Source organism: Gilliamella sp. B3801 (assembly GCF_026536645.1).
Lineage (GTDB): Bacteria > Pseudomonadota > Gammaproteobacteria > Enterobacterales > Orbaceae > Gilliamella > Gilliamella apicola_I.
Genome location: NZ_JAFNNR010000007.1, coordinates 1 through 115,343, shown reverse-complemented (window position 1 = coordinate 115,343; position 115,343 = coordinate 1). Strand labels below are relative to the sequence as shown.

Below are 115,343 nucleotides of genomic sequence, written 5' to 3'. Positions count from 1 at the left end.
CTTAAGGAAGTTAAAAGTAACGTTCCTGCACTTGAAGCATGCCCGCAAAAACGCGGTGTTTGTACTCGTGTTTACACGACTACACCGAAAAAACCTAACTCAGCATTACGTAAAGTATGCCGTGTACGTTTAACCAACGGTTTTGAAGTGACTTCTTATATCGGAGGTGAAGGTCATAACTTGCAAGAACATAGCGTGATTTTAATCCGCGGTGGTCGTGTTAAAGATTTACCTGGTGTTCGTTATCACACTGTTCGTGGTGCATTAGACTGCGCAGGTGTTAAGGATCGCAAACAAAGCCGTTCTAAATACGGTGTAAAACGACCTAAAGCTTAATGGAACTCCGTTAAGTAAGGCCAAACTATATAATTCCATTTAACTCATTTGAGTTTTGGGTAAACCTGAAAATTTATAACATATAAACGGAGTATTCCAATGCCACGTCGTCATGTTGTCGGTCAAAGAAAAATTCTACCTGATCCGAAGTTCGGTTCAGATTTGCTGGCGAAATTTGTAAATATTTTAATGATAGATGGTAAAAAATCTATCGCAGAATCAATCGTATATTCAGCTCTTGATAAATTAGCTGAGCGTAGTGGAAAAGACCACTTAGCAGCTTTCGAAGTTGCACTAGATAACGTAAGACCAACTGTAGAAGTTAAGTCTCGTCGCGTTGGTGGTTCTACATACCAAGTTCCTGTTGAAGTGCGCCCTGTTCGTCGTAATGCACTTGCAATGCGTTGGATTGTAGAAGCTGCTCGTAAACGTGGCGATAAATCAATGGCTCTACGCCTTGCGAATGAACTTATGGATGCTTTTGAAAACAAAGGCACTGCTGTGAAAAAACGCGAAGATGTTCATCGTATGGCTGAGGCTAATAGAGCGTTTGCACACTATCGTTGGTAATCTTTCCACTGGTATTAAGTGGCTTGAAATTAGACTGACAGCACATATCTACTGTCAGTCAACCTAAATGATATTTTATTAAGCAAACGATTCTAAATAGAGGATTAATATGGCTCGTACAACCCCTATAGCACGCTACCGTAATATCGGTATCAGTGCACATATTGACGCAGGTAAAACGACAACTACTGAACGTATTTTGTTTTACACTGGCGTAAGTCACAAAATTGGTGAGGTTCATGATGGCGCAGCTACCATGGACTGGATGGAACAAGAACAAGAACGTGGTATTACTATCACGTCTGCGGCTACAACTGCATTCTGGTCTGGTATGGGACAACAATTTGAACCACACCGTATCAATATCATCGACACCCCGGGACACGTTGACTTCACCATCGAAGTTGAACGTTCTATGCGTGTTCTTGATGGTGCAGTAATGGTTTACTGTGCGGTTGGTGGTGTTCAACCTCAATCAGAAACAGTATGGCGCCAAGCTAACAAATATAAAGTTCCGCGTATCGCATTTGTAAACAAAATGGATCGTATGGGTGCTAACTTCTTACGTGTAGTTGAGCAAATCAAAACACGTTTAGCGGCAGTGCCTGTTCCATTAGTATTACCAATCGGTGCTGAAGAAGGCTTTACTGGTGTTGTTGATTTACTTAAACGTAAAGCAATTAACTGGAATGATGCAGACCAAGGTACAACCTTTACTTATGAAGATGTACCAGCTGATATGGTTGAGCAAGTTGAAGAATGGCGTGCAAACTTAATCGAAGCGGCAGCAGAAGCTAACGAAGAGTTAATGGAAAAATACCTAGGTGGTGATGAGTTAACTGAAGAAGAAGTTAAAAAAGCACTACGTGAACGCGTACTTGCTAACGAAATCATCTTGGTAACATGTGGTAGTGCATTTAAAAATAAAGGCGTTCAGTTCATGCTTGACGCAGTTATTGAGTATTTACCTGCACCAACCGATGTTCCTGCGATTAAAGGTGAATTACAAAATGGTGAACCAGCAGAACGTCATTCAAGTGATGATGAACCATTTGCTGCACTTGCATTTAAAATTGCAACTGACCCATTTGTTGGTAACTTAACCTTCTTCCGCGTTTACTCTGGTGTAGTTAACTCTGGTGACTCAGTACTTAACTCAGTTAAAGATCGTAAAGAACGCTTTGGTCGTATCGTACAGATGCATGCGAACAAACGTGAAGAAATCAAAGAAGTTCGTGCGGGTGACATTGCAGCAGCAATCGGTCTTAAAGATGTCACAACTGGTGATACGCTTTGTGCTGAAAATTCACCAATTATTCTTGAAAGAATGGAATTCCCTGAGCCGGTTATCTCGGTTGCAGTTGAACCAAAAACTAAAGCTGACCAAGAAAAAATGGGTATTGCTTTAGGTCGTTTGGCAAAAGAAGATCCATCATTCCGTGTCTGGACTGATGAAGAATCAAACCAAACTATCATTGCTGGTATGGGTGAATTACATCTTGAAATCATCGTAGACCGTATGAAACGTGAATTTAACGTTGAAGCGAATGTCGGTAAACCTCAAGTTGCTTACCGTGAAACAATTCGTACAACAGTTAAAGACATCGAAGGAAAACATGCAAAACAATCTGGTGGTCGTGGTCAATACGGTCATGTTGTTATCGACATGTATCCATTAGAAGCGGGTGGTGCTGGTTACGAATTTGTTAACGAAATCAAAGGTGGGGTAATTCCGGGTGAATTTATTCCTGCAGTAGATAAAGGTATCCAAGAGCAATTGAAATCAGGGCCTTTAGCTGGCTATCCTGTTGTGGATCTCGGTGTGCGTTTACATTTTGGTTCTTACCATGATGTCGACTCATCCGAAATTGCCTTTAAACTTGCCGCATCAATGGCATTTAAAGAAGGCTTCATGAAAGCTAAACCTGTGCTTTTAGAACCAATTATGAAAGTAGAAGTTGAAACCCCTGAAGATTATATGGGTGACGTTATCGGTGACTTAAACCGTCGTCGTGGTATGATCGAAGGAATGGATGATACTGCAACAGGTAAAACTGTTCGTGCGCAAGTACCTCTTTCAGAAATGTTTGGCTATGCGACAGACCTTCGTTCACAAACACAAGGTCGTGCTTCTTACTCTATGGAGTTCTTGAAGTATAACGAAGCACCTTCAAACATCGTAACAGCAATTATTGAAGCTCGTAAAGCGAAATAATTATTTATATAAATAAAGTAACACTTCCCTACAAAATGAGGGAAGTGATTTAATAAAGGAACATTAAGATGTCTAAAGAAAAATTTGAACGTACAAAACCCCACGTTAACGTTGGTACAATCGGCCACGTTGACCATGGTAAAACAACTTTAACTGCTGCAATTACTTCTGTTCTTGCTAAAAAATACGGTGGACAAGCTCGTGCATTCGATCAAATCGATAACGCACCAGAAGAAAAAGCACGTGGTATTACCATCAATACTTCACACGTTGAATACGATACACCAACTCGTCACTACGCACACGTAGACTGCCCAGGCCATGCTGACTATGTTAAAAACATGATCACTGGTGCAGCGCAAATGGACGGTGCTATTCTAGTAGTAGCAGCAACTGATGGTCCTATGCCACAAACTCGTGAGCACATCCTTTTAGGTCGTCAAGTAGGTGTTCCTTACATCATCGTATTCTTAAACAAATGTGATATGGTTGATGATGAAGAGTTATTAGAATTAGTTGAAATGGAAGTACGTGAACTTCTATCTCAATACGACTTCCCGGGTGATGATACACCAGTTATTCGTGGTTCAGCGTTAAAAGCGTTAGAAGGCGACGCAGCATGGGAAGACAAAATTGTTGAATTAGCGGAAGCGTTAGACACTTATATCCCAGAGCCACAACGTGACATCGACAAACCATTCCTATTACCAATTGAAGACGTGTTCTCAATTTCAGGTCGTGGTACAGTGGTAACAGGTCGTGTAGAAAGCGGTATTATCAAAGTTGGTGAAGATGTTGAAATCGTTGGTATCAAACCAACTGCAAAAACAACTTGTACTGGTGTTGAAATGTTCCGTAAATTATTAGACGAAGGTCGTGCTGGTGAAAACGTAGGTGTATTACTTCGTGGTACTAAACGTGAAGAAATCGAACGTGGTCAAGTATTAGCAAAACCAGGTTCAATCACCCCACATACTGATTTCGAATCAGAAGTGTATATCTTAAGTAAAGATGAAGGTGGTCGTCACACTCCATTCTTCAAAGGTTACCGTCCACAGTTCTACTTCCGTACAACTGACGTGACTGGTACAATCGAATTACCGGAAGGCGTAGAAATGGTAATGCCAGGCGATAACATCAAAATGTCAGTATCATTAATTCACCCAATCGCGATGGCAGAAGGTTTACGTTTTGCGATTCGTGAAGGTGGTCGTACAGTTGGTGCAGGTGTTGTTGCTAAGGTTATTAAATAATTTAAAACCTTTATCGCATCACCGATGCAAACAAGTAAAAAAGGCGTACATTGTACGCCTTTTTTATTTAAAATATTAATACCACAATGCTAAACCACACTAGCCAAAGCTAGCATGATTTTATCAAAATTATACTTTAAACGTTAACCACGGTTTAAGTTTAACCACTGTTTGAATCAAACCGGCGTTTTGTTGTGCTTCAATCACAGGTGTGATAGGTTTATAGGCTGTAGGGGCCTCTTCACGTAGCCGTTCTTCTTTTAAGGTAATACATTGCCATGGCAAATTAACCTTATCATATTCAACTTTTTTGCTACGCATAGCCTGTCGTCTTTCTGCTCGACCAGCACCGTGTGAACAAGACCATAACCAATCAGCATTACCTTTACCCACGGCCACATAAGAGTGATCACCCATTGAGCCAGGGATTAAAGCTATCTGACCAGCATAAGCCGGCGTTGCCCCTTTACGATGAATATTCATCTTTTGTTCAGGCAAAATGATATTGTGCGAAATGTCGACCACGAGTTGACTATCATCTTGATGAAAAATAGTTGAAAGCGATTTACGTATCAATTCGGTAATCACAATTCGATTAATCCAAGCATAACGGGCAGCAACGCCCATAGCTTGTAAATAGGCCTGTGCGTGACTATCTGTTAAACCAAACAATCCTGATTTTGGTTGCTTTTCATTAGTCGGCCATAAAGCTTTTGCTTTATCTTGCCAACGCTGACCAATGTAAAAACCAACATCACGCGATCCGGTATGAATCATGACGACGACACTATTTTTTTCAAGACCTAATTGATAAGCTAAATGTCGATCGATAATATCATCAACAATTTGTAACTCGACAAAATGATTACCAGATCCGACAGTACCTAAACTCGCTGGGCGGATAATATCGCGCTTTTCAAAAAAGGCTTCAGGTGCATACTGACTATCTGCCTTAATTAAATGATTACCCGATATTTTATCAAGCTCTGCTTGTAACCGTTCATAATTAACTGAATTCCACAAACCTTGCTGTGGTAACTCCGATAACCATGCTGCAAGACCTTGATCAAATAATGCTTGAAAAGATTGCGGTGTAACAGGTACATCGCGTTCATCTTGCAATAACACACGTTTTAATTGTACGATAATTGTCGATTTTTGTTCACACACCTGATCAAAGCTTAAACCGGTGGTAAAAAGCCGCATACCGCAATTAATATCAGTACCAATTGCTGCAGGAATAATTAAATCCTGCGTAGTAGCAACAATACTACCAACAGGAGCAACCGCACCTGGATGAAAATCAGGTGTAGCACGAGCCATGCAAACTTTCCCTACACTATTAGGGACGTTCACTGATGCAAAGTTCAGAAGCTGTTCTACCGCTTTTTGCTCTAATGGCAATGGACTCGGTAACAAAATCTGAGCAGATGTATTTTCTTTATTTAAAGTATAAATATCATTATTAAAATGACTTTCAATCCCAAGACAGGACAAACGTTTTTGTAAACGGGAAAATGTAGACATAATAGCCACCTAGAAAACAATAAAAAAGCGTCTCCTCAAATTGAGAAGATAATTACTGTTTACCTGCAGCAGCACTATTCAGGAAAGCGGGCGAATTCTATACCAAGTTTATGGGGTTGTAAAGTGACTCAGTATAATTTTTAAAGCTAAAAAGGGGATTTTCGGAAATATGAAAAGCTAAGATGGCTTTATCAATATTTATTTACGTTTTCCGAACACAAACCAAATTTAGCCAAATATTTGTTAAGCGATCGGCATCATTACTGCGTTTTTTTGGTTCTTGAGACGGCAAAAAAATTGTACTTTCAATATGTCATGTTCTATGTCTAAAAAAATAATCCCTTTTTTCTAAAATATATCATAAGGTTAGATAGTTAAAAAATTCTAATTAAGATTGCAGTAGTATGTTATTTATATTTGAATAGTATTGAGTTTCTATTTCAAATTTTACAACGTGTTAAAATAATTTTTGAATAACTGTTAATTCGTATTTTAGGGCTAGCAAATAAATATTCAGTGGCCTTTATTTTATTTTGAGCCGAGTATGATAATTGATATTGAAATTTTTGTAACTCAGGATATTTAGAATAAATATCATAAATTTTTTCAGTATAGTCATAAGTTGTTATCCAATAATAATTATTTAAATTTGTAATTGCTTTAGCTAAATCAAAATGATCTTTTTCGTGATAAAAATTAGTATATAGCTTATTACCTTGAATAAAGTAGGGGGGATCAAAAAAAATAAAGCTATTTTTAGCGGAATACTTTTCATTGATTATTCTTATTAGGGCTAAAGCATCTTTTTGATATAGATCTATTCTGTTTTTTTCTTCTGCTATAGATATAATTTTGTTAATAATATCAACCTTATTAAAACGACAGTCTAATTTATAATTGCCTTTTTGATTATATCCGCCTGTTGGACCTGCATTAATAATGCCACTACGATTTGTTCTGTTCAAAAACAATGTTGAAAATCCATTAAGTAAGCTATTTCTAAAATTCTTATTTTTTTCATGTATATTTTTTTGTTCATACCATGAATCAATAGTAATTGGTGTATTTTCAATTAATGAGATCAATTTATCTGTGTGATTTAAAATGGAATACCATATTGAATAAATAGATTTATCATAATCATTAAGAACAATTCTTTTAACTTGATTTGTTAATAATAATTCAATAGCGATACCTGCTCCGCCTGAAAAAGGTTCAATATAGGTACAATTTTTTAAATTGTTAATGTCAATCAAATTAGCAACAAAAGAAGCTAATTGACTTTTACCACCAGGATACCTCAATGGTGATTTTATTTTAGGCATAGATTACTCCACTAAATTGCCATTTAACTTTTTAAATTTTCTAAAATATGAGGACTTAAATAATTTTATAAAATTATTTATAATTTCTTCATTATCTCTAGCCCAAAAATCGAACAGATAATTAATATAATATTTATTATCGTTAAACCAACATTTTTTCTTGTGTAAATCATTTTTACAGTTTTTGTATTTATCAGAATCAATTCCATCATTAATTAGAAGACTTTTTTGCCAATTATTTTTTAAAGATATATTATGAAAGAAGAAACTGTGATCTTCTGGTAAATTGGAAAAATAATCCCATATTATCTCTTCAATTGCTTCATTATTATTAGATGGTAATGTAAATATGTCTCCACATTCTACGTCAACTGTAATAGGAAAATCTTTAATTTTTTCCTGTAAACTTTCTTTATTTTCTCTTTTGCTTACATCAGGATCCAGGATAGTGATATAATCTTGATAAATTTCAAAATGGGACGTAATTAAATTTATTATATGACCCCATGACATATTAACATCTAATAACTTTATCTGGTAAGGTTCTTTATTTATTGGGAGTGCTAATATTTTTTGTAAAAACCATCTTGCAATTTCATCTTCACTAAAAATAAAAACAGGTTTAATTGGTTGAACACTATTTAAATTAAGATAATTATTTGTAAGCTCCAATCTATAATATTCTTTTCCTTGATTTTTAACTTCATAGCATGTATTTCCTTTCTTTATTAAATAAGCAATTTTAATTTGATTTCTCTTTTCCTTTTGTTGATAATCACTAATATGCTCAAGTAAAGATAAACTATGAGTTGTAAATACAATTTGTAAATCTAATTCTTTCGCTTGCTGAAATAAATAATCAAATAATTTCATTTGTGCTGCAGGATGTAATGTTGCATCTAATTCATCAATTAAAACTAACCCACCATGGTAATCTTGACTGTAATTATTTTTTAATTCTTTGAAAGAGAGAATAGTTAATATTATTTGACTTAAATTATCTTGTCCTGATGAATTAGCTATAGGTGAAAATTTTGTATTTTTTATACCTAATTTTTTCTTGGGATATTCCCGAATACTTAATGAAGTTGCATGCGCATCTTCGCCATATTTTTGATTCATTATTTGTTCATGTAAACTAATTAACTCATTACTTGAAGGAATTTGTTTTTTATATGTTCCTGTTTGTTTTGATTCCCCTATAGGAAATAACCGCGATAATCCAAGATAATAAGAGGGATGTTTGATTTTTTGTTCAGTTTGGCGAGTTTCTTGTTTTTTGGGAATTAGCCTAAACCTTTTTTTATCTTTCACATTCGATCCAACCTTTTGAAAAGTGGTTCTAAAAATCAAACTTTCTACGTAAATATCATCTTTTGTTGATTTCGGTAAATCTTTAAAATTTATGATGACCTTTTCTCCAGGTGAATCATAATTTTCATCACCAATGATTATATCTTTAAAATCACCACGGAATGCAGAGCCGTTTAAATGCGTCGCAATGGAGCTTTTTAATTCGCAACAGTTACTTAAAATTGCAAGAATTGTAGATTTTCCAATACCGTTCTGCCCAGAAATACAAGTGATATAATCTCCTAATTGTAACTTAAATTCCTCTTGAAAAGCTCTAAACTCCTTAATTGATATACTCGTAATCTTCATTTCTGATCCTTATAATAATATTATAAAATTTTTTACTTATTTAGGTATTTTTTATGTTTTAGGCGTAATACGTTTTATTTCACAATATTCTTAATTAAAAAACTTTTCTAATAAAATATTAATTTATATTTTCTTTACTTAAATTCTATGAGCGTTATCAGCTTACAAAAAAATAATTTTTATAATTATTTATTAGAACTGCGCTTATTGAATTGTAAATAATTATTTTTTCATAAATATAATATAGTAGATGTCTATATAATATAATTACTACAAAATTTTATATATTATATATGAATGTAAGTAAAAATAAGTATAATAATTAATTATTGAATTTTAGGGTAAATGTATGGAAAGAATCAATTATAGCTCTTGGAATAGATTATCTTTATCAGTATCTAATCTTAAACTTGATAAAGAAAATCCACGGATCCCAGCTTACATTTCAACAAGAACAGCTGAAGAAATTTTTTCATATTTATTTGAATATGAAAAAATTGACAGACTAGCTGAAAAAATAGTTGAAAAAGGTTTTATTAGTCATGATCCAATTTATGTTATAAAAGAAAAAAAAAGTTATGTTGTTGTTGAAGGTAATCGAAGAGTATCTGCGCTTAAGTGTTTGTTAGATCCTGCTCTTGTTCCTTCTTTATCTAAAAAGCGAAAATTCGAAAAATTAAAAAATAAGTTAGGTCAAGATCTGATAGAGAAAATTGACGTAATTGTGGCTCCTTCACGAATTGAAGTTCAAAATGTGTTATTTGAACTTCATGCAGAAGGTAAATTGCAATGGAATAGGCAACAAAAAAATCAGTTTATCGCTAGTATTGGTGTAAATAGTAATGAATCTATTGAAGAAATTGCAGCTCGTTTTAATGTTAAACCTTCAGAAATTCAAGATGCTGTTCAAGAGTATTATTTAGAACGTTATTTTACAGAGCTAAAACTACCAACCGATATTGAAGAAAAAGCTTTAAATGTAAATTTTGGTATTTCTATTATGTCCAGGTTAGTTAATTCTTCTTTTTTTAAAAGTTTAACTGGATTTAATGTAGAAAAAGGCAAATTACAAACAGCTATATCTAAATACAAGTTTGATTATTTACTGCGTAATTTTATTATTGATATTGTTAACAAAGAAATTGATTCTAGAAAGTTAAACAAAACTGTTGATATAGAAAAGTATATTCAAAGAATTTATGAGCAAATTTCAGATGAAGAAAGTGATGAAACTGTGGATTTTTCGCCTAAAATAAGTAAAAGTCAATCTGTTAATGCAAAATCACAATCAGTAAGTAAAAGTAAAAAAACTGTCAAATTCCTTATTCCACGAGAAAAACAATATCAAACAGGACTTCATAAATTAGATCTTTTAATTGAAGAAGCGCAAAGAATGCTATTGGATGTACATAAAACAGCAAGTGCTTTGTTACTTAGAACTATTTTAGAATTAACAACAGTGAGAGTGTTTGATATAAATAACAGTAAAAAACTATGCTTAAATGATAACGGACGAATTAAAAATTTATCCAATAATTTATCAACTTTAACTAAGAAAAGAGAATGGTTTCAAAATCAAGCCTATCTTTCAGATCTTGTTAGATTCATATCTTCAAATAATTCAGATTGGAATAGTCTTGACTCTTTAAATAGATATGCTCATGGTGAATATACTTTACCAGATAAGAACGTTCTTCAAGCTGTTTGGTTAATTACTGAGCCGCTTATTGAGATGTGTTGTTCTAAAGATATATAACTTTATATTTATTTTAGGAACATAAATTAGTAAATTAATAATTATTATGTTCCTATAACCCTCTCCACCGCCTTCACCGTAATCCCCAAAATCTTAGCAATATCTTCAACCGAAACACCTTTATCCAACAATGCATTAATCAGTATTTTCTTTTCAGTCTCTGATTTTTCTCGTCGTTCTTTTTCCGCTTTTGCTTTTTGTTGAGCTGTTTTTGTTTTATCCCTTTCAACAGCCAACTTTTCTTTAGCAATTAATTTTTCTTCCTTACGGATGCGTTCAACCACTTGATAAGTTGGGACGTATTTTAGGCTTTGCTCTAATTCGTCCATAAGTTTAGTACTGCGGAAGCTAATATAGGATTTAGGGGTGATGATTAGGTGGTCGATTAGGTCGATATTTAAAATACGGCCGACTTGAATTAGGCGATCGGTGATATCTTTATCGGCATCCGACGGCGTCAGTGATCCTGACGGGTGATTATGAACTAGTATCACCCGTGAGGCGTTTTTCATCACTGCAACACGAAATACATTCATCGGTTCAACGTCGACCGATTTATAACTGCCAAGCGCAATCAGTTCGATATACAGGATATAACCAGCTTGATTCATGCCAATCATCCAAAGATGTTCTTTTTCTTGGTCGATTTGGTTATCACGCAATAACACACGTTGCATAATGCTGTACACATCATCCGTGCTTTCAATATAGCGTTTATCATGCTTAGTCAGTTTAATATCCATCGTATCACCTTGTAAAATCAATTAAAAAATAATATAGCATATTTTTCTTAGGCTTAGCAGAAGTTAATTAATCTTTGTTATACCTGTGCTGGCATATTTTATGTTTACCTGATAGGTTCATCGTAAACTGCAATAACATTCATTTAGTATTTAGATTGGATTATAATTCTCCTAATTTTTATTATAAAACGCCTAAAATAACAGCATATAATTCAATATCAACAATCCAATCTAATAAGTTTAACAGTATAAAATAGTTGGGCAATTTTTTGGCTAGTTCTTGCAATTGATTATTGCTTCAATGCAAGCTTACTTCTTACTTTTTGCAACCCAATAATCGAATAATGACAGCATAATAAAATTGCCGGATAGATTATAAAATTAAGGGTTACCGCTGATGTGATGCCCAACAATCCCATAATAAGATCTAGATTAAAAATCACTTTTTTAGTATCTTCCATAACTAATATTGAGACAATAGGCGGCATTGCGGGAATTATAATACCAATTGGCACACCTAAAATGACTAATCCGAGTGGTCGTTTTATTTTATTTAAAAGAAAGATTGAAATCAGAATAAAACAGAAATAACACAAACCATAACATATCAAATAATATAATTCTGGTGTGCGATGTTTTGCGATAATCATTCGATAACACCATTGGTAACTTAGATAGTCACCGATAAAATTAAATAAGATGATAATGACTAAATTACTTATTTTCACTAGCTTGTCCTTTTTTATCTTCAATCTTTTTTACCGCTTCTTCCAAAGAGTCAGGTAATAAATAAAGTTCTTGTAGACCATATTCATCTAAAACAGATGAAATGGCATACGCACAATATGGGAAATAAAAAGGAGCAATTGCATAATTACCATTAATAATTCTTTTTTCAATATTCAGCGCTTGCTCTCGTGTTAATGTGATTTCACGTTGAGAAACATAATCACCATCTTCCGCATGGTATTTGATAAATTGTTCTATTGAAAAAGGGATGTCTCCATCATCATAAAAAGCTTCTGCTTGTCCTCGATATTGTCGCATGTAATCGCCATTAGGATCAAAAATTAAAGGAGTTTCACCTTTGATATGAATATAAAGTGCAGAATGTTTACCGAGTTGTGTGAAATTGTCCCATCTTGTAGTAAATAAATAAGCCTCTACATCTTGCTGACTATTTTTTTCCACTTCATTGCTTAAATTATTATTTAGGTCATTTTTTACAAAGGTATTTGTCATTGTAGCAAAATGACTACTGGGATTTTTTACACCAACAAAAATAGTACTTTTTGTTGCTATAATCTTATTATAACCAACTGGTGAACATTTACACGCAATGATGCAACCATCATAAGCAGCAGGTTTACCCGCTACGATAAAATTATCAGCACCTTCTATAATTTTTCCAGTACTTTTACATTTAGGACAGTAGGCATAATCCCCAAGACAAGCTACACCTTCAATTGCACAAAAACTTTGATCCGATGCTGAGATGATTTTGCCACCAGTCGTAGTGGTATCACCTAGAACGGCTATCTGTTTACTCATAATGATTTATCTGTTGATTATTTAATCATATAATTGATTATATTGCATTAATTAACCGAATAGCAACACTATTTTATTGGGTTAATAGAGGATAAGAATAGGCGGTGTTAACAAACTATAGCTAAGTAGAGCGATGCAAACGTTACCATCTAATATGGCTGACAGCTAAAAAAATAGCTAATTTTTAATTTTAAATCGCAAGAAGATTTAATTCTCCGAAAAGTAAACTATTACGGTAGATACTCCTGATTTATTTTTACAAAATTTATCCCAACAAATTAAAAAATATTGATATTCAACACTTATACTAATCACTATTCTAGTTGGTATAGTTGACGTTCTGATAACCCGTTTTTTATAACAGGAAAGCTAGATTTACACATAAAAAGAGTATGATTAACCCATTATTTTACATGATTTTGATTAGCTATTGATTAACTAACATAACGGAATTGATGACCCATATGGACTATCCACAACTTTCGATGAACAACTTATTATGGCGTTTCAATCAAAAAGCCAACACGAGGGTTGGCATTTTCTTACTACCCAGTTTGCCCAACATTTTTTAATTCAATAAAACAAAATTATTTAGCGTATATCTTAGTAACCTGATACAACCGTTTAACTACTTATATGCAACCAATACATAGCTTCATAAGGTTGCAACACCATTTCTGGCTTTAATACAGTTTGGTTTTCATAATTACCTAGCAATCTTTGCCAATGACGATTTTCTAACGCTTTAGGTAATTGCCATTTAATCGTATTTTCGGTCAGATTGGCTATTACAAGTAACGTTTGATTATTCCAATGTCTGACATAGCACCAGCAATTAGCAACATCAGGCGTTAGATCTTTATAGTCTCCGAAAATAAAGATCGGATAGGTTTTGCGTAATCTAATTAAAGTTTGATAGCAATAAAAAATGGAATTGGGATCGTCAAGCGCTGACTTAACATTGATTTTTGGATAATTGTTTGCCACCTCGATCCAAGGTTTACCTTGGCTAAATCCGGCATTGGCGGTGTTATCCCACTGCATTGGCGTTCGGCTATTGTCGCGTGACTTACTGGCAAGAATCGCTAACATGTCAGACTCTGACATACCTTCGGCAATTTTTTCTTGATAGATGTTAAGACTTTCCACATCTTTATATTGCGAAATATGGGTAAAATGGGGATTGGTCATCCCGATCTCTTCACCTTGATAAAGATACGGCGTGCCTTGTAGTCCATAAAGAATCATCGCCAGCATTTTGGCCGATTCGTTGTGGTATTGGTCTTCATTACCTAAACGTGACACAATGCGAGGTTGATCGTGATTACACCAGAAAATCGCATTCCACGCCTTTCCGTGCATACCCTTTTGCCAATAGCCAAGTATTTTTTTGAGTTCAAGTAAATCGGGCTTAGCCAGCGTCCATTTTTCCCCATTTGGATAATCAATTTTTAAATGATGAAAATTAAACGTCATGGTCAACTCTTTGCCATCCAATGCGGCATATTTTTGACAGTTTTCTAATGTAGTTGATGACATTTCGCCCACTGTTTTTAAACCATTAGGTTGAAAAACATCTCGGCTTAACTCTTGTAAAAATTCGTGTATTTTGGGGCCGTCTGTATAATATTTTCGTCCATCCCCTTGGATATCATCTGGAAAATCTTGCTGTTTAGAGACCAAATTAATCACATCAAGCCTTAATGCATCGACGCCTTTATCCGCCCAAAATTGACAGACATTTTTAATCTCTTGGCGAACGGTTGGATTTTCCCAATTGAGATCAGCTTGCTGTTTTGCGAACAGGTGTAAATAGTATTGTCCTGATTGCTCATGCCACTGCCAAGCGTTACCGCCAAATTTTGACCGCCAATTGTTGGGTTCTGATCCGTCAGCGTTGGCATCTTTCCAAATATAAAACGATCGAAAAGGACTGGTTTTATCTAAGGCGGATTTAAACCATGGATGCTCTGTTGACGTGTGGTTAAATACCATATCCATCATAATACGAATATCACGTTCATGCGCTTGCTTAACCAATAATTCAAAGTCTTCCATCGTGCCATAAGCCGGATCAATATCATAGTAATCCGATACATCATAACCATTATCAACTTGCGGAGAGGGATAAATTGGCGTTAACCAAATCGCACTAATGCCCAGATTTTTAAGATAATCCAATCGGCTGATAATGCCTAATAAATCCCCCGTTGAACCAGTACCACTGGCTTGAAAACTTTTGGGATAGATTTGATAAATAGTTCCATTTTGCCACCAAAGGATTTCGTTCGTATTCATTGTTTGCTCTTAATTATTCATCTGTTGTAAATTAACCGTTCCATAATAGAACGGTTAACGGTTATTAAATCGTGTTTAGCGAATATCTAACGTACCTTTTTTCAATTTTATTTTATAAACAACTGATGTTAAAACAATAGGTACGACAATTGCCACAACCATAGCTAATGCATAAATTCCCCAATAAATCAGTTTTATGGATAAAATGCCAGGTAATCCACCCACACCTATACCATTAGATAATACCCCAAACAAACCACAAATTAAGCCAGCAAAGGCCGCACCAATCATGGCACATAGCATAGGGAATTTATAACGTAAATTGATACCGTACATCGCCGGTTCAGTCACGCCCAGATAAGCTGATATGGCAGCAGGAACAGACACTTCACGTTCGTTATGTTTTTTACTGACTAAAATAATCCCCACCACCGCCGAGGCTTGAGCAATGTTTGATAACGCAATAATTGGCCAAATAGGTGTTCCCCCCATATTTTGGGTCATCTGCATATCTATGGCTAATGTCGTATGGTGAATACCGGTAATTACCAATGGTGAATATAAGAAACCAAAAATAGCTGATCCGATAAAAGCATAGTCTCCAGTCATCAAATATCTAACCCCATAGGCAATACCATTACCTAACATTCGCCCTAAAGGACCTAATAAAAAATGTGCCAGAAAAACAGCAAGCAGTAGCGATACGATCGGAACAATCACCAACGTAAGATAATCAGGTATAATTTTACGTAATCGAGTTTCGATCCACCCTAACGCTAAACCAGCAAAAATCGATGGAATCACTTGTGCTTGATACCCTACTTTTTGGATGGTGAACAACCCAAAATCCCACACTTCAGGTATTTTACTGCCAAGATCATAAGCATTCATCAATTGTGGTGAAACTAAAGTAATGCCTAATACGATACCTAAAACAGGCGAACCACCCATTTTTTTGACTGTTGACCAACAAATGGCAACCGGTAAAAAATGGAAAATCGCTTCACAAGGTAGCCAAAGTATATTGTAAATAGGCGCTAACCAATGATAAGTTGCAATTAATGGCTTATCATCAATGGTGGGCATATCTCCAATAATGTTGCGTAACCCCAATAATAAACCGCCTGCAATTAAAGCTGGAAGCAAGGGTACAAAAATTTCTGCTAAGTTCGAAATTAGTCTTTCAAAAAAAGACATATTTTGTTTCGCAGCAGCTTTAGTTTGCTCCTTAGTTGATTCATCAAGATTTAAATGCTGAGTTAAAGCTTTATAATAACGATCCACATTGGTACCAATAATGACTTGAAATTGCCCAGCATTATTAAAACAACCTTTTACAAAAGGTAATTCCTCTATGGCTTTTATATCGGCTAATTTGGGATCAGACAGTGCAAATCTTAATCGAGTTAAACAGTGGGTAACACTCGCAATATTTTCTTTTCCACCCACACAATCAATTAATGCGGTTATCGATTCTGAGGCGATATTAGGATCTTTAGCCATCTCCAAGTCTCCCTATCATAAATATTTAGCCGAATTAGCTATTAATACATTGGCTATGTTTAAATTAGGATTCAGCATAGATTGAAAAAGACAAACAATAAATGGGAACGTTCCCTATTTGTGATAGATCTCACATAATTACTAAAAAATATAATACTGTTAGATTGTTATTGCTATTGATTAACAGCCAGTTGGCAAGGGATCGTCACCGTTTTAAGTTCCACCCCATTGGTTAACATTCGGAGTAATTCATGAGCGGTATAAGTTCCAGCTTTATCAAAACCTAACTCCACAGATAACGTTTGTGGAAAAAGAAAACGGAGCAATTCACTCTGCCCGATACTCGCAACAATGATATTTTTATATTGCTTTTCATGAAGATATTTATGTAAGCCTAACGCAAGCGTTTCAGTCGCACAAACAATGGCAGAAGGTGATGATTTAATGACTGTTTGAGCAAGATGATAGCCAGATAGATAACTTAATTTTCCTAAACAAGCATTAGGCGTTATTTGATGAAGCTGACAAAAATCCAGATAAGCTTGATAACGTAGCGCACCGGTAGTTTGATCTTGCTGTTCAATACCAATATAAGCAATATTACGCTGTTTTTGCTGATGATATAAATGCTCAAGTAACCGAGTTACTGCACCAATATCATCATAACAAACACACATATGATTAGGGAATGAACGAGCAATAACCACACTCTTATTTTGCCAGAAAGACAATACTCCCTTATCTAATCCTGTAAAGGCAAAAACCACGACACCGTCAGCCTGCTTATCTTTCAACATGGCTAAATGTTCTTCAACCTTTTCAACATTAAATTGGCTTTCCATAATAATCGGGTCATAGCCATGTTGATAAAATATTGGCAGCATGCTACTGACAGCTTGATTTTCAGACATCGAGTCGAGACGAGTGACAATAATACCAATCACTTTATTACCATAACCTCGCATTGCTCTTGCAGATTTAGACGGCGTAAATTGATATTGTTCAATAATAGCATTGACTTTATTACGTGTTTCTTCTTTCACCATTGGGTCATGGTTAATTACTCTTGAAACCGTTGATTTGCTTACTCCACTAAGTTTGGCAATATCCTTAATGGTTAAGTGGCTCGATGACTTGCTCATAATAATTTTGCTGAATAAAGATCAATAAAATTATAGTAATATAGTTTCAACAAAATTGCGATATGGTAGCTGCTTGGATGCTATTAAAAACCATGAAATATTGATATACCTGATTTGATGTCTAATGGTAGAATCAGATTAAAATTTAACAGGTCATTAGTAGTACTGTTTAACTCAATATCTCACTTTACGACAAGCTATTAAACATGAAAAAATTATATTTACTGTTAGGTTATATCTTATTTTTTGTCAGTTTATCCGGACACGCATCAAGTGATGTCACAAAAATAGCTACCGTTACAGAACAATTTAAAACTGCTCTATTATGTCAATCAAAGCCTTTTTCCATCGAAGATAAAAAAATCATTACTGAACTTGAAAAACAAAAAATTACCATAAAAAACAAACAACAAGATAATATCACTGGAATCGAATACCATTTTAAGCAACCTATCAAAATCAAGAATGTATGGGTTAATATGATTCGTTATGAAAGCGATAATTTCGTCACATCTTTTTATGCTAAAGCCAAAGGTGATATGCACAAGTTCGCTAAATTGATTGGTGCTAACGCTATATTGCGTAGCTGTGAAGAACCCATTCCTTTGAATGATACAGACATATACCGTAAAGATATTACCCCTATTACGGACAATAAACTTTACCCTGATACCATAATTATTGGTCAGGATAAAGACTCAAAGCCGAATGAATTTTATGTTATTTGTTCTAAAGTTGAGGCTAATGAACCATAATTCTTTGCTTAATCAATATTATCCTATTAATTTATTTATCTTATGTATGGGTAATGTGTGAATTCCATATTAGGTGGTACTTGGTTATAAACTTTTCGAGTGAATGCATCAATGCATTTTAATAGTGTCTAATCTTGATGTAAATTGCTTATGTACTTTGAGCCAATAAAGACAGCAAACACTCTCTAATTCTCATGTTTGCTTGACTTAAATCAATCGTACAAAAAAATAGCTGATGATTTTGAATGGTGGTATTTTCATTAATCGATTGATTTGTTGTTGGATATAAAAGCATACCTGATGCAGAATAGGATAATCGGTCATCACTTCTTTCTTGACTTCTTACATAAGCATAAAGTTGGTACAAATGATCTGTCTTAAAAGAAAAACTGTTATGATTAAAAATTGAGGTACATTTAGTATCCACAATTAAGCGAGAATTTGTTTTGTTATTTTCTATAATTAAATCGGTAATCATTTCTGGCATAAACTGTCCAATGTTGTCCGTCGATTGGGTACATTGCCATTTAAACCTTTTTCCCGACTCGATTTGCCATTCATTTGGATTGAGATTAACCCGATAAAAACCAATTACCGCTTTCTCAAATAATGCTCTTAACCACTGATCAGTTTTCTCCAACGTATTAAGTGTTTCTTTACCGAATAATTCTGTTGGAATAGACAAACTATGAACCAATTTAGCCACCGAAACTAATAGATTATCATGAGGATTTGATCGATTGAACTGATCGATAACAGGGTTGTAATAGTTAGATTTACCGATTTTTAACTCTTTAAAACGATTGGTTATTTGTTTACATTGCTTAATCAATTCATCATTATTTAATTGCCTTAACAGAACATGAGCAGCATCATGAATATATTGATTTTTTGGTGTATTATTTGTTAATCCATCATATCGACAATGGATTTTACCTTTTTCAAGTAATAATTTACGTGTGGTAGTTAAATAATCAATTTTTCCTCTAACACGTGTTAAAACCTGCTTTTCAGGTTGATAACTGTTAGATAATGAATAACGCAATCCTTTGTGCACTGCCTTGCAATAAATTTCAGCAGTCAGCTCAACAATTTTTTCAGGATTTTCTTCAAAATTTATTCGCTGGTGTTCATCAAGCTCTTTATAATAATCTGATGCATACAATAAAAGTAACCATATGTTTCTAATAGGTATTTTATTTAATGTGGTATTTTGTTTTGCTGTCGATTCAGTATTCATTGAAATTATTTATATGCAATCGTAATAAGTTTCATTGCTTTGTTAAGTTTATCTTTTTCATCAAACCAATACTCTTCCAATAATGGTTTAACTTCTGTATCAATAATATTTTGATACCACACTAAACCTTCACTTTTCGGTATAGCTCTATGATGAGTTAAATAACTATGACCAATAGCAAAAGCACTTCCTAACATTCTATCTTGAGCAATGAATTCATTTAATTCATTCATTCTTTCTTTTATTTCTTCTAAAAGCTTACTATTGAGCCCTGTTTTTTTAATCATATAGCTTAACCATTTTTCTGAAAAATTAGGATCTAAAGTAAAAAACGCAAAACGTCGACGTAGTGCAAAATCGACTAATGCTAAAGAACGATCCGCTATATTCATCGTACCAATGACATATAAGTTATCGGGAATATATATTCCATTTTCTTGTTCACGGCGATAGGTCAATTCTAATGCTTCACTCGGTGTTCGCTTATCAGCTTCAAGCAGTGTTAGCATTTCACCAAAAATCTGTGCGGGATTACCTCGATTAATCTCTTCAATAACCATAACATATTTAGATTGAGGATCATTTCTGGCTTGATGAATTATCTCCAAAAAAGGACCATCGATCAGCGCTAACTTACCATCACTAGCGGGACGAAAACCACGAATAAAATCTTCATAAGATAGATTAGGATGAAATTGAATTGCTCGAATATTATTTGAATCTTTATAGCCAATTACAATATTAGCCAATCTTTTAGCTAACCAAGTTTTACCCGTACCAGGGGGACCTTGTAAAATGATATTCTTTCTCATTTTTAAGCTTGCTAACATCTGTTGTAATTGTTGTTCATCGACAAAACAACTTTCTTGAATTAAACTTTCTAATGTATAAGGTTGTTTAACTAATAATTGTTCAACGATATCATCATCACTTTCAATAATTTCTTCATTTTGCTCATCAATATTATCACTGCGTAATCGATATTTTCCATTTCCCAAAAATTGCAAGAAATCCTTATCTCTTAATCTTTGCAATGTATTGCTGACCGATTCTCCTATTACACTATTATTAGGAAATTCTTCTTCAAGCTGTTCTCGATATTTATTAAGAAACTCTTTACGTTGAAAAACATCAGTTCCATTCTTTTGACAAAGCTCCTTAATCAGTTGTAATAATTTAAATTGCCATTGATTATTTGATATTAAACTTTCATTATGTGATATGCTACTTTGATATTTACGTAATGCGGTTAAATAAAGCTCTGGAAAAGAGTGAATAGGAAAGTAATCTTCGTTAAATCTCACAGCTAAATTATCAAGTAACTTAAGATAATCATTACCGTTAAAATGTCCTTTGGATAATCGCTTATCTTTTATCAAACCCAATTCATCTGTAAGATAAACTTTTGAAACCTTATCCAATACGACATAAGCATGAGGGCGAATCCAAAATAAACCATTGGTTAATTGCCATGAGCAATAAGGTTGTGACATGACTAAGTCAAATTTTTGTTCAAACTCATCTTGATAGTTTTCATCAGCATTAGAAAATTTCAGTGCAGTAGCATAAAATTCCCACAAATTATCAATCTCTTGTTGTTGATTTTCGGAGTTGGTAAAAAACCAAGAAGCTTGATTATTGAGTAATGGTATTCCTTCAAAGGAATTGGGTATCGATTCATTTAGATTAAGAAATTCCGCCCACTTTTTTGCTATTTGTTTTCGTGTGATTTCTTTGATATTTCGGTTAAAAGTACCTAGCGCTGTAAACGGACAAATATCATGTATATTTTTATTAAGTAAATAAGAGAGATTAAATTCTATTGCAAGTTCATTTATAAAAACCATTAATTCAGAACGCTTCTCTTTATTTTGATAAATTAATAAATTATCAGCAACTGCTTCATAAAATGGTATCCATTTAAATAATTGTGTACGAAAATTAGTATCGTTATCTCCATAACGAGATCGCCAATAAGGCGCATTACGAAAATAGTCAATATCCTGTGGTTTATTATAGAAAGTAAAGTTGATTAATTGTTTTGATAACCATTCATCATCTTTAACACTCCAAATAGTGGCTATATTGGTAAAAAAATACCATTTTTTATTCAAATTCTTTTTTTGCCACTTAACTTCTAATAACTTTCCATCACCATAATTTTTTGTCACAATACCGGTCGCTTTAATCTCCATGACTGAAACAGCTTGACCTTTATTATCAAATGGTAAATTATTTTTTAAGTTATAGGTTGACTTGATTGCAACACGATCTCCAACACTAATACCACGTACAGTATTTAAATATTTATTATCGTAACCATTTTCCCAAATACCTAATTTGACAAAACGTTCTGTTTGGTCTTCACTACCATTAAATTTAGCGCTTAAAAACCAATATGTTTTTATTGCTTCCAATGTTTTTCCTTTCAAAAGTAGATAATCTATTGTAAAGATAAATTTTTGTAACGAAGTTTAACTTAAAATAAGATAAAAAAGTGAACAAATCTAATTAAATATGTGATACAGGTCAAATTTTCAAAAAAATCTTAAATAACTATTAATATCATTAACAAAACGATCATTAAATATAATTGGCAAAAAATAGCTTTTTATTCATGTTAAAAACCTATTTCTTAACACATTGCCTTAATTTATAAGCACTTCCCCACTCTAACATAGCATCATGAACCTGTTTTAAACTTTGCCCGACTTCGGTTAAAGTATATTCCACTTTAGGAGGTACTTGGGCATAGACTTTGCGATGAATTAATCCGTTTTTTTCCATTGCACGTAGGTGCTGGGTTAAGACTTTTTGCGATATTCCGTCTAAGGATTTTTTTAATTCGCCAAAGCGTTTAGTGCCCGTTAATAAATCACGAACAATTAAAACTTTCCATTTATCGCCCATTAGCATAAGCGTAGTTTCGACGGGACAAGGGGGTAAATTTTCATTGAGAGACATAATAAAAATCCTTTAAATTCAATTATAGTATTAATTTGGTAACTATATTACTGTTTAGTACCTACTTTACAATAGATACTTTGAATATTAATCTAAAAATATTCATTACTTAACGATTTTTGTTTACAGAACCTAAAACCAGAATCCAACAATATTATTAAATTAATAAAGAATAAAGGAGTCAAAAAGATGAAAATAGCTGTTATTGGTGCAAGTGGTAAATCAGGCAGTCTGATAGTTAAAGAAGCAATTGCGCGTGGGCATGACGTGACAGCGATTGTTCGTCATCAAAATGCGCATGTCGATCCCAAGGCGAAAGTTTTAGTGAAAGATTTGTTTGATCTGACTTATGAAGATTTGAAACCTTTTGATGTGATTGTCGATGCATTTGCGACATGGAGCCTTGAATCACTGCCTCAACATCAAACAAGTTTAAAACATTTAACTGATATTTTAAGCGGTAAACCTAACCGTTTATTAGTTGTTGGTGGTGCAGGTAGTTTATATGTCAATCCTGAACATACTATTCGTTTAGTTGATACACCCGAGTTTCCAGAAGAATTCAAACCACTAGCTAATAATATGGCTAAAGCACTTGATGAATTAAAAAAATGTCAGGATGTGAACTGGACTTACATAAGCCCAGCTATTGAGTTTATTGCCGATGGCGCAAGAACAGGTCACTACAAAGCAGGCGGTGAACAGGTTTTATTCAATACTCAAGGAAAAAGCCAAATTAGCTATGCTGATTATGCCATTGCCATGGTTGATGAAGCAGAAAATGCCAAACACATTAAACAACGTTTTACGGTTGTGACAGAATAAGATAAAAATCTATTTTATATAGTGAACAGCTGATGCCTGTTCACTATTTCATAGCGCTTTTTATTGCTGAACTATCAATTTAAGTTTTATTAATCAAATTTCTGGTACTATTCTGTACCAATTTGACAAGTCATTTTAATTTCTCGATTATCCGTGATTTCTAAGTTTGACAACACCACTAGCTGTGGAAAATGGGGCCTTAAAAATTGTGATAGCATCGGTCTTAATGTGTGGTTAACCAAGAGTACAGGCGGTGCACCAATGGCATCTTGCTGATTTAAAGCTTGCTTCACTTGTTGAATTATATGATCCGCTAATCCTGGTTCAACATTACTGGTATTTTGGAGTGCTTGTAGCAACAACCGCTCCAAATTCACATTTAAACCAATGACATTAATTGCCCCATTCCCCGGAAACCATTGTTGTGTTATCACTCTTCCTAAAGCTATTCGCACTAAGCTAAGCAATTGATAAGCATCGTTTTGATTCGGTGCATGTTCGCTTATGGTTTCGATAATTGTGCGCATATCACGTATTGACACTTTTTCGGCGATTAAATTTTGGAGTATTTTATGAAACGTCGTTAACGTAATGACGCCTGGTATAAAGTCCTCCACCAATTTAGGAATATCTTGTTTAACATGATCCAATAACTCTTGTGTTTCCACTCGTCCTAATAAATCACTGGCGAACTGTTGTAATAGGTGATTAAAATGGGTCGCAATCATGGTGCTGGTATCAACAACAGTATAACCTAAGATTTGAGCATTTTCTTTATTACTTGCGTCTATCCATACCGCAGGCAAACCAAACGCAGGCTCGGTAGTGGCTATTCCGTCAATGGTTTCTGCCACATTCCCCGGATTAATCGCTAACCATTTGTTATTAACAATTTCACCTTTTCCTATTTCCCCGCCTTTAATAAATAATTTATATTGATAAGGCGCGAGCGATAAATTATCTCGGATATGAACTTGAGGTGGCAAAAAACCAAACGTTTGAGCAAACTTTTTCCGTAAACTGCGTATCCGACCCAATAATTCACCATTCTGAGTCTGATCTACCATAGGGATTAATCCATACCCCACTTCCATTGCTAAAATATCCTCAATACTGACGTCCGACCAAGATGCTTCAATATTACTAGGTGTCGTTGCTTGCGTATCAACTTGCTTAGTGCTGGCAGTCGTATCATTTTTCTTCTGCTTATTAAGCCACCAGGACAACACAACTAATATCGCAGTAAACAGTAAAAACACTAGATTTGGCATACCCGGAATCAAACCCAATAATCCAATGACTACCGCAGTCAAGATTAATACTTGTGGATTTTTAAACAACTGGTTTAGCATCTGTTCACTGATGTTTTCTTGTGATGTCACTCTTGTCACGATCACGCCAGCAGCCGTTGAAATAATTAAAGAAGGGATTTGAGCAACCAGACCATCACCAATAGTTAATAATACATACGTCTGACTCGCATCCGCTAGTGCCATACCATGTTGTACAACCCCTACTAACAGCCCACCGATAATGGTAATTGCCATTATCAATAAGCCAGCAATCGCATCCCCCCGAACAAATTTACTTGCTCCGTCCATTGAACCATAAAAATCGGCTTCTTGGGTGACTTCGGCTCGGCGTGCTTTGGCTTCGTCTTCACCAATCAATCCAGCATTTAGATCCGCATCAATTGCCATTTGCTTACCGGGCATACCATCTAATGCAAAACGAGCACCGACTTCGGCTATTCGCCCAGCCCCTTTGGTAATAACCATAAAATTAATAATCACCAAAATGATAAAGACCACAATACCTATCGCAAAATTGCCACCTACCAGAAAATGACCAAAGGCTTCAATCACCCGACCTGCGGCATGACTGCCAGTATGACCTTTTAACAGAACAACCCGCGTTGAGGCAACATTCAATGATAAACGTAATAAAGTCGCAAACAATAACACGGTTGGGAAAGCAGCAAAATCAAGTACACGCTTAGTAAACAATGCCACAATCAAAATAATAATTGATAACGCAATATTGAAGGTAAAAAACAGGTCTAAAATAAACGCAGGTAACGGTAATACCATCATTGAAAGAATCAATAAAATTAGCAGTGGACCTGCTAAAATTTGATAATGCCCTTTTTTAAGCCCATTGGTTGATAAAAACGAAACTATTTTATTTTTAATCATGTAATTAATTACCGCCTTGGTTGATTTTCTGCTAATGACTCAGGTACCGGCAAATTGTTAGGTGTAATCGGTTTATCACCGCCAAATTTATGCCACCGTTTTAATTGATAAACCCAAGCAAGAATTTGCGCAACAGCTGTATATAATTCGGTTGGAATGGTCTCGCCAATTTCACCATAACGATATAAAGCCCTAGCCAGTGGTGGCGCTTCTAATTGTGGAATATGATGTTGATTGCCGATCTCCCTAATTCGTAAAGCGATTTGATCGGTTCCTTTTGCCAATACTTTAGGGGCTATCATGGTTTTTTCATCATAATGTAAAGCAACCGCATAATGAGTCGGGTTGGTTACAATGACATTTGCTTTAGCGACATCTTTCATCATGCGACGCCTTGCCATGGCTTGCTGCATCTGCCGAATACGGCCTTTTATTTGAGGATTCCCCTCTTGCTCTTTAAACTCATCTTTAATTTCCTGTTTTGACATCATCAATTTTTTTAAATTACTCCAAATCTGATAAAAGATATCAAAACCGACCATCGGAATAAGTGATAACACCATGAATAATCCACAAATCAAAATAAGATCTATCGCTTTTGTTAATGCGCTATTTAGATACATTTTTGGAAGAGAAAGCAGATTTGGAAACAAGTCGAATAATAACAATGAAGCAGCTAAGGTAATTAATATGACTTTTAGCATACTTTTAAATAATTCCGCTAAAATTCGGCGACTAAACATCCGCCCAAAACCAGAAATCGGATTCAACTTTTTAAAATTGGGTTTAATTGATTGCCAACTAAATAACAAGCCACCCACACAAAGCGGTGCCACAATAGCAAAGATAGCCAAGGCAAAAAACAGAGGAACAATAGCCCAAAAACCTGCGGTCATTAACTCAATCAAATTGGTCAGAATACGAGATTCATCATTTACACGAAAAGAGACCTGCATCGCAGTTTTTATTATGATGATTAACTTCTGGACTAATGCAGAACCCATTAACCAAAAAAGCATAATGCCCACCAACAAAATAATGACGGAAGTCAATTCTCGTGAACGGGGTATCTGTCCCTTCTCTTTAGCTTTTTTTAGTTTGCTATCGGTGGGGCGTTCGCTTTTATCTACATCACTTTCATTAGCCATGATAGGGGTTAATAGTATCTAACTGTCTAAATAGAAATAAAATAGTCACAGTATGTACTTAACACACTAAAGTTATTGGCTTGATTAAACGACAAATTAAGGTGTATTTAACGCGTTTACACTGAACACACCGCAATAATCATTAAACTTTTGCTCGTTTTGATGAGATTGTTTCGGTTTGTTGATAACCATTATTGGTATAAACAACCGGATTATGAATACTTTTTAAATGATCGATAGTTTGCTGAGTACGATGCATACGATTTTGAATAATCAAACCATTATCACGATTGATATTCGCTAATAACCGCGTAGTGGTTGTAATGGATTGCCATTGCTCTGCCAGTTCTGGATTTTCACTATAAGGGGAAGATAGATTGAGTTGTTTACTAGTATTAATTCGTTTTTCATCTAATAATTTTAATTCAATAAGTAATTGACTCTTTTTATTGATGATTTCATTGAGTTGATTGATAGAACTGTTTTCAATAAGCACTTGTTGCTCGGTCTGCAAAATGTCTGAAAGTGTTTGTAACATGACGGTTATTTTATTTAAGATGTCATTTAATTCTAACATTTTTATTTCCTTTCAAACTTTACTAACTATTCAATATTTTCAATCATCTGTTTGATAAGTTCATCAGCTATTTTTGTGGTGTTTATCACTAATTTACCTTCAGTAATAGCCTGTTTTATGTTATCAACTTTTTCCATGTCAATGTCATTATGCGTAGACTGTAAAAGCGATAAGGTATTTTGACTTAATGTCACATTAGCACTGCTGGTCAGGCTATTTTCTGTCTGCTGAGATGATCGTGGGCTTTTTTGTTGCTCATTGATAACATCACGATTAAGTAATCCTGCTATTGTCGTTACCGATTTAGTCGCTTCTATACTCATAAAATACCTTTGATCAAAAATTTAATGATTTGTTTAGTCTAATTATCGGCAAAAATAAAAAAATCATTAATTTTATTTATCGAAAATTGTCACACCTTCTTGCGTAACAATACCTTCAACAATATTGCCAGAATTAAGCTTTACACTTATATGATCATCTAAGGCGCCATTATTAAGAGATTTACCTTTTGTTGCAATCACATACCCCTCTCCATTAATCAAGACTTTCACCATTTGACCGGCCTTGATGTGCCAATTTTGTTGCAGCATTGAAGTTCGAATTGGCTCATCAAGCTCAATGTTACGTAATGCAATATGATTAATAATGTGCTGTTTATTTAAAATTACCGAATTGGCTAGAAGATCAAGTCGTCCCAATTTTGACCGTATCAGTGCATCAGTAATGATCGTTCCTGCACTTATAGGTTTATCAGCGACAAAATAACGTCCCTCAGCACTGACTTTTATTTGCAAATACTGGGTTTTATTACCGCATTTAACGCCAATGGTCATCGTACCCCACTGTTTTTTATTATTCAGTAGTGTAATTTTGGGCTCATCACACATTAACTGCGGTTTAGGCGATATATAAGATATCGAAATATTATCGACAGGAACCGTTATATGTTTTGAAACTAAATCATTCACCGCTCTTTCAAATGAATCAGCCATCGCCATATTAGTCACCAATAACAGTGAAATAAGCTGTATTAATCTAATAACCTTAATCATATTTGTTTGTTTTAAAATTATTTGTAAGCCGATTTTACTGTATGAACAATTTATTGAATGTTGAAATAAGGACAATTTTTGTTGTTATTTATACGATGAGTTTTTTTTGATTCACATAAAATTTTAAATATCAAACAAAGTGAGACGATTTTATGCTGAATAAATTAGACACCTTTATTAATTTTCATCAACAAGCATTAAATGTACGTGAAAAAAGACAAACTATCTTAGCATCAAATATTGCTAATAGTGATACACCGAATTATCAAGCGCGTGATATTGATTTTAATGCCGAATTGAAAAAAGCACTAACTCATCAGAATAGTCGCCATCACCTACAACTTAACGTAACGTCGAATCAACATATACAGATCAATGCACCTGCTATGACAAATGTAAATATGCTTTATCGTATTCCTTATCAAGCATCAGCGGACGGTAATACGGTCGAAATGGATCAAGAACGCACAGCATTTATGGATAACAGTATCCACTATCAAAGCAATTTAACTTTTTTAGGTGAACAATTTAAAAATGTAATGTCTGTATTACAGCAAGGATAATCAATATGAGTTTTTCAATTTTTGCAATTTCTGGCTCGGCCTTAATGGCACAAACTCAGCGAATGAATGTCAGCGCCAGTAATTTAGCGAATGCTGACAGCATCACCAGCACATCAGGAAAAGCATACCAAGCAAAACAAGTTATTTTTCAGGTGGATAATAACGGTGAGCAAAATAGTATTGCTGGCGTAAAAGTCGCCCAAGTGATTGAAGACCCGTCCCCCATGAACTTAGTTTATGAGCCACATCATCCATTAGCCGATGAGAAAGGTTACATCCAAAAACCCAATGTCGATGTTGTTGCCGAAATGGTCAACACCATATCAGCATCACGCAGCTATCAAGCCAATGTCGAAGTCATTAATACCGCCAAAAGCCTAATGTTAAAAACATTGACATTAGGTCAATAGCAAGGAGTGATAGATGGGTGTAACAAATGTGTCTGTATCCGAATCGGTAGGCGTAAACGGTGTTCAAACCAAACAAAAAAGTACAACTGATGGCAATTCCAGTAAAGAATTACAAGATAACTTTTTAACGCTACTGATTGCCCAGATGAAGAATCAAGATCCAACCAATCCAATGGATAATAGCCAATTAACCTCGCAACTTGCTCAAATTAACACATTAGCGGGGATTGAAAGATTAAATACCACGCTAGGCATGGTGTCTGGGCAAATTGACGATAGTTTATCGGTCAATGCCAGCAACATGATTGGTAAAGGGGTAATGGTACCTGGCAATAAAATTTTAGTGGCGACCTCTGAGCTTGAAGGTACTGATAACGAAACCGAAACCATTACCACACCATTTGGTTTTGAGCTAATGCGTGATGCTGATTCAGTCATCATTACGATTTTAGATGAAAATGGTAATGTCGTACGTGAAGTCGATTTAGGTTCGATTCCTGCTGGAGTTAGCTCCTTCACTTGGGACGGTCAGCTAAACGATGGCACCACCGCACCCGATGGCAGTTATACCTTTTCGGTCAATGCCAGTTACGATGGGCAAAAAGTATCCTCAACGTCACTTGGCTATTCGGTTGTCTATGGTGTGATAAACAGTAAAGTTAATAATAAAGTATTACTCGATTTAGGAATACTTGGTTCAATTAGTATTGACGAAGTACGTCAAATTCTTTAAGGGAGATGAAATTCAAATGGGATTTTCTCAAGCAATTAGCGGCATGAATGCTGCATCAAAACAATTAGACGTCATTGGTAATAATATTGCCAATTCTGCAACCGTTGGCTTTAAAAGTGCGAGTATCTCATTTGCCGACATGTATGCCGGATCAAAAGTTGGTATGGGTGTGAAAGTTGCAGCCGTCATGCAAAATTTTGGTGACGGAACAACAACCGCCACTAACAATAGTTTAGATGTTGCTATTTCTGGCAATGGTTTTTTTCGCTTAGTGGATAGTAGTGGACAAATTTATTATAGCCGTAATGGTCAATTTCAATTAGATGCCGAGCGCAACATCATTTCGGCGGATGGTTTGCAACTCACAGGCTACTTAGCCACCGGCACACCGCCACAAATTGCACAAGGTGCAGCACCGGGGCCGCTTAAAATTTCGCAAGAAATGTTAAATGCTGCCGCAACAACAAAAGCATCATTACAAACTAACTTAAACTCAAATAGTACAGTACCTGAAAAACAGCCTATTAATGCACTTGATGCCGATACGTTCAACTACTCAACAACGCTGACAACTTACGATTCGCTCGGTAATCAACGTAATGTACAACTGTTTTATGTCAAAACAGCCGATAATCAATGGGATGTGCATTATCTTGACAGCAGCGACCCGAATGCAACATTACAAAAAATGGGGCAAATGGAATTTGATTCATCCGGTAAATTAATCAGTGATCCAGAAATGACCGTAAATATTAACGGTATTAATGGCTCGGCTGACAACACCTTTACACTATCACTGGCTAATAGCTCTCAACAAAATATGGGCAAAGAAGTGGGCAGTATCAAAACCCCTGTCGTTGATGGTTATGCACCGGGTGACTTAGTCGGGTACAACATCAATAATGATGGATCGATTTACGGTATCTATTCTAACCAACAAACCATGTTGTTAGGTCAAATTGCGATGGCGGATTTTGCCAATGTTAACGGACTAGAGTCAGCAGGCAATAACAATTGGCGTTCAACACTTCAATCCGGCGCTGAAGTATTAGGTATCGCAAACTCAGGCACGATGGGCGCATTGACCAGCGGTGCAGTAGAATCATCCAATGTGGATATGAGTCAAGAATTAGTCAACATGATTGTTGCCCAGCGCAATTATCAATCTAATTCACAAACCATAAAAACGCAGGATCAGATACTCAACACATTGGTTAACTTGCGTTAATTAAGGAATAAATTATGGATCGCGTTATTTATACAGCCATGTCGGCAGCAAGTCAGACTCTTCATCGACAAGCAATAACCAGTAATAACCTAGCCAATGTTTCAACATCAGGCTTTCGTGCCCAATTAGCCGCAATGAAAGCGGTACCTATTGTTGGCAGCACTATGCCAACCCGAACAATGGTCACAGCAACCACCCCCACATTTGATGCCAGTATGGGGGCATTTAATTATACTGGTCGAGAATTAGATGTTGCTTTAGCCGAAGATAACTGGTTAGCGGTACAACTTGCCGATGGTAGTGAGGCTTATACCCGTAATGGTGCGATCCAAATTGATGAAGAAGGTACATTGCGTGTGCAAGGATACCCTTTAATGGGTGATGGCGGTGTACTAACTGTTCCGCAACAATCAAAAGTCAGTATCAGTTCAGACGGGACTTTATCAGCTTTAGGCGCAGGTGATAAACCGACCACCATAGCCCAAATGGGTAAAATTAAAAAAGTCCAACTTAAACCCAACGAAATAACTCGCGGTGATAATGGTTTGTTTCAATTGACTGAACAGACACGCAATGCCCGTGGCGCCGTATTACCCGATAATCCCAATGCCAAATTGATGTCGGGCGTATTGGAAGGCAGTAATGTTAATCCCGTTGTCGCAATGGTTGATTTAATCAGCCATTCTCGCCATTTTGAAATGCAAATGAAAGGGATCACAACCGCTGACGAAAATGCTCAAAAAGCGAATCAAATATTATCACTGACTTAATTAGGAGTATCACCAATGATTAAATCACTCTGGATTGCCAAAACCGGTTTAACCGCACAACAAATGAATATGGATATTATTTCCAACAATCTAGCCAATGTCAGTACCAGTGGTTTTAAACGGCAAAGAGCAGTATTTGAAGATCTGCTATATCAAACTGTTCGCCAACCGGGCGCACAATCTTCAGAACAAACTACCTTACCGTCAGGCTTACAAATTGGCACAGGGGTAAGACCGGTTGCCACCGAACGAATTCACAGCCAAGGTAATTTAGAATTAACCGACAACAGCAGTGATATTGCTATTAATGGACAAGGCTTTTTCCAAGTGCTATTACCAGACGGAACCCAAGCTTATACCCGTAGTGGCGCATTTCAAGTTAACCAAAATGGACAACTCGTCACCGCCAACGGGTATGAAATTCAACCAACCATTAATATTCCCGCAAATGCAATTAAAATGACGGTCGCGCGTGATGGTATTGTCAATGTCACCCTTGCCAACCAATCCTCGCAAGTGCAAGTAGGTCAACTGACATTACACACCTTTATTAATGATGCAGGACTTGAAAGCATGGGGGAAAATCTTTACTTAGAAACCGAAAGTTCTGGTTCGCCGACTGAAAACACCCCGGGGCTAAATGGTGCAGGATTGCTATACCAAGGTTATACCGAAACATCGAATGTCAATGTTGCCGAAGAGCTGGTAAATATGATTCAAGTACAACGTGCTTATGAAATTAACAGTAAAGCGATTTCGGCATCCGATCAGATGCTACAACGATTAAATCAGTTATAAATTAATACCATGATAAACGTGATGAAATCCCTGTATATCGTGATCGCTGCGCTGTGCTTAGTGAATTGCGCACAGTTACCGAAAAAACCATTAGTCAAAGGTGAAACGAGTATCGTTCCGCAAATGCCAGAAATTGTTAACACCAGCGGGTCTATCTATCAAGCAGCACAACCAAGTAATTTTGGTTACCAACCCATGTTTGAAGATCGCCGTCCACGCAATATTGGTGATGTGCTAACCATAGTATTACAAGAAAACGTCAGTGCTAGCAAAAGCTCATCAATCAATGCCGGACGTAACAGTTCACTGAATTTAGGGGTAAAAGCTGTGCCCACTTTTTTAGATGGACTGGTTGGACGTGGAAAAGTCGAAACAGACATGTCTGGTGGTAATGATTTTAAAGGATCTGGAGGAGCAAACGCTAAAAATACCTTTAGCGGTACTATTACTGTCACCGTACAAGATGTCATGATAAACGGCAATTTAAAAGTCATTGGTGAAAAACAAATTGCGATAAATCAAGGAACGGAATTTATACGATTTTCAGGTGTAGTTAACCCTCGAACAATTAGCGGCAATAATACCGTTATCTCAACACAAGTAGCCGATGCCCGTATTGAATATGTCGGAAATGGTTACATCGATGAAGCACAAACTATGGGTTGGCTACAGCGTTTATTTCTCAATCTTTCACCGTTTTAACGAGTCTTAGCATGATAAAAAAATTACCTACTCTTATCTGTTTTATCTTAATGATGATTTTAGCGATACCTTATAGTTACGCTGAGCGCATCCGTGATCTAGTCACCATACAAGGGGTACGTGATAATGCGTTAGTAGGTTATGGCATTGTGGTGGGACTTGATGGAACAGGCGACCAAACCTCGCAAACACCGTTTACGATTCAAAGTATCACCAATATGTTATCTCAATTAGGCATTACTGTTCCAACAGGCAGCAATATGCAACTCAAAAATGTTGCCGCCGTTATGGTCACAGCAAAATTACCCGCTTATGCACGAGTAGGACAACAAATAGATGTCGTGGTATCCTCACTGGGTAATGCCAAAAGTTTACGAGGGGGCACATTAATTATGACGCCATTAAAAGGCGCAGATAACCAAGTATATGCGATTGCTCAAGGTAATCTTTTTCTGGGCGGCATGGGCGCAAGTAGTGGCGGAAGTAGTGTAAGTGTCAATCAATTAGCTGGCGCGACAATCCCGAATGGTGCAACGATAGAACGTGAATTAGACATGCGATTAGATGAACAAGACATTATTCACCTACATCTAAATCAATTCGATTTTACTCGTGCCTTAAAAATCTCCGAAGCAATTAATAAATTACAAAAAAACACCGCGGTGGCACAGGACGGCACGACGGTGACAGTCAAAATGCCTGTTACCAGCCAAGAACGGGTTAAATTATTATCACGAATACAAAATCTTGAAATTGGTGCAACGCCGATCTCAGCCAAAGTCGTCATTAATACTCGTACTGGGGTTGTGGTCATGAATCAAAAAGTCCAGTTGGATAACTGCGCTGTCGCGCATGGTAACTTATCGGTTGTCGTCAATAATAGACTCAAAGTTAACCAACCCAATACACCTTTAGCGGGTGGGGAAACAGCGGTCACACCTGAAACACAAATTGCGGTTGAAGAGCAAGGTGGCGCATTGCAAAAAGTCACCGCAGGGGTGAATTTAAATAGTGTGATTAAATCGCTCAACTTACTGGGTGCCAATCCGACCGAATTAATGTCAATCCTTGAAGCACTTAAAAAAGCCGGTTGCTTACATGCTTCGTTAGAAACCATTTAGATATAAAAAATAGAATATGAATAATCTGATTAATCAATCTGTTCACCGTTTTGCCTATGATGTAAATGGACTAAATCAATTAAAGCGCAATGTGGCAAAAGGAACTAACCAAAGCATTAAACAAGTTGCTGAACAATTTGAAACGCTATTTATTAATATGATGATGCAATCAATGCGTAAAGCAGTGCCGGACAGTGGATTATTCAATCAACCTGCAACACAACTCTTTACCTCGATGTTTGATCAGCAAATTGCTCAGCAAGCAGCAGGTAAAGGGTTGGGGCTTGCTAATATCATTACCAAGCAACTCACGCATGGCAAACCTTTGTCACCCAATGTATCGTCGTCGGGCACTATTCCTATTCAACCCCAAAAATCGTCGCAACAACCTAACCTTAAACTTGCACAATCTTTATTTAGCAACGCATCAGCGACTGTTACGCCTGAAGCATTAGGACAAATGCTTTATCATAGCCATAAAATCGATAATGCTTCAAAAATAAATGCATCTGAAATCACATCGTTAAAACCTGCCGATAAGGCAAATCAAGATCATATAACCGCATTTGTCAAAGAATGGCTTATTCCTGCTCAACAAGCTTCTAAAAGTTCAGGTATACCTTACGAAGTTATCATAGCGCAAGCTGCACTAGAAACAGGTTGGGGACAAAAACTGATTAAAACCGCAGATAACCAATCAAGCCATAACTACTTTGGTATCAAAGCCACGCCGACATGGCAAGGTAATGCGACCCGCTTAACAACACAAGAATTTATCAATGACCGAATGATAAAAATTCAAGATAATTTCAAAGTCTATACCAGTAAACAACATGCATTAACTGACTATATCAATCTATTAACCAAAAGCCCTCGCTATCAAGCGGTGGTCAAAGCACCCGATGCAAGAACCGCCGCCAAAGCATTACAAGCAGCCAAATACGCAACCGATCCCAACTACAGTGACAAACTCATACAAATTATTGCGCGTATAGAACAAATTGCTCAACAAAATCCGATAACGACCGTTTCAGGTTTCAGAAAAATAGCGTTTAATTAATTCTGTTTTTGCCAGTAAAACACTTCAATTCTAATGTCTGATTTTTGGCTTTGGCTCATTAAAAAATAGACATAAAAAAGGAGGCTTAAGCCTCCTAAACGTGTTGGATATATATTCTAGTTATAATGAGTAGAAATGAATACTATTATCTGTTTTCACTCGACTATTTCATTTGAAACAGTGACATGCTTTGCATACTCATAAAAGTATACTGTGCTGCTTGTAAGTTAGCTTGAAGCATAACGTATTCTGAAATGGCATCGTACCAATCTACATCTTCAAGTTGGCTAATTTGCGTTTCAAACTCAATATCTAGCGTTTTACCCAGTGTTGTTAATCTTTCGACTTCTTGTAATACTGTTCCGCCTTTTGCTCTAAGGGTCGAAACATTATCAAATGAGTTATCAACACCACAACTTGCTTTAGATAAGCCTTCTCGATATTGCTTAATGGTATCTTCATTGTTGTCATCTAAATCGAGCTTTAATGCGTCAAGCGCATAATCGATACTTGCAAATAGATTACTTTCTGCTGGCGATCCGTCTGGCAACTTAACGGTAGAGCCTGTCATAAAGGCTTCAAGACCGGTAAAACTGAGTGGGACTTCGCGTGAATCATCAATAAAAATATTAATTGTGGTGGTACCACCGACATAACTCACTTCGCCAGATTCACTAACCACAAAAGGGGGCGTATCATTTTTATTACCGGCAAACAGATAATTGCCGTTAGTGTCTTTTGAATTGGCTAAAGCGACAAGCTGATCTTTTAAACCTTGTAATTTATTTGCCAAATCACGTCGGTTTTCATCGTTTAACGTTTCATTACCGGCATAAACCAATGTTTCTTGAATACTTTGTATGACGGTATTAACTTCTTTTAAGATAGTATCTTGACGACTAAGTGACTTATCGGTACTTTCACGCGCGGCTTGAAATTGGTCGTTTCGAGATTGCGCTTGTTTTAATATTAATGATTGTGATGCGCCCATAGGATCATCAGAAGGCGATAAAATCTTTTTACCCGTTGCTAAATGTAACCCCGATTTTTGCCATTTATTGTTGGTGTTTAAAATACTATTTAAATTTTTTTGATACATTGAATTGGTACTTACACGCATTTTTTATCCTTTTATCACTTCGCTAAACCTAAAATAGTGTCAAATAGCGTTGTTGCAGCATCAATAACTTTGGCATTTGCTTGATAATACTGCATATAAACTTGCATAGAGATATACTCTTCTTCAATATTTACGCCCGATATTGATTGATTTTGTTCATCAATCTGCTGCGTTATATTTTGGCTTGATTGTGCCGAAATTTTAGCGGTTTGAGTTTCACTACCAATATAGTTAACTAACGTGCTATAAGCGCTGCTTAAGGTCGTTGTACCGTTAATTAATTTTTCATTTTGTATGTCTAATAATTTGCTCACATTGCGGTTATCACCCGCACCGTTTTCTTCATCATTAATTCCGGTTGCCAATTTGTTCACATCTGTCACTAACAACGCTAATGACGATGCGATATCAGCAACAGGTTTAATTAAAAACGAGTCACCTTTCACCGCATTACCCGTTATTTCAATTGATAAACCATCAAACATTAGTTTGCCATCTTCAATTTGAGGGGTAATAGTTTGATGATCAGACAGTCTTGTCACAACCCAATCAGTACCATTAAATTCAATTTTATAATCCGAGGCTTTAACTTCGGTGACTGAATCAAAATTGATTTTAGCGGCAGCATTACCTTGATTTTTAGCATTGGTGATACTACTTGGTTGACGGTAATCAAACATTTTTTCACCGGCATGACCATTGATATCCACGCCAGACATATGTACTTCATTGAAACGCTCAGCTAAATTAAGTGCAATTAAGCCCAATTGGTTGCGAGCTTGAGAAAGTGGTCCATCACGAAAAGTTAATAATCCATTTAATCGGCCTGATGCGATATTTTGACTTGTCAGTTCTTGAGTCGCACCAGAATTATGCGTGTAAACAATTGTATTTATTGCAGGATCTTGTTGTGACGGTTGAACAGATAGTAAGTTCACCGACGATCCCTGCACTAAACTTAAACCGTTAGCTAACGACAGATTATATTGTCCATTTTGCTCCGTCACGGTAATTCCTATAATTTCGCTCAATTCATTGACCAGCTGATCACGCTGATCAAGCAAGGCATTAGGTTCATTACCACCACTAACGGCTTGTAATTTTGAAATTTTTTGATTTAATTCGGCAATTTGCTCTAAATAAGTATTAACCTGATCGACATTATTCGTTAATTCAGTATTGATATTGGCAATTTGATTTTTAAGATTATTTTCGGTTTTATTAAATTGTCCAACCAACGACGTCAAATTACTGATAACCGATTGTTTTGTCGAGGCATCACCCGCATTTGACGTAAGCTTATTTAAACTAGAAAAAAGATTATTTATTTGCGATGAAATGCTGTTTTCATTTTCAGCTAAAAGATTATCAACTTTTGATAATTCATTATAATATGATTTAATCGATCCATTTTGTGATTGCGATTGTCGCAATTGCCCAACAACAAATTGGTTAAATGCACGATTTACCGCTGTCACTGAAACCCCATTACCGACAAAACCAAAATGATGATGAGTACCATTTGCCTGCGTTAATATCTGTTGTTGGCGATTATAGCCTGCGGTGTGGGCATTACTGATATTATTGCTAATTACATTAAGCATATTTTGCGCTGCATTTAATCCACTAATTCCAGTATTCATCAATGAATTTGCCATTAAAAAACTCCTTAATATAACTTAGTTAATAACATCATGATTATTTGTAAACTTAATTTTTATATCGGCACAATTCATTAAAGCTTTAATCATTTTTGCTATTTTTTTTGAATTTTTATTTTTTTATTTTCAATTCAGCAGATTTTTTTTGATTCATGCCTTTCATAATATAACGATAGGATTAATTTTGTTTAACTGGCTTAGCCTGTTTTAAAAAATCAATGCCAGTCATATTGTTTTCATCCTCAATATATTGTTGTGCCGATTTATTTAAAATTAAAATACTGATTCGTCGATTGGCATCTTTACTATAATGTGGATTGTTTAATCCCACGGTATCAGCAAGCGCAACAATACGAATAATTTTATTTTTATCTAATCCACCTGCGATAAGTTCTCGTCTTGATGAATTGGCTCGGTCAGCTGATAACTCCCAATTACTATAACCTCTATCACCGGTGACATATTGACGTTCATCGGTATGACCCGATAAGGTTATTTTATTAGGTAATGAATTTAAAATAGGTGCTAAGGCATGCAAAATGCTTTGCATATCAGGATGTATAACCGCACTGCCTATATTGAACATCGGTTTATCATCTGATGCCAGAATTTGAATACGTAACCCCATTTCAGTAAGTTCAATAATTAAATTAGGTGCTAATTTTTTTAGACGAGGATCGAGTTCAAACATTTCAAAAATTTTGCGTGCTGTTTCAATCAACTGAATTTTTTCAAGTTGTTTTTTTTCAAATTCGCTTTGTTGCTGTTGATTGGCAATATCGTTTTTTTCTTCACCCAGTTGCTGAGTAACATCATCACCACCGCCAGGAATCGGGCTTTCACTATCACTGATATTTTGACCGCCATTTTGCCCCATAAGTAACGGTGTTCTAAAATATTCAGCAATTCCTTGTAGTTCCTGCGGTGTTGATTTTGCGATTAACCACATAACTAAAAACAGCGCCATCATAGCGGTCATAAAGTCAGCATAAGCGATTTTCCACGAACCACCATGATGCCCTTCTCCATGCCCTGACTTTTTGCGAGTAATAATTCTTATTGAGTTATCTTTCATTGTTAATTATTTTCGGTTGAGTTGGCATTTTTATCTTTCACGTCTTGAATATATTTTTCCAATTCAAAGAAAGATGGTCGTTCATCAGAAAATATCATTTTGCGACCAAATTCAATGCAAATTTGTGGCGCATAATCATGCATACTGGCGATCAATATCACTTTGGTACATTCAAGAGTTTTGACCGTGTCTGAATTTCGTTGCTTTAACAATGCAGCTAAAGGCGAAACAAAACCATAAGCCAATAAAATACCTAAAAACGTTCCTACCATCGCATGTGCTATAAGTTCACCCAGTTCGCTTGCTGGTCTATCGGCTTGAGCTAGAGTGTTAATGACCCCCATAACGGCAGCAACAATACCGAAAGCTGGTAAGCCATCACCAATACTTGAAATCGCACTAACCGGTTTTTCGAGTTCATGTTCATAAGTTTCAATTTCTTCACTCATTAGGGCTTCGATTTCATAAACATCCATATTGCCACTAATCATCAGACGCAAGTAATCAGTGATAAAATCTAAAATTCGAGGATTGGCTAAAATAAGCGGATATTGCTTAAACAATTCACTTTCATGTGGATTATCAATATCTCCTTCTATCGATAGTGCGCCACTTTGACGGATTTTAGTTAAAATGGTGTACATTAAATTAATTAGCGTTAAATATAATGCTTTATTGTATTTGGATGATTTAAATAACTGCCCTAATGCTTTGAGCGTTTTTTTGATCACTTTTTTTTCATTACTGACAATAAAAGCGCCGATAGCCGTACCACCAATAATCAAAAATTCTAATGGCTGAAAAAGTACTGCTAAATAACCACCACTAAGTACATAACCTAATAAAGCAGAGGCAATAACAACAATATATCCTATAATGATTAGCATTGGCTTTCTTCTTTCTCCATAAAATAACAGTAAATAGGACTGATATTCCTAATATTTATTTAACTTGCTAACTGCTTTGCAACCTCTGAATTAAAACCATGAGCGACAGATAGCACTTGCAAACATTTAGCCTGATTTTCTTGATGTGTCTTATGATTTTTTTCTGCCCGTGATGGTGGTTGACATAAGCTACAAACAAAACTGTTGTGTGGTTGGTATGCATGCGTGATAAAACGCCCTTTACACTCTTTACAGCATGATTGTTGCATCACTTTACTTTCAACAAATTTAACTAATATCCAAGCTCGAGTTAATCCTAATACTGGTTCTTCGTTGTAAGCTGGACATTGTTCAAGATAAAGCTGATAAGCTTTTAAAATCGATTGTATTCCGGGTTTGGTGCCATGTTTCACTAAAAAATGATAAGCATTATAAAAAATACTTGAGTGGATATTCGGTTCCCATGTCATAAACCATGTTGTTGAAAACGGTAACAATCCTTTCGGTGGCGGGCAACCTTGAATTTCTTTATACAGTTTTATCAACTTACCACGACTAAGATTTGTTTCACTTTCAAGCATTTGAATTCTGGCGCCGAGTGAAATTAAACGAATAGCGAGTTGGACTTCTTTATATGATTGAACGATACTTGTACATCTCATCTTAATTACCTACCTACTTATTGATTGAATCTAACAGTAAACTAGATAAAAGAATCCCTGTATGCATCTGTTTAATATCGCTAATCCGAGAATCTTCAGTTAGTTTTTTAATCATTTCTGAATTTTCAAATCGTAATTGAAATGTTAATTGATTTGTTTCAGATAACACTAACATTTGTGATGTAGTTAAATTACTTATTGCGTCAGCAGTTTCTTCATCAATACCTAATCTAAACATCGCCATCGCTTTGTCTTTTTCAAGCATTCGTTGGCATAACAATAATGTTGAAAGATTTAAATGATGTATACATTTAAGAATATCGTCTTCTAGTATATTACCCAATTTAATCACCAATCCTATTTATTTTATTTCGCAGTAAAAAAACAAAAAACAATCAAAATTTATTATTAACTGTTTTTTTACACATAAAATTACATTTTTAAACGAGAAAGGTCAATAAAAAAATAATTTCAATTTATTTTCGTTTAATTACGCTTTGTTTTACGCAGTTTATTTTTATTTTTCTATGGTTTCACTTTACTTTGTATTCTTTTTATCGCTTGACTATGTAGTTGACTGACTCGTGACTCACTAATATCCATGACTTTTCCAATCTCTTTTAAATTCAGTTCCTCTTGGTAATACAGGGCTAAAATCATCTTTTCTTTTTCGGGTAACTTATCAATTTGTCGAGCGATTTGGTCACGAATTTCGTCATTGATAATAGTCGAAAAAGGATCACTATCTTCACCATGATCGACAATAGCATCGATGTTATCCCCTAATTTTTTCTGCATTTCGTCATAAGAACAGATTTGACTACAATTTGAATCCAACAACGCTTTACGATATTCAGAAATCGATAATTGCAAATATTCTGCAATTTGGTGATCATTGGGCGTGGTACCGAGTTTCTGTTCCAGTTGATTAATGGCTTGAGTAATATCTTTAATCTTTTTCCGAGTTTGTCTTGGTAGCCAATCCCGACTACGGAGTTCATCTAACATTGCCCCTTTTATTCTCGGTATAGCAAAAGTGGCAAACGTATAGCCTTGAGATACATCATAACGCTTTATCGTATCTAACAGGCCGATGTAACCAACTTGCAGTAAATCATCGAGTTCAATTGTGGTAGGCAGACGAACGGCTAATTTTAATGCTTCATTACGAACTAAATGGATATACTGTTGCCAGTCGACTTGATTAATTATGCCTTGCGAGTTATATAAGCTATCATCCATTTTTAGGAGCCAAGGTTAAAAATATGCTTAATACTATTATGTCCTTAACAAATGGATTTAATGTGATGAATAAAGATATAAAAAAGAGGTAATTATGATTATTAGTAATAACGATATCAAAAATACCGTTATTACTATGTTGTACAATTCAATTGAGTAGAATATCAGATAGATTTAACTCTTACTGTAATAAAGAAAGTACAGATTGTGGCACCTGATTTGCTTGTGCTAAAACTGAAGTACCTGCTTGTTGTAAGATTTGACCACGAGTCATGTTTGAAACTTCAGTTGCATAATCCGCATCTTCAATTCGGCTACGTGCAGAACTTAAATTGTTTACTGTGTTGTTGATGTTAGTTACAGTTGATTCAAAACGGTTTTGCACCGCACCTAATTGACCTCGTAATGCATCAATGTTAGATAGCGCTGCATCAAGGGTTTTTAATGGATCGGCAGTTGGTTTATCAGAAACATTGAAACCCGCTAAACCAAGCTCAGTACTGTCGATTTTTTTCAAATTGATTTCAATGGTTTCACCATCGTTTGCACCTACTTGAATTTTAAGGGTTTTATCTTCTGATAATACTTTTGAACCATTGAAATCAGTTTGTTTAGAAACACGGTCGATCTCTTGTAAACGTTGATCGATTTCGTTTTGGATTGATACTAAATCGCTTTGAGAGTTAGTACCATTTGCAGCTTGAACAGTTAACTCACGAATACGTTGTACGTTGTTATTGATTTCGTTTAATGCACCTTCAGTAGTTTGTGCAAGTGAAATACCATCATTAGCATTACGAGCAGCTTGAGTTAAACCACGAATATTTGATGAAAAACGGTTAGCAATAGCTTGACCTGCCGCATCATCTTTTGCGCTGTTAATACGCATACCAGATGATAAACGTTCAATTGCTGTACCTAGAACGCTTTGTGAATTATTCAGGTTATTTTTTGCCATTAAAGACATAGTATTAGTATTAATTACTTGTGCCATTTTTTTATCTCCTTAATATGATTAGTCAAATCAACGGCATATTGAAGCAAGATGTCCAATATATTTGCTGATAATTAACTTATCGGTAGCAAAATAGGAAACTTTAATAATTTTTATTTTTTGTTGTGTTATCAAACTAAAAGTAAACCCCATAGTTAAAATATCTTTTGATAATTCAGTTTATTAAATCAATAAGAAAGATATTTTATTTTTTAATTTTTTTAAAACCAGCAATCAATCACAAATTTCTTCTAAACTTTTTATGCCAAAAGCCGATATAACAACTAGATAAGTTATGGTTGATAAATAGTGATTAAATAAGGGCAAAAAATTATGGCAATGAGCATTTTAGGGATTGGTTCTGGTATCGATCTTAATGAAGTATTAAGTCAATTAGAATCCGTTGAAAAAACACGTTTAACCCCGATCACCGCTCAACAAAAAGCGATTAATGCCAAAATTAGTGGCTTCGGTAAGTTAAAAAATGCGTTGAGCTCGTTTAATTCTGCGACTAAAAAACTCCAAAAAAAAGAACTTTTTTATAGTCGAGCATCAACAGGTAATGACAATTATTTTACCACAACAGTCAATAATAAAGCGGCATTGGGTAATTATGCGGTGACTGTTGATCAGCTGGCAACTTCACACAGTATTGCAACATCAGCCATTAATGATAAGAATACTAATTTAGGTAATGACAATGAAACAAGAACCATTACCATTGAACAAGCTAATGGTCAAAAACTTGAAGTTAACCTGTCTAAGGACGAAACATCATTAGAATCCATTGCCAACGCCATTAATAATGCCAAAGTGGTTAATGAAGATGGGACAACTAGTCATTCAACCATGAGTGCAGCGATTGTTCGCAGTGGTTCAGATAGTTATCAATTAGTTATCACATCGAAAGAAACCGGTGAACAACAAGCCATTACGTCAATTTCGTCAGACGATGAAAAACTCAATAAGATTATTGGATTTAATCATCAGCAACCCGACACAAGTAATATGGTAGAAGTTGCTAAAGCGCAAGATGCTAAATTAACATTTAATGGTGTTGCCATAACAAGTGCCTCAAATACCATTAAAGAAGTGATTGAAGGTGTTGATATCACCTTAAAAGCAACCACCACGACCAGTCAAAATTTAGCTATTACTGCTGATAATGAAAAAGCAGAAACGGCAATAAAAGAATGGGTTGAGGCATTTAATCAATTACAATCAACCATTTCAAGCCTGACTCAATTTACCGCTAAAGAGACCAATTCTGACGAGTTAAACAACAATAATGGTCCACTAATTGGTGATTCTACGCTACGTAATATCGATCAAAGTATTCGCTCAATCTTTGCTAAGGGTCAATCAGGTGAATTTTCTGTTCTTGCCCAAATTGGCGTTAACATGGATAACAAAGGTTCGCTTACTATCAATGAAAATCAATTAAAAAAAGCGCTAAGTGAAAATAGTGATGCTGTTGCTACGTTATTTACCGGTGACGGTGAGACCACCGGTATTGCTAATGAAGTATTTAATAAAGTCAGTGGATTTATAGATAGTGAAGGCATGATTGATTCAGCCACCACAGGATTAAATTCAACATTGAAATCGTTAGATAAACGATATGAACAAGTGAACAATTCAATTGAGCAAACCGTCGAACGCTATCGAGTCCAATTTACTAAATTAGATGTTTTAATTAGTTCATTAGACAGTATGAGTAATTATTTAACAACCCAATTCGAAATGATGGCAAACATGAAAAAATAAGGATTAACAATAATGTATAAATTAGGATCTCAAGCTTATGAGCAAGTTAATTTAGAAACATGTGTGAGCCAAGCCTCACCACATCAATTGATCGTATTGCTCTATGATGGCGCACTAAATGCGATCAAACTTGCCAAATTATACATTCAAAAAGGAAACATAGCAGGTAAAGGAATGGCGATATCAAAAGCAATCAATATCGTTGATAACGGACTAAAAAGCTGTTTAGATTTAGAAAAAGGAGGCGAAATTGCCGAAAATTTAGAGCGCTTGTATCACTATATCAGCCAACAATTAGTACTGGCTAATTTATATAACGATCAAGATAAGCTACAAAACTGTTTTGACCTACTCAACAATATTGCTGAATCTTGGCGTGAAATTGCAAAATAAAAAAAGAGATGGTTATGAAAGGAACAACATTATTAAAACACTATGAACAACTTGATTATGTGACAGAACAAATGTTAATCAGCGCACATAAGGAAGATTGGAATACGTTACTGAGTTGGCAAAATCAATACTCACAATTATCTGAAAATATTATAGAACTTGACGGTACCTTAACTACCGAACACGTCCCCACGCAATGTAAAGATAGAGTACGAATGTATATTCAAAATATCTTAAGTTATCAACAGCAAATCAGCCAATTAGTTACCACACGGCATGCTGAATTAGGGGAATTAATCGGAGAAAAAGTCCGTCAACAGAGTAAAATTGAAAATTACCAACACGTCGCTAACTTAATTTAACAGATAAATTTTATTAAATATTTGCTAAGTGCAAGATTGAAAATATTGACTAGACATTAACGATCTTGCACTTATATCAATGTTTAATGCATATTAAACATTCATATTCATGATTTCTTGATAAGCCGCAACAAGTTTGTTACGAACTTGAATACCAAATTGAAGTGAAACCGTCGATTTTTGCATATTCACCATAACTTCATTTAAGGCAATATTGGGTTCACCCAGTTCAAACGCTTTTGCTTGATTTTGAGCCTGTATTTGCGTTTGGCTAATAGAATCCAACGCCATTTTTAGTTCAGTGGCAAAACCGGATTGATTGGAAATTGATTGTTTCTTTTCAAGCAGATTGGGGGCTTTTAACGATGAGAGAACGCTATTGTCAAAATTATTTAAAGTATTCATATGGTTAAAATATTAATCTTATTTAAATTGCTCAACTAATCCTCAATTTACCATACAACCAAAAATTTAAATGCCACAAGTAAGGGGAAAATCCTTTTCTTTTTTAGCTATTGATTTTTCTAAATACACAGATAATAAACTCTAGAATTCATCTAATTAGTTTAGAATTAGGATATTTATGACTAGCCAAACTGTCGGTAAAAAAGGCGAATCAATATTAAATAAGTTACCTTTTATCAATCAATTAAAACAAAATCCAAAAATGCTGCTACTTATTGCCGGCGTGGTGATATTAGCCATCTTAAGTATGACTTACTTATGGATGAAAAATGACGATTATGGGGTTTTGTTCAGTAATGTAAGCGACAAAGATGGTGGTGAAATCATTAGTCAATTGGATAAGATGAATATTCCTTATAAATTCACATCATCTGGTTCAACCATCTTAATTCCTGAAGAAAAAGTTTACGATACGCGTTTACGCATTGCTCAACTTGGATTACCAAAAGGGGGCGCCGTTGGCTTTGAATTGCTTGATAAAGAAAGTTTTGGGATGAGCCAATTTAACGAGCAGATCAATTATCAACGTGCTTTAGAAGGTGAACTATCCCGAACAATTTCAATCATTAGTAGTATTGATGATGCCAGAGTGCATTTAGCTATGCCTAAACCCTCATTATTTGTCAGAGAACGAAAATTTCCTTCAGCTTCTGTCGCATTAACCTTATTACCTGGTCGTAGTCTATCACAACGTCAAATTGATGCCATTATTCACCTTATTTCAAGTAGTGTACCTGAATTACAAGCCGATAAAGTTACCATTATCGATCAGCATGGTAATTTACTTACGGGTGAAAATTATCGTGATAAAACATTTAATGTTGCTCATTTAGAATTTAATGAACGCATTGAAAATAGCGTTCGTGAGCGTGTGGAAAAAATTATTATTCCGATTTTAGGTAAAAAAAATGTCATGGTACAAGTCAATGCTGATATTGACTTTAGTCGACAAGAAACGACATCGGAAACCTTTGATCCAAATAGTGATATCGCTAACCAAACTATTCGAAGTAAACAGCGAATCGAAAATCGGCAAGTGGGTAATAATGCGGGCATAGGCGGCGTGCCCGGTGCACTATCTAATCAACCTACGCCAACCGCAAGTGCATCAATTGATGAACAACCTGAATCAAAAGAACAAGATGATAAACAAAAAATCTATAATTTACAGTCAAATAACACTTTAAATTACGAAGTTAACCGGCAAGTAGTTCACAGTAAGATACCCGAAGGCAGAATCAAACGTTTATCGGTTGCCGTGTTAGTCAATTATAAATATGTCGATCCAGATGCTAATCATTCAGATTCCGATGTGAATAATGTGTCTGCAACATCTGAAACAGACGAAAAAACAAATGAAGCCAACAACAATACGCCACAATGGGTCAAACTGGATAATGAAGAGCTAAAAAATATTGAGGCGTTAGCTCGTCAAGCAATGGGATATTCAGATTTACGCGGCGATACCTTAACTGTAGCTAATTTAAAATTTAGTGATCAACTTGATGATGAAAATGACGGATTGGCATTTTGGGAAACTCACCAATTTTATGAAAACACTAAAACAGGCATTAAATATCTGATCTATATTTTCATTGCGTGGATAATTTGGCGCAAAGTATTACGTAATGTTTGGATGAAGTTACAACGACAATACTTCAGTACGCCAGATAATACATCAGATACCCAAACAAGTATTGATGAAAAATTAGATTACAAAGCGCACAGTAAACAACAGCAGAAGATATTTGAAGATAATATGCAACAACAGCAGTACATCCGTAAAATTGTTGAGAAGGATCCACGTGTTATGGCGTTAATTATTCGCAGCTGGATCAGTAAAGAGGACAGCAACGAATGAATTTAAATGAATCACAAAAAGCCGCAACAGTTTTAATGGTGTTAGGTGAAGAAATCGCTGCACAAGTGATGCAATATCTCAATCCTAAAGAGGTGCAACAAATCAGTAGTGCGATGATGTCTTTGCCACAGCTTTCACAAGAACAGTTAAAAGGTATTCTTAATGAATGCCAAAAAACACTAGAAGAGTGTGCGGTACTTAATACAGATACCAATGGCTACTTACGTTCAGTATTAGAAAAATCTATTGGTAGTGAAAAAGCTGGTCGTTTACTCGATGAGCTGTTAGGAAAAGATATTGAAGAAGCCACCGACGGTCTTGAAATGCTTAATTTTGTTGATGCTGCTCGAGCTGTTGATTTGGTTAAAAAAGAACATCCACAAATTATTGCCACTATTTTAGTCCATTTACACCGAGATTTAGCGGCGGAAATTCTTAATCTATTTGATGACGATTTACGTAATGATGTAATGTTACGTATTGCCACCTTTGGTGGTGTTGAACCTTCAGCACTCCGATTATTATCTACGTCATTATCAACATTATTACACGGACAAAATATTAAACTTAATAACTTAGGCGGAATCAGAACCGCAGCCGAAATCATTAACTTAATGAAGAGCCAACAAGAAGAGTTGGTTATCAACGCATTACGCGATTACGACAATGAACTTGCACAGAAAATTATTGATGAAATGTTCTTGTTTGAAAATCTGGTTGAAGTGGATGATAGAAGCATCCAACGTCTACTTAAAGATGTCGATAACGAGACGCTCATTATTGCATTAAAAGGTGCATCAATTGCATTACGTGACAAATTACTTAGCAACATGTCACAACGCGCAGCCTCTATTTTACGTGAAGATCTTGAAAACAGACCGCCGGTGCGCTTATCACAAGTGGAAACGGAGCAGAAGAAAATCTTGGTTATTGCGCGTCGCTTAGCTGAAACCGGTGAAGTTATCTTAAGTAGCGGTGACGACGAATATGTGTAATAGTTCAGATAAATTAAGCTGGGAACCGCTCTGTTTTCAGGATTTATCGTCATCAGACTTTTCACCATTAACACAACAATCTATGGCTACTCAGGTTGACGAAGTAGAAAGTGAGCCTGAGCCAGAACACATAGATGTTGTACCGGCTCCCTCTATCAGTGAAGAAGAGTTAGAACTGTTAAAGCAAGAAGCAAAATCACAAGCCTATCAAGAAGGATTCGAACAAGGTCATAAAGAGGGCTTTGAGAATGGCAAGCAATCTGGGTATGACCAAGGATATTTAGTTGGTCAACAGCAAGGTCGTGAACAGATTGAACAACAACTTGATGATGAAAAAAAACAAGCTGTTCAAGCTATCACAAACTTAATCAACAATTTTGAGCAATCCATTAAAGAGATTGACGAATTAATTGTGCCTCAATTATTTGATTTAGCATTAGTTGCAGCACAAAAAACGGTTGGTAGCCTATCTAAAGTTAAACAAAAGCAATTAATGCACACGATTAATCAATTAGTTGAACAATGTTCTATGTTATCTGATCCAATCGTATTACACCTTAACCCTGCTGATTTACGCTGGTTAGAACCGATGTTAAATGATGATATTAATCCACACCAATGGCAATTTGTTGCTGATGCAAATGTTGAAGAAGGCGGATGTAAATTATTGACAGATACCAACGAAGTGAATAGCAATATTAATCAACATTGGCAAATGATGTCTGATCACTTACAAGGCGAGAACCATTAACGTGCGATACTCAAGTCAATGGTCAACCAAACTCCTTCAAGCAACAAAGCAGCTTAAAGATTTATCATTGATTCGTCATTATGGTCGATTAGTAAAAGCGTCTGGGCTAGTCCTTGAAGCAGTCGGATTAAAATTACCATTAGGCTCCAACTGTTATATTGAAAGACAGTGCCAAGGTCATATCGATGCCGTTGAATGCGAAGTGGTAGGGTTTAATGCACATACACTTTACCTAATGCCATTCGAATCCACTGACGGTATTTTACTGGGCGCAAGAGTGTACACCGCACAATACGATTTAGCCCATTTTAGTCACAAATTATTACCGGTTGGTATGACGTTATTGGGGCGAGTTGTTGACGCAATGGGAAAACCATTAGACGGAAAACCCTTACCGGAAAATGTCGAGTATCAAGGCTTATCGAGTAAAACACTCAATCCATTACAACGCACGCCCATTCATCAAGTGCTCGATGTAGGGGTTAGAGCAATCAATGCTCTACTCACCGTTGGGCAAGGACAGCGAATGGGGTTATTTGCCGGTTCGGGCGTCGGTAAAAGTGTGTTACTCGGTATGATGGCACGCTACACCCAAGCAGATGTTATTGTCGTTGGTTTAATCGGCGAACGGGGACGAGAAGTTAAAGACTTTATCGAAAATATTTTAGGCGAAGAAGGACTGTCACGCGCTGTCGTGGTAGCAGCGCCTGCGGATGTATCACCATTATTACGTTTACAAGGGGCGACTTACGCCACCAAAATTGCGGAATCTTTTCGTGAACAAGGATTAAATGTCCTTTTAATTATGGATTCGCTCACTCGCTATGCAATGGCACAGCGTGAAATTGCCTTAGCTATCGGTGAGCCACCAGCGACGAAAGGTTATCCCCCTTCGGTATTTGCTAAATTACCCGCTCTGGTTGAAAGAGCCGGTAATGATAATCATGGTAAAGGCGCGATTACCGCATTTTATACCGTTTTAACCGAAGGAGATGATCAACAAGATCCGATTGCTGATTCAGCCCGGGCTATTTTAGACGGGCACATCGTACTTTCACGCTCACTTGCTGAATCGGGTCATTATCCAGCTATTGATATAGAAGCCTCCATTAGCCGTGTTATGACGGATCTCACCGCGCCTGAAGATGAGAAAAAATCACGTCTGTTCAAACAACTGTTTTCGAGCTTTCAACGTAATCGTGATTTAATCAATGTTGGTGCTTATGTCGCCGGTACTGATCCTTTATTAGATAAAGCAATTACGCTATTTCCGGCTATGCAAACCTTTTTACAGCAAGGGATTAATGAACATTGTAGTTATCAAGAAGCCTATCAACAGCTAGTTGCAATTGTTGATCCTAACGCCATGGGATCGTAAGGAAGTATCATGAACAATAAAAATTCGACACAACATGCTTTTTTAACCTTAAAACAGTTAGCACAAAAATCGATTGATGATAGTTTAATTCGATTAAAAAAAGCAAACGAAAGTCATCAACAAGCACAATCACAACTTAAGGTGCTCAATGATTATTACGCTGAATATCAACAGCAATTAAATAGCGCTTTATCGAATGGTATTAAAGGATGCGAATTAACTAATTTTACCGCATTTATAGCCAATATTGAGCAAGGTATCGAACAACAAAAAAAATTGCTACTCACATTAGCGATTAAACAACAACAGATAACCAACGAACTTAATCAATCCAATAAAAGTTTGAATACCTATACCACGTTATTAGAAAAACAGCACAAAAAGCAATTACAACTTCAAAATCGAATACAGCAAAAAATGACGGATGAATTTGCCCAGCAACAGTTATCAAGGAGAGTATTACATGAATATTAATTTAAATAGTGATATGCAATTAATATCAACGAATCTATCTAAACAACTTGATGAGGAAGCTAATGTGAATGATGCGAATCTTTTTCAGCAGTTATTGGCTGACAATGAAAAGCCGTTATCGCATCCAGAACAGCCAAATAACCTAAATCAAATTGACTATGAGGGATGTGAATTTGATGATCAAAACAATAGTCTTGATGGATTAATCTTCCCTGTTTTCCCTTATGATACCAGTATGATTCAATCGGAAATGCGTGACAAATTACCGGCAAGTCATCTTTCATATCATCTTAATAGTGCAATCAATAGATTAAATTCTTTCGCATCAGACATCACTGATGACGAGCAACGATTACCCGTTAATAGCCTTGATGAGCGTGAAGCAATAATTGATGAACTTTCATTGCAAAACAATATGGCAATAAAGGGAAGTAACCCACATCATTTTAGTGCGAACTTAAATAACACTGAAATAGCCACTTTGAAAAAGAGTTCAAATCGTCAATTATCAGCCGTCGCAAATAATTGTTTTCCGTTGAATAATGCTAGAGCAGAATTACAAAACCATCAACGTCATGTTTCGATACAGCAGTTCACAAGCGATATGACTATCCATCAAGAGACAGCAATAACCACATCGCCGCATGGACAAGATCCAACAGGGGTAATGTTGACGCCTGCAAAAATCACCACGTCGATAAACTTGCCTCTCGCAGTCACAAATCAACAATGGCCGTCATCACTTACTGAGCAGATCATCATGTTTAACCGGCAAGGAATTCAAACGGCGAATATTAAACTTAATCCTCAAGAGCTAGGTTCATTACATATAAAACTGGATATGATAGAGGATAAAATGAACTTGCATATGATGGCTGCTCACGCCGTAGTCAAAAGCGTTTTAGAATCTGCCTTACCCTATTTGAAAAGTTCGCTTGAAGAGCAAGGTATCACACTAGAGCAAGCCGATATTAGTGACTTTTCAATGATGAACGATGCTGATCAGTCGGCGCAATATCAACAATCAAAGAATCGTCAAACACCAATAATCGAACATTCAAATGTCATTGAGGAAATTCATCAACCTAGTCAGGTTAGTCACCATTTGGCAAAATCGGGGTTGAGTATATTTGCGTAAAGCTGAGTAAGGCATTGCATTTATTTTTTTAAATGATGAGAGAATAAAAAGGCTGAATAGGTGATATTTTTATCGCCTATTCTTCAAATCAATTCTGTCAGCTTGATCTATTATTCTTGTATTTTTAACCATTCAATTGGTTATTATTTTTCTAAATTTTAACTGAGATAAGAATAAACATGCCAACTTCCAAGAAAAAAGTGAGTATTTTAAACCTAATACTTATTATCATTACAATGTTAGCATTAGCAACAACTGCCTATTTATGGTTCCAAAATCAGTCTAAAAATACAATTAAAGCTAAAGAAGAGCCACCTGTTTTATCACCGGTATTTTTAACACTAAAACCGTTTACAATTTCATTACCAACTTCAGAAGATAGTACAGAAATTAACAAAGTTCTCTATGTTGGTATGGTATTACGTGTTGCTGACGAAGAACAAAAATCAGTACTATTAGAGTATTTACCGGAAGTCAGAAGCGATGTATTACTGTTAACGTCTAAACAATATGTCAATAATTTAAAGCTTGAAACAGGTAAACTTGATTTACAAGAGCAAATCAAAGTCGCTCTATCCAGACAATACGATCCTAAACATTCAGTGAAGGTGGATGAAGTATTGTTTACCGATTTTATCATACGGTGATTACCATGCCGGATAAGCAAGCGCCTACGCCCAATATGAATAAGTCTTCTGATAGCTTACCACCGTCTGAAGACAAACCAATGACAACAAATAAGAAAGATCCTGACAATCATATATCATCAAAAAAAATTGAAGTTAAACCTTATGATTTATCTGTCAAACATAGTTTTATTCCTGAACGTTTAACTGCGTTAGAAATTGTAAATGAGCGCTTTGCTCGTCAATTTAGAATAGGTTTATTTAACTTATTAAGACGAAATACGGATGTCATTGCCTCACCGATTGAACCTCAAACTTTTAAAGAGTTTTCACAGATTTCAGCGGCTAACCATTTAAATCTTGTGCACCTTAATCCATTGCGAGGTTCAAGCTTATTTGCGTTTTCGCCTGAGATTGTTTATACCGTTGTTGATACTTTATTTGGTGGTGATGGCCATGCTTCGCAACTCGATACAGAAGAAAGGGAATTTACCCATACCGAACAGCAAATTATTAAACGCGTACTCGAACTAGCGTTAACGTTTTACCAAAATGCCTGGACAGATATATATTCAATTGAAACTGAATACATTCGTTCAGAAATACAGAGCAAATTCACCAATATCACAAGTTCACCGGATGATGTCGTTTTAACATCAAACTTTAAAGTTGAAATTGGTAATTCTAAAACAACATTTAGTATCTGTATTCCTTATTCAATGGTTGAACCCATTAAAGAGTTACTGATAAAACCACCGATTGAGCAACAAACGCATCAAGATGATAACATTTGGATGAGTTCTTTAACCAGTGGCATCAAACAATCTACCGTCGAGTTAGTTGCTAACTTTACGACAATTCAAACAACAGTAGACAAACTACTCGCGCTCAAAGTAGATAATATTTTAGTAATCGAAAAACCAACTCTTCTTGATGTTACTGTCGGGGGTGTACCTATATTAAAAGGTCACTATGGAAAAACCCATAAACAATATGCTATTCAAGTAGAACAAGTAATTAATCCTGTATTAGAACAATTGAATGAAGGGGAATTCAATGACTGATAACAAACAAAATAATGACGAAAACCAAGCGAATGATACGATCAATGATGAACTCATTGCCAAAGAAGCCATTTTTGAAACACTTTCACCTAATCATACAGAAGATAAAAAACAAGATATCAATCTTATTTTAGATATTCCTGTTCATTTAAGTGTCGAACTTGGTCGAACTAAAATGACAATCAAAGATTTACTCAATCTTACTCAAGGATCAGTGATTGCGCTCGACGGACTTGCTGGCGAACCTTTAGATATTTTGATCAATGGTTATTTGATTGCTCAAGGCGAAATTGTCGTTGTTGGTGATAATTACGGTGTCCGTATTACCGATATTATTACTCCTTCCGAGCGTGTGCGCAGACTGAGCCGTTAATGGCGATAAACCTAAAAAATATGACTAAGATCTCAACCTCAAGTACCCAAACTATCACGAGCAATACTGTATCGTCATCATCTGAATTAAATCTTTACAGTCAAATGGGCGCATCAATTGGCACGGCGCTAATTGGTGTCATTTTTATGATTCTATTGTTAGGTTGGATAGTTAAACGTCTAGGTCATAATAAGAAACGTAATGCATTTATTGATGTTAAAGCAACGCATTGCATTAGTCCAAAAGAACGAATCATGTTAGTTGAGGTGGATAAGCAATTATTGGTTGTCGGTATCACTTCGCATCATATGACGTTGCTACATACCATTGATGAACACCGTGCCGAAAAATTATTATCACTATCAACACCCGTTGCTAAATCAGCTGATAACAATGTGTTCAAGCAAATCTTGCAATCAGCGTTAAAAACGAAAAAGGAGTGATGCCTTGTGCGGTTAAAAATTTTTATATTGCTAACGACATTATTAAGCTTATTGTTTTTTAGCCGATTTTGTTTTGCCGATCCTTCATCACTCCCGTTTATGACTGAAACAATACAAAATGGTGAACATAGTTGGTCATTACCTGTTGAAACATTGGTATTTTTAACGTTACTCACGTTTATACCTGCTATTTTACTTTTGATGACCAGTTTTACCCGAATCATCATTGTATTGGGATTATTACGCAATGCGCTTGGCACGCAATCAGCCCCACCCAACCAAGTTATTTTGGGCATTGCACTATTTATGACATTTTTTATTATGTCACCGGTGATCGATAAAATTTATCAAGATGCTTATATTCCTTATTCACAAAATCAAATCACGATGCAAGAAGGCTTAACAACAGCTGCAAAACCATTACGCGAATTTATGCTAAGCCAAACACGGGAAAATGATCTCGCCTTATTTATGAATATGTCTCATGTCAACGAAGTTGAAACACGAGAACAAGTGCCATTGAATGTACTAGTACCTGCCTTTGTCGTCAGTGAATTAAAAACAGCGTTTCAAATTGGTTTTACGATTTTTATTCCCTTTTTAGTCATTGATTTAGTTGTTGCAAGTACGTTAATGGCATTAGGCATGATGATGGTACCACCTGCAACCGTATCTCTACCATTCAAATTAATGTTGTTTGTTTTAGCGGATGGTTGGCATTTGTTACTAGGTTCACTGGCACAGAGCTTTTTTAGTTGAAAAACATAAATTCAAGATTCTTAAATTAAGGAAAATTATGTCACCTGATTCGATTAGTACGCTTGCTATTCAAGCTATCAAAGTCGCAGCCTCACTTGCTGGCCCTTTACTTTTAGCTGCATTGGTGACCGGCTTGATTATTAGTTTATTACAAGCTGCAACACAAATTAACGAAATGACCTTATCTTTCATTCCTAAAATTTTAGCGGTAATTGTCGTCTTAATTGTTTTAGGGCCGTCAATGCTATCAACAATGACTGACTATATTAAAATTGTTATTACCAATATTCCAAATCTAACCAGCTAAATTTAATGGAATTTGATATTAATTATCTATTTGATATTGATTTTTTTTCTTGGGTCAAAAACTCGTTTTTACCGTTTGTACGTATTTTAGCACTAATAATGGTCGCTCCCATTACTGGCGAAAAAGAAGTACCTAACCGCGTCAAAATTGGTTTAGCTTTACTCATTGCACTTTTGTTACCATTACCCCCGACCGATGAGCCTGTAACACTCTATTCATTAATGGGTATTTGGATGATTGCGCAGCAAGTTATCATCGGTGTATTAATGGGTCTTGCTATGCAACTTGCCTTTATGACCATGAGAGTAGCTGGTGAATTAATTGGTATGCAAATGGGGCTTGGCATGGCTACTTTTTTTGATCCTATTGGTGGGCCATCTACATCGGTATTATCACGTTTCACCAATATCATCGCTTTGTTAATTTTTCTTAGTTTAGATTGTCATTTATGGTTATTGTATGGACTAGCCAATAGTTTTGATATCATTCCAATAACAACTTTACCGTTAAAAGCAAATGGCGTTCTTACTTTGATTGATATCAGCCGATTACTATTTATTAATGGGATAATGTTAGCATTACCCTTAATGGCTTTGTTGTTAATTATCAATATGGCGTTAGGGCTATTAAATAGAATGACTCCTCAACTATCCATTTTTGTTATTGGTTATCCCCTAACCTTATTATTAGGGTTAATCATGCTCACATATTTAATGTCGATGTTACCCGCTTTTGCCGAGTTTGTGTTTGAACAGATATTTGAATATATATCAACAATGCTAATAGCATTAGTCGGTTAAATAATTTAAGCAAAGTATCCTAAAAGGGGCGATAAAACAGTTATTGCATATTGTAATTTATATAGATGAAAGATCGTTCTAAGTAATAAAACTCTCGGAGAGAAACCTTTTGACGGTTGGTTAAAATAAAAAATATTTATGCGGTAGTTTAACAAATTGAATCGGTATCTTCAGTTAAATTACCACATAAATTATCATTATTTTTATCTACTTTTAAGCTCTTCTCGAGCCATTTTTTTCATTTTTTGTTCGATTCGTTGACGTTTTAAAGGAGAAAGATAGTCAACAAATAGCTTACCTTTTAAATGATCCATTTCATGTTGAATGCATATCGCAAGAAGTTCATCGGCATCAATTTGGTAAGGGTTTCCATTGCGATCGAGCGCTTTAATCTTAATTTTTTCAGCTCTTGGTACAAATCCTCGACAATCTGGAATGGATAAACAACCCTCTTCTATGCCTGTCTCCCCTTCCTGGCTAATCACTTCTGGGTTAATGATTACATAAACATTGCTACGATCTTCTGTTACATCAATGACAATAATTTGTTCATGCACATTAACTTGAGTGGCGGCAAGTCCAATACCATTATGCTCATACATGGTCTCAATCATATTATCTATAATGGTTTGTAGTTCGGGTGTAAATGCTGTCACTGGTTTTGCAACTTTGCGTAATCGCTCATCAGGAAAACGTAATACCGGTAAAATAGCCATAATTTCTTCGATCTACTCCTCAATTGTCAGGTTTTTCAGATTTAAATACATTGTAAACATTTATGATGCTGGTGAATAGCATTTGTTAGCTATTGATAAAATATATCTCACCAATTCACGAAACCACACTTTTATAAAATGATAAAACAATGATGAGTAAATATGAGTTCTTATTACGAATTTCAATGCTGGGACAAGAAAAACGTGCCATTTTTAAAAAAATGAGTCAGTTTTTTAAAAATGGATTGCCAAATACAATCAATAATGTTGCATTTTTTCTCGAAAAGCTTGGATTGAATGAAATGCAACAAGAACGCTTTTTCACTACTTCATACCTTCATTTTGAACCTGTGCTTGATTGGCTCAATAGTGATGGTTTGTCTAAAACGCTTATTACCTATTGTGATCCAGATTATCCACCACTACTCAAACAAATTAGCGCATCGCCTTTATTACTTTTTGTTATGGGGAATAAACAGTTACTGCAAACACCTCAAATTGCCATGGTCGGTAGCCGTCAATTTAGTGAATATGGTGCACAATGGGGACGCTATTTTGCGGGGGAATTGGCAATAAATGGTTTAACAGTAACTAGCGGTTTAGCGTTGGGACTAGATGCAATTTGTCATCGAGGCGCATTAGAGGTATCGGGCGATACTATAGCCGTTTTAGGAAGTGGGCTTGCTAAAATAGCACCGCGATCAAACTTAAAACTTGCCCATGATATTTTGGCACAAAATGGCGCTTTAGTTTCTGAATTTTTGCCCTTTGAAGCAGCAAGATCAGAATATTTTCCAAGACGAAACCGGATAATAAGCGGATTAAGTCTGGGTACTTTTGTGGTTGAAGCCTCAGAAAAAAGTGGTTCATTGATTACCGCCCGTTATGCACTTGAGCAAAACCGTGATGTATTTGCTTTACCCGGTGAAATTAATAACGAAAACAGTCGTGGTACGCATGCTTTAATTCAGCAAGGAGCCTATTTAGTCACAAAACCAACTGATATCTTAGAGCATTATTCTCATTATTTATCAACTATCAAGCCATTAACGTCGCAATCTGTAAAATTCGTTGAAACTATGTTATATCCTGAAATTTTTGCTTTAATTCGTCATCAACCTATTCCGGTTGATATTATTGCTCAACAGTTAAATTTATCGATTCCTGATTTGGCAACTAAATTGTTAGATATGGAACTTGCCGGTTTAATTAAGACGGTAACAGGTGGGTATATTCGTAACGTTACGGTTTAATTTAGTTATATTTTACAGCCATACTATTTTTAACATCAAACATCCGCCAATTAAGATCAGCGGATGAACACAAGTTATAAGCTATTCTTCGTCGATTTCTAAGGCAATTTCCGACAAAATAATTCCGGTGTTATCGGCATAAACAAAATCACCAGAAAAGAAGGTCACCCCCCCAAAATTGACTCTAATGTCTACTTCGCCAATACCTTGATCTTCTGCACCTACGGGTATCGCCGCTAACGCTTGAATACCAATATCTGCTTCTGCCAGATAATCTACTTGTCGAACCGCGCCATAAACAATGATGCCTTCCCACTGATTTTGAACAGCAATATCAATCAGTTCTGCATCAATCAATGCTCGACGAACCGATCCACCGCCATCAATAACTAGAATTTTACCTGCACCATTAGATTGCAAGATTTCGTATAATAATCCGTTATCTTCAAAACATTTAACTGTTACGGCTTGACCTGAAAATGATGCAACCCCACCAAAATTAGTGAAAATTGGTTCTACTACGTTAACATCTTCCGGATAATAATCACAAAGAATTGAAGTATCAAACTCCATTGCCAAGCCTCCTTTAGCCTTTATATTTTAGTTTATCTAGTATAACGCTTACATAGCGTTACAAGATACCGAATTTAAATAAACGTGAGCTAGTTCAAAATAATTCCCAAACAATAAAGTAAATTAGTGAATAATGCAAGTTTGACCATCTGTAATAATAAAGGGATAGCATCCTTAGCTACCTTAAATCGAAAAACAGCATAAATATGGTAAATAAATAGCGGTAGCGTTATCAAAAATAACCACCGCCAAATGGTATGTAACTGATGACTAGCAAAAAGTGCCAATAAAATAAATGCAGTCACAATTAGAAATAGATGATAAAAGCGAGCTTTGGTTTGTCCCATTAACACCACTAACGTACGCTTATGGCAATTTCGATCGCTATCAATATCACGTAAATTGTTAATATTGAGTACGGCCACTGACAACAATCCACAACCTAAAGCAGGTAGAATAATTAAATTTGATAATGATTTTGTTTGCAGGTAGTAACTTCCTATTACACCAACTAGCCCAAAAAATATTAAAACGGATAAATCGCCAAAGCCACTATAGCCATAAGGCTTGTTGCCAATAGTATAGGTAATAGCAGCAATAATAGATAGCAAGCCTAATAATATAAAACTGAATAATTCATATCGGTTGTTGCAAGCAACATGTAATAGACATAGCCCGGATAAAATACAACAAATTATATTGATGATTAACGCTATTTTTAACTGTTTTAATGTGATTAACCCCAATTGAATACCACGAGTATGAGCGGTTATATTACATTTATCACTTCCTTTAACTGCATCACCGTAATCGTTAGCTAAATTTGACAGAATTTGTAACAATGAGGCAGTACTAATAGATAATAACATGATCCGATAATCAAATTGTTGTTGCCAATAAGCCAGCGCATTACCGACTAATATCGCACATAAAGAAAGGGGTAACGTTTTTAAGCGTAGGCTAATAATCCATGGATAATATTTCATTCACTACAACACAAGATATCTATCTAAAACATTAGCAAAATATCATAACAGGAAAAACGAATAATTCGACTTTGATAATGAAAATCTTTTTTAGTAATACATTACGCAACTTAACATTCGTTAATTGTCATCATAACTACTAAGACAATTAACGAATTATTGGAAGCGGTTTGATAAATAAAAAGTTCAATAAGATTAAATCAACTGCCGTTTAGATTGTATTTTCGCTTTTCTCTTTCTGAAAAATTTACGTATTCGACCTTCTCTTAATGCAGCAATAAGAATGCCCATTATGCTGTATATCGCACCTAATAAGAGTATCATCAATATATTGTGCCAATTATCTGCTAGCCCAAGTCCCATTTGATTCACACCTGCAATCATGTTAGTCGCCCATGTTGACGGCAATAAATATGAGACAAATTGAACCCAATGAGGCATAGCATCGATTGGCCAAATGGTACCGGATAGATAAAACACAGGCGTCGTCAAAAATGCCAATGTCAGATATATCATTTCAGTTTTGCGCAAACACTCAGTCAACAATTTACTTAAACCCAAAGCACCGAGTAATAGTTGAAATGTCATGATTAGTATTTCAGTAAGGCTAGCTAACTGACGATAACCAAGTACCCAAGGCCATAATCCAAAAAGCACGATGGATAAAAAAAGCCAGATTGGTAATAAACCAAATAAGCTACCAAAAATTACAATTTTTGGCGGTTTTCCTTGTGGCAAGGAGTTTAACGTAATGTTAGTGCGTGTTGCAGCGATTAAAAATGAGTGCTGCAATAACATCACTAATAAGCCAGGAAAAGTGATGGCTGCAAAGCTTATGCCAGCATTGTATAGCGGTTCTGTTTGACCTTTAATTGGCGATAGTATGATGTCGATCTGTTTATCGGCAAATCCAGCATTTCGCATAATCCGTGTATTATATTGAGTTAATATTTGCTGATAGATTCCTCGAATATCCACCTGTATCAAACCATTAGCTAAACGACTTGAAGCATCACCATAGGCTGGTATTGTGACTTCTTCACCATTTAAGATCTTTTTTTCAAAATTTCTTGGAATAGTAAATACCGCAAACAGTTTACGATTATTGATATCATCATACGCTTGTAATGAATTTTCATAAGTAATGGCTTCAATCTTTGAACTGGTGTTTAAAGAACGTATTAGGCTTCGACTAGTCGCCGTATGATCTTGATCAACAATTGCTACCGGCAAATTTGTAATAGTGCCATTAATATAAACTAAACTCATCAAAGAAACCGATAAAAGTAATAATAACCACATCGGTCGCATTAACATGTAAAAGAATATTTTTATAAACGAAGACCAAAATATTTTAATCATCTTACTTATCCTCTTACTGTGAATGCAAACGTTTCACTAAACGTTTTCTGACTAACACGGTAATAATTATTGGATAGATCATTAAAATACCGCAGGTTTTTAATACTGAAAGATAACTTGAATGCCGTAAAAAAAGGTCAAATAACTTATTTAGCGCATAAGTTAGTGGCTCAAGGGATGAGATAAATCTGGCTATCCACGGCATTGAAAGTTCGGGTACAACAATACCTGAATAGGTTAATGCCAATCCGACTAGCACACCGATATAGGTATATGCATCAATAGCCGTTTTCGTAAAGGTATACAGTAAAATACCAATACTTTGTGCCGCTATGACATAAAAAAACACCACCGTCATCATCGCAAACGGGGATCCTGATACCCTGGCATGTGAAAACAAAACTAACATCGCAATTTCGAAAATGAGTAACATGGTATACCAAATGGTATACGGCGCTAATTTTCCAAGCACAAAGGGATAATTAGGGCGGGTTCGCTTAGGTAATTGCGACAGGATATAGATTGTTGTAGTAACAACAAATAATTGTAATAAATGTACAACCGCCGAAAACTGTTGGAAGTACATTGAGTTACCGCTAGCATTAAATAGCCCATCATAATTGAAATTCACTTTGGCAAGTGGGGGAACTGGTAACCCGACACTGGTCGCTAACGTTGTTCGATATTCAGTATTTAACGCCGCAATTAACCCCGAATAATCCATAATGGAGTATAACCCTGCACTGTAATATAACGCATTATAATAAAGCATCGGGGTAGGTTGACGACCAGATAAAACATCCGCTTCAAAATTGGGTGGAATATACAATATGGCATAAATTTTTGCTTCTTGTAAATCCCGTTCAGCCTCGGAAAGTTGGCTATCGTAATTAATCAGGTTGGCATGCGCACCCGCATTAAGATTACGCACAATTTCACGTGATAAAACACTTTTATCCTGATCGATATAGCCAACGGGTAAATCGAACAAAACACCGCGATAAAAGATACTACTGATTAAGACAAAAATAATCAGTGGTAAGATCCACATTAACCAATGAAAAGTGAACCGCTTGAATATTTGCGGCACTTCGTCATTAAATGCATCTTTAAAACGTGTCCAAAAGTCCAACATTAATTGTCCAATTTCCATAAAGTACTCATACCCGCACGTAAACCTTCTACATGATGAATTGGATATAATCTGACTTCAAACGTTTTCAAATCAAAATCGCCCGTTGCACGAGTTGCACGCTTGGTTGCATAATCTCCCATTGGGGCAATGTAACGAACTTCTGCTTCGATTTCTTTATTTCCTAGTGCCGGCACTTCTAACTTAATACGATCCCCTTTGTGAACGTTCGGCATAATATTTTCTCGAAGATTAAACACAAAGTAGGCATCCGGTAATCGAATCACTGTTAATAACGGACTATTCGCATTAAATAATTCCCCTACCTCAGCCGGTATTGAACCAATTTCACCGCCAACAGGGGCTTTAACTTGAAGATCATCATATTGAATTTGTAATTGCTTGAGTTGCTCTTCTGCTTCTTTTAATTTGGCTGCATAAATTTCACGCTGTTCTATACGATCACCATTTTTAGCTTGATCTAAATTAGCCTGTGCAGATTGTACCTGTTGAAAAGCAGCATCACGTGTTTTTAATGCATTATCCAATATTGACTGTGATACAAACCCTTTTGCAGATATTGCTTTATTACGGTCATATTCTTTTGATGCATTATCATAAGCGACTTTTGCTTGTTCAAGTAATGCTTCGTAATAACGTATGCTTTCTTCACGCGTACCATGTTCGGAAAGTGCCACCTGAGCTTTAGCTTGATCTCGTGCGGCTTCAGCCGCTTTCACTTGCGCTAATAATTCAGGACTATCAAGCGTAATTAGAATATCATTAGGCTTTACATCATCACCTCGATTAACGTGAATAAGCTGAACACGCCCTTTGGCTTTTGAAGCCACACTGACATTCGGCGCATCAACCTCACCTTGAAGAATTAACTGGCTATTGTGTGAGCGTATTAGGATCGTCATTGAAATTAAAATAACGATTAACGCAATACTAATAAATATTTTTTTATTCATATAATTTTTTTTAAAGTGTGATGTTAAATGGATAAGATATCAAGATGTTTAGATAAATATTAATAGGATAACATACGTAAAAACTTATTTACTCATTATACGAAAAGTGCTTTATTCGTACAAGTTCACCTTCACTTTATTCCAAATAAAGGCATTAATTGTCTTCTATTCAATAAATATTAAACATTTTATTTTTAATAAAATAAATTATTTTCAATCATTGTAAATCAATATATTAATAGATTTTATTTATAATTGATATTAGTCAAAAGAATATAGATAAAAACCTACTTATTTAGTATGATATTTTAAATTAGGATTGTAAGGTATTAAATATGAAAAAAATAATTATTGTTGGTGGTGGTGCAGGTGGATTAGAGTTGGCAACTAATCTTGGTGATAAGCTAGGTAAAAATAAACAAGCTGAAATAACGCTGATCGATAAAAATAGTTACCACATTTGGAAACCACTACTGCATGAAGTTGCAACAGGTGCTATGTATGAACAAGTTGATAACATCTTCTTTTCTGAACAAGCAAAGCAACATCATTTTGAGTTTACTCAAGGTACTTTTACCAATATTGATCGTGAGAATAAGCAAGTTCTGATCAATGATACAAATGATAATCATATTTCCCTATCGTATGATATTTTGGTTATAGCAGTAGGTAGTACTTCGAATGATTTTGGTACGCCTGGTGTTAAAGAACATTGTATATTTTTAGATGATCAAAATGCCGCTATTCGCCTACGTGAAATACTGCTATCAAAATTCACAAATTTCTGTTCAACGCTCGATAAAGACGCTGACACTAAAGGGGAAAAACTTCACATTGCTATTGTTGGTGGTGGCGCAACAGGTGTCGAGTTAGCCTCTGAACTACCTCATATGGTTGAAACGTTTGGCGTTTGTCGAAAAAACAAAATGTGTGCTGATTTCTTAGATGTATCCGTTATTGAAGCAACCAATCGTATCTTACCAGCATTACCCGAAAAAACGGCATTAAGCATTACTAAAACCCTTGAAAAACGCGGTATTCATGTCTTAACAAATACCATGATTACTAAGGCCGAAAGTGATGGATTCTATCCTAAAGAAGGGGAAACCATTAAAGCCGATATTATGATTTGGACTGCTGGCGTTAAAGCACCTGATTATCTGAAAGACATAGCTGGTTTAGAATCAAGTCGTTCAAATCAATTAGTCGTTAAACCGACATTACAAACTACACGAGACGATAATATCTTTGTTATTGGTGATAGTGCTTATGCGATGCAAGATAGCGGACGAGCCTCTCCACCCACAGCACAAGCAGCTAATCAAATGGCAAAAATTTGCGCTCGAAATATCGTTAGTCTGATTAACAATCAAGCCATGAAGTCATTTGTCTATACCGATAAAGGAACCATTATTTCTTTACATGACACCGCCCAAGGCGTGGTTAAGTTGATTGGCAATAAAGAAATGAGTGTGAAAGGTTGGTTTGCGTTAATGATCCATCGATTATTATATCGTATGCATCAAGCTAGTTTATTGGGTATCTTTAAAACCATCCATTTTGCTCGTGATTGTAAAGCTAAATATAAAAGTAAATTTGCGTCTATTTTTAGTCAGCAAGATTAATTATTAACCGAAAAATAAACAACAGCTACTTGATAATAAATAATCTTCAGTAGCTGTTTTTTTATATAAGATATTTAGACAGTACTTTTCAACTCATTCAAAATATAACTATATGAATAATAGAAAAATATGCAATTTATTTTAATTTTTATATTGTTATTTTCCTCTTTTATCTGTGAAGCAAATTATCAGCCAAAAGATGGCGATATTATTTTTCAATCGTCTCAATCCAGTCAAAGTAAAGCCGTTGAACAAGCAACAAATTCGCCCTATAGCCATATGGGAATCATTTTCATAAAAAATGGTAAACCTTATGTATTTGAAGCTGGGAGTAAAGTCGCTTATACACTTTTAACAAGCTTTATTGAAAGAGGAAAAAATAGATATTATGTAATCAAACGTCTCAAAGATCATAATTTATCTGTTAAGGAAACCAATAAATTAAAGCTAGTTGCAAAAACTTTTGAAAATAAACCTTATGATATCTGGTTTGATTGGAATGACAATTATATCTATTGTTCTGAATTAGTTTGGAAAATTTATAATAGAGCACTTAAATTAGAAATTGGTCAATTACAGAACATCAAAGATTTCAATCTTTCATCAGCACTCGTAAAACAAAAATTAAAAGCGCGTTATGGCGATAAAATCCCCTTTCAAGAAACCGTTATTTCGCCTGTCGCTATGTTTAATTCACCGTTATTAATATAACAGTAGACAAAAAATGGTCGCATTAAACAAGTAATAACTTTTTAACTGGAGCAAAACTTTTACGATATAAATGATTGATACCATACAGCTCAATTGCCATTAAATGATCTTTGGTGGGATATCCTTTATGTTTTGCCAGTCCATATTGGGGATACAATTTGTCTAATTCTACCATTTCACGATCACGCGTTACTTTCGCTAAAATCGACGCAGCACTAATCTCTGCCACCAGCAAATCGCCTTTGACAACGGCTTGTGTTTGAATACCAAATTCCGGACAACGATTACCGTCAACTAAAACAAAATCTGGTTGGATCGCAAGTCCTGTTACCGCTCGTTGCATAGCTAACATGGTAGCATGCAAAATATTTAATTTATCAATTTCCTCAACCGAAGCTCTTGCAATACACCAAGCTAGTGCATTTTCTTTAATAACGTCAAATAATTGATCTCGTTTTTTTTCAGAAAGTTTTTTAGAATCCGTTAATCCTTTGATTGGTTTATTAGGATCTAAAATAACAGCTGCCGTCACAACATCACCACAAAGTGGTCCCCGCCCAACTTCATCAACTCCAGCAATTAAGGTGGCATCAGGATAACTAAATTCTAACAACAAGGTGAATCCTCTAATACATCAAGTACAGCTTGAGCTGCTTGTTCATCAGCGTGACAACGAATTTGCTGATGTAATGATAAAAATGTTTTTTTAAGTTCACGATTATCCCCTTCTAAAAAAGGAATAATATGATTAGCGATATTTTCAGGGGTACAGTCTTGCTGTAATAACTCGGGTACAATTTCTTTACCAGCTAAAATATTGGGTAATGAAACATAAGGGGTTTTAACTAATTTTTTGGCTAACCAAAAAGTGAATGGCTTCATTTTGTAACCCACCACCATTGGACATTTGGCTAGCATGCATTCTAGTGCTACTGTTCCGGATGCCAAAATCGCAGCATCACTGGCAATCATTGCTTCACGGGCATGACCATCTAATAGTTGAACTTTCAGTTCTGGTGCTATTTGCGTTTTAATCTGCTCAAATTCTTGTCGTCTTTTTTCATTGACTAAAGGTACGACTATATGCAAATCAGGGTAACGATCACGTAAAATCTGAGCTGCTTGTAAAAAAGGGGCAGACAATAAGGTGACTTCCGCATGACGACTACCCGGCAATATTGCTAAACACCGACCATTGAGCGGAATGCCTAATTGTTGACGCATTGCGACTTGGTCAGGCATTAATGGCACATCATCTGCCATTTTGTGACCAATAAAACGACAAGGGACATTAAACTTATCATAAAACGCTTTTTCAAAAGGTAAAAAAGCTAATATGAGATTAGTATTACGTTTAATTTTGAAAACACGTTTTTGCTTCCAAGCCCATACCGAAGGACTCACATAATGAATTGTTTTAATCCCTGCTCGCTTTAACTTACCTTCTAAGGAAAGATTAAAATCAGGTGCATCAATTCCTATAAAAATGTCGGGTTTTAATTCAATTAAACGCTTAGTAATATCACGACGTATTGCTAAAATACGACGTAATTTTCCCAACACTTCTACAATCCCCATAACAGAAAGCTCATCCATTTCATACCAAGCTTGACACCCTTCAGCTTGCATTAAAGGCCCTGCAATACCAACAAATCGAATATTAGGATGATACTTTTTGAGAGAACGAATCAATCCAGCGCCCAGAATGTCGCCAGATGTTTCACCGGCGACTAAAGCAATGGTTAATGATTTATTCGTATCTGTCTGGCTTGTGATTGGTTGACTAGTCATTAACGAATGATGCCACGTGTTGAACGTGCAAAAAAATCATTGAATAATTTGACTTCAGGATATTGATTTGCAATAGCCTCAATTTCTGCTTTCGCTTCGTCTAACGATAGCCCATTTCGATAAAGAATTTTGTAACTATTGCGGATAGCTTGCAAAGCTTCTTTACTGAATCCACGACGTTTTAGACCTTCGTAATTCACGCCATGTGGTGTGGCATGATTTCCTTGTGCTATCACATAAGGTGGGACATCTTGCGCAACGCCTGAACAACCACCAACCATAACATGTGATCCAATGACACAAAATTGATGTACCGCAGTCATACCACCAATGATAACATGATCATCTAACTGAACATGTCCGCCAAGTGTTGCATTATTTGCCAAAATACAATGATTCCCAATTCGACAATCATGCGCAACATGCGCATTGATCATTAATAGATTATCACTGCCAATTTTAGTAATTCCGCCACCTTGAACAGTACCGCGATGAATAGTCGCGCTTTCGCGAATCATATTGCGATCACCAATTTCAGTGCGAGTTGGTTCGCCTCGATATTTTAAATCTTGGTTAACTTCACCAATCGATACAAATTGAAATATCTGGTTATCTTTACCAATTTTAGTGTGGCCATTGATGACTACATGTGATTTTAAAAAAGTCCCTTCACCAATTTCAACATTTTCACCAATAAAGCAAAAAGGACCAATTTTAACATTGTTACCAATTTTGGCGCCTTTTTCTATCACTGAACTTGGATGTATTTCCGTTGCCATAGCATTTCCTTCATACTGTTTTTGGGATATTTAGACAAATCAATACTATTTACGAGCACACATCATCTCGGCTTCGCAAACTAACTTTCCATCAACAGTTGCTATACCATGGAATAATGCAATTCCACGACGCTCTTTAATATATTCCACATCCAGTACAATCTGATCACCAGGCACAACAGGTCGTTTAAAACGAGCTTTATCAATAGATGCAAAATAGTACAATTGTCCGGGTGATAATTCTTCAATACTTTTAAAAGCTAAAATACCCGTTGCTTGGGCCATCGCTTCTAAAATTAAAACACCGGGGAAAATGGGTTTATTAGGAAAATGTCCCTGAAAAAAAGGCTCATTGACCGTTACATTTTTGATTGCTTTTAGTGTTTTCCCTTTTTCATAACTAATCACACGATCAACCATTAAAAAAGGATATCGATGTGGTAATAAACTAATAATTTCTTCGATATCAAGGGTATTAAGTTCGGTAGTCAAAATAGCTATCCTTATATATTAATATAAACTTTTTACATTATAACTGAGGATGCCACTTGCACTCAAGAATGATTTAATCATCAAGAAAGGATTAATGACAATGTTAATGATTTGTTAAGGCAAATTTTTTACTAATAATGGTTTGTAAATACTGTATTATCTAATATCAAATAAGTTATAATATTAATAATAATAAAAAAATTTCAATATGGAGAATTAAAATGAAGTTATTTTTAAGAATGACGCTTATCAGTAGCGCAATTGTGTTAGCTTTAACTGGATGTGATACCCAAAGTAATCCGACGGATAAGCAAACAACTACCCATGCTGAACAAACTATCACGTCGGCAGAACAATCAGCCAATCCGAATAAAGTGACATTAACTACTCAAACACAAAAAGATTCTTATGCATTAGGTTCTTCATTTGCGTCTTCTTTAAAAGAAAGCGAAATTGATATCGATCCTGACTATATTATCAGCGGACTCACTGAAACATTTAACAGTAAATCACAATTATCAAATGATGAAACTGACGCTATTTTAAGTGCTATTCGTCAACGTGTGATGGAAAAAGCCAAAGCGCGTTTTGAAAAAGAAAAAGCAGAAAATATTGAAGCAGGTTCGAAATTCCGTTCAGAATTTGCTAAACAAAGTGGTGTAAAACAAACTAAGTCGGGCTTACTTTATCAAATAATTAATCAAGGTTCTTCTCATCATCCAACAAAAGATAGTAACGTTATTGTTCATTATGAAGGTAAACTCGTTGACGGACGTAAATTTGATAGTTCATATGATCGTGGTGAAACCGTTAGCTTTAAACTTGATGAAGTAATTAAAGGTTGGGCTGAAGGAATTCAATTAATTGGAGTAGGTGGTAAAATCAAATTAGTCATTCCACCAGAATTAGCATATGGTAGTCAATATTATCCAGCTCAAGGAGACAAAGCAGCGATTTTACCAGAATCAACTTTAGTTTTTGAAATTTCGCTATTGGGCATTGATGGAGATAACAATGGGAACAATCAACAATCTTCATTTAAGCAAATAAGATAAATAAATTGATTACTTCATTGAAATATACACTCGTTGTTTTGGGTCCTGCTTATGGGACCCAATCTGCTTATTGTGCGTATCAATTTGCACAAGCCTTATTGTTAAATACATCTCACACCATAAAAAATATCTTTTTTTACGCTGATGGTGTTTATAATGGTAATCGATATACCGACCCTGCCAATGATGAATTTGATTTAGTCAGCGCTTGGCAAGAATTAGCAAAAAAATATGATCTACCCTTAACAATTTGTGTTGCAGCTTCGCTAAGACGTGGAATAACCGAAGAAAATATTGCCGATTATTTTCAATTAACCGGTTTAGGTGAGCTAACTGAATCAATCACTTTATCAGATCGTGTTATTCAATTTTAAATATGACGGTTAATGATATGAAGAAAATTGCCATTATTATTCATTCTTCCCCTCATGGTAGTGCCAAAGGTCGAGAAGCACTTGATTTGGCTTTAGCATTATCTGCTTTAAATCATATTACGGTCATTTTTACCGATAAAGGCATTTTTCATTTATTACCTGAACAGCAACCCGATCTCATTTTGATGCGTGACTATATCGCCACATTCAATATGCTTGAACTTTATGATATTGAAGATGTTTATGTGAGTGAGTCAGCATTAAAATCGCATAATCTTTCTGATTTCACCTTTAATATTACCACTAAAGTGATTAACCATTACGATTTAAATCAATTGCTTGATGAGCAAGATGTCATTTTAACATTCTAATTTAATATTAAATTTTTAATCTGCTTCATTATTAAAAATTGTTTCGCCCACATCATCCTTTCAATTAAGATTAATCTAGTCTGATTAACATTAGACTAAGCCATATTTAGAAACGCAATAACTGATTATCAAATCAAACACAACGGAAAGAAATAAGAATATCGAAGGGTAATAAGTAATCAAGAAAAATAAAAAACCGCCTTATTTTGTCGTTAAGTATGACGAATAAGGCGGATTAATTAATAGTTATAGTTTAAGTAGTTATCGTTTAAACTAATTTTTTCATTTGATCTGCAATCTTTTCAGCTTGTTGACCAACAACAATTTGCACACCTGTTTTACCTAATTTAATCACAGCCATTGCACCTAATGCTTTAGCGGCTGCTTCATCAACTAAATCAGAATCTTTCACACTCAAACGTAATCGAGTGATACAAGAATCAATATTAGTCAGGTTTTCTTTACCGCCAACAATAGCTAAATATTGTTCAGCAAGCGCTGTGGTATCAGCTGTCGTTTGCGCTGGTTTAGCGGTATCAGTTGTCGATGATTGTGCCGCACTGTCTTCATCTTCACGACCTGGGGTTTTAAGGTTAAATTTAACAATGATAAAGCGGAACGCAACATAGTAAACCACAAAGAACACTAAACCTTGAAGAATGAGCATATACCACTGCACTGCAAGAGGATTTCCAGATTGCAGTAACATATCGATTAAACCGGCACTGAAACCAAATCCACATATCCATTGCATCGTTGCAGCAATAAAGAGTGAAATGCCCGTTAAAATTGCATGTATAACATAAAGTACTGGTGCAACAAACATGAACGCAAATTCAAGCGGTTCTGTAATTCCCGTAAAGAATGCTGCAAAAGAAGCCGCTAACATAATTGATGCGGTTTTATCTTTATTGCCTTTTTTCGCTGTGTGATACATGGCTAAAGCAGCACCTGGTAAACCAAACATCATAATTGGGAAGAATCCTGCTTGATAACGTCCGGTAATACCTACAACAGCTTTACCAGAATCTATCGCACTTTGACCAGCCAAGAAATTTGGAATATCGTTAATGTTAGCAACATCAAACCAAAATACCGAGTTAAGAGCATGATGTAAACCAACTGGAATTAATATACGGTTAAAGAAGCCATACACCCCTGCACCTGCTGCACCTAAATTCTTAATCGATTCACCAAATTTTACTAATGCTTCAAAAATAATTGGCCAGATAAAATAAAAGATGACAGAGATAAGTAGCATCACGATAGAAACAATAATCGGAACAAGTCGTTTGCCACTAAAAAAAGCTAACGCTTTATGTAACTCAACCGTACTAAATTTGTTATAGAGTTCAGCTGAGATAATACCCACTAAAATACCAATAAATTGGTTATTGATTTTCGCAAATGCAGGAGATATTTGCGTTTGCCAACCATCAACACTGGTATCAACACCTTCAAAAAGTGCAATTGAATTTGGCGATAATAATGTTGTAATAATCAAAAATCCGACCAACCCAGAAAGTGCAGCTGCACCGTCTTTGTCTTTGGACATACCATATGCAACACCAATAGCAAATAAAATTGGCATGTTATCAATGATAGCGCCACCAGATTTTATTAAAAATGTTGCCGCAATACTATTTGCACCCCATTCAACGCTATTGATCCAATATCCTATCCCTAGAAGTATTGCTGCAGCAGGTAGAACTGCAACTGGCACCATTAATGAGCGCCCAATACGTTGCATATAAGCTAAAATTCCCATAAGTTTAACCTCTTATATTTATTTAAACTATATCTAAACATGATGATTTGTTATGCATCTTCAGATATCAGTAAACGATCCATTCTATTTCATATTATATTATTTTACTTCGCAAATTAATTATTCAATATATGTGATTTTTATCACGCTTTTTTTTGATTAATTGCTCTAATATAGTAAAATACAGTCAACATATTTTACTTCAAAAAAAAAGAAGTGGTTCTAATTATATCAGAAAAGGTGGTATCGAATGAGGCTTATTCCTTTAGAAAATGCTCAAGAAGTGGGCGCTTGGGTTGCACAACGTATTGTGAATAAAATTAACCAATTTAAACCGACAGCGGATCGTCCGTTTTTGTTAGGCTTACCAACCGGTAGCTCGCCATTAGTGATGTATCAACAACTGATCAAACACTACCAAGCAGGTGATGTTAGCTTTAAACATGTGGTAACGTTTAATATGGATGAATACGTTGGTATTCCTGAAGATCATCCACAAAGTTATCACACTTTTATGCATGAAAACTTTTTTAATCATATTGATATCGATAAAAACAATATCCATATATTAAATGGCAATGCAACTGATATTGCTCAAGAGTGTCGCCAATATGAAGAAAAAATCAAATCTTATGGCAAAATCAATATTTTTGTTGGTGGTGTTGGTCAAGATGGACATATTGCTTTTAATGAACCGGGTTCGTCGCTTTGTTCACGCACACGTATTAAAACGCTAACTGAAGATACACGTATTGCCAATTCACGTTTCTTTGATAATGATGTGAATCAAGTTCCAAAGCATGCATTAACTATTGGTGTCGCTACTTTAATGGATGCGCAAGAAGTGATTTTATTAGTCTGTGGTCATAACAAAAGTTTAGCATTACAAGCCGGCGTTGAAGGTTCAATTAATCATTTATGGACAGTATCAGCATTACAAATGCACCCAGCATCTATTATTGTTTGTGATGAACCAAGCACTGATGACCTTAAAGTAAAAACATTAAAATATTTCAAACAAATGGAAGCAGACAATCTTAACGTGACCATTTTATAAAGGATAACTCAATGTATGCATTAACAAATTGTCGTATTTATACCGGTTATGAGATTCTTGAAAATCATGCTGTTATTATCGACGGTGATAAAATTGACAAAATTTGTAAACAAGATAATTTACCCGACAATATCAAAATTGAAGATCTACAAGGAGCGATCGTTGCGCCTGGATTTATTGATATTCAAGTCAATGGATGTGGCGGTGTGCAATTTAATGAGACACTCGACGCATTAAGTGTTGAAACATTAGAAGCGATGCAAGCGACCAATCTTATTTATGGTTGTACTAGCTATTTACCGACTTTAATCACATCAACAGATGAATTTATGATAAAAGCGGTCGCGGTAATGCGTGAATACTTAGCTCGACATCCTAATCAAGCATTAGGCTTACATCTTGAAGGTCCTTATATTAGTCCTGAAAAGAAAGGGATTCATGACGAAAACATTATTCGTTCACCTTCGCAAAAAATGATTGATTTTCTATGTGAAAATGCTGATGTAATTAAAATCATTACTCTTGCGCCAGAAAGAGTTGAAAGCCATTTTATTAAACAATTAGTTAATGCAGGAATTCATGTTTCTGTCGGTCATTCCAATGGTCATTACGATGACTGTCGTCGTGGCTTCAATGATGGAATTCGATTAGGCACTCACCTATTTAATGCTATGCCTTATATTTCAGGACGTGAACCAGGCGTAGTTGGTGCAATATATGATGAACCAGAAGTATATGTTGGTATTATTGCCGATGGACATCATGTAAGTTGGGCAAACATTCGCAATAGCCATAAAATTAAGAAAGATCACTTAATTTTAATTACGGATGCAATGTTGTTAGCCGGTTCTAATTTGTCTTCTGCTGTTTTTGCAGGTAAAACCATTTATTATAAAGATGGGCTATGCGTTGACGATAAAGGCACGCTTGGCGGTTCTGCATTAACCATGATTGATGCAGTTAAAAATGCTGTTGAATATGTGGGTATTGCTTTAGATGAAGCCTTAAGAATGGCGACACTTTACCCAGCAAAAGCAATCGGTGTGGATAAACAACTTGGTAGTATTAGTGAAGGTAAAATTGCTAACTTAGTTGTTTTTAATCGAGACTTTACGATAACTAAAACGGTTGTTAATGGAGAAATCACCCGTTAGAATATCAGATAATTAATGATAGTATTGAGAAAAGATATGACATTTAATTATCTGAATTTAGTTGGAAATGCTGAACTAATTAAACAATTAAATTATGCTATGATTTATCGTTTAATTGTTCAGCAAGCTCCCATTTCTCGTATCCAGTTAGCCGAAATCAGTCATTTAGCTCCAGCCAGCATTACCAAAATTACCCGACAGCTACTTAAGAATAAACTAATAAAAGAAGTTGATGCCCAGCAATCAACTGGTGGAAGACCAGCGGTTTCCATTCAAGCCAAGTTTGACTATTATCAAGCCATTGCTATTCAATTAAGTCGTTCACATGTCACCATTGAACTCTATGATCTTGGAGCAAACAGCTTAGTTTCTGAAGTGTATCCTCTTACCGTTTTTATACAGCAACAAGCACAAGAATATTTAATTACATTAATTGAACAATTTATTCAAAAAAATAGTAAAAAGATTAAGCATCTTATTGCTATATCGGTGGTTCTACCTGGATTGATTGATTCTGTAAGAGGAATTGTTCGATATACACCTCATATTCAAGTTAACGCATGGCCTTTAGCCGATATATTGCAGAAACAATTTAATGTTTCTATTTTTTTAGGTAATGATATCCAAAGTCTAGCATTAGCCGAAAATTATTTTGGCTCTACGCAAGATGTCGATGATTCAATTTTGATTCGTGTTCATCGTGGTGTCGGATCAGGTGTTATTGTCAATCAACAATTACTGACTAACCATAATCAAAGTGCTTGCGAAGTGGGACATATTCAAGTCGATGCGTTAGGTGAACGCTGTCATTGTGGTAATTTTGGTTGTTTGGAAAACCGAGTTGTTAATGATGCCATTGAACGACGAGCAAAACAGATGATTGATCAAGGTTATACGACTAAATTAACAAAAGATTGTTGTGATATCGTCAACATTTGCCAATTAGCCAATCAAGGGGATGAGCTTGCCATTAAGTTAGTCAAAGATGCAGGCGAAAATCTAGGTCGAGCAGTAGCTATTATGGTCAATATTTTTAACCCACAACGAATTGTATTAGCAGGTGAACTCACCAAAGCGACAGAAATACTTTTAGATACAGTAACTAGCGCTTTAAACTCACTGAGTTTAGAAGATTTAAGAAAGAATCTTTCAATCAACTGCTCTTCACTCAATGACCGCTCGGCAATTGGTGCATTTGCTTTAGTACAACAAGCGTTATTTAATGGATCACTTTTGATGATTTTGCTCGAACATGATGTAGCATAAATAACTTTTTAAGTTCAAAAACAGCCCGAAAAAATCGAGCTGTTTTATCATGCCATCGGTTAACCATTATGCTAAGATGCGTAACATCCTCCGTAACGGTTCTGCGGCCCCCCACAACAACTGATCCCCAACGGTAAATGCTGATAAATAGTCTTTACCCATATTTAGTTTACGCAAACGACCAACAGGAGTGGTTAATGTACCAGTAACGGCTGCTGGGGTTAACTCTCTCATGGATAATTCTCGATCATTGGGTATCACTTTTACCCAATCATTATGTGCAGCAAGTATTTTTTCAATTTCCGGCACGCTAATGTCTTTTTTCAGCTTGATGGTAAATGCCTGACTATGACAACGCAAAGCACCAATACGAATACATAGTCCATCTACAGGAATAATTTGATTGGTACCTAATATTTTGTTGGTTTCAGCTTGCCCTTTCCACTCTTCTTTACTTTGTCCATTATCCAATGCTTTATCGATCCAAGGAATTAAACTCCCAGCAAGTGGTACACCAAAATTATCGGTTGGCAAACTTCCATCACGCATTTTTTGGGTTACTTTACGTTCAATCTCTAAAATTGAAGAGTGAGGATCTTGTAGTTCTTTGGCAACTTCGGCATTTAACATCCCCATTTGCGTTAAAAGTTCACGCATATGGCGAGCACCACCACCAGAAGCCGCTTGATAAGTTGATACGGACACCCAATCAATCAAATTTTCAGCAAATAAGCCACCCAGTGACATTAACATTAAACTGACTGTGCAATTCCCGCCGACAAACGTTTTAATACCTTTGTCCAATGCAGTTTGAATATTCGCTTTATTGACAGGATCTAATACGATAATGGCGTCATCTTCCATACGCAATGTAGATGCTGCATCAATCCAATATCCTTGCCACCCCGAAGCACGTAGTTTTGGATAAATTTCGGAAGTATAATCTCCACCTTGACAAGTCACGATAATATCTAACGCCTTTAATGCTTCAATATTATCGGCACTTTGCAATGTTCCTGTTTTACCGCCAAAACTAGGTGCAGCTTGCCCTGCTTGTGAAGTCGAAAAGAAAATAGGATTAATATAATCAAAATCGTGTTCTTCAACCATACGTTGCATCAGAACCGACCCCACCATTCCACGCCATCCAACAAAACCAACATTTTTCATATTTTATTTCCAAAAGTAGATGTTATACCAAGAGACTTTTTTACTATTAAAGCAAAATATCATCATAAAACAAGCAAGATAAGAATTATTTTTGTAGGTTTTAAAATAATAACACAGTGTTATATTAAACTCGTTTTGAGATGAATACATTTATATGAAGAATAAAGATATTTTAATTATAACCAACTTGAAAAGGTAGCAATGAGTTAAGGCAAATATATTTTTAGCATACTAAAATAGATTTGCCTCAATTATTATTTTTTAATCATATAATTAAAATTCCTCATCTTGAATATTATTGTTACTAATTGAAATTAAATTATATCGCTCAATACATTGTACTGATGATTCGATGACTTCTGGCAATAAATCAATTAGATCATTTTTATCCGTTCTAAGCATAAATGTGGTTAATAGCATTGGAATATTAACGCCAGTGATAATTTCCATCATCGGATAATTTGGGATCAGTTTAACAAGAGTATTAAAAGGCGTACCGCCTTTTAAATCAACTAAGCATAAAATGGCTGATCCCGATTTAGTTAACATTGCTAACTTTTGTTCAATTTGCTCTTGAAAATCATCTAGCGATTGTCCCATTAAAAAAGGAACGGCTTCACATTGAGTTTGCTTACCGCATATCATTTCAGCCGTTTCAATTAAACTGTTAGCCGTTGTGCCGTGAGTACTTACTAATACTGCAATCATGCACGACTCCTTTTAGTAATCTAAGCAACGATAATAACGACGGATTGACATTGGATGACGATTGAGGTGTTCGACATAAGCATCAATTCGGTTATTAATAGCACGAAAAACAAATGGAGATAAGTGCCCCCGATATTTTTCCGAAATACCTGGCAATTCATAATCTTTAGTATCAATTATGGTGTAATTAGCGCAGATTTGCGGTAAAAATTTAGCTACTCTTTCACTAAGTGAGCGCTGACTATCTTCACCAACGTAGACAGTAACAGCCGTATCCCTGTCTATAATTTCTAATGTTCCATGAAAAAATTCAGCAGATTCGATTGATTTTGAACGTAACCAATGCTGTTCTTCCCAATAACACATAGCGTGTGAATAGGTTGCTCCCCATTGATTACCGGCTCCAACAAAGTAATGCATGGCATCATCGTGATGTTTTTGCGCAACGTCTTGTCCAAAGGCATCGGCTTTTTTGGCAACAGCAACAATGTTTTTAGCAAAGTGCTGATCCATTTGTTGATAAAATTCATCATAGTCTGGAAATTCACCGGCTAAATACATCAGTCTGTCTGCGGTCATAAAGAATTTTAACTGTTCATTCATCGGATAAGAAATAACGTGATCTACCATTTTGCCTAATGGTGAATCAGCATTATCTAAAAAGGCTAATACCGTTGAGCCGACTTCTTTTTGAATTTTATCGATAGCCTCAACGACTTCTTGTGTTGAGCCAGTCACGGAGGAGATGATTATTAAAGAATCTTTGGTTATTCGCTTATTGCCAGTTACCAAATATTCCGCAGCATGTTGCACAAAAGTTTCTAGTTCAGATTTTTCTTTCATATGAACGACGGCTTGCATTGATGAAGCATAAGTGCCACCAATACCTAACCAACAGATATTACGATAACCTCGTTCATGAATCTGATCAATAAACTGATTAATAAACGGACGTAATTTTAATGCGCCATTCATACTGTTAAGCTCTTTTTGTTCGTCAAATTTTCTCATACGGTGCCCCTCTTAATTTTGGATTTAGTGATTTTATCAAATTCTGGATATGTTGATTTTTCTAGATTATGACCCTTTAACTGGGATAGTTGGTAACTGAGTAGATGAATAGGAATAGTCATAAATAATGATGTTAATAATTCATCACAATGGATATCAAAGTTTAGATCGTGCTCAGTAATAGAATGCGAGTGCTGTGCATACAGGGTTATTACCTGTTTTACATAGTGATTCAAAAAGGTTTTTAATGCTACGGCTCTTGCTTCTAATAATCCTTTTGGTTCAATAAATATGATGTAATCATCAGGATGTAAGCCAAGATAAGGGCCATGCATGTACTCATCCAACTCTTTTCCGAACGCCGTGTTACGAACCGTTTCGGTGAATTTAGTTTCTCCTTCACGGGCGACACCATAAGTTGCCCCATAGCCAATAAAAATCACTCGTTTAGCGTGATTAAATTGTCTGAGATGATGATTTACCCATGATTGTGATTGTAGGATAACTTGTGGCAATGATGTCGTAATATCCTGTATTTGTTTAAGATAACTTTCAAATTGTTGCTTATCCAAATACCCTGTTTTTTGACCAATAATTAACGCTATCAACATTAAATCAAGAATAATGACACTATAGCCAGCACTGACATAGGGCATTTCTTCAACAGGCATCCCCATTGATAAAACATGATTGCTGATGTTATATATCGGACTGTTAGAATTGCTAGTGAGGGTATAAATAGTTCGATTTTCTTTAATAAATTGTTCAACCAAATGAATGGTAGAATAGCTTTCCCCACCTTGTGATATGGCAAAATAGAGCGTATGAGCGTCATTATAGTGTAAGTAATTCGCTGCCATTGAAGGATCTTCAATATAAATAGGGATTTTTAATATTTTACTCATCAATGGTCTGGCACCATAAGCGGCGTTGGCACTTGATCCTGTGGCAAAAATGACAATCGATTGAAGTGACTTTTCAGTATTTAAATCAATCTGATCAGCAAATAACGATTGATAATGATCTAATATGCTTTGATAAAATTCTGGCTCTAAGGCGACATAGTCTGCGATACTTTTCATTTTTATTTCCTAATTATCCCAATAATCCACTCCATGCCCCTAAAATCCCGATTGCGGCAATAAGTAGAAGTATCCAATGCGCTTTAATCCCTTTTTTGACTAACATGAAGATGAATAACGTAAACATCAAAGGCAAAATTTGCGGTACAATTCCGTTGAAGATATCTTGTAGTGAGGCTGAATCATCGCCAGACCCAATTTTTAACGGCATATTTAATGTCACCATAGTAGCAACCATGGCGCCAACCACACATAGCCCTAACACTGATGCTCCATAAGATAACTTATCCATTAAACCTGTCTTTTGAACCTTTTCAATAAAAGATGCGCCAATGTTATAGCCTATAAGTAAACCAAAATAACGGGCTAAAATGGCAGGTACATTAAAGATAAGTAAAAAAAGAAGTGGACCTAGAATATTACCTTCCAGTGCTAAAGAGGTACCAATACCTGTTGCAATAACGCGTAATGTTCCCCAAAAGAACGAATCCCCCAGACCACTTAAAGGTCCCATTAGTGCAATTTTGACATCGTTGATGGCACTTTTATCAAAATCATTATCGGTGGCATTTTGTTCTTCCATGGCAATACAAATACCTAGTGGAAAAGTGATTAACCATGGTGTGACGTTATAAAATTCTAAATGTCGTTGATAGGCATCAGTGAGTTCGATTTTATTATGACTGTAAATCTTATCTAAAGCTGGTCGCATCGCATAGGAATAGCCTAAGTTCATTTGTCGTTCATAATTCCATGACCATTCAGCGGTAAATGAACGCCAAAACGTTCTGGATAACTCCTTATTGGTTATTAGTTTAGAACTCTTCATTTTCATAATCTATCTCCTGTGCAGCTACCGTATTGCCTGTATTGGTGCTGAGTTTTTGCCCGCTTTCTTCTGTTATCATCTTTTTGCCATTAAATGCCGAATACCCCGTCAAAATGAGCGCAAGACATCCCCCAAAGATAGCCACACCGGTGACGGGTACTTTCATATAAACGGCAAGTGCAAAACCAAAAATAAAGAATGTTACATTGCTCTTTTTAATCATGATTTTCATTAACATCGCAAATCCAAATGCCGGTAGTAAGCCAGTTGCAATACCTAATCCATCAATAATAAATTTAGGTATCATTTCCAATAGACCATTCACCGCAGAACTGCCAAATAGATAAGAAAGTCCTACGACTAAACCGATTGGCAGATTGATTGAAAAGAATCCACCTAATAAATTCATTCGATCCATACCTTTACCATTGCCTTCACTGGCGTATTTATCTGCTTTATGAACAAAATAAGGAAGAATAAAAAGAAAACATAAGTTTTTAACCAATAAAACTAATGACGCAATAGGAATACCTAACGCCAAAGCAATTTCGGTGCTTTTACCAGCCCCAATGGCGAAAGCGGTACCCAATATACTGCCTGATATAATTTCGGGTGGAATAGAAGCGCCAATAGAAAACGAACCTACAAATGCGAGTTCTAATGTAGCACCAATAACAATACCTTGTGTGATGTCGCCCATGACTAAACCAGCTAAAGTACAAGTAACAAGTGGTCTGGATAACATTGATGAACCTAATAAGTATTCACCATTGGCTAACATCGCAATCAAAGCTAGAACAACAGCTGTTAATTCGATACTCATATTTTTGTCCCTCTTAACTATTTTTCAAATTTTTGCTTTGATTCGCTTGGGACTTGTTGAATATAGATCTCAATGCCGTCTTGTTGTAATCCTGTTAATAAATCCGCCTCAGTATCAGTTAAATTAATTGTTTTAGAGTAATTTTTTGTCACTTCTCGAGGTTTAGTACCACCTAAATTTAGGCTACAAACTTTTCCTTGCGTGGCTCGAATGAGTTTTTCAGCATCTGCAACGGATTCAACGACAATTAACATTTGATATTTATCTGTTACGCCTGAATTGATCGCCTCAATACTGTCATCAATTGACTTCATCACTAATTTTGCGTTTTCTGGTTTAGCTAAACGAATAGCAGATTTACGTAATTCGTCATTAGCCACGACATCATTAGCCACTAAAATAGTGTTTGCACCAACATTTTCGAACCATGAAACAACTACCTGGCCATGTAATAAACGGTGATCTACACGTAATAATTTAATCATTGATATACCTCCTAGGTGAAATCGACCACATATTTAGTATTACTAGCAAACTTGTACTCAAGCGCAATCGGTTCGTTATTAATATCAAAATAGTGATTAGTAATTTTAAAAAATGGGGCGTTAATATTGATACGTAATTGTTTGGAAAGTTCAGCATTGGCTACCATCAATTGCAAATCTTGCTCTAATTTATCGACTTTTTTCTTTCCCGAATTAATGATTTCAAGTGCTGATAGTACCTTGATAATGGAAAGCTGAAAGTCTGGAAAATTAGTTAACGGTAGCAAAAAAATGGTTTTCGTTACGCTATTTGTTGCTATCTCCAAAAAACCAATAAAGTAGATAAGTTCCGTTGATTTTATTTTTAATAATTGGCTGTAATAACAACCTGCTTGCCTGAGATAGGCTTCTTTGATCTGCTTTTTATGATTTGAATAAGCTTGAGGTTTAATTATGCCTGTCATTTCTAAAATCGTTTGGGTTGAAAGTGTAGGAGCGACAAATAATCCAACCCCTTTCTTTCTGACCACCATATTTTTTTCAACTAAACGATCAATCGCTTTACGGACTGTGGTTCGACTGACTTCATAATCTTTTTGCAACTGACCTTCTGGCGGTAACTCTGCACCCACACTATATTGTCCTGTACTTATCTGCTCCATTAATTGGAGTGCTAATTTTTCAAATAACTTCATTTGTATTCTTCCTGATAATTAAAGATATTTTTTGCAGATAAGTGATATTTAAATCGATTACCAATTAAGTACTGGTCGGTGTGTTCAAACGGTTCAAAGTCATGATCATAACTGTAACTTGATACTTTATAGATAGGTGTGCCTTCAGTAATTGCTAAATATTTGGCTTTATCGTTGAGAGCGACTTCGTATGCGATCTCTTCTCGACCATGACTGGGTATAACATGAAAATGTGTTTTTAAATATTCATAAAGCGAAACATCATTTAAATCTTGTTTAACTAAATCTTTAAATTTTTTAGAAGGAAGATAACTTATTTCATAAGATAACGGAGTTTTATTCAATAAACGTTGTCTTGCTATTCTGATTAATCGCTGATTTGATTTAAAAAAGGTGTTTAATTCGGTAGGCATTGGAATGATATCATTAGAGAGTACTTTAATTTTGATGTGAACATCATCTTCTTTTTGGCACTCTTCAGTAAACGAAGACATTTTTAGCATATTCATTTCAAAGACAGTATGATTAGGGAGATGGTGATCTTCCTGAAAAACATCACCTTCCATCATTAAATCACTTAATGCTCTTCTAACTGTCGTTCGACTTACCCCAAAATATTCGGCAAGCCCTCTTTCTGTCATTATTTGACTGATTATTTTAGGATTTGCTCTAATTTGTTCTTCGACTTCAGTTTTGACTGCAATATCACGGTATTCCAAAGATCACGCTCCATATTTGGGCTTTTTTATCCAATAGATATATCTTTAACAACCAATTACTGATTAAAAATTATCTAAAAAAATACATGCCGTCAATTTTAAGTACCAAAAGTGTTGTCATGATCACAATATTTTTTATTATCAACATAAAATCAAAATAATAACTCGTAATATGCATTAACGAATATGTTGAATCATTAAAATTGAAAAACTACGGATAATTAAGATGAGATAGGTGATACTTTAAATAATAAATAGAAATGATTGTGTTATAAAGTTCATGAATTTATTATATAAACATAAGTATAATGAAGAATTTTGTGCAGAAATGACTATTTTTTAACATTATAAAATATGCCGATAGGATAATCTGTTTTATCATTGCTTTAATAAGGGGAAAAGGATGATTAAAAAAATAATTTTCTTAATTCTATGTTTATTTAGTGCATTAGCCAAAAGTGATGAGTTTGTTTGGAAAATAAATTTTGATGGAAAGTTTAATATTCCTCATCTGAACTTAAACATTGATGGTAAAGATATTGAGGTTACCTTAGACACAGGTGGTAAAGAAGGATTATATTTACCATTAGATTTTATTAATAATATCGTTGATAAAATTGAACTTTCTGAAAACAAAAAAAGTATTGATTTATCAGGTAATATAAATATAACAAGATCTTTTATTGCGAATAATTTAGTCATCAATTCGCTAATATTTAAAAAAGTTAATGTTATTGAATATAAACCATGGGGTTTAGCCATATCAAGTAACAATGAAAAAGAAGAAAGTGATGATTTCCCTGCTATTGGATTAGGTTTATTTGATCAATATGTTTTAACCTTAAATTTTCCTAAAAGTGAAATTATTATTTCAGACGATATAAATTTAAGTTTAGATAACACATGGGTTGAATTACCTTTCCGTTTAATGGATGAAGGTTTAGTTATTGAAATGTCAGATGATTATAAAAATTACCAAATGATATTAGATACCGGAGCAAGCTTATCTATGATTAAAGCTCAATCCCTTTCACCTGAATCAATTAAAATTAAGGATGAAAATAGTGATTATCAATTTGTTGAACTTGGTGTGAGCTACGTTTCATCGGATAAAGTGGAAGCGATTATTCTCGATTCTCTTCCACCTGAATTCCAATCAGATGGGCTTTTAGGTATTGATGTACTACAAAGTCATTTAATTAAAATAGATTTCAAAAATAAAAAATTATGGATTAAACCGTTTAAAACAGAATCGAGTAATTAATCTATTATTGGACGAAAACCGCATATTAGTCCTTATTTTACTAAAACGCAGATAATAAAAAAACCCACTTAAATAAGTCGGTTTTTATATCTAAATTGGTCGGCGAGAGAGGATTCGAACCTCCGACCCACTGGTCCCAAACCAGTTGCGCTACCAAGCTGCGCTACTCGCCGTTAGATTTACTTATGCATGGCATAAATGGGGTGGCTAATGGGACTCGAACCCACGACAACTGGAATCACAATCCAGGGCTCTACCAACTGAGCTATAGCCACCGCTGAAGTAGGACGAAATATTACGCATAAAAAATAATATTGTCCAGTATATTTTTAAAAAAATTGACCAATTGGTTATATAAAAACCGCAACAGTGTTTAACTCACTAGAATATTTGAAAAATTTATGCTTTGTGAGACATAATATGAATAATTTGTGTGTCGGTAGCTTTCATGCTGTTACTGACAATTGCCCCTAAATTATTAATTGATGTTTCAACACTATCACACACAATCCCTTCCTTACCCGTTACCCGAATACGACTCAAAGCCATTAATACCGCTTTATAGGCAGAGGATACGGATGTCGAAACTTTCATAGCACAACTATTAGATGCACCATCACAAATAATACCAGATAAATCACCTATCATACTACAAATTGCCATATCTACCGGTTCATACTCACCTTTGCCTAGTAACCATGCCATTCCTGCCGCTGCCCCCATAGCTGCGGTTGAAGCGGCACAAAGCGCAGATAACGGCGGATATTTACTATGTATATAAATTGCAATGGTATGCGATAGAATAAGCGCTCTGGCTAATTGCTCTTGCGTGACATTTAAATGTTCAGCCACCACAACTACTGGCATGGTCGCTGTAATACCTTGATTGCCTGAACCTGAATTGCTCATCGCAGGCAATGTTGCACCGCCCATTCGAGCATCAGATGCTGCAGTTGTACGAATAATTACTTTAGATAATAAATCATCTGCCATTAATCCATTTTTAGTATGCTCACGTAAAGTGGTCGCAATACTTAGACCATAAGCCTGTTTTAATCCTTCTTCAGATAAAGCATCGTTTAATTTTGCTGCCTCTAAAATAAATTTTATATCGTCAAAATTAGCATAGCTGGCAAATTCATAGATTAATCTAACCGTCATTTGCTTTATGATAAGATCATCGTGAGATAACGCTTGATTAACTGAATCGGTTTGGTAAAGAAGATCACCATTTTTTTCAATTAATATCAAATGAGTATGCGTGTTTTCAATACAGACTTTGACATGATCTGTTTCAGTGTAAACATTAGCCTCTGCATAAATTGCTTTATGATTATCTGCAATTTGAACACGTACCTTACCATTAGTGAGCATTTCTTTTGCTTGTATAATTTGCGTTGAAGTGATGTTTTTTAACACTTCAAGCCCAGCATCTGCATCACCGCCTATTGCACCAATCGCAGCGGCAATAGGTAAGCCAACCATACCGGTACCAGGAACAGTGACACCCATTCCGTTTTTCATTAAATTTGGCGAAACATAAGCTTCAATTTTTTTTATGTTATTTTTGTCAAGATATTGACAAGCAACCGCTGAAGCAAATGCCAAAGAAATAGGTTCAGTGCAACCAAGTGCTGGTAAAACTTCATGTTTTATTAATTGAATTAATGCTTGCCATTGTGTTTGCTGTTTAGATTCTTCCATTCATCAATCTTAATGTTATTAGTTGAAAATTTAACAATTTATTTATCAATATTTTATTATATCTTAAGCTATATTTGAATGATGATATGACACAATCTCTATATAATAGTGCAATTTTATAGCAAATTAGATTAATCAAAATAAAGTGTTATTCAATTTCATTTAAATTTTGATTAAAGCTATAGCTAAACTAACATTTTTTAAACAATTAGGTAGTAAATTAAATAAACAGCAATCGTTCAAAATATGTAATATTTTAGTAAAATTACCTGACATTTTTTTTATTATTGCAATAATATAACTACCTATAATTATATAATAATGGCGATTATGATAAATATTTTATTAATTGATGATGATATTGAATTATCACAGATGCTAAGTGAGTATCTGACTAATGAAGGCTTTAATATCAAAAGTGTTTATTTAGGTAAAGATGGTATTGAAGAAGCCTTATCAGGCAAATATCGAGCTGCAATCTTGGATGTAATGTTACCCGATATTAATGGAATTGATGTTCTTAAAAGTATTCGTCAGCAATGTAATATGCCTGTTATTATGTTAACCGCTAAAGGCGATAATATTGATCGTGTTTTAGGGTTAGAATTGGGCGCAGATGATTATATTCCAAAACCTTGTTATCCACGCGAATTATTAGCAAGACTGCGTGCTGTTTTACGTCGTTTTGATGAACGTTCTGTTGAGTTGGTCGATGATAAAAAATACCATTTTAATGGCTTAGTATTAGATTTACCGCAACGTTTATGCACTTGGAATGGCCAAGTGATAGATTTGACATCAACCGAGTTTAATTTATTAGTATTATTGGTAAAACACAGTGAGCGCGTGGTCACTAAAGAAGAGTTATCTGAAATAGGTCTTGGTCGAGCTCGTGAACTTTATGATCGTAGCGTCGATGTGCATATCAGTAATATTCGCCAAAAACTTCATCAAGTTGCTCAAAATGTAGTAACTATTGAAACTATTCGAGCTGTTGGTTACCGAATCCGTTAATGTGATAATAGGCTTGAGATGAATCGTCGATTATTTTGGAAAATACTCATTATATTTTGGGTGATTTTCTATCTTACTTTTCAGTTAACCTGGATTGCATTTTCTTATTATATAGAAAATAAAAACCAACGATTTCTCAATCATATGCCGACAAAAGTCGATATGATCGCTCAATTATTACATGTAGCAGGTGAAAATGAAACGTTAAATTTTGTTGCTCATCTGCCTGAACGCGAGCGAGTTTTATTATCAATAAAATTGATTTCTCCTCAAAACGATCAAATCAATATCATTACGGATGAATTAGAACCACCAAATTATATTTATCAACGTACAGCAGTTGCCCCTGATGGAACGCTTTATGCGGTTTCATTTAGGGAAGATAAAGACAAAGACGATCAAGTCAAAAAAGCCCTGTTTAATATGCCAATGCCAATTGTGTTAATGGGAATTTGTGTGGGATTAGTATTTAGTCTCTTTTTGGCTTGGAACTTAACCAGACCAATGAAACTATTAAGGCAGGGCTTTTTCAGAGTTTCTCAAGGTGATCTCTCGGTTAGATTATTCAATAAACTTAAACCACGCCATGATGAGCTTAGCGAATTAGGCAAAGATTTTGATATGATGGTTGAACAACTCAATATTTTAATCTCAGACCGCCAAGCTCTTTTGCATGATGTATCACATGAGCTTAGAACGCCACTTGCTCGCTTACAATTAGCCATCGGATTAGCTCAACAAAATAAGCAAAATATTGATACCGCATTAGCAAGAATAGAATTAGAATCTGAACGATTAGATCAACTTATTGGTGAAATATTAAATTATTCACGTGCTGAAATGAATAATCGCACAGATGAATATTTTGACCTAAAAGATTTATTGCGTGTGGTCATTAATGATGCAAATTATGAAGCGAATCACCAATCGATAAATGTTCACTTCATTTCATCAGCGATTATTCATTCTATTGTTAAAGGTAACTCGGAACAAATTCGCCGTGCAGTTGAAAATATTATTCGTAATGCAATTCGTTTTTCAAAGCCGGGACAAGAAGTTAATGTATCTTTAAAAGAAGTCGGTAAATACCTACAAATTGAAGTTAAAGATCGTGGTCCTGGTGTCGATCCAAATAAACTATCGAGTATTTTTGAACCGTTTGTTCGCATTCAATCGCCTCAATTAGGTAAGGGTTACGGTCTTGGTCTTGCAATAGCCAGAAAGACGTTCACCATGCATAATGGCACTATTCAAGCAACAAACCGTGACCATGGTGGACTTACGGTGACAATTCGCTTACCTTATTGGCGAAAGCATTAATCAACCATGCATATTCATTTACGGATTAATAGCAATCAGTATTAACCGTTAAGACAAATTCTTTCACTAATCTTTCTAAATCAATTTTATCGTGACCGATGAAATTCAAGACTTGTGTGATGGTGCTTGGTTCATTTTCTAATAGTGTTTTATATTGTGCTATATATTGGCTAGCGATAGGCTTATAGGACCAATGCCACTCTTCTGGCTGATAGCCTCCATTTCTTCCTTCGTTAAACGCTTGGCAAAAGCCATACTTAGGTAAATTGTCCTGAAGCCATTGATATAAAATTCTACCCTTTTTATCATTTTTGAAATAATCTGATGAAACACTGGTAATATCGATATCCGTTCCCCAATGATGACGAGATGTACCAGGCATTGATGAATATTTTAGTATTTCTTCAGCAATTTGTTCTGGATCATTAAACTGATTGGACAATTTATCCCATTTACGCTGCCAAATTGAGTTTTGATAGGTGTAATTACGTGTAGCACTTACGATAATAAACGGAATATCAGGATGTGCTTTTTTAAAAGCTTGATAAGCTTTTATAAGCTGCTGAGTGGGTTCCTTTTGAAGATACATGCCCTTTTTATTGACAGGTAACATGGTAGAATCTAATGCGACAAAATTATTGTCAATCTTTTCATCAAACTGTCCAATTAGTTTGTTAAAAGGTATAGGTTGTGCCATAGTAAACGTTGAATATAAAAATAGGGTTAATGTTAAACAGAAAATATGGATATATTTTGCTGAATTTGTTTTCATTATTAATATTCTATTAGCCATATAAAGGGAAAAACAGTATAATCCTTTCCTTAAATTTTTAAATAGCCATAATGTGTAAAAACGAGGCCATATGTTAACACCTGCTACACCAAATACGTCTGTTAATTGTGCAGATGCATCCAATCTTAATACAACTAATCCTAAAAGTGAAAAAATAAATTTACTTGATTTAACTCGTCAACAATTGAGAGAGTTTTTTATTTCATTGGGCGAAAAACCATTTAGAGCCGATCAAGTCATGAAATGGATCTACCATTTTGGGATAGATGATTTTGATCAGATGACCGATATCAACAAAAAGTTACGTGAACATCTAAAATTAATCGCTGAAATTAAAGCACCAGTAATTGCAATGGAACAGCGCTCATCCGATGGTACAATAAAATGGGCGTTAGATGTTGGTGATAACCAGATGATTGAATCTGTTTATATTCCAGAAAGAGATCGTGCAACCCTCTGTGTTTCATCACAAGTTGGCTGTGCTTTAGCGTGCAAATTCTGTTCAACCGCACAACAAGGCTTTAATCGTAACTTAACGGTATCTGAAATTATAGGTCAAGTATGGCGAGCATCGAAAGTCATTGGTGTAACCGGTAAATTAGCAGATAGACCTATTACTAATGTGGTCATGATGGGTATGGGAGAGCCTTTACTCAATTTATCGAATGTCGTACCAGCAATGGAAATCATGTTAGATGATTTTGGTTATGGCTTATCAAAAAGACGAGTAACCCTATCGACTTCTGGTGTTGTTCCTGCTTTAGATAAATTAGCAGGTATGATTGATGTCGCCTTAGCTATTTCATTGCATGCGCCAAATGATAATATACGTAGCGAAATTATGCCAATTAATCAAAAATATAATATGGCAATGTTACGCGACTCAATTTTACGTTATCTGTCGACATCAAACGCTAATCATGGAAAAGTAACGATTGAATATGTATTACTTAATCAAATCAATGATAGTGTTGAACATGCTCATGAACTTGCTAAATTTTTAAAAAACGTTCCAAGTAAAATCAATTTAATACCTTGGAACCCATTCCCTGGTGCTCCTTTTTCAAAATGCTCAAACACACGTATCGATCGTTTTATGAAAACGTTAATGGGATATGGATTTACAGTGATTGTTCGTAAAACACGTGGCGATGATATTGATGCGGCTTGCGGTCAGTTGGCCGGTGACGTCGTTGATCGTACTAAACGGACTTTATATAAAAAGCAAAATCTTATTAAACAAACAGCATAACGATCATGGTAAATTAATAAAGGTATAGTTGATGAAAAAAATACTCATATTACTAAGCTGTTTAGCATTATTAACACTATCAGGCTGCCAAATAAATGGTAACGAAGAGTTCGATCCCGAAGCGGCAGCTTTTGCAAGAATGCAATTAGGATTAGGATATCTAAGCAAAGCAAATGAATCGGAAGATAACATTAAAGCTGCACACTATAATCTCAAATTAGCAAATCAATATTCACCCAATAACCCACAAATTATGCTAGCTATGGCAATGTTTGATCAGCACGTTGGTGAATACAATGAAGCAGAAATGATTTATAAACGCATTACCCTTATGCAACCAGGTAATGGCTTATATCATGTACATTATGGATCTTTTTTATGTGGTCTTGGACGTTATCAGGAAGCACAAAAGGAGTTTGAAAAAAGCCTTGAATATGATCGCCATAATTGGAAAGCCGATACCTATGAACAGTATGGATATTGTGCAATCCAAAATGATGATAAAAAAACAGCTGACTTAATGTTTAAACAACTTTTCCAATATGATGCAAAACGTCGTGAAACGGTTTTAAAAACAGCTGATCTTTATCAAAATAAAGGTGATAAAAGAATAGCGAGTTATTTATTATCAGTTGTTGAACAATAAAGTACAACCCTATATTAAATAATCGTGTATCCCAATAATTATAAACAAGAGCATATGTCATGAGTTTTTTGACGATATTTTTATTAGCAATGGCAATGTCTACAGATGCTTTTGCGGTTGCTGTTTGTCGTGGAATTTCATTTAAATCGACTCCCTTTATTGGCGCCTTAAAAGTTGGTATTTTATTTGGTGTCGTTGAGGCAATCACACCATTGCTAGGTTGGCTCATAGGCATTTTGACACTGCACTATATAGAGCGTTGGGATCACTGGGTAGTATTTGCTGTCATGTTATTTTTAGGCATTAGCATGATTTATAATAGTTTTAAAGAAAGCGACGAAGATTTTTCTGAAAAAGAAATAGCTTCTTCAAAAAAATCTTTCCTTATCCTAATTTTTACCGCTATTTCGACTAGTCTGGATGCATTTGCTGTTGGAATTAGTTTAGCATTAGCTAGCGTCAATATTTATATCGCAGCAAGCATGATTGGATTAGCAACCTGTGTCATGGTAACTATAGGTTTATTACTAGGAAAAAAAATTGGTTGTTTTATCGGAAAACAAGCCGAGATTTTAGGCGGATTGGTGTTAATTGCGATTGGCGTAATAACACTTTATCAGCACCTTTCAAATTAAATTCGCAAAATTCAATACTCTTTTTCATATTCCAACATACATTTAATTTTAATTTGTTAATTTATTCAAACTTGTCAAAGAAAAAAGTTTTTTTGATAAAAAATGATAAAGGGAAAAAATTGATTTGTGAATATAAAAAAACTACCCGCGTAAACGGATAGTTTTTTCAAATATTTAGTTTGTGTGTAAGGAAAGAATTACATCATTCCGCCCATACCACCCATGCCGCCCATACCAGCAGCACCTAAATCAGCTTTATCATCTTTAGGTAAATCAGTAACCATACATTCAGTTGTGATCATAAGACCAGCAACAGATGCAGCATATTGTAATGCACTACGAGTTACTTTAGTTGGATCTAAAATACCCATAGCAATCATATCACCATACTCTTCAGTTGAAGCATTGTAACCATAGTTACCTTTACCGCCTTTAACTGCGTTAACAACAACAGATGCTTCTTCACCACAGTTAGTGACGATTTGACGTAATGGTGCTTCCATTGCACGAAGTGCAACTTTGATACCTACGTTTTGATCTTCATTCGCACCTTTTAGCTCAGCAATCGCTGAAGCAGCACGAACTAACGCTACACCACCACCGGCAACAACACCTTCTTCAACAGCAGCACGAGTTGCATGTAATGCATCTTCTACACGTGCTTTTTTCTCTTTCATTTCAACTTCAGTTGCTGCACCAACTTTAATTACTGCAACACCGCCAGCTAATTTAGCCACACGTTCTTGAAGTTTTTCTTTATCGTAATCAGAAGTTGATTCTTCAATTTGTTTACGAATTTGTTCAACACGAGCATTAATTAAAGACTCTTCACCCACACCATCGATGATAGTAGTATTGTCTTTATTGATAACAACACGTTTAGCTTGACCTAAATCTTCTAACGTTGCTTTTTCAAGCTCTAAACCGATTTCTTCTGAAATGACAGTACCAGCTGTTAAAATAGCGATATCTTGTAACATTGCTTTACGACGGTCACCAAAACCTGGTGCTTTTACGGCTGCAACTTTAACAATACCACGCATAGTATTCACAACTAATGTTGCTAATGCTTCACCTTCAACATCTTCAGCAATAATTAATAGTGATTTACCCGCTTTTGCAACCGCTTCTAATACCGGTAATAATTCACGGATATTAGAGATTTTTTTATCAACTAATAAGATATATGGACTATCTAATTCAACCGTTGCTGTTTCTGGTTTATTGATGAAATAAGGTGATAAATAACCACGATCAAACTGCATACCTTCAACCACATCAAGTTCGTCTTGTAAACCTGTGCCGTCTTCAACAGTAATAACACCTTCTTTACCTACTTTTTCCATTGCTTGCGCAATTAAAGTACCCACAGTTTCATCTGAGTTAGCAGAAATAGTACCAACTTGTGCAATTGCTTTAGAATCTGCACATGGAGCTGATAATTTTTTAAGTTCTTCAACGGCTGCAACGACTGCTTTATCGATACCACGTTTTAAATCCATTGGATTCATTCCTGCAGCCACTGCTTTTAAGCCTTCGTTAACAATAGCTTGAGCAAGCACAGTTGCCGTTGTTGTACCGTCACCAGCAGCATCATTTGCTTTCGATGCCACTTCTTTAACCATTTGTGCACCCATATTTTCGAATTTATCTTCTAATTCGATTTCACGAGCAACTGAAACACCATCTTTAGTGATAGTTGGAGCACCAAATGATTTATCTAAAACGACGTTACGCCCTTTAGGACCCAAAGTCACTTTTACTGCATCAGCTAATACATTCACGCCTTGAAGCATTTTAACGCGAGCGTCATTACCAAATTTTACATCTTTAGCGGCCATCTTCGTATTTCTCCTAAATTCTGTATATAATTTAAATTAGTTGCCAGTTATGCTTGTACAATAGCTAAAATATCGCTTTCAGACAGGATAAGCACTTCTTCATTATCGATTTTTTCTGTTTTAACGCCATATCCTTCATTGAAAATTACGATATCACCAACTTTAACATCTAGCGGTTGTACTTGACCATTTTCTAAAATGCGACCATTACCAACAGCTAAAACTTCACCACGTGTTGATTTACCTGCAGCTGAACCTGTTAAAACAATACCGCCAGCTGATTTTGATTCCACTTCTTTACGTTTAATGATCACACGATCATGCAATGGACGAATTTTCATTAGTTATCTCCTAGCACTAATATTTAAATAGATGATAATTAAAAATAAATCATAAAATTATGATTTTAAAATGTAGTGAAGTTTACATGGGGGTCTTTTTTATATTCTTCAAGTGAGGAATTTCAAAAAAATGACCAATTGATTATTTATTCATCATCTTTCCGAATAAATTCTCCTTCAATAATCTCATCAGATTGATTAAAGGATCTTGATGAATCAACGCTAGATTGAATAGGCATTTTTTTTAAAATTAATTTTACTAAATAATTTTGTACGTAAGGAATTAATAAAATCACTCCTAATATATCAGTCAAAAATCCCGGAATCAGCAGGAAAAAACCAGCAAATAGCAAAGCGACATTTTTAATTACTTCGTTTTTCAAACTTTGATGATTAGCCATTTTTTGTCGCATAATACTAAAATTCTTTAAACCTTGTGTTTTAACTAAAGAAAACCCAATAAAGGAAGTAGCAATAATACAAATTAGCGCAAGGAATACTCCAATTGAATCAGCAACCTTTATGAAAAAACTAATTTCGAAATAAGCATAAATGAAAAAAAGAATACACAAGAAATATCGCATGTAACAATTCCCTTAAAATAACGTGATATTGTTATATATTAGTAATAATATAAAGCTAATAAGTTATTTTTCAACCAAACAAACTATTTTTTTAAAAATATATCACAAAAAGAATTGACGAATTATCACAGATCGTGTTTAATACACCTCCATTGTTGCCCGGATAGCTCAGTCGGTAGAGCAGGGGATTGAAAATCCCCGTGTCCGTGGTTCGATTCCGCGTCCGGGCACCAATCCTAAAAGAACACCAGCGAAAGCTGGTTTTTTTGTGTTTAAAGTCTTTTCATAAGCATTTCCACTTGTTTGAATGTTTAATTTTTGTAAATGGAAAAACAAAAATCATTTTGAATAAAAATACATCAATAAAATCACAGTAATAATTGATAAATAGTTTTGTACTCTTATAAATTAATTAAAATTTCTTCGTCTCACTAAACCTTGTAATGACGTAATAAACGAAGCTAAAGTATAAACTAATTACTAAATTTTTATCAGGCAATAGCTAAAAAGCTTAATAGGTACCACTTTTATATCAATGTTCAAAAATATTTTTCATCTTGATTCCTCTAATAGCTTAATCAATTAAAATATTAAAACTAATCATTTAAACTCCTATTATTTAGGAGATAATAATAGTGGGATTGATAGGTATGTGATCAAAAATTAACTTTGTCACCTTTACGTTAAAAAATGATATCTAATTATAAGTTAAATCGATTCTTTAGCCACAAGATATGAATTGAACTAAAGACTGTTCCTAAACCATTAGAACAATATTTTATACTAATCAGCAAAACTCAAAGTAAATTATGAAAAGTTATTTTAGTAGTATTAACTCATTAGTATTTACTGATATCCAATTATATTACTGAATATATTAATTTTATAATTTAAACAATTTTGCATGTAAGCTTAAAAAATAGATTTGTTTAGAAATCGAAATTTATAACAAACCTTTTAATATCTTGAAGTAAATTTATTAAATTCTGCAGCTAATTTTATTTACCTACAGATAACTTAGATTACATACAAGATTTATATGATGCCATTAATTATAAACTTTAATTGACTACTGCTAATATTAATTTGATCTAAAAAATCAGGTAAATCGGTTAATAACTTATATTATGAAAAATATAAGTAAGAGTGGCGTTTCATCCAATGAAATGAATTTTATTTTAGTAATGATGGAAAAATGATAGCTGAAGAGTATTGTATGTCGTTACAAATATTTTGAATGATTAATTAGTAATGTAAAAAATTATGTACAATTTTTTAAGTTATGTCATCTGAAAACTTTATTTTAATTCATATTATGAAAATTTTATAATATTTTCATTAATTTTTTGTATTTAAACTGTATTTTTTTTGTTAAAAAAACTATTATAAAAAAATTGAACTTAAAAATAATTTTACCATATTTTAATTACTGGACGGTATAAAAGTTGATAAGTAAAAGGACTATAAATGAATAGTTTAGAAACAATGTTTAGTGGAAGAGTATATAAAATTCCCAAAAACCAAAGAGGTTATAGTTGGACGAAAAAAGAAATTCTAGATCTTTTTAGTGATCTAGAATTAATGGGAAATAAAGCTCATTATTTAGGTACTATAATTTATACAAAAATAAATACAAAAGATGGCGCTTTCTCAGATGAAATAACCCACATGCCTACATTTCGTTTTATTTTAGAAGATGGTCAACAAAGATTAACTACTTTTTTATTAATTATTAATGAGTTAAGAAGACGATTTCTTGAATTAGATCAAAGAGAAACGGTTGAGTCTGAAAAGTTGAAAAGTTTAATTGTTTACAGTGATGGGTCAGAAAAACTTAGAATCGAAAATGAAAATAGAGTTTTAAATGAATCTTTAAGTCATTATTTACTAGGATATCCTTCACTTCCAGCAGAAAAAATTTCTCCTATGCGATGTTTAGAAAATGCAAAAATTCAGATCGCTGAAATAGTAAACTTAATTCAAACAAGAGAAGAATTAATAAAGTTAAGAAATAAAGTATGTCATCAAATTCAGATAATTAGTGTCGATCTTGCTGATGCTAGTATTGATAGATATCTAACATTTGATGCTATAAATTCAAGAGGATTACCTTTATCTGAATTTGATAAAATAAAAAATTTTTGTATTTTGATTTGCGAAAAACGAAGTATAAAAATATCTCCCGACGAAAACTGGTTTCGAGCCATTTCTAATTTGGAAAAATTTGGGGTTAGCTCTAGAAATAATGAAAATTCTTTCATATCGGAGTTATTTTCTATTTATCATGGTTATAGTATTGGGACAAATGAAGTTCATAATAATTTTGTCAATGAATATCGAATTCTTCTAGAAGGAGAGAACACACAAAAGGAAATAAGTTTCAAAGGGTTTATAGAACATTGGATTAATTATTCTGAAGCTTTTGGTTTTATTAACTCAAAATATAAAGAAAAATTTTACGGTCAACTATGTTCAAAAGAATCAGGCGTTTGGCTAGACAGATTAGATAATTTGGGATTGCAAGGCATTACAAGAAAAATTATTACATCAGCATATTTGTTATATGCTAATAATTTGAGCAAAAACGATTTTGAAAATATCTGTCGAGCTTGTGAAATATATACATTCAGAATGCATGGATTACTTCGATATAGGGTAGATAAAAATTCAAAAGCAATTTTAGAGTTAGCCAATAAAATTCTGAAAAAAAATAAAACTACTATCTATATTATATCTCAAATCGGCTATCTATTAAATCAAAGTGCAAACCTTTCAGATTCTGTTTCTAAATTATTATCAGGTGAAATAAATTATAAATCCAGCATTAACTTATTATATTATTTTTTATATGAATTAGAAATTGGTCTATCGTCTCGATCTGTTAAACCTATTCCTTGGGCAAGGGCTGATGAGGATAAAAAAGAATCAATAGAACATATCTTACCACAATCTCATAGAGATGCTGATTGGTGGGAAAGCCATTGGCCTAATGAGTTAAAAGCAGAACAATATGTTCATCGCTTGGGAAACTTGGTTATCACAAAAGGCAACCAGGAATTAGGAAGAAAATCAATTAAATTAAAATTAGATGATCCTAATGGTTCTTATTCTTACAATTATAAAAATGCGACTAATTCCGAGAAAGAAATAAAAAAATATACAGATGGTTCTACATGGAAAGAAAGTGAAATCCTAAAAAGGGAATTAGACATGATAAAATTTTCTATTGAACGCTGGTCTATCCCTCTAAAAAATGATAACGGAATAATTAATATTCCCGAATCATATAAAGAGTTTGTACCCAAATGTAAAAATTTTAATATTTATTTCGAAGACGCATTAAACTTAGTTGCTGATTGTCATGATGATATAGAAGAATATGAATAAAAAAATTATATGAATTATAAGGATAAGTTATATGAAAGTAACCCCTCAATACAAATCATTTGGCGAGTTATTTAAAGAAGATAACGTTTTTTATACACCAAAATATCAAAGAGATTACTCTTGGGAATCTGAACAAATTTCTCAATTCTGTAAAGATATTGAAGAGGCTATATATTGTAAAGAAAATGGACAATCATGTGAACATTTTTTTGGTAGCATTGTTTGTGCCCAAAAAGAAGGAGTAGGGAAAAGGAAAATTAAAAATTTATTAGTCGATGGTCAACAGCGCTTGTCTACAATTGTTTTATTTTTTTCTGTTATAAAAGAGTATTTAGAATCTTTAGATTATCAAGGAGAAGATACTAACTTCAAAGATAGTTTATTATCAGATATTAATAAATACTTTTTCTATCAGGAACGAAACCATAGAGAAACCAAAATATATGACAGAATAGAAATAGGCAATGCAGATAAAAACTTTTTTCTTATGACTATTAAAGGAGCTAATAACCCAACTCCAGAAAGAGATTCACATAAATTAATATTAGAAGCAAAAAAAGAATTCAAAAGGTTTATCACCGTCGACCTGTTTTCTGACAAAAGTATTGAGAAGCAATTTGACATTATCGATGAAATTATCAAAATTTTTGATGAGTCTTTTTTATTGATTCATATTATTACAACAAATATTGATGATGCTTATAAATTATTTATGGTTCTTAATGATCGTGGAATTAATTTAACTGAAGGAGAATTATTAAAAGCACACACCTTGGGTAATTATGATGAGGGAAAAGCACTAGTTCAGCAAATGTCTAACGATTGGGATTCCATTTTAGGTTACGATTCTAAAACAGTGAGTAATTATTTAAGGTGGTCTATTATTATGTTTACAGGTGAACATATAACTACCTCAACTGTTTTACAACAATTTAAGGAAAAATATTTTACTCAAGATTTAGATATTACTGAAATGGCCAATCGTGTTTCCTTTCTTAGAGAATGTACTGAAAAATTGAATTTATTATCTAATGCAGAGTGGACTTACGATGACTCTAGCTCAAATGATCAATCTTGGTATAAAAGTAAGTTAGAGTGGTTAATAAAAAAATTACAACATACACATATTATGCCTGTTTTGCTTGCTGCTAGTTTTTCAAAAGAAAATGAATTTAAACTTTTAGTAAGTGAAACATGCAAATTTTTTATACGCTATAAGGTTATCAGTGGCTTGCATGCAGCGGTCTTTTCATCATTATATTCGAAAATTGCTTTTCATATTTATACCAATAAAGAAAATTATACTATCGACTATTTACTAAACCAATATAAAAACATTATTGAGTTAAAGGATTCTGAAAATATACATTTTTCTAATGGAATTAGAGCACTGAGATATAACAGAAAAGGAGATAATAAACCCCTTAAATATTTATTAATTACATTAGAAGAAAATTGGCAATGGGTTAATAGTGGAGGTATTGGTTCGAGAAAAAATAGAATAAAAAAAGAAGATAGAAGCCGAATTTTTGAGTTTAGTCAAACTACTTTAGAACATCTTTATCCATATAATGCTAAAGAGGGAGATCGAAATAATGTTTTAGAAACCATGAAAAATCATATAGGAAATATTGCATTATTGGATATAAATAGAAATGCGAAAAATGATAATAAATCTTTTTCTGGAAAAAAGGAAAACTTTAAAAATACAGGTATAGGGATTCATAAACACTTATTAACTAAAAAAGATTGGACTAAAGAAGAAATCGATGAATTAACAGAACTATATATAAATTATAGTTGTAAAGTTTTTTCTTTTTAAAAAGTTATATGTTGATAAAGAGTTGATAAACAACCCAAATAAAAAAATTAAGCTATATATATTTTCTATTTTACTATTTAATATTTGGGTATAATAAATTAAAAAGGTCTTTATACATTTATTTCTATGTAATAAGAAATAAATCAGATAATAATTTAATCACTTGATATATCTATTTCAATAAAAAGGTTGAAAAGATAAGCATTAACTTTTTTTAATGTAATAAAAATATTTTTTAAAGCATTATTAGACAAATATAAAGGTTAATTACTTTATGGCAATAACTAAATTTAATAAATTTTTATGATTTCTTAAAGCCGCTATACCATCTTCTACATGCGCAGCCCAAGCTTTCATGAGCGCTTTACTATCAAGATCAGGATATATGAATCGTAGCAATAACTCAGTAATCCCTTCTAATTCTCCTAACCAAATTGATTTTTCTAAAACTAATAAACCATCTAGTTTTTTATCATTTATTTGGTACCTAAATCCCGATTCGATTGAACGATAAAATGCTAGGCGAGAAGATATATTTGGAGTTATTCCTGTTGCAATTTTAAGACGTTTTAATTGTTCTTCGGTTTGACGAGTAAGTTGCATCCTATTAGGTAACATTGAGTACCTCTTGATTTTTACTGAGTTGTGACTTTGACCAAAAATAACCACTATTTATTTCTGAAGAGTTAGTTTTGTTGTTGAAATTTATTTGGTAACAATGAGAAATATTATCTTTTAAATAATTTTCATAATAATTTTTATCAATCTCAGTGTCAGTTGATAAAATAATGACTTGTTCACTGGCGATAGGAAAATAATATTTAATTAATTTATCTCGATGTTGTGAATCTAACCGTCCAAGAGGTGTATCAATAATAACAGGTAATTGACGACCAGACGTTTTACCTAATGCTTCGAGAATAGCAATAGCATAAATCTGTTTTTCACCCGCTGATAAAGATTGTCGATTAATAAATTGACCATCGTTATCAACAAGTTCAACATCAAAGGTTTTTGTATTCACTTTAGCTGATAATTTTTCATGCTCCTTACGATTCAACCGTTTATATGCTGATAAAAATTTAGTCTCTAGAGCTTTGATTCTTGACTCAGTGAGTGAAACAGTATATTCCTCTAAAAGAGCTAAGCTATTTTTAGCATGGACAATAGCATTATTATCGTTATATTGTAAACGTATTTCATCATGAAATTTTTGAATTTGTTTTGTTCTTTCCAACGCTAATACTAACATTTTTCTAGCATCTTCAAGAAATTCATTATGATCATTGATTTTAGTGATTCTTTCACAATCGAGTTGCCTAATTTGTGAAAAAAGTTCAAACCATTGTTCATCTTCCGGCGCTCGATCAATATTTAGCGAGGCTTGCTCTAATTCGTTTTCAACAATAGTTAATCTGTTTAGTAATTGTTGAAAATGTATTTTTGTTTTATTAACATCAATTTGAATCATCTTTTGGTAAAAACCTAATTCACGCTCAGATATATCAAGTAAAACCTCACCAAAAGGCTTATTGGATAAATAATCATCTAATTGGTCTTTAATTGCTTCGCTAGCAATTTTAGCGGTAGTGGTTGAACGAAAGGCCATATCAGCTTGTAGTTTATTTAAAAAATGGTTTAGCTCAGTAACAAAATGTTTAGCCTGCTTCAATTCTACTTCTTGTTGTAATTGTTCAAATAAACTATTTAATGTTTTAGGCGCCAATGATAACGGGAAAACACCATCAAATTCTTGGCGAATTGATTTCTCAAGTGTTTCTTTTTCTTTAACAAGTGTATCAACCTTTTCTTTTTCTTTTGATTTGGTTAAAGCAAAAGCCCCTCCTTGAGCTGAAAATAATCTTTCTTTTTTCTGAATATTTTCGGCAATACTAGTTATTTGTACATAAATAAGATGTGCTGAATGCCTAAATTGCTCAGCCTTTTTAAGATAGGTATTTTTTTCGTTTTCTAATTGATTTAATATTTCTTGGTTTTTTACATCTAATGTATTGGTTGTATGTCTTTTTAGAAAAATAGTCAGATCATTACGTAATTTTTCAATGAGATCTAACCCAAATAAACGTCGTACAGCTGTTTGTAAAATTTTCCCAGATTCGTCTTCAGCTAAGGCTGCAATTTTTTCACCGTCAAAAAAGAATAAATCTGCAACGCCATTAGGAATTAATTCATTAAGAAAGCCCTGACATTGTTCATAATTTAATTCTTGTAATGGTTTACTGTTTTTTGATAAAAATAATTTGTCTTTTTGCCCTAAGGCCCAACTACGGCTTATTGTAAAGTCAGATGTTTCTCCCCCTTGATTATAAGCAAAAGTTAATTCAATTGAGGCACTTTTTTCTATTTTTTTAGTTTCTGCATTTTTATAAATGAGTTTAGAAAGTTGATCAAGGTAATCTTGATTCGTTAATACAGAATCAAAAGCCATTTTTCCATAAAGTGCTAAACGAATGGCAGTTAAAATTGATGTTTTACCTGAACCATTTAATCCCCCCAACAATATAATTGGTTTTTTAGTATTAGTTGGCGATAATTCAATCTCATGTGTTCCTTGAAAAACCCGAAAATTTTGTAAAACTAATTTTTTAATAATCATATTAATGACCTTCTACCAATAATGAAATTGAATTATCTATTTTTATAAATTCACTTTGTAAATTCTTAAGTTCATTTTCAATTTTGGTAAGTTCTTTTTGATGTAAGTCTTTTTCATGACGCTTTTGCAATTCAGATTGTTTTTTTTCAATGTCTTGTAAGCTTTTACCCCAATCTTGTTTCAATATATTTTCAATTTTATTAAAAATACCTTGTCGACGACTAAAGCCTTCTAGACTTATTTCAAGCTCAATTAATTTCATAACCATCTCAGCTTCAACATCATATTCAGGAGCAAGCTGTTTTAAAAGTTGAGCATCAGATTCATCAAAATGGGATTGATCATCAATAACCCAATTTAAATTCTTTCCATATACTTCTTTATAAATTTTAGGTAAAGAGTCACTCCAGTCTGGCTCATTAGGATCTCTCAACCACTCATGCCGAATTGCATGCAATTCTGGCTCTGTTATTAATTGAATAGTATGACCTTTTTTATTGAAATTCAATTCTATTTCTAAAAGTTGTTTTAACCATTGTTTTCTATACTTCATCCAATAAGGTCCAGGAACAATTTTTCGAGTAGTTGCAATATTTTCTCCTTCCTTAGCATATTGATAGCTTACTTTACCGGTTCGTCGTTTATAATTACGATAAATATCTTTTTTTTCTGGTTCTGTAGTCAATGATAAAAGGTCACGAAAATTTAACAATGGTAACATCCATTCCTCACCATTTTTAATTAAACTTTCCATAGCTCTATCTTTTTTCACCACAGTACATGTCCAGCATCCAAAACGAGAATTTCCGCAAGAAGGGGTGCTTTCATCAATAACTAGAGGGCATTCTCCTTGATCTGAAGAATCCATATATAGAGTCCAAAGAGGACGGTTATTTCCTCCCCATGGAGATTCCCATTCCTCAATATCATCAAGGGCATATTTGTATGCACCACGTAACAGTTTCCAAACATCCTCTACTTCCCATGTATCAATAGGAGTATAAATAAAAGCATTAGCCAAAGTAGTATGCCTTGCTAAATGAGAACCATCAATCTTATGTTTGGCTATAACTTGAGCACGTGAAGCACTTTCACTACTACGCGAACCAAGAATAACAATAACTTCATCAAATCGACTAATTTTATCTTTTATAAAATCACTAACTGGATTTATTTTCATTCGTTCGGTACACCACCGAAAACTTCTTGTAGGAGCTGGATAGCCTTTACCTAATAGATTAACCCAAAATGTTTCTTCTGTTTTCGGGACAACAGCATGACAAGTTATTGGTAAATTATCTCTTTTAGCGCCTTTTTCTATTTGCCCTAAAGTACGACTAATTAAATCAACAACCACTGGGGTTTCGACTAAAGTATCAGATGAAACGATAAAGACAGATTTTGTCCTAAACTTAGGCTCTAGACCTAATAATGCTAAATAAATTAGAGTAATTACTGCAGAAGAATCTTTCCCTCCACTATAACCAATAACCCAAGGACGCTTATCTGAGCAATAAACTCTTTGAACTTCTGCTACATACTCAGCTAAAACTCGACCAGAAAAAATTTCTTTATTAATAAAATTCTCATAGTCATATAAATCATAAACTTGCTTTAATTTTACCATTGCTAATTCACTTTTTGCTCTAGTATTTTTTCCTCTTCTGTAAGAGGTAAATCAAAAGTAATTTTTAAAAAATTTGTTGTTAACTTTATTGAAGATATAGATTTACTCAATTTTCCATGTGACATCGTTCTGCGGATCCATTCAGGATTTGTTTTACGCCAATTGATTAATCTTAACTTTGATAATTCTTTTTTCCAGTTTAAAGGACTATTTTGTAGTAAACTTTGTCCAAGTATTCCTAAAGCATGAAGTCCAACTCCATGAGAATGAATAAATTCTTGGCGAAGTTTTAAAGCTGATACTTCTTTGTTTATTGCCATCTTCCAATCGGGCATATTAAGAAATACTTGATACCAATATTCAGTAGCTAATTTTTTTTCATCCTCAGAATAACTATCCTTTAAACCTTTCGATAAAAGAGCTCGAGTAGCTTGTCTAATACTACTTAAAGTAAATAATTTGTCTGATTGTGTTGATATAGTAGATCTTTCCATTTCAGTTAAACCAATAAACGGTTCTATTTGAGAAGCTAAATTACGAGCAAGCTCTGATGCATGATCTCGATGATCATAAAGCGTTGCTAAAGATGGACTCGGTTTTACAGCATATTTATTCAGATCAGCAAATATTTGTTGGCTTTTGACCAATCCTTGATCGATAAAAAATAGCACAGGGATATTGTCTTGACCTAGTTCTGGTTTTTTCTTAATTGCTTCTTCAATTGCTTTTCTTCGATGTTGACCATCATTTATTAAAATTTGAGAGTCCATAGGCACAAGCAACATACCTAAATTTTGTGCTTCTGAATATTCTTTAAACTCAACATTAACAGCTATTGAAGCAGTTAAAGCGGAAAATACATAATCTTTAGGATTATCTATTAAATATCTTACCATTTCTGGTATTCTTGATTTATTTAATGTTCTTTGCGCTCTTAGTTCAGGTTTTGCTTCTTTATCGTCGAAACTAAATATTTTAGGGATAATACGTAACGGGCATGTAGCTATATAGAAAGGTCTACCTGCTTGAATACCTCGTATAGCCGGAAAAGAGTAACAATAATTTGAATCAGGATTATTATTCATGATAAATCTTAGAGAAAAAATTATAGCAGTATATTACGTCATTTGTATACTTAAATAAATTGTTACGTTTAAATTTAACGTATATTAAAATATGCTATCGATAATTAATCAAAGTTACTATACATATTTTAACCAGCTTTAAATTATTATAATTACCATATTGCCTTAAAAAATCAGAAAATTCATTTATATTTGAAATGATAAAACTTTAAAACTTTTTAGCACATAAAAAAACTCAATAACAAAACAATTTAGCTTATCAATTTAATCCCTTTCTCCCTCCTTATGCCAAATCCCCAAAAATATCTGAGAAACATGATTTTAAAACAGAAATTAAACAATAAATTTTTCAATAAATTCAGGCACAACTTGACTTGCTAGGCCGTAAATTTTGGTTTGAAATAAACTTTCACTTAAACTTGGCTCTAAATTAAGCTCAACAGTTTTAGCCCCCGATTGATTGGCAACTTTTACAAATCCTGCGGCAGGATAAACATTACCAGATGTCCCAATAGAAATGAAATAGTCAGCCTGTGAAAGTGCATCGTAGATTTTATCCATTTGTAATGGGATTTCTCCAAACCATACTATATGGGGGCGAATAAATTTATTTTGTTGATAATCGACATCTTCCAGACAATCGATAATCTGCCCTGTTTGTTCATTGCGCACTTTAAGTAATTCCCCGTGCATATGAATAATATTTTTAGAACCTGCTATTTCATGTAGATTATCTACATTTTGTGTGACCACTAATACATTTTCACTGCCCAATTTGTGTTCCAGTTCAGCTAAAGTAAAGTGAGCTAAATTCGGTTTTACATCAGGACGTTGTAATTTTCTTCGTAGCATATTATAGAAGGAATGAACCGCAATGGGATTACGACTATAACCTTCATAGGTTGCAACATCGTTAACATCATACCCTTCCCACAATCCATTTTGCGCACGGAATGTCGATAGCCCAGACTCAGCCGAAATACCGGCACCAGTTAAAATAACAATTTTAGGTGTTTTGATCATATTTTAGACTCTAGTATTCAAAATTATGCCGATTTAACTACGATGCTATTGACTATATTCAGTAGTAAACATATTCAAAGCGGGTTTGTTTAATTTCTGATACTTGCTATAGGCAGTAGCCACTTTCAATCGAATATTAGCTTTACTTTCGCCTTTTAACCAAGCGTCAATCATAGCGTGCACACTATATGCTTCCGGAGCCATAAGATGCATAGTTAAAATCAAGGGCGAAATCCCCAAACGAGATAACGGCTTCGAAAAATATTTCTGACTTTTACAAGCAAAAACGGCCGCATATCTCGATTTTTGTTGTTCTTGTGCGTCATTTGAAAGTGTTTCCCAACGCCAGCTATCAGGCAAAAATTTATGCCAAGACCATTCCATTAAAGCATTATGACCAATATAAACGACTAAATCAGCTTTACCTCCAGCCGTTATTTTCTTGTTATCTATCGTAAATGATGATTGTTTTTTGCCTGCTGAATATTCTATAAAATCATCAATAGTATCATCTATGTATTTGCCATTATATGCCTGAGCAATCAGATAAACATCTTTGCTTCGATGCTTATATATAATCTCTTCTAATATTTTATCATCATCAGGTTTATTGATTTGTACTACTTGCCACTCTTTTTGTTTACCAAAGTAGGTTTTAAAACCATAGGCCGCCCCCCAATAAAGATTATTTTTTGGATCTTGACCATTACCGATTGCAGCCGGAACTGGTGCAATGCCTTGATACTTATTATCACATAATGCAACAACGACATGAATCACTTTGGGATCAGCAAAACATGAAAAAGATAAAACTAAACACATTAATGGCATTAATAATAGATATTTACTCGTTTTCTTCATTTGTTATCAATTCTCCATTCACTTCGTATTTTACAATTACATTATTTTTATACATCATTTCTGAACGAATACATGCCGGGGCGCCACCGACATTGTTTTTGGTCATGGTGTCTCTCCAGATTTCATTTTTTCTATAGATAACACCTTGCCTTTTAATAAAGGCATGCTGCTTTTCATAAACATGATAGCTGTATTGTCTTTCTTCATCACATAATAGCTCACCTTCTAGTTGGTGCTCTCCAACATGAAGCATAATTTGAAACGTTTTATCGGTAGGATTATAAATAATAAGATCAATATAATTATAAAAAATAGCGGCACCCGAACCAAAAGGCAACACTCGACCATCATCAGGAAAAGGATCAAAGCTATGATTTGCTCGTTCGACTATTTGGAGTTCTGAATGGAGAGCTAACCAATGAATTAGATTACTAATCTGACATATACCACCGCCAATACCAGAACGAGCTACACCAAATGAAAGTTCCATTCCATTCAAAAATCCTCGCTTTTTAGTTGGTTTTCCGACTAATCGGCAAAACGAAAAATATTCACCTGGTTTAATTAAGATTCCATTTAACGAATCCACTGCAATTTTTAGATTTGTGACTTTATTGTATTGAAGCTGAATATCGCTGTTACCCAATCGACGTATTAATTTGGATGTATGTTTTTTATATCGATATGGTAAACGTAAATCATGACTACGTTCTAAGCTATATTGACGCGAAGAACAATACCAGAACAAATGACGAAACAAACGACGCTGATTTACCCTTAACCAATAAAGTAAGGGATGATAACTTGATAACGGTTTAGACATTAATTGTTTTTTATCTTAAATTCCAATAAGATAAATTATAACATTAGTACTATTTTTTGAGAGAAGAGATACATAAACTTTTAATAATAAACTAAAAGATATCTTAAAGAAGTTATATTATGATTTAGTACGTTAAGGATGAATAAAATGAAAACAATAGGTTTAATCGGCGGGATGAGCTGGGAAAGTACCGTGACTTATTATCAAGTTATCAATCAAAAGGTAGGACAATCATTAGGAGGATTACATTCAGCGAAAACACTTTTATACAGTGTCGATTTTCAAGAAATTGAACATTGCCAAGCCAATGGTGAGTGGGATAAAAGTGCGCTTATTTTAATTGATGCAGCGAAAAGGTTAGTGCAAGCTGGTGCAGATTTTATCGTGATTTGTACCAATACTATGCACAAAGTCGCAGATCAGATTCAAGCAGCCATTGATATTCCCATTCTTCATATTGCTGATGTTACGGCACAGCACTTAATTAAAGAAAATATTCAAACCGTTGCTTTGCTTGGAACAAAATATACGATGGAACAAGACTTTTATAAATCAAAACTGATTAATAGAGGTTTAAAAGTGCTGATTCCCGATGAGCAAGGTAGAATGATCATCAATCAAATTATTTATGATGAACTTTGCCATGGTATCATTAACCCTACATCGAAACAAACCTATCTTAATATCATTGATAAGCTAGTTATAAAAGGAGCCCAAGGAGTGATACTTGGTTGTACGGAGATTGGTTTATTAATTTCTCAAGCAGATCACAAGATCCCTTTTTTTGATACAGCTCTGTTACATGCTCAAGAAGCAGCATTAAGCGCAATAAATAAAGGTTGTTTTTAATCCTATAGCAGATGGCAATCTAAATACTTACCGATTGCCTTTAATATAAAATCGCTACGAAAAAATTCTTGATTTTAACTGATGTGAATAATATGCATTTTCAACAAAAACTAATTAACTTTTTATTGTGCGCTTTGAAATCAGTTATTATAAGCACATAAAAATTCTTTTGAATGGATACGCTAAAGAATCCTTGTTTAATGTTTCATTGAAATTAGCGTTCCTCTATAGCGCCTCGCATCGCAGAATAGGCCGCATTACATTCACCTTTAATCGCATCTGGATTTTTTTCAACCATCTGTCTAAACTCCTCAATACTTTTTTTAACTGACTCTTCAGATTCGGCAGGCAGTTGTGATGTATTTTGTAAATCCAAAATCAATGCAATATAGCGATCACATTCAACTGCACCAGTATCTATTTTGATAGTTCCTAGGTCATGTTTATTTTTTTCATTACAAGCAACAAGATTTGCAAACAGAAAACTTAATAAAATACTTTTAGTAATTTTTTTCAACATTTCTTATTCCTAAATTAGTAAGTCATTTACATAAATATATTTATGCAATACGGTCATAAATAAAGATGGTTTTTTATTTATAACATATTTATATGTTTTTTGGATGAATTTTGATAACAGTATTTTAAACCCCTATTAACTGTAATTTAAAAATTTTACTCATAAAAAAAGCCTTACTGCTTTTCCAGCAAGGCTTATAAAAGTAGCAGTTAACAAAAAGCTTATGCTTCTATCGCAACACGTAGTTTTTTCATAGCATTTTTTTCAAGTTGGCGGATTCGTTCAGCCGAAACACTATATTTATCAGCCAAAACTTGCAACGTTGATTTACTATCATCAGCATCTAACCATCGAGCTTTAATGATATCTTGGCTACGTTCATCTAATTGTGATAAAGCATCATGTAACTTGTCGGTTGCATCATTTTCCCAATTATCATTTTCAATTGATTTAGAGAAATCTGAATTACTATCTTCTAAATATAATGCCGGCGCAACAACTGCGTTATCATCATCATCGCTATCAACATCAAAGGACATATCTTGTGCAGACATACGCGATTCCATTTCAAGCACATCTTTACGGCTAACACCTAATTCATCAGCAACCATATCAACTTCAGCACTATTAAACCAACCCAAACGTTGTTTATTTTTTCTTAAATTAAAGAATAATTTTCTTTGTGCTTTAGTCGTTGCAACTTTAACAATACGCCAGTTTTTTAACACATACTCATGAATTTCAGCTTTAATCCAATGTACTGCAAATGACACTAAACGAACGCCCATTTCAGGATTAAAGCGACGTACTGCTTTCATTAGACCAATATTACCTTCTTGTATCAAATCTGCTTGTGGTAAACCGTAACCAGAATAACCACGGGCGATGTGCGCAACAAAACGTAAATGCGATAAAATTAATTGTCTTGCTGCATCAACATCATCATGATAGTAAAGTCTTTCGCCTAAAGATTTTTCTTCCTCAGCAGTTAGCATAGGATAGGTATTAATCATGCGAAGGTAAGATTCAATATTGCCTTGTGGGATTAAAGCACCTACTTGCATTTTTAAATCAGTACTCATTTAATTCCCCCTTTATTTAAACTTTTTTTGTTGTATTTATTTTTGATTACAACAATATAAAACTTTATACAGTTTTATAACTTTTAATATTAGACAGTTAAAATGTAATTTAGTTCACAATTGGGTTTAAAATAAAAAAATATTTATAAAAATATTAATCATCTTTTCTACTTAATACTATTAAGAAGAACTATCTTAATTAACTAATTTTTAAATATCTTTTTGTTGTAATAAGTGATGATAACCATCCTATCACAATTGTAATTAATACAATTAGCAAGACTTCATCCCACAATAACCCTTCTAGTGAAAATACTGTTCCAAATTCATTTGAAACATTTAATATAATAGATTCTATCTGAAAAATAAATATTTCCGATAAAACGACAGAAAATAAAGCACTTATAAATCCAATAAACATTCCACTATACAGAAAAGGGCGTAAAATAAAACCTTCGGTAGCGCCTATTAATTGCATGACAATAATTGTTTGTTTTCGGGCAAAAATACTTAAACGAATACTATTTCCAATAACCAGTGATACTGCAAAAATCATAAATATTGCAATAACCCAAACTATTGCCTTAACCATATCAGTTAAAGCAGTCAAACGAGTAAACCAGCTATCGTCTAGTTTGACATCATCGATACCATCAATTTTGAAAATTTCTGATTGTAATTTATGAAGTATTTCTGTCTTTTTTGCTTCTGGTTTAGGAATAATAATTGCTACCGCCGGCAGTGGATTTTCTTCTAATAAATCTAATGCACTACTGAATCCAGACCATGAAATAAATTCTTCTTTAGCATCATCGCGTGAAAGATAATTAACTTTTTCCACCTCTGAAAGAGATTTGATTTTTTCAATTAATTCGTTAGTTTGTTCAGCATTAAATGTCTTGCTTATATATGCCGTTAAATTTGGCGTTGGAGACCACCGATGTGCAGCTTGATTCGCATTTTTCCATAACAAATAGCCGATTGTTGGTAAGCTTATTGAAATTGCTATAACTAAAATTGTCAGTAGTGATGTTAAAATATTTTGTTTGAAATGATTAAAAACATTTTGCCATGCATAACTTATTTGTCTTTTCCAACGACCTAAAAAGTGACTTTTATTTTTAGAAGTTGCTTTGGCTGATCTGACATTAGCGTTTATCATTAATATTAGCCCTCTAAACGCCCTTGATTTAAATGAAGTATTCGGTGGTGTTTTCGACGAATAAGCCCAATATTATGCGTTGCCATTAATACCGTTACGCCAGCTTGATTAAATTCTTCAAACAATTTTAAGATATCTTTTGAAAGTTTATCATCAAGATTACCTGTAGGCTCATCGGCTAATAACACACTGGGACGATTAACAATCGCTCTTGCAATCCCTACCCTTTGCTGTTCTCCACCAGATAACTGAATTGGATAGAATTTAGCTTTATTGATTAATCCAACTTTATCAAGCGATGCAGAAACCCGTCGTCGGATTTCTTCAACTGGTTTACCTAAAATGATTAAAGGAATAGCAACATTGTCATAAACAGTATGATCCATAAGTAATTGGTGATCTTGAAAGATCATACCTATTTTTCGCCGTAAAAAAGGCATATCCTGCTTTCGTAACGTTGACACATCAATGCTATTAAGCATTACTTTACCATCATTCGCTTTTTCCAAACCACAAATGAGACGCATTAAGGTGCTTTTGCCTGCACCCGAATGACCTGTTAAAAATGCCATTTCACCTGTTGATAATGTAAAGTTTATATTCTGCAATGCAGGTCTTCCGCCCGAATAAACTTTACTCACATGTTGAAATTGGATCATAGCCTCTCTCTATTCATCTGTTTCATCAAACAGTGCGTTAATAAAATCATCAGCGTTGAAAGGTCTTAAATCTTCAATTTTTTCGCCAACACCGATATAACGGATAGGGATATTAAACTGATCAGCAATACTAAAGATTATACCTCCTTTTGCGGTACCATCTAATTTAGTTAAGGTCATGCCTGTTAATCCAACTGCTTCATTAAATAATTTAGTTTGGCTAATTGCGTTTTGTCCAGTGCCTGCATCAATTGTTAACATGATTTCATGTGGTGCAGTTTCATCATGTTTTTTTATCACTCGAACAATTTTTTTTAGTTCATCCATCAAATGTAATTTGTTTTGTAAACGACCTGCAGTATCAGCTATTAGAACATCAATATTTTTAGCTTTGGCAGCTTGAATGGCATCATAAATAACTGAAGCCGAATCCGCATTAATATGCTGTGCAATTACCGGAATATTATTTCGTTCTCCCCATACTTGTAATTGTTCAACCGCTGCAGCACGAAATGTATCACCTGCGGCAAGCATAACAGATTTACCTTGTTGTTGAAATTGACGAGCTAATTTACCTATTGTTGTTGTTTTACCGACACCGTTAACACCAACCATTAATATCACAAATGGTTTATGAGTTGAAATATCCAGCGGTTTATCAACTCCATTTAATACAGATTTCATTTCTTGCTTTAATAGTTCATGTAAAGCATCAGCATCTTTTAACGCTTTGCGAGAAGCTTGTTGAGTTAAAGCTGAAATAATTTTTTGCGTAGTTTCAAAACCAACATCTGCAATTAATAATTGTTCTTCAAGTTCTTCAAATAAAGCATCGTCTATTTTTTTTCCTCTAAATAAATTTAAAAAACCTGATCCTATATTTTGTTTTGTTTTAAAGAGACTTTGTTTTAGACGAGAAAAAAATCCCTCTTTTTTTTGTTCTACCATAAATAGTTATCCTATGATCATGATAAAGATCATTTTATCTTATTTTAGTATAAAGCCCAATTTATTCAGTACAAATAGATGAATTGAATATATTGATCTAGTTTATTCAAAAATTCTCTACAAAATAGTACTTAATTATCTGCTAGTTATTTTATAGATAAAGATTATTTAGGTTTATTGTTTTCCATTCACCTAAAGGTAAATTATGGCTGAATAAATTATATTGACCTATTTGGACTCTAATCAATCGTAAACATGGAAAACCAACTGCAGCACACATCCTTCGAACTTGTCGATTTTTACCTTCTGTTATAGTGATACTTATCCATGATGTCGGAATAGTTTTACGTTCTCTAATAGGAGGCACTCTTTGCCATAGGAGTGTTGGTTCTTCTAAAATAGTTGCTAGTGCAGGTGCAGTATAAAATTCTTTTAATTGAACACCACGCTTTAATTTATCTATTGCTTGTTGAGTAATTGATCCTTCAACTTGAACCCAATACGTTTTTGGTAGCTTAAATTTTGGTGAACTAATTTTAGCTTGTAGTTTACCATCGTTTGTTAATAAAAGTAACCCTTCACTGTCAGTATCTAATCGTCCAGCAGGATAAAATTTGGGTAATGAGATAAAATCTTTCAATGTTGGATACTTTTCATGCGCTGAAAATTGAGACACCACATTAAATGGTTTATTAAAAGCGATTAATGAGCTCATTTCCAGACTATATCCCTCTCTGCTCTTCAATTACGTTGATTTTAATTTCTTAAACCATAGATAGCAAAAAAGCCCAGCATCTCTGCTGGGCTCTTGCTCTTATTTAAAAGTCTGGCGGCACCCTACTCTCACATGGGTAATACCCACACTACCATCGGCACTACGGCGTTTCACTTCTGAGTTCGG

113 protein-coding genes, 3 tRNA genes and 1 pseudogene (1 of these 117 running past the window's edge) are annotated in these 115,343 nt (G+C 34.6%); 51 read left to right on the top strand and 66 right to left on the bottom strand.

The genetic code is table 11. The annotated features are described in order from the left end of the window. The 4 genes from rpsL to tuf form a co-directional block, all read left to right on the top strand. Window positions 1-336, top strand: the 3' portion of a protein-coding gene (gene rpsL / locus J3U14_RS07990) for a 30S ribosomal protein S12 (protein WP_025316630.1). Its footprint begins 39 nt before the window's first position; the window shows 336 of its 375 coding nt (coding positions 40-375); its start codon lies beyond the left edge, outside the window; the stop codon is at window positions 334-336. 99 nt (window positions 337-435) lie between these two features. Beyond that, entirely contained in the window at window positions 436-906 is a 471-nt protein-coding gene (gene rpsG, locus J3U14_RS07985; protein WP_065559623.1) for a 30S ribosomal protein S7, read from the top strand. A gap of 109 nt (window positions 907-1,015) precedes the next feature. After that, window positions 1,016-3,121, top strand: coding sequence for an elongation factor G (gene fusA, locus J3U14_RS07980; protein ID WP_065559622.1), 2,106 nt, complete (start codon window positions 1,016-1,018; stop codon window positions 3,119-3,121). Between the two features lie 68 nt (window positions 3,122-3,189). Further along, on the top strand, window positions 3,190-4,374 hold the full coding sequence (gene tuf, locus J3U14_RS07975) for an elongation factor Tu (RefSeq protein WP_065558713.1): 1,185 nt from the start codon (window positions 3,190-3,192) through the stop codon (window positions 4,372-4,374). A 129-nt stretch (window positions 4,375-4,503) separates the two neighbouring features. On the opposite strand, the gene J3U14_RS07970 is transcribed toward tuf, so the two are convergent. The 3 genes from J3U14_RS07970 to J3U14_RS07960 form a co-directional block, all read right to left on the bottom strand. Beyond that, entirely contained in the window at window positions 4,504-5,901 is a 1,398-nt protein-coding gene (locus J3U14_RS07970) for an RtcB family protein (RefSeq protein WP_267349886.1), read from the bottom strand. Between the two features lie 440 nt (window positions 5,902-6,341). Next, complete coding sequence (locus J3U14_RS07965; protein ID WP_267349888.1) at window positions 6,342-7,226, bottom strand: DNA adenine methylase; 885 nt, start codon at window positions 7,224-7,226, stop codon at window positions 6,342-6,344. Between the two features lie 3 nt (window positions 7,227-7,229). After that, the gene (locus J3U14_RS07960) at window positions 7,230-8,888 is read right to left on the bottom strand and encodes an ATP-dependent nuclease (RefSeq protein WP_267349889.1); all 1,659 of its coding nucleotides are present in this window, start codon (window positions 8,886-8,888) and stop codon (window positions 7,230-7,232) included. A gap of 349 nt (window positions 8,889-9,237) precedes the next feature. Between J3U14_RS07960 and J3U14_RS07955 the strand changes: the two genes are divergently transcribed. Further along, the gene (locus J3U14_RS07955; protein ID WP_267349891.1) at window positions 9,238-10,644 is read left to right on the top strand and encodes a ParB N-terminal domain-containing protein; all 1,407 of its coding nucleotides are present in this window, start codon (window positions 9,238-9,240) and stop codon (window positions 10,642-10,644) included. Between the two features lie 44 nt (window positions 10,645-10,688). On the opposite strand, the gene J3U14_RS07950 is transcribed toward J3U14_RS07955, so the two are convergent. From J3U14_RS07950 to treR, 6 genes are all read right to left on the bottom strand, one after another. After that, window positions 10,689-11,387 carry a JAB domain-containing protein gene (locus J3U14_RS07950; protein WP_267349893.1) on the bottom strand — a complete coding sequence of 233 codons (699 nt, stop codon included), beginning with the start codon at window positions 11,385-11,387 and terminating at the stop codon, window positions 10,689-10,691. A gap of 290 nt (window positions 11,388-11,677) precedes the next feature. Then, window positions 11,678-12,115 (bottom strand): hypothetical protein, encoded by a 438-nt coding sequence (locus J3U14_RS07945; RefSeq protein WP_267349895.1) that lies wholly within the window; start codon window positions 12,113-12,115, stop codon window positions 11,678-11,680. After that, the gene (locus J3U14_RS07940) at window positions 12,102-12,938 is read right to left on the bottom strand and encodes a PAAR domain-containing protein (protein ID WP_267349897.1); all 837 of its coding nucleotides are present in this window, start codon (window positions 12,936-12,938) and stop codon (window positions 12,102-12,104) included. Before J3U14_RS07940 ends, J3U14_RS07945 begins: the two co-directional genes overlap by 14 nt. Before the next feature lie 624 nt (window positions 12,939-13,562). Beyond that, a complete protein-coding gene (treC, locus tag J3U14_RS07935; protein WP_267349899.1) occupies window positions 13,563-15,236 on the bottom strand; it encodes an alpha,alpha-phosphotrehalase in 1,674 nt (557 codons plus the stop codon). Window positions 15,237-15,311: 75 nt separating this feature from the next. Continuing rightward, window positions 15,312-16,739, bottom strand: coding sequence for a PTS trehalose transporter subunit IIBC (gene treB, locus J3U14_RS07930; protein WP_267349901.1), 1,428 nt, complete (start codon window positions 16,737-16,739; stop codon window positions 15,312-15,314). Window positions 16,740-16,912: 173 nt separating this feature from the next. Beyond that, complete coding sequence (treR, locus tag J3U14_RS07925; protein WP_267349902.1) at window positions 16,913-17,881, bottom strand: trehalose operon repressor TreR; 969 nt, start codon at window positions 17,879-17,881, stop codon at window positions 16,913-16,915. A gap of 206 nt (window positions 17,882-18,087) precedes the next feature. Between treR and J3U14_RS07920 the strand changes: the two genes are divergently transcribed. Next, window positions 18,088-18,636, top strand: a complete 549-nt coding sequence (locus J3U14_RS07920; RefSeq protein ID WP_267349904.1) for a hypothetical protein — start codon at window positions 18,088-18,090, stop codon at window positions 18,634-18,636. A 148-nt stretch (window positions 18,637-18,784) separates the two neighbouring features. Here the strand turns inward: J3U14_RS07920 and J3U14_RS07915 are convergent, their stop codons facing one another. From J3U14_RS07915 to J3U14_RS07905, 3 genes are all read right to left on the bottom strand, one after another. Continuing rightward, a complete protein-coding gene (locus J3U14_RS07915) occupies window positions 18,785-19,876 on the bottom strand; it encodes a 5-methylcytosine restriction system specificity protein McrC (RefSeq protein WP_267349906.1) in 1,092 nt (363 codons plus the stop codon). A 5-nt stretch (window positions 19,877-19,881) separates the two neighbouring features. After that, a complete protein-coding gene (locus tag J3U14_RS07910; protein WP_267349908.1) occupies window positions 19,882-22,293 on the bottom strand; it encodes an McrB family protein in 2,412 nt (803 codons plus the stop codon). A 211-nt stretch (window positions 22,294-22,504) separates the two neighbouring features. Further along, window positions 22,505-22,840: a winged helix-turn-helix transcriptional regulator gene (locus J3U14_RS07905; RefSeq protein WP_267349910.1), complete on the bottom strand. Its 336-nt coding sequence runs from the start codon at window positions 22,838-22,840 to the stop codon at window positions 22,505-22,507. 189 nt (window positions 22,841-23,029) lie between these two features. Between J3U14_RS07905 and J3U14_RS07900 the strand changes: the two genes are divergently transcribed. Next, complete coding sequence (locus J3U14_RS07900) at window positions 23,030-23,665, top strand: NAD(P)-dependent oxidoreductase (protein WP_267349911.1); 636 nt, start codon at window positions 23,030-23,032, stop codon at window positions 23,663-23,665. Between the two features lie 107 nt (window positions 23,666-23,772). Here J3U14_RS07900 and flhA read toward each other — a convergent pair whose 3' ends face one another. The 5 genes from flhA to flgA form a co-directional block, all read right to left on the bottom strand. Continuing rightward, window positions 23,773-25,860 carry a flagellar biosynthesis protein FlhA gene (gene flhA, locus J3U14_RS07895; RefSeq protein WP_267349912.1) on the bottom strand — a complete coding sequence of 696 codons (2,088 nt, stop codon included), beginning with the start codon at window positions 25,858-25,860 and terminating at the stop codon, window positions 23,773-23,775. Between the two features lie 8 nt (window positions 25,861-25,868). Continuing rightward, on the bottom strand, window positions 25,869-27,008 hold the full coding sequence (gene flhB, locus J3U14_RS07890) for a flagellar biosynthesis protein FlhB (protein WP_267349914.1): 1,140 nt from the start codon (window positions 27,006-27,008) through the stop codon (window positions 25,869-25,871). A 142-nt stretch (window positions 27,009-27,150) separates the two neighbouring features. After that, complete coding sequence (locus J3U14_RS07885; RefSeq protein ID WP_065558033.1) at window positions 27,151-27,585, bottom strand: flagella synthesis protein FlgN; 435 nt, start codon at window positions 27,583-27,585, stop codon at window positions 27,151-27,153. 26 nt (window positions 27,586-27,611) lie between these two features. Beyond that, window positions 27,612-27,908 (bottom strand): flagellar biosynthesis anti-sigma factor FlgM, encoded by a 297-nt coding sequence (gene flgM, locus J3U14_RS07880; protein ID WP_220216098.1) that lies wholly within the window; start codon window positions 27,906-27,908, stop codon window positions 27,612-27,614. A gap of 72 nt (window positions 27,909-27,980) precedes the next feature. Further along, on the bottom strand, window positions 27,981-28,640 hold the full coding sequence (flgA, locus tag J3U14_RS07875) for a flagellar basal body P-ring formation chaperone FlgA (RefSeq protein WP_267349918.1): 660 nt from the start codon (window positions 28,638-28,640) through the stop codon (window positions 27,981-27,983). Window positions 28,641-28,792: 152 nt separating this feature from the next. On the opposite strand from flgA, the gene flgB reads away from it, so the two are divergent. The 9 genes from flgB to flgJ are packed head-to-tail and all read left to right on the top strand — an operon-like array spanning window position 28,793 to window position 36,025. Then, window positions 28,793-29,203, top strand: a complete 411-nt coding sequence (flgB, locus tag J3U14_RS07870) for a flagellar basal body rod protein FlgB (protein ID WP_267349920.1) — start codon at window positions 28,793-28,795, stop codon at window positions 29,201-29,203. 5 nt (window positions 29,204-29,208) lie between these two features. Beyond that, window positions 29,209-29,613: a flagellar basal body rod protein FlgC gene (gene flgC / locus J3U14_RS07865; protein WP_220216101.1), complete on the top strand. Its 405-nt coding sequence runs from the start codon at window positions 29,209-29,211 to the stop codon at window positions 29,611-29,613. A 13-nt stretch (window positions 29,614-29,626) separates the two neighbouring features. Continuing rightward, entirely contained in the window at window positions 29,627-30,346 is a 720-nt protein-coding gene (locus J3U14_RS07860) for a flagellar hook assembly protein FlgD (protein ID WP_220216102.1), read from the top strand. A 16-nt stretch (window positions 30,347-30,362) separates the two neighbouring features. Further along, complete coding sequence (gene flgE / locus J3U14_RS07855; protein WP_065558039.1) at window positions 30,363-31,574, top strand: flagellar hook protein FlgE; 1,212 nt, start codon at window positions 30,363-30,365, stop codon at window positions 31,572-31,574. 14 nt (window positions 31,575-31,588) lie between these two features. Beyond that, a complete protein-coding gene (locus tag J3U14_RS07850) occupies window positions 31,589-32,344 on the top strand; it encodes a flagellar basal body rod protein FlgF (protein ID WP_267349924.1) in 756 nt (251 codons plus the stop codon). A 15-nt stretch (window positions 32,345-32,359) separates the two neighbouring features. After that, on the top strand, window positions 32,360-33,142 hold the full coding sequence (gene flgG, locus J3U14_RS07845; protein WP_267349926.1) for a flagellar basal-body rod protein FlgG: 783 nt from the start codon (window positions 32,360-32,362) through the stop codon (window positions 33,140-33,142). A 21-nt stretch (window positions 33,143-33,163) separates the two neighbouring features. Beyond that, complete coding sequence (locus J3U14_RS07840; protein WP_267349928.1) at window positions 33,164-33,844, top strand: flagellar basal body L-ring protein FlgH; 681 nt, start codon at window positions 33,164-33,166, stop codon at window positions 33,842-33,844. Window positions 33,845-33,855: 11 nt separating this feature from the next. After that, complete coding sequence (locus J3U14_RS07835) at window positions 33,856-34,965, top strand: flagellar basal body P-ring protein FlgI (RefSeq protein WP_267349930.1); 1,110 nt, start codon at window positions 33,856-33,858, stop codon at window positions 34,963-34,965. Window positions 34,966-34,981: 16 nt separating this feature from the next. Continuing rightward, a complete protein-coding gene (gene flgJ / locus J3U14_RS07830) occupies window positions 34,982-36,025 on the top strand; it encodes a flagellar assembly peptidoglycan hydrolase FlgJ (protein ID WP_267349932.1) in 1,044 nt (347 codons plus the stop codon). Window positions 36,026-36,188: 163 nt separating this feature from the next. On the opposite strand, the gene flgL is transcribed toward flgJ, so the two are convergent. The 8 genes from flgL to J3U14_RS07790 form a co-directional block, all read right to left on the bottom strand. Continuing rightward, entirely contained in the window at window positions 36,189-37,145 is a 957-nt protein-coding gene (flgL, locus tag J3U14_RS07825; protein ID WP_267349934.1) for a flagellar hook-associated protein FlgL, read from the bottom strand. A 14-nt stretch (window positions 37,146-37,159) separates the two neighbouring features. Continuing rightward, window positions 37,160-38,803: a flagellar hook-associated protein FlgK gene (gene flgK / locus J3U14_RS07820; protein ID WP_267349936.1), complete on the bottom strand. Its 1,644-nt coding sequence runs from the start codon at window positions 38,801-38,803 to the stop codon at window positions 37,160-37,162. Window positions 38,804-38,984: 181 nt separating this feature from the next. Next, complete coding sequence (motB, locus tag J3U14_RS07815) at window positions 38,985-39,881, bottom strand: flagellar motor protein MotB (RefSeq protein ID WP_267349938.1); 897 nt, start codon at window positions 39,879-39,881, stop codon at window positions 38,985-38,987. Window positions 39,882-39,883: 2 nt separating this feature from the next. Next, a complete protein-coding gene (gene motA / locus J3U14_RS07810) occupies window positions 39,884-40,768 on the bottom strand; it encodes a flagellar motor stator protein MotA (RefSeq protein WP_065558125.1) in 885 nt (294 codons plus the stop codon). Between the two features lie 59 nt (window positions 40,769-40,827). Continuing rightward, window positions 40,828-41,430: a flagellar transcriptional regulator FlhC gene (flhC, locus tag J3U14_RS07805; RefSeq protein WP_065558124.1), complete on the bottom strand. Its 603-nt coding sequence runs from the start codon at window positions 41,428-41,430 to the stop codon at window positions 40,828-40,830. A 13-nt stretch (window positions 41,431-41,443) separates the two neighbouring features. Beyond that, window positions 41,444-41,764: a flagellar transcriptional regulator FlhD gene (gene flhD / locus J3U14_RS07800; RefSeq protein WP_411590504.1), complete on the bottom strand. Its 321-nt coding sequence runs from the start codon at window positions 41,762-41,764 to the stop codon at window positions 41,444-41,446. 191 nt (window positions 41,765-41,955) lie between these two features. After that, the gene (locus J3U14_RS07795) at window positions 41,956-42,672 is read right to left on the bottom strand and encodes an RNA polymerase sigma factor FliA (protein ID WP_267349942.1); all 717 of its coding nucleotides are present in this window, start codon (window positions 42,670-42,672) and stop codon (window positions 41,956-41,958) included. 181 nt (window positions 42,673-42,853) lie between these two features. Beyond that, on the bottom strand, window positions 42,854-43,666 hold the full coding sequence (locus J3U14_RS07790; protein ID WP_267349944.1) for a flagellin: 813 nt from the start codon (window positions 43,664-43,666) through the stop codon (window positions 42,854-42,856). Window positions 43,667-43,999: 333 nt separating this feature from the next. Between J3U14_RS07790 and fliD the strand changes: the two genes are divergently transcribed. The 3 genes from fliD to fliT are packed head-to-tail and all read left to right on the top strand — an operon-like array spanning window position 44,000 to window position 46,188. Then, complete coding sequence (gene fliD / locus J3U14_RS07785) at window positions 44,000-45,433, top strand: flagellar filament capping protein FliD (RefSeq protein ID WP_267349946.1); 1,434 nt, start codon at window positions 44,000-44,002, stop codon at window positions 45,431-45,433. A gap of 12 nt (window positions 45,434-45,445) precedes the next feature. Continuing rightward, complete coding sequence (gene fliS, locus J3U14_RS07780) at window positions 45,446-45,826, top strand: flagellar export chaperone FliS (RefSeq protein ID WP_065558120.1); 381 nt, start codon at window positions 45,446-45,448, stop codon at window positions 45,824-45,826. A gap of 14 nt (window positions 45,827-45,840) precedes the next feature. After that, window positions 45,841-46,188 carry a flagellar protein FliT gene (gene fliT / locus J3U14_RS07775; protein WP_267349948.1) on the top strand — a complete coding sequence of 116 codons (348 nt, stop codon included), beginning with the start codon at window positions 45,841-45,843 and terminating at the stop codon, window positions 46,186-46,188. A gap of 93 nt (window positions 46,189-46,281) precedes the next feature. On the opposite strand, the gene fliE is transcribed toward fliT, so the two are convergent. Further along, the gene (gene fliE, locus J3U14_RS07770; RefSeq protein WP_267349950.1) at window positions 46,282-46,593 is read right to left on the bottom strand and encodes a flagellar hook-basal body complex protein FliE; all 312 of its coding nucleotides are present in this window, start codon (window positions 46,591-46,593) and stop codon (window positions 46,282-46,284) included. 178 nt (window positions 46,594-46,771) lie between these two features. Between fliE and fliF the strand changes: the two genes are divergently transcribed. The 13 genes from fliF to fliR all read left to right on the top strand — a co-directional run bounded on the left by fliF (window position 46,772) and on the right by fliR (window position 57,622). Then, window positions 46,772-48,514: a flagellar basal-body MS-ring/collar protein FliF gene (gene fliF / locus J3U14_RS07765; protein WP_267349952.1), complete on the top strand. Its 1,743-nt coding sequence runs from the start codon at window positions 46,772-46,774 to the stop codon at window positions 48,512-48,514. Beyond that, window positions 48,511-49,509: a flagellar motor switch protein FliG gene (gene fliG, locus J3U14_RS07760; RefSeq protein WP_220216119.1), complete on the top strand. Its 999-nt coding sequence runs from the start codon at window positions 48,511-48,513 to the stop codon at window positions 49,507-49,509. Before fliF ends, fliG begins: the two co-directional genes overlap by 4 nt. Beyond that, window positions 49,502-50,260, top strand: a complete 759-nt coding sequence (locus tag J3U14_RS07755) for a FliH/SctL family protein (RefSeq protein ID WP_267349955.1) — start codon at window positions 49,502-49,504, stop codon at window positions 50,258-50,260. The genes fliG and J3U14_RS07755 overlap by 8 nt, the downstream gene beginning before the upstream one ends. Continuing rightward, window positions 50,256-51,638 (top strand): flagellar protein export ATPase FliI, encoded by a 1,383-nt coding sequence (gene fliI, locus J3U14_RS07750; protein ID WP_370632185.1) that lies wholly within the window; start codon window positions 50,256-50,258, stop codon window positions 51,636-51,638. Before J3U14_RS07755 ends, fliI begins: the two co-directional genes overlap by 5 nt. A gap of 9 nt (window positions 51,639-51,647) precedes the next feature. Further along, on the top strand, window positions 51,648-52,112 hold the full coding sequence (fliJ, locus tag J3U14_RS07745) for a flagellar export protein FliJ (protein ID WP_267349957.1): 465 nt from the start codon (window positions 51,648-51,650) through the stop codon (window positions 52,110-52,112). Continuing rightward, window positions 52,102-53,250, top strand: a complete 1,149-nt coding sequence (locus tag J3U14_RS07740; RefSeq protein ID WP_267349959.1) for a flagellar hook-length control protein FliK — start codon at window positions 52,102-52,104, stop codon at window positions 53,248-53,250. The genes fliJ and J3U14_RS07740 overlap by 11 nt, the downstream gene beginning before the upstream one ends. 179 nt (window positions 53,251-53,429) lie before the next feature. Further along, entirely contained in the window at window positions 53,430-53,897 is a 468-nt protein-coding gene (locus tag J3U14_RS07735) for a flagellar basal body-associated FliL family protein (protein WP_267349961.1), read from the top strand. 5 nt (window positions 53,898-53,902) lie between these two features. Then, the gene (gene fliM, locus J3U14_RS07730) at window positions 53,903-54,940 is read left to right on the top strand and encodes a flagellar motor switch protein FliM (RefSeq protein ID WP_267349963.1); all 1,038 of its coding nucleotides are present in this window, start codon (window positions 53,903-53,905) and stop codon (window positions 54,938-54,940) included. After that, window positions 54,933-55,313: a flagellar motor switch protein FliN gene (gene fliN, locus J3U14_RS07725; protein WP_267349965.1), complete on the top strand. Its 381-nt coding sequence runs from the start codon at window positions 54,933-54,935 to the stop codon at window positions 55,311-55,313. The genes fliM and fliN overlap by 8 nt, the downstream gene beginning before the upstream one ends. Continuing rightward, window positions 55,313-55,756, top strand: coding sequence for a flagellar biosynthetic protein FliO (gene fliO / locus J3U14_RS07720; protein ID WP_267349967.1), 444 nt, complete (start codon window positions 55,313-55,315; stop codon window positions 55,754-55,756). Before fliN ends, fliO begins: the two co-directional genes overlap by 1 nt. 6 nt (window positions 55,757-55,762) lie before the next feature. Continuing rightward, window positions 55,763-56,515 (top strand): flagellar type III secretion system pore protein FliP, encoded by a 753-nt coding sequence (gene fliP / locus J3U14_RS07715; RefSeq protein WP_324101200.1) that lies wholly within the window; start codon window positions 55,763-55,765, stop codon window positions 56,513-56,515. A 37-nt stretch (window positions 56,516-56,552) separates the two neighbouring features. Beyond that, window positions 56,553-56,822, top strand: a complete 270-nt coding sequence (fliQ, locus tag J3U14_RS07710; protein WP_267349969.1) for a flagellar biosynthesis protein FliQ — start codon at window positions 56,553-56,555, stop codon at window positions 56,820-56,822. Window positions 56,823-56,827: 5 nt separating this feature from the next. Beyond that, window positions 56,828-57,622, top strand: a complete 795-nt coding sequence (gene fliR / locus J3U14_RS07705) for a flagellar biosynthetic protein FliR (RefSeq protein ID WP_267349970.1) — start codon at window positions 56,828-56,830, stop codon at window positions 57,620-57,622. Between the two features lie 203 nt (window positions 57,623-57,825). On the opposite strand, the gene def is transcribed toward fliR, so the two are convergent. After that, window positions 57,826-58,338 carry a peptide deformylase gene (gene def / locus J3U14_RS07700; RefSeq protein WP_267349971.1) on the bottom strand — a complete coding sequence of 171 codons (513 nt, stop codon included), beginning with the start codon at window positions 58,336-58,338 and terminating at the stop codon, window positions 57,826-57,828. 149 nt (window positions 58,339-58,487) lie between these two features. Here def and dprA point away from each other — a divergent pair, with 149 nt between their 5' ends. Continuing rightward, window positions 58,488-59,591, top strand: a complete 1,104-nt coding sequence (gene dprA, locus J3U14_RS07695) for a DNA-processing protein DprA (protein WP_267349972.1) — start codon at window positions 58,488-58,490, stop codon at window positions 59,589-59,591. Window positions 59,592-59,672: 81 nt separating this feature from the next. On the opposite strand, the gene rraA is transcribed toward dprA, so the two are convergent. From rraA to J3U14_RS07670, 5 genes are all read right to left on the bottom strand, one after another. After that, a complete protein-coding gene (rraA, locus tag J3U14_RS07690) occupies window positions 59,673-60,164 on the bottom strand; it encodes a ribonuclease E activity regulator RraA (RefSeq protein WP_065558104.1) in 492 nt (163 codons plus the stop codon). Between the two features lie 89 nt (window positions 60,165-60,253). Next, window positions 60,254-61,150, bottom strand: coding sequence for a 1,4-dihydroxy-2-naphthoate polyprenyltransferase (locus J3U14_RS07685; protein WP_267349975.1), 897 nt, complete (start codon window positions 61,148-61,150; stop codon window positions 60,254-60,256). Window positions 61,151-61,345: 195 nt separating this feature from the next. Further along, window positions 61,346-62,509, bottom strand: coding sequence for an ABC transporter permease (locus J3U14_RS07680; protein ID WP_416380129.1), 1,164 nt, complete (start codon window positions 62,507-62,509; stop codon window positions 61,346-61,348). 16 nt (window positions 62,510-62,525) lie between these two features. Continuing rightward, complete coding sequence (locus J3U14_RS07675; RefSeq protein WP_065558102.1) at window positions 62,526-63,665, bottom strand: ABC transporter permease; 1,140 nt, start codon at window positions 63,663-63,665, stop codon at window positions 62,526-62,528. Beyond that, on the bottom strand, window positions 63,647-64,618 hold the full coding sequence (locus J3U14_RS07670) for an HlyD family secretion protein (protein WP_065558101.1): 972 nt from the start codon (window positions 64,616-64,618) through the stop codon (window positions 63,647-63,649). The genes J3U14_RS07675 and J3U14_RS07670 overlap by 19 nt, the downstream gene beginning before the upstream one ends. A gap of 335 nt (window positions 64,619-64,953) precedes the next feature. Here J3U14_RS07670 and J3U14_RS07665 point away from each other — a divergent pair, with 335 nt between their 5' ends. Continuing rightward, window positions 64,954-66,243, top strand: coding sequence for an NAD(P)/FAD-dependent oxidoreductase (locus J3U14_RS07665; RefSeq protein ID WP_267349980.1), 1,290 nt, complete (start codon window positions 64,954-64,956; stop codon window positions 66,241-66,243). A 129-nt stretch (window positions 66,244-66,372) separates the two neighbouring features. Then, window positions 66,373-66,954 carry a YiiX family permuted papain-like enzyme gene (locus tag J3U14_RS07660; protein ID WP_267349981.1) on the top strand — a complete coding sequence of 194 codons (582 nt, stop codon included), beginning with the start codon at window positions 66,373-66,375 and terminating at the stop codon, window positions 66,952-66,954. A gap of 22 nt (window positions 66,955-66,976) precedes the next feature. On the opposite strand, the gene rnhB is transcribed toward J3U14_RS07660, so the two are convergent. From rnhB to fabZ, 4 genes are read right to left on the bottom strand one after another with little or no spacing between them, the layout of a single operon-like run. Next, complete coding sequence (rnhB, locus tag J3U14_RS07655; protein WP_411623302.1) at window positions 66,977-67,567, bottom strand: ribonuclease HII; 591 nt, start codon at window positions 67,565-67,567, stop codon at window positions 66,977-66,979. Then, window positions 67,561-68,745 carry a lipid-A-disaccharide synthase gene (gene lpxB, locus J3U14_RS07650; RefSeq protein ID WP_267349985.1) on the bottom strand — a complete coding sequence of 395 codons (1,185 nt, stop codon included), beginning with the start codon at window positions 68,743-68,745 and terminating at the stop codon, window positions 67,561-67,563. Before lpxB ends, rnhB begins: the two co-directional genes overlap by 7 nt. Beyond that, a complete protein-coding gene (lpxA, locus tag J3U14_RS07645) occupies window positions 68,745-69,524 on the bottom strand; it encodes an acyl-ACP--UDP-N-acetylglucosamine O-acyltransferase (protein ID WP_267349987.1) in 780 nt (259 codons plus the stop codon). The genes lpxB and lpxA overlap by 1 nt, the downstream gene beginning before the upstream one ends. Before the next feature lie 45 nt (window positions 69,525-69,569). Then, window positions 69,570-70,016, bottom strand: coding sequence for a 3-hydroxyacyl-ACP dehydratase FabZ (gene fabZ / locus J3U14_RS07640; protein ID WP_267349989.1), 447 nt, complete (start codon window positions 70,014-70,016; stop codon window positions 69,570-69,572). Between the two features lie 221 nt (window positions 70,017-70,237). On the opposite strand from fabZ, the gene fkpA reads away from it, so the two are divergent. The 3 genes from fkpA to tusC are packed head-to-tail and all read left to right on the top strand — an operon-like array spanning window position 70,238 to window position 71,816. Then, window positions 70,238-71,071: an FKBP-type peptidyl-prolyl cis-trans isomerase gene (fkpA, locus tag J3U14_RS07635; RefSeq protein ID WP_267349990.1), complete on the top strand. Its 834-nt coding sequence runs from the start codon at window positions 70,238-70,240 to the stop codon at window positions 71,069-71,071. Between the two features lie 8 nt (window positions 71,072-71,079). Then, window positions 71,080-71,445 carry a sulfurtransferase complex subunit TusD gene (gene tusD / locus J3U14_RS07630; RefSeq protein ID WP_411597052.1) on the top strand — a complete coding sequence of 122 codons (366 nt, stop codon included), beginning with the start codon at window positions 71,080-71,082 and terminating at the stop codon, window positions 71,443-71,445. Window positions 71,446-71,462: 17 nt separating this feature from the next. Continuing rightward, complete coding sequence (gene tusC, locus J3U14_RS07625) at window positions 71,463-71,816, top strand: sulfurtransferase complex subunit TusC (RefSeq protein ID WP_267349992.1); 354 nt, start codon at window positions 71,463-71,465, stop codon at window positions 71,814-71,816. 268 nt (window positions 71,817-72,084) lie between these two features. Here the strand turns inward: tusC and nagE are convergent, their stop codons facing one another. Continuing rightward, window positions 72,085-73,584 (bottom strand): N-acetylglucosamine-specific PTS transporter subunit IIBC, encoded by a 1,500-nt coding sequence (nagE, locus tag J3U14_RS07620; protein WP_267349993.1) that lies wholly within the window; start codon window positions 73,582-73,584, stop codon window positions 72,085-72,087. Between the two features lie 250 nt (window positions 73,585-73,834). On the opposite strand from nagE, the gene nagB reads away from it, so the two are divergent. Genes nagB through J3U14_RS07605 form a run of 3 tightly spaced genes read left to right on the top strand, consistent with a single transcriptional unit; the run spans window position 73,835 to window position 77,061 of the window. Then, window positions 73,835-74,641 (top strand): glucosamine-6-phosphate deaminase, encoded by an 807-nt coding sequence (gene nagB / locus J3U14_RS07615; protein ID WP_267349995.1) that lies wholly within the window; start codon window positions 73,835-73,837, stop codon window positions 74,639-74,641. 11 nt (window positions 74,642-74,652) lie between these two features. Continuing rightward, window positions 74,653-75,795, top strand: coding sequence for an N-acetylglucosamine-6-phosphate deacetylase (gene nagA, locus J3U14_RS07610; protein WP_267349997.1), 1,143 nt, complete (start codon window positions 74,653-74,655; stop codon window positions 75,793-75,795). 36 nt (window positions 75,796-75,831) lie between these two features. Further along, complete coding sequence (locus tag J3U14_RS07605; RefSeq protein ID WP_267349999.1) at window positions 75,832-77,061, top strand: ROK family protein; 1,230 nt, start codon at window positions 75,832-75,834, stop codon at window positions 77,059-77,061. Window positions 77,062-77,127: 66 nt separating this feature from the next. On the opposite strand, the gene asd is transcribed toward J3U14_RS07605, so the two are convergent. The 9 genes from asd to J3U14_RS07560 all read right to left on the bottom strand — a co-directional run bounded on the left by asd (window position 77,128) and on the right by J3U14_RS07560 (window position 84,583). Continuing rightward, window positions 77,128-78,231 (bottom strand): aspartate-semialdehyde dehydrogenase, encoded by a 1,104-nt coding sequence (gene asd, locus J3U14_RS07600; RefSeq protein ID WP_267350001.1) that lies wholly within the window; start codon window positions 78,229-78,231, stop codon window positions 77,128-77,130. 273 nt (window positions 78,232-78,504) lie between these two features. Next, window positions 78,505-78,939, bottom strand: a complete 435-nt coding sequence (locus J3U14_RS07595) for a PTS sugar transporter subunit IIA (RefSeq protein ID WP_267350003.1) — start codon at window positions 78,937-78,939, stop codon at window positions 78,505-78,507. A gap of 12 nt (window positions 78,940-78,951) precedes the next feature. Then, window positions 78,952-79,950, bottom strand: coding sequence for an SIS domain-containing protein (locus tag J3U14_RS07590; RefSeq protein ID WP_267350004.1), 999 nt, complete (start codon window positions 79,948-79,950; stop codon window positions 78,952-78,954). Continuing rightward, window positions 79,947-81,032, bottom strand: a complete 1,086-nt coding sequence (locus tag J3U14_RS07585; protein WP_267350006.1) for an SIS domain-containing protein — start codon at window positions 81,030-81,032, stop codon at window positions 79,947-79,949. The genes J3U14_RS07590 and J3U14_RS07585 overlap by 4 nt, the downstream gene beginning before the upstream one ends. A 13-nt stretch (window positions 81,033-81,045) precedes the next feature. Beyond that, complete coding sequence (locus J3U14_RS07580; RefSeq protein WP_267350008.1) at window positions 81,046-81,867, bottom strand: PTS system mannose/fructose/sorbose family transporter subunit IID; 822 nt, start codon at window positions 81,865-81,867, stop codon at window positions 81,046-81,048. Next, a complete protein-coding gene (locus tag J3U14_RS07575; RefSeq protein WP_267350010.1) occupies window positions 81,848-82,684 on the bottom strand; it encodes a PTS mannose/fructose/sorbose/N-acetylgalactosamine transporter subunit IIC in 837 nt (278 codons plus the stop codon). The genes J3U14_RS07580 and J3U14_RS07575 overlap by 20 nt, the downstream gene beginning before the upstream one ends. Window positions 82,685-82,701: 17 nt before the next feature. Then, window positions 82,702-83,169, bottom strand: coding sequence for a PTS sugar transporter subunit IIB (locus tag J3U14_RS07570; protein WP_267350012.1), 468 nt, complete (start codon window positions 83,167-83,169; stop codon window positions 82,702-82,704). Between the two features lie 11 nt (window positions 83,170-83,180). Beyond that, window positions 83,181-83,864, bottom strand: a complete 684-nt coding sequence (locus J3U14_RS07565; RefSeq protein ID WP_267350013.1) for a GntR family transcriptional regulator — start codon at window positions 83,862-83,864, stop codon at window positions 83,181-83,183. Continuing rightward, a complete protein-coding gene (locus J3U14_RS07560) occupies window positions 83,861-84,583 on the bottom strand; it encodes a GntR family transcriptional regulator (RefSeq protein WP_267350015.1) in 723 nt (240 codons plus the stop codon). Before J3U14_RS07560 ends, J3U14_RS07565 begins: the two co-directional genes overlap by 4 nt. Window positions 84,584-84,986: 403 nt before the next feature. Between J3U14_RS07560 and J3U14_RS07555 the strand changes: the two genes are divergently transcribed. Continuing rightward, window positions 84,987-85,847 carry a hypothetical protein gene (locus tag J3U14_RS07555; RefSeq protein WP_267350017.1) on the top strand — a complete coding sequence of 287 codons (861 nt, stop codon included), beginning with the start codon at window positions 84,987-84,989 and terminating at the stop codon, window positions 85,845-85,847. A gap of 96 nt (window positions 85,848-85,943) precedes the next feature. Here J3U14_RS07555 and J3U14_RS07550 read toward each other — a convergent pair. From J3U14_RS07550 to J3U14_RS07540, 3 genes are all read right to left on the bottom strand, one after another. Then, window positions 85,944-86,020, bottom strand: a tRNA-Pro gene (locus tag J3U14_RS07550). Between the two features lie 26 nt (window positions 86,021-86,046). After that, window positions 86,047-86,122, bottom strand: a tRNA-His gene (locus J3U14_RS07545). A gap of 124 nt (window positions 86,123-86,246) precedes the next feature. Next, window positions 86,247-87,551: a serine dehydratase subunit alpha family protein gene (locus tag J3U14_RS07540; RefSeq protein WP_267350018.1), complete on the bottom strand. Its 1,305-nt coding sequence runs from the start codon at window positions 87,549-87,551 to the stop codon at window positions 86,247-86,249. A 333-nt stretch (window positions 87,552-87,884) separates the two neighbouring features. Here J3U14_RS07540 and J3U14_RS07535 point away from each other — a divergent pair, with 333 nt between their 5' ends. Next, window positions 87,885-88,565, top strand: coding sequence for a response regulator transcription factor (locus J3U14_RS07535; protein ID WP_065558131.1), 681 nt, complete (start codon window positions 87,885-87,887; stop codon window positions 88,563-88,565). An 18-nt stretch (window positions 88,566-88,583) separates the two neighbouring features. Beyond that, window positions 88,584-89,885 (top strand): ATP-binding protein, encoded by a 1,302-nt coding sequence (locus tag J3U14_RS07530; RefSeq protein WP_267350021.1) that lies wholly within the window; start codon window positions 88,584-88,586, stop codon window positions 89,883-89,885. A 25-nt stretch (window positions 89,886-89,910) separates the two neighbouring features. Here J3U14_RS07530 and J3U14_RS07525 read toward each other — a convergent pair whose 3' ends face one another. Next, window positions 89,911-90,657, bottom strand: coding sequence for a M15 family metallopeptidase (locus J3U14_RS07525; RefSeq protein WP_267350023.1), 747 nt, complete (start codon window positions 90,655-90,657; stop codon window positions 89,911-89,913). Between the two features lie 91 nt (window positions 90,658-90,748). Here J3U14_RS07525 and J3U14_RS07520 point away from each other — a divergent pair, with 91 nt between their 5' ends. The 3 genes from J3U14_RS07520 to J3U14_RS07510 are packed head-to-tail and all read left to right on the top strand — an operon-like array spanning window position 90,749 to window position 93,211. Then, window positions 90,749-91,930 (top strand): bifunctional tRNA (adenosine(37)-C2)-methyltransferase TrmG/ribosomal RNA large subunit methyltransferase RlmN, encoded by a 1,182-nt coding sequence (locus J3U14_RS07520; RefSeq protein ID WP_267350024.1) that lies wholly within the window; start codon window positions 90,749-90,751, stop codon window positions 91,928-91,930. Window positions 91,931-91,961: 31 nt separating this feature from the next. Then, window positions 91,962-92,576, top strand: coding sequence for a hypothetical protein (locus tag J3U14_RS07515; RefSeq protein WP_267350026.1), 615 nt, complete (start codon window positions 91,962-91,964; stop codon window positions 92,574-92,576). Window positions 92,577-92,635: 59 nt separating this feature from the next. Beyond that, on the top strand, window positions 92,636-93,211 hold the full coding sequence (locus tag J3U14_RS07510; RefSeq protein ID WP_267350028.1) for a manganese efflux pump MntP family protein: 576 nt from the start codon (window positions 92,636-92,638) through the stop codon (window positions 93,209-93,211). Window positions 93,212-93,408: 197 nt separating this feature from the next. On the opposite strand, the gene groL is transcribed toward J3U14_RS07510, so the two are convergent. From groL to J3U14_RS07495, 3 genes are all read right to left on the bottom strand, one after another. After that, a complete protein-coding gene (groL, locus tag J3U14_RS07505) occupies window positions 93,409-95,052 on the bottom strand; it encodes a chaperonin GroEL (RefSeq protein ID WP_065558075.1) in 1,644 nt (547 codons plus the stop codon). Between the two features lie 47 nt (window positions 95,053-95,099). Next, window positions 95,100-95,393, bottom strand: a complete 294-nt coding sequence (locus J3U14_RS07500; RefSeq protein ID WP_034915350.1) for a co-chaperone GroES — start codon at window positions 95,391-95,393, stop codon at window positions 95,100-95,102. Window positions 95,394-95,539: 146 nt separating this feature from the next. Next, window positions 95,540-95,977, bottom strand: a complete 438-nt coding sequence (locus J3U14_RS07495) for an FxsA family protein (protein ID WP_267350031.1) — start codon at window positions 95,975-95,977, stop codon at window positions 95,540-95,542. Between the two features lie 157 nt (window positions 95,978-96,134). Between J3U14_RS07495 and J3U14_RS07490 the strand changes: the two genes are divergently transcribed. The 3 genes from J3U14_RS07490 to J3U14_RS07480 all read left to right on the top strand — a co-directional run bounded on the left by J3U14_RS07490 (window position 96,135) and on the right by J3U14_RS07480 (window position 101,186). After that, window positions 96,135-96,210 (top strand) — tRNA-Phe (locus J3U14_RS07490). Window positions 96,211-97,444: 1,234 nt separating this feature from the next. Further along, window positions 97,445-99,364 carry a DUF262 domain-containing protein gene (locus J3U14_RS07485; protein ID WP_267350033.1) on the top strand — a complete coding sequence of 640 codons (1,920 nt, stop codon included), beginning with the start codon at window positions 97,445-97,447 and terminating at the stop codon, window positions 99,362-99,364. Between the two features lie 31 nt (window positions 99,365-99,395). Further along, on the top strand, window positions 99,396-101,186 hold the full coding sequence (locus tag J3U14_RS07480; RefSeq protein WP_267350034.1) for a DUF262 domain-containing protein: 1,791 nt from the start codon (window positions 99,396-99,398) through the stop codon (window positions 101,184-101,186). 267 nt (window positions 101,187-101,453) lie between these two features. On the opposite strand, the gene dndE is transcribed toward J3U14_RS07480, so the two are convergent. The 7 genes from dndE to J3U14_RS07445 all read right to left on the bottom strand — a co-directional run bounded on the left by dndE (window position 101,454) and on the right by J3U14_RS07445 (window position 109,222). Further along, window positions 101,454-101,804, bottom strand: a complete 351-nt coding sequence (gene dndE / locus J3U14_RS07475) for a DNA sulfur modification protein DndE (RefSeq protein WP_267350036.1) — start codon at window positions 101,802-101,804, stop codon at window positions 101,454-101,456. Further along, window positions 101,794-103,803 carry a DNA sulfur modification protein DndD gene (gene dndD / locus J3U14_RS07470; protein ID WP_267350038.1) on the bottom strand — a complete coding sequence of 670 codons (2,010 nt, stop codon included), beginning with the start codon at window positions 103,801-103,803 and terminating at the stop codon, window positions 101,794-101,796. Before dndD ends, dndE begins: the two co-directional genes overlap by 11 nt. Window position 103,804: 1 nt before the next feature. Beyond that, window positions 103,805-105,430 carry a DNA phosphorothioation system sulfurtransferase DndC gene (gene dndC, locus J3U14_RS07465; RefSeq protein WP_267350040.1) on the bottom strand — a complete coding sequence of 542 codons (1,626 nt, stop codon included), beginning with the start codon at window positions 105,428-105,430 and terminating at the stop codon, window positions 103,805-103,807. 2 nt (window positions 105,431-105,432) lie between these two features. Further along, on the bottom strand, window positions 105,433-106,515 hold the full coding sequence (gene dndB, locus J3U14_RS07460) for a DNA sulfur modification protein DndB (RefSeq protein ID WP_267350042.1): 1,083 nt from the start codon (window positions 106,513-106,515) through the stop codon (window positions 105,433-105,435). A 333-nt stretch (window positions 106,516-106,848) separates the two neighbouring features. Further along, window positions 106,849-107,538: a Sir2 family NAD+-dependent deacetylase gene (gene cobB / locus J3U14_RS07455; RefSeq protein ID WP_267350044.1), complete on the bottom strand. Its 690-nt coding sequence runs from the start codon at window positions 107,536-107,538 to the stop codon at window positions 106,849-106,851. Window positions 107,539-107,583: 45 nt separating this feature from the next. After that, the gene (locus J3U14_RS07450) at window positions 107,584-108,399 is read right to left on the bottom strand and encodes a hypothetical protein (protein WP_267350046.1); all 816 of its coding nucleotides are present in this window, start codon (window positions 108,397-108,399) and stop codon (window positions 107,584-107,586) included. Continuing rightward, window positions 108,383-109,222 carry a VanW family protein gene (locus J3U14_RS07445; RefSeq protein ID WP_267350048.1) on the bottom strand — a complete coding sequence of 280 codons (840 nt, stop codon included), beginning with the start codon at window positions 109,220-109,222 and terminating at the stop codon, window positions 108,383-108,385. The genes J3U14_RS07450 and J3U14_RS07445 overlap by 17 nt, the downstream gene beginning before the upstream one ends. Before the next feature lie 147 nt (window positions 109,223-109,369). Here J3U14_RS07445 and J3U14_RS07440 point away from each other — a divergent pair, with 147 nt between their 5' ends. After that, window positions 109,370-110,071 carry an aspartate/glutamate racemase family protein gene (locus J3U14_RS07440; RefSeq protein WP_267350050.1) on the top strand — a complete coding sequence of 234 codons (702 nt, stop codon included), beginning with the start codon at window positions 109,370-109,372 and terminating at the stop codon, window positions 110,069-110,071. A 214-nt stretch (window positions 110,072-110,285) separates the two neighbouring features. Here the strand turns inward: J3U14_RS07440 and J3U14_RS07435 are convergent, their stop codons facing one another. The 6 genes and pseudogenes from J3U14_RS07435 to J3U14_RS07410 form a co-directional block, all read right to left on the bottom strand. Further along, window positions 110,286-110,591, bottom strand: coding sequence for a hypothetical protein (locus J3U14_RS07435; protein WP_267350052.1), 306 nt, complete (start codon window positions 110,589-110,591; stop codon window positions 110,286-110,288). A 221-nt stretch (window positions 110,592-110,812) separates the two neighbouring features. Next, window positions 110,813-111,673, bottom strand: a complete 861-nt coding sequence (gene rpoH, locus J3U14_RS07430) for an RNA polymerase sigma factor RpoH (RefSeq protein ID WP_065558060.1) — start codon at window positions 111,671-111,673, stop codon at window positions 110,813-110,815. Between the two features lie 199 nt (window positions 111,674-111,872). Further along, window positions 111,873-112,835: a permease-like cell division protein FtsX gene (gene ftsX / locus J3U14_RS07425; protein WP_267350055.1), complete on the bottom strand. Its 963-nt coding sequence runs from the start codon at window positions 112,833-112,835 to the stop codon at window positions 111,873-111,875. 5 nt (window positions 112,836-112,840) lie between these two features. Then, entirely contained in the window at window positions 112,841-113,494 is a 654-nt protein-coding gene (ftsE, locus tag J3U14_RS07420) for a cell division ATP-binding protein FtsE (RefSeq protein WP_267350057.1), read from the bottom strand. A 9-nt stretch (window positions 113,495-113,503) separates the two neighbouring features. After that, window positions 113,504-114,427, bottom strand: a pseudogene (gene ftsY / locus J3U14_RS07415) (signal recognition particle-docking protein FtsY); the annotation flags it as partial. A gap of 166 nt (window positions 114,428-114,593) precedes the next feature. Continuing rightward, window positions 114,594-115,157, bottom strand: coding sequence for a pseudouridine synthase (locus J3U14_RS07410; protein WP_267369615.1), 564 nt, complete (start codon window positions 115,155-115,157; stop codon window positions 114,594-114,596). Between the last annotated feature and the right edge of the window lie 186 nt (window positions 115,158-115,343).

What these genes read in the sequence shown, in the direction of transcription:
- rpsG (WP_065559623.1), top strand. Translation starts at nt 436, where the DNA reads ATGCCACGTCGTCATGTTGTCGGTCAAAGAAAAATTCTACCTGATCCG.
- fusA (WP_065559622.1), top strand. Translation starts at nt 1,016, where the DNA reads ATGGCTCGTACAACCCCTATAGCACGCTACCGTAATATCGGTATCAGT.
- tuf (WP_065558713.1), top strand. Translation starts at nt 3,190, where the DNA reads ATGTCTAAAGAAAAATTTGAACGTACAAAACCCCACGTTAACGTTGGT.
- J3U14_RS07970 (WP_267349886.1), bottom strand. Translation starts at nt 5,901, where the DNA reads ATGTCTACATTTTCCCGTTTACAAAAACGTTTGTCCTGTCTTGGGATT.
- J3U14_RS07965 (WP_267349888.1), bottom strand. Translation starts at nt 7,226, where the DNA reads ATGCCTAAAATAAAATCACCATTGAGGTATCCTGGTGGTAAAAGTCAA.
- J3U14_RS07960 (WP_267349889.1), bottom strand. Translation starts at nt 8,888, where the DNA reads ATGAAGATTACGAGTATATCAATTAAGGAGTTTAGAGCTTTTCAAGAG.
- J3U14_RS07955 (WP_267349891.1), top strand. Translation starts at nt 9,238, where the DNA reads ATGGAAAGAATCAATTATAGCTCTTGGAATAGATTATCTTTATCAGTA.
- J3U14_RS07950 (WP_267349893.1), bottom strand. Translation starts at nt 11,387, where the DNA reads ATGGATATTAAACTGACTAAGCATGATAAACGCTATATTGAAAGCACG.
- J3U14_RS07940 (WP_267349897.1), bottom strand. Translation starts at nt 12,938, where the DNA reads ATGAGTAAACAGATAGCCGTTCTAGGTGATACCACTACGACTGGTGGC.
- treC (WP_267349899.1), bottom strand. Translation starts at nt 15,236, where the DNA reads ATGAATACGAACGAAATCCTTTGGTGGCAAAATGGAACTATTTATCAA.
- treB (WP_267349901.1), bottom strand. Translation starts at nt 16,739, where the DNA reads ATGGCTAAAGATCCTAATATCGCCTCAGAATCGATAACCGCATTAATT.
- treR (WP_267349902.1), bottom strand. Translation starts at nt 17,881, where the DNA reads ATGAGCAAGTCATCGAGCCACTTAACCATTAAGGATATTGCCAAACTT.
- J3U14_RS07920 (WP_267349904.1), top strand. Translation starts at nt 18,088, where the DNA reads ATGAAAAAATTATATTTACTGTTAGGTTATATCTTATTTTTTGTCAGT.
- J3U14_RS07915 (WP_267349906.1), bottom strand. Translation starts at nt 19,876, where the DNA reads ATGAATACTGAATCGACAGCAAAACAAAATACCACATTAAATAAAATA.
- J3U14_RS07905 (WP_267349910.1), bottom strand. Translation starts at nt 22,840, where the DNA reads ATGTCTCTCAATGAAAATTTACCCCCTTGTCCCGTCGAAACTACGCTT.
- J3U14_RS07900 (WP_267349911.1), top strand. Translation starts at nt 23,030, where the DNA reads ATGAAAATAGCTGTTATTGGTGCAAGTGGTAAATCAGGCAGTCTGATA.
- flhA (WP_267349912.1), bottom strand. Translation starts at nt 25,860, where the DNA reads ATGATTAAAAATAAAATAGTTTCGTTTTTATCAACCAATGGGCTTAAA.
- flhB (WP_267349914.1), bottom strand. Translation starts at nt 27,008, where the DNA reads ATGGCTAATGAAAGTGATGTAGATAAAAGCGAACGCCCCACCGATAGC.
- J3U14_RS07885 (WP_065558033.1), bottom strand. Translation starts at nt 27,585, where the DNA reads ATGTTAGAATTAAATGACATCTTAAATAAAATAACCGTCATGTTACAA.
- flgM (WP_220216098.1), bottom strand. Translation starts at nt 27,908, where the DNA reads ATGAGTATAGAAGCGACTAAATCGGTAACGACAATAGCAGGATTACTT.
- flgA (WP_267349918.1), bottom strand. Translation starts at nt 28,640, where the DNA reads ATGATTAAGGTTATTAGATTAATACAGCTTATTTCACTGTTATTGGTG.
- flgB (WP_267349920.1), top strand. Translation starts at nt 28,793, where the DNA reads ATGCTGAATAAATTAGACACCTTTATTAATTTTCATCAACAAGCATTA.
- flgC (WP_220216101.1), top strand. Translation starts at nt 29,209, where the DNA reads ATGAGTTTTTCAATTTTTGCAATTTCTGGCTCGGCCTTAATGGCACAA.
- J3U14_RS07860 (WP_220216102.1), top strand. Translation starts at nt 29,627, where the DNA reads ATGGGTGTAACAAATGTGTCTGTATCCGAATCGGTAGGCGTAAACGGT.
- flgE (WP_065558039.1), top strand. Translation starts at nt 30,363, where the DNA reads ATGGGATTTTCTCAAGCAATTAGCGGCATGAATGCTGCATCAAAACAA.
- J3U14_RS07850 (WP_267349924.1), top strand. Translation starts at nt 31,589, where the DNA reads ATGGATCGCGTTATTTATACAGCCATGTCGGCAGCAAGTCAGACTCTT.
- flgG (WP_267349926.1), top strand. Translation starts at nt 32,360, where the DNA reads ATGATTAAATCACTCTGGATTGCCAAAACCGGTTTAACCGCACAACAA.
- J3U14_RS07840 (WP_267349928.1), top strand. Translation starts at nt 33,164, where the DNA reads ATGAAATCCCTGTATATCGTGATCGCTGCGCTGTGCTTAGTGAATTGC.
- J3U14_RS07835 (WP_267349930.1), top strand. Translation starts at nt 33,856, where the DNA reads ATGATAAAAAAATTACCTACTCTTATCTGTTTTATCTTAATGATGATT.
- flgJ (WP_267349932.1), top strand. Translation starts at nt 34,982, where the DNA reads ATGAATAATCTGATTAATCAATCTGTTCACCGTTTTGCCTATGATGTA.
- flgL (WP_267349934.1), bottom strand. Translation starts at nt 37,145, where the DNA reads ATGCGTGTAAGTACCAATTCAATGTATCAAAAAAATTTAAATAGTATT.
- flgK (WP_267349936.1), bottom strand. Translation starts at nt 38,803, where the DNA reads ATGGCAAATTCATTGATGAATACTGGAATTAGTGGATTAAATGCAGCG.
- motB (WP_267349938.1), bottom strand. Translation starts at nt 39,881, where the DNA reads ATGAAAGATAACTCAATAAGAATTATTACTCGCAAAAAGTCAGGGCAT.
- motA (WP_065558125.1), bottom strand. Translation starts at nt 40,768, where the DNA reads ATGCTAATCATTATAGGATATATTGTTGTTATTGCCTCTGCTTTATTA.
- flhC (WP_065558124.1), bottom strand. Translation starts at nt 41,430, where the DNA reads ATGAGATGTACAAGTATCGTTCAATCATATAAAGAAGTCCAACTCGCT.
- J3U14_RS07795 (WP_267349942.1), bottom strand. Translation starts at nt 42,672, where the DNA reads ATGGATGATAGCTTATATAACTCGCAAGGCATAATTAATCAAGTCGAC.
- J3U14_RS07790 (WP_267349944.1), bottom strand. Translation starts at nt 43,666, where the DNA reads ATGGCACAAGTAATTAATACTAATACTATGTCTTTAATGGCAAAAAAT.
- fliD (WP_267349946.1), top strand. Translation starts at nt 44,000, where the DNA reads ATGGCAATGAGCATTTTAGGGATTGGTTCTGGTATCGATCTTAATGAA.
- fliS (WP_065558120.1), top strand. Translation starts at nt 45,446, where the DNA reads ATGTATAAATTAGGATCTCAAGCTTATGAGCAAGTTAATTTAGAAACA.
- fliT (WP_267349948.1), top strand. Translation starts at nt 45,841, where the DNA reads ATGAAAGGAACAACATTATTAAAACACTATGAACAACTTGATTATGTG.
- fliE (WP_267349950.1), bottom strand. Translation starts at nt 46,593, where the DNA reads ATGAATACTTTAAATAATTTTGACAATAGCGTTCTCTCATCGTTAAAA.
- fliF (WP_267349952.1), top strand. Translation starts at nt 46,772, where the DNA reads ATGACTAGCCAAACTGTCGGTAAAAAAGGCGAATCAATATTAAATAAG.
- fliG (WP_220216119.1), top strand. Translation starts at nt 48,511, where the DNA reads ATGAATTTAAATGAATCACAAAAAGCCGCAACAGTTTTAATGGTGTTA.
- J3U14_RS07755 (WP_267349955.1), top strand. Translation starts at nt 49,502, where the DNA reads ATGTGTAATAGTTCAGATAAATTAAGCTGGGAACCGCTCTGTTTTCAG.
- fliJ (WP_267349957.1), top strand. Translation starts at nt 51,648, where the DNA reads ATGAACAATAAAAATTCGACACAACATGCTTTTTTAACCTTAAAACAG.
- J3U14_RS07740 (WP_267349959.1), top strand. Translation starts at nt 52,102, where the DNA reads ATGAATATTAATTTAAATAGTGATATGCAATTAATATCAACGAATCTA.
- J3U14_RS07735 (WP_267349961.1), top strand. Translation starts at nt 53,430, where the DNA reads ATGCCAACTTCCAAGAAAAAAGTGAGTATTTTAAACCTAATACTTATT.
- fliM (WP_267349963.1), top strand. Translation starts at nt 53,903, where the DNA reads ATGCCGGATAAGCAAGCGCCTACGCCCAATATGAATAAGTCTTCTGAT.
- fliN (WP_267349965.1), top strand. Translation starts at nt 54,933, where the DNA reads ATGACTGATAACAAACAAAATAATGACGAAAACCAAGCGAATGATACG.
- fliO (WP_267349967.1), top strand. Translation starts at nt 55,313, where the DNA reads ATGGCGATAAACCTAAAAAATATGACTAAGATCTCAACCTCAAGTACC.
- fliQ (WP_267349969.1), top strand. Translation starts at nt 56,553, where the DNA reads ATGTCACCTGATTCGATTAGTACGCTTGCTATTCAAGCTATCAAAGTC.
- fliR (WP_267349970.1), top strand. Translation starts at nt 56,828, where the DNA reads ATGGAATTTGATATTAATTATCTATTTGATATTGATTTTTTTTCTTGG.
- def (WP_267349971.1), bottom strand. Translation starts at nt 58,338, where the DNA reads ATGGCTATTTTACCGGTATTACGTTTTCCTGATGAGCGATTACGCAAA.
- dprA (WP_267349972.1), top strand. Translation starts at nt 58,488, where the DNA reads ATGATGAGTAAATATGAGTTCTTATTACGAATTTCAATGCTGGGACAA.
- rraA (WP_065558104.1), bottom strand. Translation starts at nt 60,164, where the DNA reads ATGGAGTTTGATACTTCAATTCTTTGTGATTATTATCCGGAAGATGTT.
- J3U14_RS07685 (WP_267349975.1), bottom strand. Translation starts at nt 61,150, where the DNA reads ATGAAATATTATCCATGGATTATTAGCCTACGCTTAAAAACGTTACCC.
- J3U14_RS07675 (WP_065558102.1), bottom strand. Translation starts at nt 63,665, where the DNA reads ATGGAAATTGGACAATTAATGTTGGACTTTTGGACACGTTTTAAAGAT.
- J3U14_RS07670 (WP_065558101.1), bottom strand. Translation starts at nt 64,618, where the DNA reads ATGAATAAAAAAATATTTATTAGTATTGCGTTAATCGTTATTTTAATT.
- J3U14_RS07665 (WP_267349980.1), top strand. Translation starts at nt 64,954, where the DNA reads ATGAAAAAAATAATTATTGTTGGTGGTGGTGCAGGTGGATTAGAGTTG.
- J3U14_RS07660 (WP_267349981.1), top strand. Translation starts at nt 66,373, where the DNA reads ATGCAATTTATTTTAATTTTTATATTGTTATTTTCCTCTTTTATCTGT.
- lpxB (WP_267349985.1), bottom strand. Translation starts at nt 68,745, where the DNA reads ATGACTAGTCAACCAATCACAAGCCAGACAGATACGAATAAATCATTA.
- lpxA (WP_267349987.1), bottom strand. Translation starts at nt 69,524, where the DNA reads ATGGCAACGGAAATACATCCAAGTTCAGTGATAGAAAAAGGCGCCAAA.
- fkpA (WP_267349990.1), top strand. Translation starts at nt 70,238, where the DNA reads ATGAAGTTATTTTTAAGAATGACGCTTATCAGTAGCGCAATTGTGTTA.
- tusC (WP_267349992.1), top strand. Translation starts at nt 71,463, where the DNA reads ATGAAGAAAATTGCCATTATTATTCATTCTTCCCCTCATGGTAGTGCC.
- nagE (WP_267349993.1), bottom strand. Translation starts at nt 73,584, where the DNA reads ATGGGAATTTTAGCTTATATGCAACGTATTGGGCGCTCATTAATGGTG.
- nagB (WP_267349995.1), top strand. Translation starts at nt 73,835, where the DNA reads ATGAGGCTTATTCCTTTAGAAAATGCTCAAGAAGTGGGCGCTTGGGTT.
- nagA (WP_267349997.1), top strand. Translation starts at nt 74,653, where the DNA reads ATGTATGCATTAACAAATTGTCGTATTTATACCGGTTATGAGATTCTT.
- J3U14_RS07605 (WP_267349999.1), top strand. Translation starts at nt 75,832, where the DNA reads ATGACATTTAATTATCTGAATTTAGTTGGAAATGCTGAACTAATTAAA.
- asd (WP_267350001.1), bottom strand. Translation starts at nt 78,231, where the DNA reads ATGAAAAATGTTGGTTTTGTTGGATGGCGTGGAATGGTGGGGTCGGTT.
- J3U14_RS07595 (WP_267350003.1), bottom strand. Translation starts at nt 78,939, where the DNA reads ATGATTGCAGTATTAGTAAGTACTCACGGCACAACGGCTAACAGTTTA.
- J3U14_RS07590 (WP_267350004.1), bottom strand. Translation starts at nt 79,950, where the DNA reads ATGAGAAAATTTGACGAACAAAAAGAGCTTAACAGTATGAATGGCGCA.
- J3U14_RS07585 (WP_267350006.1), bottom strand. Translation starts at nt 81,032, where the DNA reads ATGAAAAGTATCGCAGACTATGTCGCCTTAGAGCCAGAATTTTATCAA.
- J3U14_RS07580 (WP_267350008.1), bottom strand. Translation starts at nt 81,867, where the DNA reads ATGAAAATGAAGAGTTCTAAACTAATAACCAATAAGGAGTTATCCAGA.
- J3U14_RS07575 (WP_267350010.1), bottom strand. Translation starts at nt 82,684, where the DNA reads ATGAGTATCGAATTAACAGCTGTTGTTCTAGCTTTGATTGCGATGTTA.
- J3U14_RS07570 (WP_267350012.1), bottom strand. Translation starts at nt 83,169, where the DNA reads ATGATTAAATTATTACGTGTAGATCACCGTTTATTACATGGCCAGGTA.
- J3U14_RS07565 (WP_267350013.1), bottom strand. Translation starts at nt 83,864, where the DNA reads ATGAAGTTATTTGAAAAATTAGCACTCCAATTAATGGAGCAGATAAGT.
- J3U14_RS07555 (WP_267350017.1), top strand. Translation starts at nt 84,987, where the DNA reads ATGATTAAAAAAATAATTTTCTTAATTCTATGTTTATTTAGTGCATTA.
- J3U14_RS07540 (WP_267350018.1), bottom strand. Translation starts at nt 87,551, where the DNA reads ATGGAAGAATCTAAACAGCAAACACAATGGCAAGCATTAATTCAATTA.
- J3U14_RS07530 (WP_267350021.1), top strand. Translation starts at nt 88,584, where the DNA reads ATGAATCGTCGATTATTTTGGAAAATACTCATTATATTTTGGGTGATT.
- J3U14_RS07525 (WP_267350023.1), bottom strand. Translation starts at nt 90,657, where the DNA reads ATGAAAACAAATTCAGCAAAATATATCCATATTTTCTGTTTAACATTA.
- J3U14_RS07520 (WP_267350024.1), top strand. Translation starts at nt 90,749, where the DNA reads ATGTTAACACCTGCTACACCAAATACGTCTGTTAATTGTGCAGATGCA.
- J3U14_RS07515 (WP_267350026.1), top strand. Translation starts at nt 91,962, where the DNA reads ATGAAAAAAATACTCATATTACTAAGCTGTTTAGCATTATTAACACTA.
- J3U14_RS07510 (WP_267350028.1), top strand. Translation starts at nt 92,636, where the DNA reads ATGAGTTTTTTGACGATATTTTTATTAGCAATGGCAATGTCTACAGAT.
- groL (WP_065558075.1), bottom strand. Translation starts at nt 95,052, where the DNA reads ATGGCCGCTAAAGATGTAAAATTTGGTAATGACGCTCGCGTTAAAATG.
- J3U14_RS07500 (WP_034915350.1), bottom strand. Translation starts at nt 95,393, where the DNA reads ATGAAAATTCGTCCATTGCATGATCGTGTGATCATTAAACGTAAAGAA.
- J3U14_RS07495 (WP_267350031.1), bottom strand. Translation starts at nt 95,977, where the DNA reads ATGCGATATTTCTTGTGTATTCTTTTTTTCATTTATGCTTATTTCGAA.
- J3U14_RS07485 (WP_267350033.1), top strand. Translation starts at nt 97,445, where the DNA reads ATGAATAGTTTAGAAACAATGTTTAGTGGAAGAGTATATAAAATTCCC.
- J3U14_RS07480 (WP_267350034.1), top strand. Translation starts at nt 99,396, where the DNA reads ATGAAAGTAACCCCTCAATACAAATCATTTGGCGAGTTATTTAAAGAA.
- dndE (WP_267350036.1), bottom strand. Translation starts at nt 101,804, where the DNA reads ATGTTACCTAATAGGATGCAACTTACTCGTCAAACCGAAGAACAATTA.
- dndD (WP_267350038.1), bottom strand. Translation starts at nt 103,803, where the DNA reads ATGATTATTAAAAAATTAGTTTTACAAAATTTTCGGGTTTTTCAAGGA.
- dndC (WP_267350040.1), bottom strand. Translation starts at nt 105,430, where the DNA reads ATGGTAAAATTAAAGCAAGTTTATGATTTATATGACTATGAGAATTTT.
- dndB (WP_267350042.1), bottom strand. Translation starts at nt 106,515, where the DNA reads ATGAATAATAATCCTGATTCAAATTATTGTTACTCTTTTCCGGCTATA.
- cobB (WP_267350044.1), bottom strand. Translation starts at nt 107,538, where the DNA reads ATGATCAAAACACCTAAAATTGTTATTTTAACTGGTGCCGGTATTTCG.
- J3U14_RS07450 (WP_267350046.1), bottom strand. Translation starts at nt 108,399, where the DNA reads ATGAAGAAAACGAGTAAATATCTATTATTAATGCCATTAATGTGTTTA.
- J3U14_RS07445 (WP_267350048.1), bottom strand. Translation starts at nt 109,222, where the DNA reads ATGTCTAAACCGTTATCAAGTTATCATCCCTTACTTTATTGGTTAAGG.
- J3U14_RS07440 (WP_267350050.1), top strand. Translation starts at nt 109,370, where the DNA reads ATGAAAACAATAGGTTTAATCGGCGGGATGAGCTGGGAAAGTACCGTG.
- J3U14_RS07435 (WP_267350052.1), bottom strand. Translation starts at nt 110,591, where the DNA reads ATGTTGAAAAAAATTACTAAAAGTATTTTATTAAGTTTTCTGTTTGCA.
- rpoH (WP_065558060.1), bottom strand. Translation starts at nt 111,673, where the DNA reads ATGAGTACTGATTTAAAAATGCAAGTAGGTGCTTTAATCCCACAAGGC.
- ftsX (WP_267350055.1), bottom strand. Translation starts at nt 112,835, where the DNA reads ATGATAAACGCTAATGTCAGATCAGCCAAAGCAACTTCTAAAAATAAA.
- ftsE (WP_267350057.1), bottom strand. Translation starts at nt 113,494, where the DNA reads ATGATCCAATTTCAACATGTGAGTAAAGTTTATTCGGGCGGAAGACCT.
- J3U14_RS07410 (WP_267369615.1), bottom strand. Translation starts at nt 115,157, where the DNA reads ATGAGCTCATTAATCGCTTTTAATAAACCATTTAATGTGGTGTCTCAA.